This is a genomic window from Amycolatopsis sp. lyj-346 (assembly GCF_046548975.1).
Lineage (GTDB): Bacteria > Actinomycetota > Actinomycetes > Mycobacteriales > Pseudonocardiaceae > Amycolatopsis.
The window spans coordinates 225,389-337,857 of record NZ_JAJPWT010000009.1 but is presented as its reverse complement, the minus strand read 5'-3'; the positions used below and the strand labels follow the sequence as shown (position 1 = coordinate 337,857).

Sequence of the window (112,469 nt, the reverse complement as noted above, 5' to 3'; positions counted from 1 at the left end):
GCGCAACCAGCTCGTGCTGAACTTCGCGCGCCCCGACGTCGCGGACTGGGCGCACAAGTGGCTCGACCGCCTGGTCGGCGAGCACGGCATCGACTACCTCAAGTGGGACATGAACCGCGCGTTCACCGAGGCCGGCTGGCCCGAAGCCGGACCGGACGCGCAGCGGCTGTGGGTCGGCCACGTGCGGGCGGTGTACGCGATTCTGGACCGGCTGCGCGCCGACCACCCGAACCTGCGGATCCAGGGGTGCGCGGGCGGCGGCGGCCGCACCGACCTGGGCATCCTCGCGCGGACCGACGAGATCTGGGCGTCGGACAACACCGACGCCGCCGACCGGATCACCATCCAGCACGGCTACGGCCAGCTCTACCCGGCGGGCACGATGTCGGCCTGGGTGACCGACAGCCCGAACCCGGCGACCAAACGGGAGGCGCCGCTGAGCTTCCGCTTCCACGTGGCGATGGCGGGCGTGCTCGGCCTGGGCGGCGATCTGCCGCGCTGGACGCCGGACGAACTCGCCGAAGCGACGTCCCTCGTGGCGCTGTACAAGGAGATCCGGCCCGTGGTGCAGCACGGCACGCTGTACCGGTTGGCCGATCCGGCGGTCGCGGCGCTGACCGCGGTGCAGTACGTGCTCGGCGACGAAGTGGTCGTGTTCTTCTGGCGGCGCCCCACGGAGTTCGCGCGGCCGTTCACCCCGCCGCGGTTCGCGGGGCTGGAGCCGACCGGGCTTTACCGCGACCAGGACGGCGTCGTGCACCACGGGGCGGTGCTGCTGAGCCACGGCCTCGGCGTCGACTTCCCGGGCAGCGGCTACGCGAGCGCCGTGGTGCGGCTGACGCGGGTGGGCTGAATCGTCGGTGACATCTGGGGCTTCGCCCCAGGTCGGGGGCTCCGCCACCCGAGCCCCCGAAAATCGTCGGTGACATCTAGGGCTCCGCCCCAGGTCGGGGGCTCCGCCACCCGAGCCCCCGAAAATCGTCGGTGACATCTGGGGCTCCGCCCCAGGTCGGGGGCTCCGCCACCCGAGCCCCCGAAAATCGTCGGTGACATCTGGGGCTCCGCCCCAGGTCGGGGGCTCCGCCACCCGAGCCCCCGAAAATCGTCGGTGGTTTGGCTTAGGCTGTCGAGGTGGCCAAGATCGCGGTGACCCGATGGATTCCCGACGACGCGGTGAAGCTCCTCGCCGAGGCGGGCGAGGTGGCGGTCTCCCCCGCCGATCGTCCGCTGACGCCCGCGGAACTGCACGAGTTCGTCGCCGGCGCGTCGGCCGTCGTCGGGATGCTGCACGACCGGCTCGACGGCGCGCTGGCCGACGCCGCCGGCCCCGGGCTGAAGGTGGTCGCGAACGTCGCCGTCGGGTACGACAACGTCGACGTCCCGGCGCTGGCCGAACGCGGCGTCGTCGTCACCAACACCCCGGGTGTGCTCACCGACGCCACCGCCGACCTCGCCTTCGGCCTGCTGCTCGCCGTCACGCGACGCCTCGGCGAGGGCGAACGGCTGCTGCGCTCGCGCACGCCGTGGTCGTTCCACCTCGGCTTCCTGCTCGGCTCCGGGCTGCAGGGCAAGACGCTGGGCATCGTCGGGTTCGGGCAGATCGGGCGGGCGATGGCGAACCGGGCCGCCGCGTTCGGCATGTCCGTCGTCTACTCCGGACGGTCCAAAAAGGACACAGACGCCGAGTACGTGCCGTTCGGGGAGCTGCTGGCGCGCGCGGACGTCGTGTCGCTGCACTGCCCGCTGACGCCGGAGACGCGGCACCTCATCGACGCCGGCGCGTTGCGGGCCATGAAACCCGGCGCGTACCTGGTGAACACCACGCGCGGCCCGGTCGTCGACGAAGCGGCGCTGGCCGATGCGCTGGAAGCCGGGGAGATCGCCGGTGCCGCGCTCGACGTGTTCGAGAAGGAACCCGAGGTCGAGCCGCGGCTGCTCGGCCGGGACGACGTCGTGCTCAGCCCGCACCTGGGGTCGGCGACGGTCGAGACCCGCACCGCGATGGCCGTGCTGGCCGCGCGCAACGTCGCGGCGGTGCTCGCCGGGCGTCCCCCGCTGACGGAGGTGAAGCCGTGACCCGTGTCGTCATCGCGCCCGACAAGTTCAAGGGCAGTCTCACCGCGGTCGAGGCCGCGGAGGCGATCGCGCTCGGCGTGCGCGAGGCCTTGCCGGACGCGGAAATCGTCACCTGCCCGGTCGCCGACGGCGGCGAAGGCACCCTGGACGTCCTGGAAGCGGCGGGCGCGCGGATCGTGCGGCTGACCGTTCGCGGGCCGCTCGAGGAGTCGGTCAAAGCGCGGTATGCCGTGCTGGACGGCACCGCGTACGTCGAGTCCGCGCGTGCGTGCGGCATCGAATTCGTCGAGCCGAGTCCCGCGACGGCGCTGGCCGCGCACACCTGGGGCGTCGGCGAGCTCTTGGCGGACGCGCTGATGCACGGCGCGAAGCGGCTCGTCCTCACGGTCGGCGGCACGGCCAGCACCGACGGCGGCGCCGGGATGCTGGGGGCACTGGGCGCCGGTGTGCTCGACGCGTTCGGCGCGCCGGTCGGCCTGGGCGGCGGGACGCTGACGCGGGCGGCGTCGACGGAGCTGACGCCGGTGCGCGAACGGCTGGCCGGCGTGCACGTGGCGGTCGCGACCGACGTGACGAACCCGCTGCTGGGCCCGGACGGCGCGGCGGCGGTGTTCGGGCCGCAAAAAGGTGCGGGGCCGGCGGAGGTGGCGCTGCTCGACGAGGGCTTGGCGCGGTGGGCGCACGCACTGCAGGTGGGCGGCGCGCCGGATGTCACGCGGGTGCCGGGCGCGGGTGCCGGCGGCGGGGTGGCCGCGGCGGCGATCGCGCTCGGGGCGGACGTCGAATCCGGGTTCGCCCTGATCGCGGGGTTGACCGGGGTGGACGCGGCGCTGGACGGGGCGGACCTGGTCATCACCGGCGAGGGATCGCTGGACGAGCAGAGCCTGAACGGCAAGGCCCCGGCGGGCATCGCCGACCGCGCGCGGCACCGCGGGGTGCCGTTGCTGGCACTGGCGGGCCGGATCCAGCTCGACGCGGCGGGGCTGGCGCGGCTGGGGGTGGTGGGGAGCAGCGCGCTGATCGACCACGCGCCTTCACTGGACCACGCCCGGCTGCACGCCGCGGAGCTGCTGCGCGCTCGCGCCGCGGAGCTGGTCCGCGACTGGTCCCGCTGACGACCGCGCTCCCGCGAGCGAACGGACCTTCCGCACCCGAACGGCGAAAGGCCCGTCCGCCGCGGTCAGCTGGTGTGCTGGGGCAGCACGGCGAACGCCACGCCGCCGGCTTCGTCCTCCTGGACGTCGAGCACCTTGTCGTCCAGCAACGCTGCCGCCTGTGGCTCGAGGAACACCTTCGGGCCCTGCTCCTCGCCCAGCACGCTGTCACCCTCTGCCGGTTCGGGAGCCACCGACAGCGCCAGCTGGGCGCTTTCGCCGTCGGCGTTCTGGACCGCCAGGCGGAGCCCGGCGTCACCTTCCCCCTGGCTCGTCAGAGCGGTGATCGCCTCGGCGGCGGCTTCGGTCACGGTCAGCATCTTGGGCCTTCCCTTCGTCGCGGTCCGATGACTGGTGCCCCACGCTAGGGGCGTCCGAACGGACGTGCAGTCTGAGCGGATCAGCCCTGCCGGGCCGCGCGAATGGCGTCCGCCACCGATTCGCCCGCGTAGTCCGTGGTCTCGCGGCGGCCCTGGTTCGAATGCCGCCGGGGCACGGTGTCCTCCGCCACAACCGGCTCGAAGTCGGGCGGTGCGTCCTCGATCGTCTCGTCGAGCTCCGCCGCCGGCGTCGCCGCGAGCGGGCGCTCCGGGACCGGCTCCGGCTCGGCGTCCGGCACCTCTTCGGCCAGCCGCTGGTCCATCGGTTCGCCTTCGCGGATCTCCCGGGGCGTGGTGCCGTACCGGTCGGCAGCACTCCAGTGCTCGGGCGGCTCGATGCCTTCTTCGAGCGAATCCACGCGCAGCTCGTCCTCGTCCAGCGCCTCGCTGGGGCTCAAGCTCTGCGGTTCGGCCGAGTCGCGGTCACTCACTGGCCCTCCTGGCGCGTCGGAAACATCTCGTCGCCGGTGACCTACCCCGGGCGGCGGGGCGGTGAAACCCCGCAGCGTCACGGGGAACCGGTGTCAGCGGGATCACATTTCTTCAACTGGGTTTAACACATTCACAAGTTTGTGAATGCAGAGTAGCTTGGGATCATGGCCACCACCAGGTGCGCACCGGAACACCGGCTGCTCGCCACCGACCCGGACCGCCACCACGAGCTCGGCACGCACGCGGCGTGGTACGTCGTGGCCGGCGTGGTGACGACGGGCCTGCAGGCCGTTCTGTTCCTCCTGCTGCGCGACCAGCTCGGCTCCCAGCCGGCGAACCTGGTCGCGATCGCGCTCACCACGGCCGGGAACACCGAGTTCCACCGCCGCGTCACCTTCGCCGGGCGACGCAGCAACGCCGGCAAGCGGCACCTGCAGGACGTGCTCACCTTCGCCTTCTACGCCCTGTACGGCTCGGCCGTGCTGGCCGTCCTCGACGCCGTCGTCGACCGGCCGACGTCGTGGGAGGAAACCGGCACGCTGCTGCTGGCCAGCCTGGTCGGCGGGTTCGTGCGGTTCGCCGTGCTGCGCTGGTGGGTCTTCGCGCACCACACCGAACCGGCCCCGGCCACCCACACCGGCTAGCGTCTGCGGACGTGGCCCCGCACGACATCAACCCGGACGACATCAAGCCCCACGCGGGCGGCACCGAACCGGACTACCGCTTCACGCTGGCCAACGAACGCACCTTCCTCGCCTGGCTCCGCACGGCCCTCGGCCTCCTCGCCGGCGGCGTGGCCGTGCACCAGCTGGTGCCGTCGCCGGCCGCGGCGAGCACGGTGCTCGCCGGGCTGTGCGTCGTGCTGGCCGCCGTCCTCGCCGCGACCGCGTACCCGCGGTGGCGGCGGGTGCAGATCGCGATGCGGGCCGGGGAACCCCTGCCGCCGAGCCGGATGATCCTGGCGCTCACCGTCGGGCTGCTGGCGCTCATCGTTGCCGCGGCCGTGCTGCTGGCGGTCTCGTGAGTGACAGTCCCGTGAGTGACACCAGTCTCGTGAGTGACACGGACGGCTGCGGACGGTGACGGCCGGAAATGCCGCTCCGCCTGGCCACCCTTCTCGCCGAACCGGACGGACCGAAGCGGGCGAGCGGCGCCTCCGGACGCGAATACCGCCGGTTCGCGATTATCGTGACGGCAAAAATACCGTCATGCCTGCCGAGATCCGGCCGTGACCTCCGCCGGCGGCGCCCAAGCCGAGCGCACCGGGCTCGCCTGGCGGCGGACCGCACTGGCGTCCGCCGCCTGCACCGTACTGCTCCTGCACTCCGCCGCCCAGCGCCATTGGGGTGGCACGGTGATCCCCGCATTGCTCGCCGCGGCGACATCTGCCCTGCTGGCGGCCATCGGAATGCGCCGCGAACGGGCCTTGCGCGCGGCCGAACCAGGGCCGCCGAGCCCCGTCCTTCCCGCCCTTGCGTCGCTCGCCGTGACCGTGACCGCCGCTTCCGTGGTCGTCTTCCACTGACGAGTGAACTCGGCACATCCTGAAACCGATTAATCGCAATGTGCGGGGACGGGTCGCGGGAACATCACGGTCGATACTGCTAACGGGGTATTGGTCGTTGAAATCTGGACTGACCCACCCGGAGGTGCTTACGATTACCCTGCGTCGCACGGACCGCAGATCGGCCCCGATCCACCGGAGCATCTGCGATGGATCAGTTACGGAGTGTTGAACCCCCGGCAGCGACGGTCGAGGGTCGGCCGGGGAGACGACCATGACAGCACCGCCGAGGACCACCGAACCATCCGCAGCGAGCCTTCGCGATTATCGCACCCCCGAGTCATTGCCCCGCCCGGGCGGACGGCTCACCAAGGAGGACCTCGACCCCCTCGTCAAAGACGCGGGCGAGGGCAACCCGGCCGCGATCCACTCGCTGCTGCAGATGATCGAGCCGGTGGTGGTCCGCTACTGCCGCGCCCGCATGGGTGGCCGTGACCTCTCCTACCTGTCGGCCGACGACGTCGCCCAGGAAGTCTGCCTCGCCGTGCTCAAGGCCCTGCCCGACTACCAGGACCGCGGCGGCTCGTTCCTGTACCTGGTGCACGCGATCGCGGCGAACAAGGTCGCCGACGCCTACCGCGCCGTCGCCCGCGACCGCTCCGAGCCCGTCCCCGAACTCCCCGAGCACCCGCTGACCGCAGGCAACGAGCCCGAATCGCACGCCCTGCACCTCGACCTCGGCGCCCGCCTCGGCCGGCTGCTCGCCACCCTGCCCCGGGTACAGCAGGAGATCCTGACCCTGCGCATCGCGGTCGGCTTCTCGGCCCAGGAAACCGCCGAGGCACTCGGCATCTCCGCCGGCAACGTGCGCGTGACGCAGCACCGCGCGCTGACCCGGCTGCGCGGCATGATCCGCGACGAAGAGTTCTGACAGACCACATCAGCGGCGGGCGGGGAGACCTCGTTTACCCCCTGGAGGAGGTAGCCCCGCCCGCATCCAGCCGGTAGGCCGTGCGGGCGTTGTGCTCGAAGACGGCCAGGCGCTCGGCGTCCGAGAGCGAGCCCGTCAGTGCGATGGCCGCGTCGAGGACCACCTCGTAGGACGCCGCCAGTTCGCAGACCGGCCAGTCCGAGCCGAACAGCAGCCGCGCCGGGCCGAACACGTCGAGCACGTGGTCGACGTACCGGCGCAGGTGCCCGGCCTCCCAGCCGGTCCAGTCGGCTTCGGTCACCAGCCCGGACAGCTTGCACACGACGTTCTCGCGCGCCGCCAGCGCGGCCACGCCGGACGCCCACGGCTCCCACTCCCCCGCCGCGATCGGGGGTTTCGCCGCGTGGTCGAGCACCAGGCGCAGCTGAGGCAGGCGCAACGCCACTTCGGTCGCGGCGGGCAGCTGCGCGGGGCGGACCAGCAGGTCGAACGCCAGGCCGGCCGCCGCGACCGCGCTGAGCCCGGCGACCACCTCGGGACGCAGCAGCCAGTCGTCGTCGGGCTCGCCCTCCACCTGGTGCCGGATGCCGACGAGCGGGCCGGTCAGGGCGGCCAGCCGGTCCACGACGTCCGGCGCCGTGAGGTCCACCCAGCCGACCACGCCCGCGATCACCGGCTCCGCGGCCGCCGTCGCGAGGAACTCCGCCGTCTCCTCTTCCGAGGACACCGTCTGGACCAGGACCGTCGCGTGCACCCCCGCCGCCTTCGTCACCGCACGCAGGTCTTCGACCGTGTACGGGCGGCGGATCGGGTCCATGGCCGCCCCCGCCAGCCACGGGTATGCGCGCCGCGACGGGTCCCACAGGTGGTGGTGCGCGTCGATCATGAGACTCCTTCGGCGATGACGACGTCGGCACGCAGCAGGCCCGCGTCGATCAGTTCGGTCCACAGGGCAGGCGGCACGACCGCCCGCGCCCGCCGCGCGTTCACACCGACCTGGTCCGGATCATGCGCGCCGACGACCACCGACACCACCGCCGGATGCGCCATCGGCAGCGCCAGCGCCGCTTCCGGCAGCTCGACGCCGTGCCGCGCGCAGACCTCCGCGATCCGCGCGGCCCGCTCGACCAGCTCCGCCGGCGCTTCGGCGTAGTCGTAGACCCGGCCCGGTTCGGCGGTCGCCAGGATGCCGCCGTTGAACGCGCCGCCGACCACCACGCGGACGTCCCGTGCCGCGCACAGCGGGAACAGCTCGTCCAGCGCGGGCTGGTCGAGCAGCGTGTAGCGGCCGGCCACCAGCAGGACGTCCAAGTCGGTGCGGCGGACGAACTCGGCCAGCATCGGCGCCTGGTTCATCCCGGCGCCGAACGCCCCGATCACGCCCTGCTCCCGCAGTTCCCGCAACGCCGGGAAGGCGCCGCGCAGGGCGTCCTCGAAGTGGTCGTCGGGGTCGTGGACGTACACGATGTCGACGCGGTCGAGGCCCAGCCGGGTCAGGCTCTCTTCGAGCGACCGCAGCACACCGTCGCGGCTGAAGTCCCACCGGCGCCGGTACGCGGCCGGGACGGCGAAGCCCTGGTCGTCCCGGGCGCCGGCGCCGTCCGGGTTCGGCTCCAGCACGCGGCCGACCTTCGTCGAGACCACGTACTCGTCCCGCCGGTACGAGCGCAGGGCCGCGCCGAGCCGGGTCTCCGACAGGCCGAGGCCGTAGTGCGGCGCGGTGTCGAAATAGCGGACGCCTTCGTCCCACGCGCGCCGGACGGTCGCGGCCGCCGTCTCGTCGCTGATCGCGTGGTAGAGGTTGCCCAGCTGCGCGCAGCCGAGACCGAGCGGGGACAGGGAGAGTTCCAACGCCGTCACTCCTTCACCGGCAGTTCCCAGACCAGCCCGATGCCGGTGTCGCCGCCGGAGTAGTCGTCCTCGACGGCCAGCAGCCCGGCCATCCTGGCCTGCCACGGCACGTTCGCGGGGTGGTCCCGCAGTGCCGCGCGCATGGCTTTGTAGTCGTCGACTTCGAGGACGTGGAACAGGTCGAGACCGTTACGCCAGATCCGCCAGGAGTGGACGCCGGCTTCGCGCAGCGCGGTGTCCAGCTCGGGCGGGATGACCGCGTGGACGGACTCGTACTCGGCTTCCTTGCCGGGCTTGAGCCGGGTGTGCAGAGCCACCCGTTCCGGTCTGCGCTGGTGGGTCATGGCCCCTCCTTCGCCGGGACATGGCACGCTGGGGAGTACCACGAAACATCCGAGGTCTGTTGCAGGGAAGGGCGGACACGATGCCCGTCACCGATGTCGCGATCGACAAGATCAAGGACATGATCATCTCCGGCGAGCTGGCGCCGGGCGACCGGCTGCCGAAGGAGGCCGAGCTGGCCCAGCGGCTCGGGCTTTCGCGCAGCTCCCTGCGCGAGGCCGTCAAGGCGCTGTGCCTGATCCGGGTGCTCGACGTGCGGCAGGGCGACGGCACGTACGTCACCAGCCTCGAGCCCAACCTGCTGCTCGACGCCATGACGTTCGTCGTCGACTTCCACCGCGACGACACCGTCCTCGACTTCCTGGCGGTGCGCCGGATCCTGGAGCCCGCCGCGACCGCACTGGCCGCACTGCACATGAGCGACGCCGACATCGCGGAGCTGGGCACGCTGCTCGGCGAGCTGGAGGACGCGCCGACCGTGGAAGCGCTGGTCGCCAACGACCTGCAGTTCCACCGCAAGATCGCCGACGGCTCCGGCAACCCCGTGCTCTGCTCGCTGCTCGACAGCCTCTCCGGACCGACCGCCCGCGCCCGGATCTGGCGCGGCCTCACCCAGGAGGGCGCGGTCGCGAAGACCCGCGAACAGCACACGGCGATCTACGAGGCCATTGCCGCGCGCGAGCCGGAGCTGGCCCGCTCGTGGGCGACCGTGCACGTCGCGGGCGTGGAGCAGTGGCTGCGCAACGCACTGGGCACCGCGGACGACCCGACCGTGCCCGACTCGGACGCGGAGCCGGCCGCGGAAGCCTCGTAGCACGCCTACCTCCGGAACACGTCGGATCTTCACGGGGTGAGCGTCAGGTTTGGGGCTTTCCGCCCGCGTACCGGGCGATGATCAGCGCGACCAGGATGATGGCGCCGTAGATCGCACCCTGCCACTCCGCCGTGACGTGCGCGTAGTTGAGCAGGCTGGACACCGACGCCAGCAGCAGGACGCCGGTCAACGCACCGACGAGCGTGCCCTTGCCGCCGTCGAGCGAGACGCCGCCGATCACCGCCGCCGCGAACACCTGCAGGATCATCCCGGACCCCTGGTTCGCGCCCAGCGCGCCGACGTAGCCGGTGTAGGCGAGCCCGCCGATCGCGGCGAGGATCCCGGCGACGACGAACACCGCCCACGCGATCCGGTCCACGCGCACGCCCGCGGCCCGTGCGGCTTCGCGGTTGCCGCCGATCGCGTACAGCGCGCGGCCGACGCGGTGGTAGCGCAGCACCCAGCCGGCGACCGCGAACAGCAGCGCCGCCAGCCAGACCGACATCGGCAGCCCGAGGAACGTCGTCGTCGCCAGGTTGGTGAACGAGTCGGGCAGGTTGAACAGCGTCTTGCCCTTGGTCGAGCCGACCTGCACGCCCCGCAGCACGGTGAGCATGGCGAGGGTGACGATGAAGGCGTTCAGCTTCAGCTTCACGATCAGGAAGCCGTTGACGAACCCGACCAGCGCCCCGCACAGCGGGATCACCAGGAGCCCCACCGCGGCGGGCATCTCGATGCCGAAACCCGCGGACGCCGCCGGGAGCACGACCATCGCCCCCAGCGCGGGCGCCAGGCCCATGGTCGATTCCAGCGACAGGTCGAACTTGCCGGTGATCAGCACCAGCGACTCGCCCAGCACGACCAGCGACAGCGCGGCCGACGCGGTCAGGATGCTGACGATGTTGCTCCAGCCGACGAAGGTGTCGTCGACCAGGCCGCCGATGAGGAACACCACGACCAGCGCGGGCAGCAGCGCCAGTTCACGCAGCCAGACGGCTTTCCGGCGGCGAGGTGGCGCGGGCAGCTCCGTCTGCGGAGAGGTCATCACGTCCGTCACGAAAGCTCGACTCCTTCGATGTCGGCCACGAGGTCGCCGTCGGACCACCCGGCCTGGTGTTCGGCGACGACGGACCCGGCGCGCAGCACCAGGACCCGGTCGCTGAGGCGCAGGTCGTCGAGCTCGTCGCTGACGATCAGCACCGCCTTGCCCTCGGCGCGCACCCGGTCGACGACCGCGAGCAGCGCCTCCTTCGACTTCACGTCCACGCCCGCGGTCGGGTTGATCAGCACGACCACGCGCGGATCGCTCAGCAGCGCCCGCGCCAGCACGACCTTCTGCTGGTTGCCGCCCGAGAGGTCCGACACCGGCTGATCGGCGCCCGCGGCCACGATGTCGTAGTCCTTCAGGGCCTGCGACGCCTTCGCGTACCGCGTCGCCGGGGAAGCGATCCCGCCGCGGCCCAGTTTGCCCAAAATGGACATGGTCGCGTTGTCCGCGATCGAGTGGTCCAGGACCAGGCCTTCGTGGTGCCGGTCGCGGGGCACGCAGCCGATGCCGGCCTTCAGCGCCGCCGGGATGTCACCGGGCCGCAGCGGTGAGCCGTCGACGCGGATCGTGCCCGCGGACGGCGTCCGCAGGCCGTAGACGGTCTCGGCGACCTGGTGCTTGCCGCTGGCGTTGCTCCCCGCGAACCCGACGACCTCGCCGCGGCGCAGCCGGAAGGAAACGTCCCGGAAGCCGTCGCCGGAGAGGCCGTCGACCGCGAGGATCTCGGCCGCCTCGGCGTCGAGAGCCTCCCGAGAAGCGGCGTCGCGGACCGACAGGCCGCCCGGCTCGCCGGTCATCGCGTCGACCAGTTCCGCGCGGCCCACTTCGGAGACCGGCGCGGTGAGCACGTGCTTCGCGTCGCGCAGCACGGTCACCGCCTGGCAGACCTCGTACACCTCGTGCAGGTGGTGCGAGATGAACAGGAACGTCACCCCGCCCGCCTGCATCTGGCGCATCCGCTCGAAGAGCCGCTCGATGGCCTGGCTGTCCAGCTGCGCGGTCGGCTCGTCGAGGACGATGAACCGGGCGCCGTAGGACAGCGCGCGGGCGATCTCGACGAACTGCCGGTCCTCCACCGACAGGTCTCCGGCGGGGGTGTCGACGTCGACGTGCACGTCCCACGAGCCGAGCAGCTCGCGGGCCTTGCGCCGCAGCGTCTTCCAGCCGATGGCGAACCCGCCGCCCGCCTGCCGGTTGAGGAACAGGTTCTCGGCCACGGTGAGCTGCGGGACGACCATCGCGTGCTGGTACACGCAGGCGACGCGCGCCTTCCAGTCGTCCTGTTTGGACAGGGGCGGGGCCGGCTCGCCGCCGAACTCGACGTGCCCGGTGTCCGGGGCGGACAGGCCGGTGAGGATGGAGACGAGCGTCGACTTGCCGGCCCCGTTGCGCCCGACGAGCGCGTGCGACTCGCCGGGGTGCACGGTGAGGCTGACGTCGTGCAGCGCCACGGTCGGGCCGTAACGCTTCCCGACGCCCACGGCGCTGACCACTCCGGCGGCGGGTTCACCGGCGGGCAGCGCGGTCACAGGTTGTTCCCCCACAGGGCCTTGTCGTCCACGTTGTCCTTGGTGATGACGGGCGCGGGCAGCTGGTCCTCGAGGATGCCGGGGCGGATTTCCACGATGGTGCTGCCGTGGTCGGTCGGCCCGGCCTTGAACGTCTCGCCCGCCATGGCCTTCTTCAGCCAGTACAGGCCGTACTTCGCGTACGCGTCGGCCGGCTGGGACACCGTGGCGTCCAGTTCGCCCGCGCGGATCGCGGCCAGTTCCTGCGGGATGCCGTCGTTGGACACGAGCACGATGTGCTTCGGGTCCCCGGCCGGGAAGAACAGGTTCTTGCGCTTGAGCGCCTGCAGGGTGGGCGCGAGGTAGACGCCGCCGGCCTGCATGTAGACACCCTTGATGTCCGGGTTCGCGGTCAGCATGCTGTCCAGCCCGGAGGACGCCTTGTCGGCCTTCCACTCGGCCGGGATCTCCAGCACCTGGACGCCGGGGTACTTCTGCTTCATGCAGTCGCGGAAGGCTTCCGAGCGGTCGCGGCCGTTGACCGAGGCCAGGTCGCCCATGATCTGCACGACCTTGCCGGACTTGACCTTCTCGCCGATCGCGTCGCAGGCCTTGGTGCCGTAGGCCTTGTTGTCGGCCCGCACCACCATGGCGACCTTGCCGCTCTCGGGCGCGACGTCGACCGCGACCACCGGCACGCCCTTGTTCTCGGCCTGCTTGAGCCCGGCGACGATGGCCGCGGAGTCCAGCGGCGTCACGACCAGGCCCTTGACGCCCTGGTTGAGGAAGGTGCCGATGTCGGTGATCAGCTTCGCCGGGTCGCTGTCGGCGTTGACCGTCGGGAGGACGTCGACGCCCTCGGACTTCGCCATCTGCGGCACGTAGTTGTTGTAGGCCTGCCAGAACGGCGAGGTCAGCAGCGGCAGCGTCGCCCCGACCTTGCCACCCGGGTTGCCGCCGCCCGCCGGCGCCGCGGCATTGTCCTTAGTGGACCCGCAGGCGGCCAGGACCAGACCGCAGACGGTGGCCGTGGCGGCCACCTGGATCACCCTGTTACGCACCGCATCCTCCTTGATGACAGCGAAAATCAAGTCTGTTACTGCTGAACGGGACCGCGGGGCCGCAGGCCGTACATGCCGCCGTCCACCGCGAGCGCGGTGCCGGTGGTCGAAGCGGTAAGGGGGCTGGCGAGGTAGACGACGGCGTTCGCGACCTCGTCGGCGGTGACCAGCCGGCCCATCGGCTGGCGGGCCGCGAGGGCCGCGCGTTCGGCCGCCGGGTCGTCGGCGGCGTCGAGCAGCCGGCCCACCCACGGGGTGTCCGCCGTGCCCGGGCACACGCAGTTGACGCGGATCCGGTCGGGCAGGTGGTCGGTCGCCATGGCCAGGGTCAGCGAGAGCACGGCGCCCTTGCTGGCCGAGTAGAGCGCGCGGTTGGGCAGGCCCGCCCAGGCCGCGATGGAGCAGGTGTTGACGATCGCCGCGGACGGCGAGTTCCTGAGGTGCGGCAGTGCGGCCCGGGCGAGGCGGACCATGCCGACGACGTTGACGTCGAACACGCGGTGCCATTCGTCGTCACCGTTGACGGTGACGTCGCCCTGCGCGCCGATCCCGGCGTTGTTGACCAGGATGTCGAGGCGGCCGAAGCGGTCCACGACGGCGTCGATCGCTCCGCGGACTTCGTCGTCGGAGGAGACGTCGCAGCGGAAGCCGTCGTCGCCCGGGTTCAGGTCCAGGACCGCCACCTGCGCGCCGCGTTCGGCCAGCAAGGTCGCCACCGCCTTGCCGATGCCCGAGGCGCCTCCGGTGACGGCGGCCACCAGGCCCTCGAATTCACTCACTTGCGGTCTCCGTCCACTCGGGACCGTCCGGGAAGCGGAACCGGCGCAGTGTCGCGTCGTGCATGCGCGCGGAGAACCCGGGTGCGGTCGGGGCGAGGTACCGGCCGCCCTCGACGACGGCCGGGTCGGTGAAGTGCTCGTGCAGGTGGTCGACCCACTCGATCGAGCGGTCCGCGTCGGTGCCGGACACCGCCACGAAGTCGAACATCGACAGGTGCCGGACGAGCTCGCAGAGCCCGACCCCGCCGGCGTGCGGGCACACCGGCACGCCGAACTTGGCGGCCAGCAGCAGGATCGCCAGGTTCTCGTTGAAACCGCCGACCCGGGCGGCGTCCAGCTGCAGCACGGAGATCGCGTTCGCCTGCAGCAGCTGCTTGAACATCACGCGGTTCTGGACGTGCTCACCGGTGGCGATCTTGATCGGCGCGAGGGCCTTCGCGATGGCCGCGTGGCCGAGGATGTCGTCCGGGGAGGTCGGTTCCTCGATCCAGTACGGGTCGTGGGGCGCGAGCGCGGTCATCCAGGTGACCGCGGCGGCGACGTCCCAGCGCTGGTTGGCGTCGACGGCGATCCGGATGCCGTCGCCGACGGTCTCGCGGGCGAGTTTCATGCGGCGGACGTCGTCCTCGAGGTTGCCGCCGACCTTGAGCTTGATCATCTCGAAGCCGTCGGCGACGGCCTGCTCGGCGAGCCGCACGAGTTTCGCGTCGGCGTACCCGAGCCAGCCGGGTGACGTGCTATAGGCGCGGTAGCCGTTCGTTTCCAGCTGCTTCGCGCGCTCGGCCCGGCCGGGTTCCGCGCGACGCAGGATGTCCAGGGCTTCGGCTTCGGTGAGCGCGTCACTCAGGTAGCGGAAGTCGACGAGGGACACCAGTTCTTCGGGCGTCATCCGTGCGGCGAACTGCCAGACCGGCAGGCCGGCGCGGCGCGCGGCGAGGTCCCACGCGGCGTTGACCACCGCCCCGACGGCCATGTGCGCGACCCCTTTTTCCGGGCCCAGCCAGCGGAACTGCGAGTCGCCGACGAGCGTGCGGGACAGGTCGCCGAGCGCAGCCGCGTCCTCCGGGACGTCCCGGCCGACGACGTGCGGGGCGAGCGCGCGGATCGCGGCGGCCTGGACGTCGTTGCCGCGGCCGATGGTGAACGCGAGGCCGTAGCCGTCCGGGCCGCCGTCGGCGTGCAGCACGACGTAGGCGGCGGAGTAGTCCGGGTCGGGGTTCATCGCGTCCGAGCCGTCGAGCTCCTTCGACGTCGGGAACCGGACGTCCATGACCTCCATGCCGATGATCTTCGCCATGGTCAGGCCTGCCTCGCGGCCTGGCGCTGCCGCCCGAGGCCGTCGATCTCGAGCTCGATCACGTCGCCGTCGCGCAGGTACGGCTTCGGGTCGGGCTGGCCGAGCGCGACGCCTTCGGGGGTGCCGGTGTTGATCAGGTCGCCCGGCCGCAGCACCATCACCTGGCTGAGGTGGTGGACGATCTCGGCGACGCCGAAGATCATGTCCTTGGTGGACGAGTCCTGCTTCTTCTCGCCGTTGACCCACAGCCGCAGGCCGAGGTCCTGCGGATCGGGCACCTCGCTCGCCGGGACCAGCGCCGGGCCGAGCGGGTTGAAGTTCTCGCAGGACTTGCCCTTGTCCCACTGGCCGGCGCGGAACTGCAGCTCGCGCTCGGAGACGTCGTTCGAGACGACGTAGCCGGCGACGTACTCGAGGGCTTCGTCGACGCTTTCGAGGTAGCGGGCGGTCTTGCCGATGACGACGCCGAGCTCGACCTCCCAGTCGGTGCTGACCGAGCCGCGCGGGATGAGGACGTCGTCGCCGGGGCCCACCACGACATCCGGCGCCTTCATGAAGACGACGGGCTCGGCCGGCGGCGTCGCGCCGGTCTCCTCCGCGTGGCGGCGGTAGTTCATGCCGATGCAGACGACCTTGCCGGGCTGGGCGATCGGCGCGCCGACGCGCAGGCCGGTCACCGAAGCGGCCGGCAGCTCCCCGGCGGCGAGCGCGGCGGCGGCCCGCGCGATCCCGTCCGCGGCGAGGAAGCCGCCGTCGATGTCGGCGGTGAGACCGCCCAGCTCGTAGGTCGTGCCGTCGTCGGCACGCACGAACGGACGCTCACTGCCGGGCTCCCCGAGGCGCACAAGCTGCACGGATGTTTCCCTTCACCCACATCGACCAGACATCCGATGTATATCGCAGTCGTGACCGCTGATCCAGAGCAATCGCCGAATCGGCTGCAAAATTGATCGGATCAGTAGTGGTTCACTGTCGGGTGACCACGGGGTGTCACCGATCACAGCCGGAATAGCACCGGCGCCCGCCCCGCTGGTCCCCGTAGGGGACGAAAGGACGTGCATGACCACCACGGCGGAACGTACCGCGCCGAGCCGGCGGGCGCAGCTGAAGTTCGTCCTCGTGCTGGGCGGCCTCACGGCCTTCGGGCCCCTGTCGATCGACATGTACCTGCCCGCGCTGCCGCGGATGGCGACCGACCTGCACGCGGCGGACAGCACGGTCCAGCTGACCCTCAGCGCGTTCATCGCCGGGCTCGCGCTCGGCCAGCTGGTGCTCGGGCCGCTGTCGGACGCACTGGGCCGCCGTCGCCCGCTGATCGCCGGGCTGGTGCTGTACGTCGTGGGCTCGGTGCTGTGCGCGGTGAGCCCGGACGCACTCCTGCTGGTCGCGGCGCGGTTCGTGCAGTCCCTCGGCGCCGCGGCGGGCATCGTGATCGCCCGCGCCACCGTCCGGGACCTGTTCTCCGGAACCGCGATGACGAAGTTCTTCTCGACGTTGATGCTGGTCAGCGGCCTGGCCCCGATCTTGGCCCCGCTCATCGGCGGGCAGCTGCTGAACTGGACGTCGTGGCGCGGGGTGTTCGTCGTGCTGACGGCGTTCGGCGCGCTGCTGCTGGCCGTGGTGGTGTTCTTCCTGCCGGAGCCGTCGGCATCGCGGTCTCCCGCGCGGCTCGGCCAGGTGATGCGCACCTACGGGCGGCTGGCGCGGGACCGTTCGTTCGCGGGGTACGCGCTGGCATCGGGGCTGCTGTTCGCGTCGATGTTCGCCTACATCTCGGGCTCGTCGTTCGCGCTCCAGGGCGTGTACGGGTTGAGCCCGCAGGCGTACAGCGTGGTGTTCGGCGTGAACGGCGTCGGGATCGTCCTGGCGGGCCAGCTCAACGGCCGCCTGGTGGGCCGGGTCCGCGAACGCGTCCTGCTTCTCGCCGGCTTGCTGCTCGGCGTCGCTGGCGGAGTTTTCGTGCTGGCATCGGCGGTTTTCCGGGCGCCGCTGGCGGTGCTGCTGGTGTCGTTGTTCCTGCTGGTGTCGAGCATCGGCCTGGTGATGCCGAACGCGAGTTCCCTGGCACTGGCACCCCACGCCCGCTCGGCCGGAGCGGCCTCGGCGTTGCTGGGCGTCCTGCAGTTCGCGGTCGGCGCGGTGGCGACGCCACTGGCCGGGCTCGGCGGGCCGGGGACGGCGGTGCCGATGGCCGCCACCATGGCGGGGTTCGCGGTGCTGGCGCTGGTGGCCTACCTGGTCTTGGCGCGGGACGAAGTCGGGACGCGTTAGAGCGCAGTCCACGACCAAGGCCGGGATACGTCACCGCGGAGGCAAGCGATCCGGTACCGCGCTTGCTCTGCGGCTTCGGGCCGGGTACCGGCCTTGCTCAGGGCGAAGGACACCCAACGGAGCTCCTGGATGTCGGCGAGCGTGCGGTAGCCCGGCACTCTGGTCACGTCGTGACCACCGTATCCGGCGACGAACGACTCGTACTCCCCCGTGGTGATCCGCGCGAAGTCGGTGTGATCCACGGCGATCTGGACCAGATCCCAGTCACGCCGACCGAAAGACACCATCTCCAGGTCGAGCAGGATGGGCGGCCCGGTTCCCGGCACGGCCACGTTGCCCTGCCACGCGTCTCCGTGGATCACGCCGGTCGGCCCGGTGCGGGCGAAGTCCTGGTAGCGCCGCTCCAATTCCCCGAGGTGGCGTTCGAGCCACGCCCGATCGCCCGGATCGAGCGCGGTTGCCCGGCCGATCCGGCGGCCGAGGCCGGCGAACGGGTCGTGCCGGGGCAGGCCGGGAATCCGCGGTGCGGGCAGCGAGTGGAACCGGCCCAGGACTGCGCCGAGTTCGGCGGGAGTCGCCGGCCGGTGCGCCGGAAGCGCCACCCACCAGGTGATCGGCCGATCCCCGATCATGACGGGCTGGGGTACCTCCGCCAACGCCCGGACGGCAGGCAAACCTGCCTCGGCGAGCCACCGCGAAACGAGCACCTCACGCCGTGCCGTGTCTCCGGTACCCGGGCGCCCGATCCGGGCGACGACGTCGGCGGGCAAGCGGTACATCACGTTCGATCCGTCTCGGATCAGCTCGGCTCCCGCGGTGCCGAGGCCGGCGATCCTCGCCGCCCGGGCCAGCACCCCTTCGGCGTTGGTCGCATCCGGGCTCACGTGATCGATCGTCTCAGGCACTGTGCCGGGTCAATGAGGCGATGTCCCGCCGCAGTGCGGCGACGTCTTCGATGCGGGAGTGGTGCACAGAGACCGACGCCAGGTCATCGAGCTCCTTCGAGATCCGCCGAGAGCGCAGCGACGCGGCGTCGAGGACGGCTTGCTGTCCGATGGACGCTGCTTGGCGGGGATCACCCGTCGACATCATGAGCGTTGCGAGCCTGATGCGCGAAAAGGTCCGCGATCGTGGGTAGTCCGCACCCTGCAGGCGAACGGCGGCTTCGAGTCGTAGCGCCGCAGGCTCCGTCTTCTGCCGGGCCCGCGCGACGGGGACGAGCGCCTTTCCTGTGCTTCCTTGGTGTTCGGCCTCGTCGTAGTAGCAGAGCCACGGCGGGTCCGCCGCCGGATCGCGGGCGTCGAAGTGCTCATCCGCACGATCCACCTCCGCGATCGCCTCGTCCGTGCGGCCGGTCAAAGCGAGCAGACAGGCCCGGATCGTCCACAACATCGCCCGGGCCGTGGCGGACACCCGATCCGATCGCACCTGGGCGAACTCGATAAGCGATAGCGCGTCGTCGACTTCCCCCAGGTATGCCGCCTTGCGTGACATTTCCGCGAGCGTGTTCGCCCGCAGTGCCCACGACTTCCCTTGGTCGGCGCACCACAAGGCGAACCGGAAACACCGATCGGCTGCGTCGTGGCCGGCGATGTCGAAGGCGGAGAACGCGACCACCCCGCTGAGGTTGCCCACCGCCTCGAACAGGGCGTCGCGAACGTCGTCGGCAGCCCGCGCATCGATCAGCCGGGCCGCCCACCTGAGCTGCCGCAGAGCAGCCTCGCAGGACAAGCCACCACCGAAGAGGTTCTCCGACATCGCGGCCGCACGGGTGATCGCCCGGACATGCTCGACATCGGTCCAGCCAATCCGCTTCAGGACCGGTGTCTCGACCGACATCGACGCCAGGTAGCCGGCCGGAGTTTCGCCGAGTTCGACGCAACCGGGGCGATCCGGCGCGGCGGCCGGAAGCGCCACCACGGATCGGGGAACAGGGGCGCAACCCCGTCTCGTCGGGCGGAAACCGAGGTCGGCGTCCGTTGCCGCACCGAGGACCGCCCGCAGTCCCTCCCGGTACGCCTCACCCGGCCAGCCGACCCTGCCGCCTTCGTAGCGCTTGATCGTGTCCGCGTCGAGGTGGTGGCGGCTCTTCCTGGTGTCCCAGAGGTAGAGGTTCACCGCGTCGGCAAGCTCCGCGCGCGTCATGCCTTCACCCGGTTTCGCGCGTGACGGCTTCCCTTCGCGCGCAGCGCGAAGCTTTGCGTTCGGCGTGGCCACTCCGATGCCCTCCCTGGCGTATCCCGTGGAGTGTACGCCCGTGACCAGCGGTAACGCCGATCCAGATTGCCCCGGGCCGCCCCTTCAATGCCCTCCAGAATGCCCTCCGGGAAATCCGGGCGGTGATCGACACTCAAGGCGTGACCACGACATTCGACGAAATCGGCAGCGGAGACAACCTGGCGAGCGCCGAGAAAGAACGCGACGGGCAAGACCTCGTTCCGGAGGAGCTCTTCGACCGGCTTGTCGACCGGATCGCCCGGGAACACCAGCTCGGCCGCGAGTACGCCGTGCGGATCATGGGTCAGGCACTCGCCTTCCTGGGCACCTGCGCCCGGTCAGCCGAACCGCTCGCCCCCAGCGACATCGTGGACATCGGCTGGCACACGTTCCTGCTCTACACCCGCGAGTACGCGGGCTTCTGCGATCGGGTCGCCGGACGTTTCATCCACCACGAACCGGCCGATACCGGGCTCGTACCGATCTCCCGGACGCCTCGGGAGACTGCGAGCCGAACGATCACCGCCGTCCGGCTCGCGGGATTCGCGGTGGACCTTCCACTGTGGACCACTCCGGCGGACTGCCACCAGTGCAACCAGGGTTGCACGCACTCCAGCGGCGACACCGGCTGCCACCACCTCGTCGGCGCTGCTACGGTCCGGTCGTGATGGAGCGGTACTCCTGGGCTGCCCTGCCGGATGCGGTACGCGACGCGGTTCAGCGTCACGTCGGCCCGGCCACTGCCGTCCGCGAGGTCGAGCGAGGTCAGAACTGCTCGATCGCCCTCGTGGTCCACGGCGGTCAGGGTGACGTCTTCGTGAAGGGTGTCCGAGGTGTGAGCCCCCAGATGCGGTGGCTTCGCAACGAGGTCGCTGCCGGCGGCTTGGCGCCCGGGGTCGCTCCGGACGTCCGGTTCTGCGCGGACGTCGACGCAGAAGACCGCTGGTTCGTCGCGGGATTCGAGTTCGTTCACGGCCGGCCGGCCGAACTGTCACCCGGGTCCACCGACCTCGAGCTGGTCGCGGCGACTGTGACCGGGCTGGGTGAATTCCCCGGCGGCGTCGCGCCCTCGCTCAGCGAACGCTGGAACGTGTCGGACTGGTGGCTCCGATGGGCGGCCCTGACCCCGGACCCCGCGACCGGTTGGGACCTCGACCTGCTGACCGAGTGGTGCCACGCCGTGCCCGGCCTGGTCTACGGCGACTCGCTGCTCCACACCGACCTTCACGAGCACCAGTTCGTCATCGACGACGCCGGATCGGTCCGGGTGCTCGACTGGGGGCGGCCTGCCTCCGGAGCACGCTGGGTGGACACCGCTTTTCTCGTCGTCCGGTTGATAGCCGCCGGACACGAACCGCGTGCGGCCGAGGCGTGGGCGGAGACCGTGGCCGGCTGGCCGCCCCGATCGGACGGGGCCGTCACCGCGTTCGCGTGCTACGTGGCCGGTCTGTGGAGCTACCGGGCCGTTACGACGCCCTTCCCCGGTGCGACGCGCCTCAGCGAGGCAGCCCAGTCCTACCTCCGATATCGGCTGGTCGAGCAGCCACGACTCGGCTGAGCTCAGGACAGCACGGCACGGCCGCCGGGACTACGCCGGTACCGGCAAGGCGACGTCACTTCCTGAGCAGGCGTTCCAGCTCCTCGCCCGCCGGTTCGTGGCCTGCGTCGGCGATGCGCTGCAGTTCCAGCAGGTCGCGGGCGGCGACCGCGCGGCGGGTGAGCAGCTCGCCCGCTCGTTCGCAGCCTTCGTCCAGCAGCTCGCTCAGCTCCTCGACGTCTCCGCGGGTGTCGGCGAGGTCGGCCAGGCGGTCGAGGGCCGTTTCGTTGCCCTCGTCGGCCAGTGCGCGCAGGGTTTCGTGATCGGTCATGGGAGCCAGCATGCAACCTTGCCCCTGGGGCAAGGTCAAGTGCGAGGATGGCCGCGTGCTCACCATCGGACAGCTCGCCCGGTACGCCCGCGTGACGACCAAGACGATCCGCGTCTACCACGCGAAGGGCCTGCTGCCCGAGCCGGAACGCGACGCGTCCGGCTACCGCCGCTACCGCGCTTCCGACGCCGTCGAGCTGATCAAGATCCGCACGCTCGCCGAGGCCGGCGTCCCGCTGGCCCGGATCCGCGAACTCCGCGGCGGTGACGGGCTCGCGGCGGCGCTCCGGCAGATCGACGACGACCTCGCCGCGCGGATCCAGGCCCTGCAGACCACCCGGCAGCGCCTCCGGCAGCTGGCCGACGGCCGCCTCTCCCCTCTGCCGGACGAGGTGGTGGCCCACCTCGCCCGCCTGCCGGGCCTCGGGTTCAGCGAACGCTGGGTGACGCTGCAGAACGACCTGTGGACCCTGGTGTTCGCCACCCACCCGGAGACGGCTCGCACGAACTTCCGCGACCAGGCGGCGATGGTCGCCGACCCGGCGCTGCTCTCGCTGGTCCTCGAGTACGACCAGGTGCACGACGCCGATCCGCACGACCCGCGCGTCGACGCCCTGGCCGGGAAGATCGTCACCGCGACCCGCGCGCGCTACGGCGACGATCTGCCCGCCTACGACCAGGGTTCCGCGATCCCGGCGCTGGTGCAGGGTGCGGTCAACGCGTCGTCACCCGCTTGGCGACGGCTCGACGCCCTGATCCGCGAACACCTCAGGTGAGCGACGCCAGGTCGGCCGTCTTGAGCTGCTCCGCCGTCACCTTCGCGTGGCCGTCGACCAACGCGCCCAGCGCGTCGCCGTCGTCCCACATGTTCACGTTCATCGCCGCCGCCACTTCGCCCTCGCGCAGCCAGAACGCCGTGAACTCCCGCGAAGCCAGGTCGCCCCGGACCACCAGCTCGTCCGAAGCCGGGTCCGCGAGGCCGCGGTACTCGCAGCCCAGGTCGTACTGGTCGGTGAAGAAGTACGGCGACGCCACGAACGGCTCGTTTCCGCCCAGCAGGTTCTGCGCCACGTGCGTGCCCTGGTCCTTCGCGTTCGCCCAGTGCTCCACGCGGACCCGGCGGCCGAACCGCGGGTGGAAGTGGGCCGCGATGTCGCCCACCGCGTAGACGTCGGGGGCCGCCGTGCGCAGGCCCGCGTCCACGGACACGCCGCCGTCGTCGGAGAGCTCCAAGCCCGCCGCGTGGGCCAGCTCCACCCTCGGGACCGCGCCGACCGCGATCAGGACCACGTCCGCCGTCAGCTCTTCGCCGCTGCCCAGGCGGACGCCTCGGACGCCGTCCGGGCCGCCCGTGATCTCCGCGACCTGCTCGCCCAGGCGGTAGTGCACGCCGTTCGAGACGTGCAGGTCCCGGAACACCCCGCCGACCGTCTCGCCGACGACGTTCGCCAGCGGCACCGGCACCGGGTCGACGACCGTCACCTCCGCGTTGTGCGTCCGGGCCGCCGCGGCCGCTTCGGAGCCGATCCAGCCGGCGCCGACGATCACCACGTGCCCGGCCGCGGCGAACGCCGAACGCAGCTTGAGCGCGTCGTCGAGGGTGCGCAGCGTGTACAGCCCGGGCAGGTCGCCGCCGGGCACGGGCAGCCGGCGCGGCCGCGAGCCGGTCGCCAGCACGAGCCGGTCGTAGCCGTGCTCGCCGCCCGCGTCGTCCAGCACCAGCCGGGCGCCGAGCTCGATCCGGGTCGCCGTGACGCCGGCGCCGAAGCGGATGTCCTTCTCGGCGTAGAACTTCTCTTCGTGCACCCAGTCCGGTTCGTCGGCGTTGCCGAGCAGCACGCCCTTCGACAGCGGGGGCAGCTCGTACGGGCGGTGCGGATCCGCGCCCAGCAAGAGGATTTCGCCGGTGTAACCGCGTTCTCGCACCGCGGCCGCCGCGGATGCCCCACCGAGGCCCGCACCGACGATGACGATCTTCCGCGGTTCCGACATCCATACCTCCCAGAGATGGCTTGTGATCCGGACGCTACTCCCGAACCGGCCGCGCGACGACCCGTAAGTACGCCGAAAAGCCGCAAAGCGCAAGACAAAACCCGCGAGTAGGCAGATCGGGTGAACCCGCGTCATAGCGCCGCCGGGGGCCGCTCCCACCCTCGTTCGGAGCACGACCACGACAAGGGAAGCGAGGGCGGCGACCATGAGTCGGGGCGAGTGGTCGATCGGCTGCCGGGATCTGGCCGGCAGGCGCAGGGACGTGACGGTGTTCGTCAGCAACGACAAGGTGGTGCTGGTCGCGCCGCCGGGCGAAGCGGCGGTGCTCGGGCCGCTCGACGTCGGACGGCTGCGGGCCGCGCTGCGGGACGCCGTCGTGGCGACGACCGACGACGAGGAAACCTGATCCGGGGGTTCCGAGGGGGTGGAGCCCCTTCGGGGGGCCGACCCCCGCGAACACTGACAACTACCGTTCCTACTTTTCAGTAGGTTAGAGTCCGTCCCGACGAGAAGGGACCGGCCATGACGACCTACTTCGTGACGGGCGCGACGGGCTTCATCGGGAAACGCCTGGTCGCCCGGCTGCTGCGGCGGCCGGAGACGTCCGCGGTGTACGCACTGGTGCGGGAGACCTCCCGCGAGCGCCTGGCCGGCCTGGCGCGCGACTGGCCGGGCGCGGACAAGCTGCACCCGGTGCTCGGCGACCTCGCCGAACCCCGGCTCGGCGCCGACCCCGCCGGACTGCCCCACCTCGACCACGTCGTCCACCTCGGCGCGATCTACGACCTGACCGCCGGCGAGGAGGCCAACCGGCGCGCCAACGTCGAGGGCACCCGCCACCTGCTGGCCTTCGCCGCCGCGGCGCAAGCGGGCCTGGTGCACCACGTGTCGTCGATCGCCGTCGCCGGCAACCACGCCGGGCGGTTCACCGAGACCGACTTCGACCTCGGCCAGCGCTTCGGCTCGCCGTACCACGCGACGAAGTTCCAGGCCGAAAAGCTCGTCCGCGAGCAGCCGCTGCCCTTCCGCGTCTACCGGCCTTCGGCCGTCGTCGGCGACTCGCGCACCGGCGAGATGGACAAGGTCGACGGGCCCTACTACTTCCTCCCGGCCATCTCGCGGCTGGCGGCCCTGCCCCGGCGGCTCCCGCTGGCCGCGCCCGACCTGGGCGCGACGAACCTGGTTCCGGTCGACTACGTCGTCGAAGCGATGGAACACCTGATGCACCGGGACGCGCCCTCCGGGACGACCTACCACCTCGCCGCCGCGCGCCCGCAGTCACTCGGCTCCGTCTACAACGCCTTCGCGCGCGCCGCCGGCGGACCGGAGATCCGGGCCGTGCTGCCCGCCGGGCCGTCGGGCGCGCTGCGGCGCGCGGGCGGGCGCCTGGCCCACGCGGCCGCGGCCGGGATCGACCGCGTGCCCGGCGGCCGGGGTGCCCGCGCGGCCGTCCTCGAGGAACTGGGCGTCCCCCTGGCCGTGCTGCCGCACCTGACCATGGACGTCGTCTTCGACACCGCGCGCACCACGACGGCGTTGTCCGGCAGCGGCATCGAACTCCCGGAGCTGCGGGACTACGCCGCGCCGCTCTACCGGTACTGGCAGGCCTGCCTCGACCCCGACCGCGCGCGCCGCACCCACGGCCTGGCCGGGCGGACGGTGCTGATCACCGGCGCGTCGTCCGGGATCGGCCGGGCATCGGCGCTCGCCGTGGCACGCAAGGGCGCGAAGGTGATCCTCGTGGCCCGCCGCGCCGCCGAGCTGGAAGAACTGCTGGCGGAAATCGTCGCGGCCGGGGGCGCCGCCGCGGCGTACCCGTGCGACCTCACCGACGGCGACGCCGTCGACGCGCTGGTCAAGGACGTGCTCGGCGACCACGGCGCGGTGGACGTGCTGGTGAACAACGCCGGCCGGTCGATCCGGCGCTCGGTCGCGCTGTCCACACAGCGGTTCCACGACTTCGAGCGCACGATGGCGATCAACTACTTCGGCCCGGTGCGGCTGGTCCTCGGCTTCCTGCCGTCGATGGCCGCCCGCCGGTTCGGCCACGTCGTCAACGTGACGACCCAGGGCCTGCAGACCGACACGCCGCGCTTCTCGGCCTACCTGGCGTCGAAGGCGGCACTGGAGGAGTTCGGGCTGAGCGCCGGACGCGAGACGCTTTCGGACGGCGTCACGTTCACGTCGGTGCGGATGCCACTGGTCCGGACGCCGATGATCGCGCCGACCGGCTACCGCGGGATCCCGTCCAGCAGCCCGGAACGCGCCGCGGCGCTGGTGGTGCAGGCGTGCGAGGAGCGGCCGGAAATCCTCAGCCTCCCCGAAGGCCGTGCCGCCGAACTGGCGACGCTCGCCGCGCCGCGGCTGGCCCGGTTCGCCGCGCACCTGGCCTACCGGGCGATGCCGGAGTCCGCGCCCGAGGCACGCGGTCTTCCCCGCCCGTCCGCGCCGGCGTCGGTCGCGGCGGCGGTGACCCGCCTCATCTGGCGCCGTCGTGCCTGATTTTCGCGAATTCCGCCGAAACGGTGGCACGCACCCGACGCTGCTTCTAACCTCGCGCGAGTCCCGTACACCCGTACGGGCTTCAACTGGGGAGTTCGAAATGCCGGTATCCAGCACAGGGCAACGCAGCGCGGCGAACGACAAGACGGCCGTGATCGGCACCGCGCGGCGCACCCTCGGGTGACGTCGGTGCGAACGCCACCCCGGTCACCCCGGGGTGGCGTTCGCACCGGTCCGCCGGGTGCGCGCCCCGGCCGCTACCATCGCTTCCCGGGTGTGATCGGGAGCGGAAGGCGGGCGGGGCGTGGACGTGGCGAGTCCTGCGCACGTCGCCACGGCACCCGCGGCGCACCGGCCGACCCGGCCGCTGCTGCGCTGGAGCATCCACGCCGGCTGGGTGCTGCTGCTCGCGCTGGCCACCGAACTCCGCGTCGGCCGCTTCGGCTTCCACCCCTCCGACCAGGGCTTCATCCTCGCCCAGGCGTGGCGCGTGCTGCACGGCGAAGTCCCGCACGCCGACATCATCTCCGCCCGCCCGCTGGGGTCCGCGGTGCTGCACGTCGCCGACTACGTGCTGCCGATGCCGCTGTTCTTCGGCTCCAGCTTCCTGTCCATGATCGAGATCGTGGTGGCCACCATCGCGTTCGCCGCGCTGGTCACACGGCGCCGCGTGCTCGAGTGGGGCCCGGGCATGACGGCGATGGTCGCGGCCGCGTCGCTGATCAACCTCAACGCCTTCCCCCTGATGGCCTGGCACACCGTGGACGGCATCGCGCTCACCGCGTGCGGCGCCTGGGCACTGGACGCGGGCCTGGGCAGCGGCCGCGCGTTCGCCCGCCGCGGCGGGCTGGTGCTGCTCGGCTGCGCGGTGTTCGTCAAGCAGAGCTTCGCGCTGGCCGCGGTGATCGGCGTGCTCTGGCTGCTGCTGCACCCGGCGACGCGGGCGGGCGCGCTGCGCACGGCGAACTGGTGGCGGCGGCTGGTCCTCGACCTCCTGGCGCTCGGCGCCCCCGGGCTGGCGTACGTGGCGTGGGTCGGCCTCGGCGGCGGTTTCACGGAGATGGTCGAGCAGCTCACCGGCGGCGTGCCCGCGTACGGCCAGCGGCTGCTCGGGCTGTGGCTCGACGACCCGGAGGTGCTGACCAGGGCACCCGTGCGGGAGCTGAGCTTCTTCGCCGCGATCGCCGTGGTGCTGCTGGCCGTCCGGCTGCCCGGTGACCGGCTCGGCGCGGCCGGGCGGGTGGCGTCCTGGGTGCTGGTGTTCGCCGGCGCCGCGGCGGTGGTCTGGACCGTCGTCGACGGCCGGTTCACCGGCTCCTCGCGCTGGGCGGACGTCCTGTGGTGGATCGTCGCGGTCAGCGTGCCGGTGTACGCGGCCGTGCGGCGGAAGGTGCCGTGGGCCGGGCTGCTCGTGCTCGCCACCGGGTTCATGACCAGCCTGTCCTGGGGCAACGACACGCCGACGCTGCTCACCGGCACCCTGGCGCTGACGGCGTTGCTGCTGCTGAGCCACCTCGTCCCGCCCCGGCCGCGGCTGGCCCCGCGCTGGGTCACCGCGACGGCCGGGTGTGTGGCGGTGGCGGTCTGCGGCTGGGTCGTCGTCGCGCGCCACGACCAGGCGGCCTACCTCGACCTCGGGCACGACCGGCTGACCGAGGACCTCGGGGCGGTCACCCCGGCGATGTCCGGCATCCGCACGAACCCGTCGACGTTCCGGTACGTGCAGCAGATCCGCGACTGCGTGGACCGCTTCCCGGCCCGCCGGACGGCGGTCCTGCCGGACAACGCGTTCGCCTACCCGGCGTTCGGCCTGCGCAACCCGTTCCCGCTGGAGTGGCCGCTGCCGCTGGAGATCGTGGGCGACGCCCCGGAGCGGATGCTCGCGAAGACGGCGGAGCTCAACCGCGAAGGCGGGTACCTGGTGCTGTTCCAGACGGTCCCGACCGGGCTGCTGGCCACCGGCGGCCCGGTGCCGCCGGAGGTGCCGCCCGACACGCCGGTGTTCACGTACCTGGGGCTGGAGACGGCGATCCAGGCCCGGCTCACCGGCCGCGTGGTGACCTGCGGCAGCTTCGTGGGCAAGTACGCGCCCTGACCCCGGGCCACGGCGCCGTCAGTCGGTCAGCAGGTCGTCCGGGTGGCCGCTCGCCAGGTCCGCCAGGACGTCGAGCGCCGTGGCCAGCGCCGGCACCGGCGGGGCCGACACCGCGATCCGCACCGCGTTCGGGGCGTGCCCGGGCAGGACCGCGAACGCCGCCGCCGGGGACAGCGCTATCCCGCGGCGGGCCGCCGCCGCGACGAACGTCTCCGCCCGCCAGTGCTCCGGCAGCTCCCACCAGCGGTGGTACGACGCCGGGTCGCCGCGCAGGCCCGGCAGCTTCTCCGCCACCACGGCCGCCCGCGCGGCCGCGTCACGCCGTTTCGCCGCCTCGATCCCGGCGAGGGTGCCCGTCACGATCCACTGCGTCGCCGCCTCGACGGCGAAGCGCGACGCGGCCCAGGCGCCCGAACGCACCGACGACGCCAGCCGCGCGGTCCAGGACGGCGGCGACACCAGGAAACCCGCCGTCAGCCCCGGCGCCACCCGCTTGGACAGGCTGTCGACGAACACCGTGCGCTCCGGCGCGTACGCGGCGAAGGGGCGGACGTCGTCCCGCAGGAACGTGTAGATGCCGTCCTCGATCACCGGCAGGTCCAGGCGGGCCGCGACCTCGGCCAGCTCGGCGCGGCGCTGCGGTGGCATCGTCGTGCCGAGCGGGTTGTGCAGGGTCGGCTGGACGTAGAGCGCGCGCACCGGCCCGGCCGCGGCGAGCGCCGACGGCACCAGCCCGGCGGAGTCGGTCTCGATCGGCACCAGCTCCACGCCGAGGCGCGCCGCGAGGGCCTTCACCACCGGGTACGTCAGCGATTCCACCGCGAGCCGCTCGCCGACCGGGACGAACGCGGCGATCGAGGCCGCCAGCGCCTGCCTGCCGTTGCCGGTGAACAGCACCGTCGCCGGGTCCGGGCGCCAGTCGCCGCGGGCGAGCAGCCCGGCCGCCGCCTCGCGGGCCACCGGGGTGCCCGCGGCACCGATCGGGTGCAGGGCCGCGGTCAGGACGTCTTCGCGCAGCAGCGGTTCCAGCGCGCGGGCCAGCCGCGCCGACTCCTCCGGCAGGACGGCGAAGTTGAGCTCGAGGTCGACGCGGGCGTCGCCGGGCTCGGCGAGGGCGGGTTCGGGCGGCGGCTTGGCCGCGCGGACGAACGTGCCGCGGCCGACCTCGCCGACCGCGAGGCCGCGCCGGACGAGCTCGCCGTAGACGCGGGCGGCCGTGGAGCCGGCGATGCCGCGCTCCCGCGCGAAGCGGCGCTGGGGCGGGAGCCGGTCGCCGGGACGCAGCCGGCCGGCTTCGATGTCGGCGGCGAGGGCGTCCGCGACGACGCGGTAGTCGTCCATGGTCACCTTTCCGCCGAAACGCCGTCGGCGAGCATGATCCCATCCGGGCTAAATTGATCGTGGAGGTGCCATGACCGACCAGACCTGGACCGAAGTCGACGACTACCTCGCCGGCGCGCTGCTCGCCCCCGACCCGGTGCTCGACGCCGCGCTGGCCGACGCGGACGCCGCCGGGCTGCCGCCGATCGCCGTCGCGCCCAACCAGGGCAAGCTCCTCAACCTGCTGGCCCGGCTCGCCGGGGCGCGCACGATCCTGGAGATCGGCACGCTCGGCGGGTACAGCACCATCTGGCTCGCCCGCGCGCTGCCGCCCGGCGGCAAGCTCGTGACGTGCGAGTACGAGCCGAAGCACGCCGAGGTCGCCAAGGCGAACCTGGCGCGGGCGGGCTTCGGCGAGGACGTCGCCGACATCCGGGTCGGCGCCGCGCTCGACACGCTGCCCACGCTGACCGGGCCGTTCGACTTCGTGTTCATCGACGCCGACAAGGCCAACCTCGCGAACTACGTGCGTGCCTCGCTGGCGCTCTCCCGGCCGGGGACGACGATCGTCGTCGACAACGTCGTCCGGCGGGGCCGGGTGGCCGACGCGGGCAGCGACGACCCGAACGTCCGCGGCGCCCGCGAGATGTTCGCCCTGCTGGCCGCCGAGGACCGGATCGACGCGACCGCCGTCCAGACCGTCGGCGGCAAGGGGCACGACGGGTTCGTGCTGGCCCTGGTCCGCTGACTCACCGCACGGGCCGCGTCACGGGCGGCGGTCCCCCGTGCGCGGCCGTCATGAACGCGCGCCAGACGTCGGCCGGGACGACGTCGCCGGTCAGCTTCCGGCCGCTCGCGTCCTTGAGCCGCCGCTCGTCGTCGGAGCCGACCCAGACCGCCGTCGCCAGCTGCGGGGTGTAGCCGACGGCCCAGGCGTCCTGGTTGTCCGGGCTGGTGCCGTGCTCGGCCTCGCCGGTGCGCAGCGCCGCCGGGCGGCCGCCGGGCAGCACCGTGCCCAGCGTCTCGGTGACCTCGGCGGCGATGCGGCGGCTCTCGTCGCCGAAGGCCGGAGCCGCGCTGTCCGGGTGTTCCCAGACGACCGCGCCGCTTTCGTCGCGCACCTTCGCCACCAGGTGCGGGGTGGCGCGCCGGCCTTCGGCGGCGAAGGTCGCGTAGGCCCCGGCCACGTCCAGCGGCCGCAGCGGGTACCGGCCGATGGCGATGCCCGGCCCGATCAGGAAACCGTCCTTCTCGCGCAGGGTCGGGACGCCGTCGACGGCGTCCGGGATGCCGGCCAGCCGGGCGGCCTCGCTCAGCGCGTCCGGGCCCAGTTTCTTCGCCAGCGCGACGAAGGGGCCGTCGGCGTGCGTTTCCATCGCCGTGCGCGGGGTGCACTTCGGGCCGCAGACGTCCGGGTACTGGAAGTTCTCGCCGAGGAACGTCAGCTTCGACGGCGACGGGATCGGCCGGTCCACGCCGTAGCCGCGGCGCAGGGCCGCGGTGAGGGTGAACGGGTGGAACGCCGTGCCGAGCGCGTGCGGGGTGCCCGCGTAGTCGCGGACGCCCTGGCCACCGCCGTGGTAGGCGCGGACGGCCCCGGTCGCCGGGTCGATCGCGACGACGGCCCCGCGGAACTCCGGCGGCTCGCCGTTCAGCCTGTCCCGCAGTGCTTTCTTCGCGGCATCCTGCCGGCTGCGGTCCAGCGTCGTCTCGACCGTCATGTTCCCCTGCTGGAGCCGGCCGAGCGGGAAGCCGTCCTGTTCCAGCTCGGCGAGGACCTGCTGCTTGATGTGGAACTCGTCGTAGGTGACGCGGCCCGCGCGGGTCTCCGACGGCGGCTGGATCTCGTTGCCGGGGTAGGCCATCTTCTCGTCGCCGGTCACGTACCCGCGGCTCACGAGCTTGTCGCGCACGTACTGCCAGCGCCGGGTGGCGTGGACGTCACCGGAGGCGGCGGGGTCGTGCACCGACGGGGACTGGATCATCCCGGCGAGGAACGCGGCTTCGCTCCAGGTGATGGAGTCGTCGAGCGGCCTGCCGAAGTAGGCGTTCATCGCCGCGGCGGGACCGAACGTGCCGCGCCCGAAGGAGATGATGTTGACGTAGCTTTCGAAGATCTGTTCCTTGTTCTGCTCCTGGGTGATCTTCGTGGCCAGGACGAGCTCGGCGAACTTGCGCCAGAGCGTCGCGTCTTCGTCGCCGGTGGACTTCTTGATGTACTGCTGGGTGATCCCCGAGCCACCGCCGACGCCGGTGAGGAAGGCGCGGCCGATGCCGGTCGGGTCGAAGCCCTGGTTGTCCCAGAAGGTCGGGTCCTCGGTGGCGATGATCGCGTCCCGCAGCTTCGCGGGCACCTGCGAGTAGGGGACGAACCTCCGGTCGCCGTCGGCCGGGATCACCTTGAGCAGCTCGGACCCGTCCGCGTAGTGCAGGACGACGGTCTTGTCGAGCCCGGCCAGCACTTCACGCGGACTGCGGACGTCGAGCACGAGGTAGGCGACCCAGAAGGCGATCAACGGGCCGCCGATCAGGACGGCGAACGTCCAGCCGGCGATCCGCCGGACGCGGCCCCACCGCCCGGTGTCCGGCTTCGCGGGGGTTTCGGCTTCTTCCTCCGTCGGCAAGGTCACGAATGGATGACGGCCGGACGGGTGAAAAGGTTCTGTGGAGAAGCACCGAGGGTTGTTCGAATCCTGTGAAGGCGAATCCGTCGAAACCCGGGAAGCTCAGGAGAGGAACGCGCGCAGCAGCGAGGCCGTGCCCTCGATGTGCTCGGCCATCGCCCGGCGCGCGGCGGGCGCGTCGCCGGCCAGGATGGCGTCCACGATCGCCTCGTGCTGGGCGTTCGAGTGCTCGAGGTTGGGCGGGAGCAGGGGGATCCGGTCGAGCAGCTGGTTGACGCGGGTGCGGGCGTCGGCCATCGCCGTGGTCAGCGAGCCGGACGCGGTCACCTCGGCGATGGCCAGGTGCAGCCGGGAGTCCTTCCGGCGGTAGTCGTCGAGGTCCGCGCCCGCCGCCTCGGCGAGCGTGCCGGTGAGGTGCTGCCGGTCGGCCGGGCTCAGCGACCGCGCGGCGGCCATCTCGGCGGCGCCGGTCTCGAGGACGTACCGCAGGCTCAGCGCGTCTTCCAGCGAAACGACGTCGACCTTGCCGCTGGGTGACCGCTCGGCCGGCGAGGGCAGGCTTTCGTTCACGAACGTGCCGCCGTAGCGCCCCCGGCGTGACTCGACGTAACCGGCGTCGGAGAGCGCCCGGATGGCCTCGCGCAGGGTGACGCGGCTGACGCCGAGCCGTTCGGCGAGCTCCCGCTCGGACGGCAGCCGCTCCCCCGCGCCGACGACCCCCAGCCGGATCGCCTGCAGCAACCGCTCGACGGTCTCCTCGAAGGCGTTGCCGGTGCGCACCGGCCGGAACAGCGCTTCGCCGGCGTTCACCACCGAGGTCGACTCCATCCCGCGAGTCTAGGCGCTGTCCGGCCGGCCACGGGCGGGCGCGGACCGGGGCGATCATCACCCTGTGTTCGCGACCCGCGTTCGCGGGGCGGAAAACCGGTGGCACCGGACGGCCACTCCCGGCGACGATGGGGTCACCGACACCGAACATCGACGCAGGGGGCGATCCGGTGCACTTCTTGATGGCCGAGGACCTGGTCCACGAACGCGAAGGCGAGCTGCGCCGCGGCGTGCGCAACCGCCCACCGGGCCGCGCAACGCCGAGCCGAACCCCGGGAACCCGGAAACAGCAACTGGGCTGGCGCCTGGTCGAAGTCGGCTTGCGGCTGGCCGTGAAGCCGGAGGACCCCACCCGGGGCACTTTCACGTGAAAGCTCCGGTGGGGTCAGCACTCGATGACGTTCACCGCCAGCCCGCCTCGGGCCGTCTCCTTGTACTTCACGCTCATGTCCGCGCCCGTCTCGCGCATCGTCTTGATCGCCTTGTCCAGCGTCACCACGTGGCTGCCGTCGCCGCGCATCGCCATGCGCGCCGCGTGGATCGCCTTCGAAGCGCCCACCGCGTTGCGCTCGATGCACGGGATCTGGACCAGGCCGCCCACCGGGTCGCACGTCAGGCCGAGGTGGTGCTCGACCCCGATCTCGGCCGCGTTCTCGACCTGGGCCGGACTTCCGCCCAGCACCTCCGTCAGGCCCGCCGCCGCCATTGCCGAGGCCGAGCCGACCTCGCCCTGGCAGCCGACCTCCGCACCGGAGATCGAGCCCGTCTGCTTGAGGATCGAGCCGATCGCGGCCGCCGTGAGCAGGAACGTCACGATGCCGTCGTCGGTCGAGTGCCGGATGAAGCGCTGGTAGTAGTGCAGCACCGCCGGGATGATGCCCGCCGCGCCGTTGGTCGGGGCCGTCACCACCCGGCCGCCCGCCGCGTTCTCCTCGTTGACGGCGAGCGCGTACAGGCTCACCCAGTCCATCGCGTACAGCGGATCGTCCGCGCCGTCCTCGGCCAGGAGCTTTTCGTGCAGTGAGCGGGCCCGCCGCGGGACCTTCAGGCCGCCCGGCAGGACGCCGTCGTGCGTGCAGCCGTTGCGGACGCACTCCGCCATGACCGCCCAGATCCGCAGCAGCCCGTCCCGGATCTCGTCGCGCGAACGCCACGACAGCTCGTTCGCCAGCATGATCTCGCTGATGGGCAAGCCCGTCGACGCGCAGTGCGCCAGGAGGTCCGCGCCGGTGCGGAACGGGTACGGCACCGGCGTCGAGTCCTCGACGAACACCGTGTCCGTCTCGTACGACTCGTCGCGGACGAAGCCGCCGCCCACCGAGTAGTACGTGCGCTCGCGCAGCAGCGCACCGCCGGCGTCGAACGCGCGGAACACCATGCCGTTCGGGTGGGCGGGCAGGGATTTGCGGCGGTGCATGGTGAGGTCGGTGTCCTCGTCGAACGCGATCTCGTGCGTGCCGCCGAGCAGCAGCCGCCCGGACGCGCGGATGTCCGCGACTCGGCCCGGCACGGTCTCGGTGTCGATCTCTTCGGGACGCTCACCCGACAGCCCGAGCAGGACGGCCTTGTCGCTGCCGTGGCCGAAGCCGGTCGCGCCGAGCGAGCCGAACAGCTCGGCCTGGACGCGGGACACCGAGGCGAGCTCGGCGCCGAGTCCGTCCACAAAGGTCCGTGCCGCCCGCATCGGCCCGACGGTGTGGGAGCTCGACGGGCCGATGCCGATGGAAAACAGGTCGAAGACGCTGATCGCCATTGATCCGCCCCTTCCTATCGGGCCAGCAGCGAGCTGGCCTCTTGCGAGGCCGGGCCCTGGTCGGCGAGGTGCGCCAGGTTTTCCGGCAGCTCTTCTCCACGGTAACGCTTGGTCTGGGCGTAGAGCCGTCCCGCGCGGTACGACGAACGCACCAGCGGCCCGGCCATCACCCCGGCGAAGCCCATCGCCTCGGCAGCCTTGGAGTGCTCGACGAACTCTTCCGGCTTCACCCACCGATCGACCGGGTGATGCCGCGCAGAAGGCCGCAGGTACTGCGTGATCGTCAGGATCTCGCACCCGGCGTCGACCAGGTCCTGCATCGCCGGAGCCACCTCGTCCGGCGTCTCGCCCATGCCCAAGATCAGGTTGGACTTCGTCACCAGACCCGCTTCACGCGCGGCCGTGATGACTTCCAGGGACCGAGCGTAGCGGAATCCCGGACGAATGCGTTTGAAAATCCGCGGAACTGTTTCCACGTTGTGCGCAAGAACCTCCGGCCGCGACCCGAAAACCTCCGCAAGCTGCGCCGGGTCGGCGTTGAAGTCCGGGATCAACAACTCCACACCCGTACCCGGGTTCAACGCGTGAATCTGCCGCACAGTCTCCGCATACAACCACGCACCACCGTCGGGCAGATCATCCCGGGCGACACCGGTCACCGTCGAATACCGCAACCCCATCGCCTGCACCGACTCCGCCACCTTCCGCGGCTCGGAAGTGTCCAACGCAGCAGGCTTACCCGTATCGATCTGACAGAAATCACACCGCCGCGTGCACTGATCCCCACCGATCAAGAACGTGGCCTCACGGTCCTCCCAGCACTCATAGATATTGGGACAACCGGCCTCCTCGCACACCGTGTGCAAACCCTCACGCCGCACCAAACCCTTGAGCTCCGTGAACTCCGGACCCATCCGCACCCGCGTCTTGATCCACGACGGCTTCTTCTCGATCGGCGTCTCACTGTTGCGAACCTCGAGACGCAACAGCTTCCGGCCCTCGGGCTGGGCGCTCATCGGGAAAGGTCCGCGTACAGCGGGTGCTTCTTCGCCAGCGTCTCGACGCGGTCGCGGAGCTTGGCCCGCACGGCGTCGTCGAAGTCCGGCTTGAGGGCCTCGGCGATGACGTCGGCGACCTCGGTGAAGTCTTCGGTCCGGAAGCCGCGGGTGGCCAGCGCCGGCGTGCCGATCCGCAGGCCGGAGGTGATCATCGGCGGGCGCGGGTCGAACGGGACGGCGTTGCGGTTGACCGTGATGCCGACCTCGTGCAGCCGGTCCTCGGCCTGCTGCCCGTCCAAGGCGGACTGGACCAGGTCGACCAGCACCAGGTGGACGTCGGTGCCGCCGGTGAGCACCCGCACCCCCGCGGCGGCGCAGTCGTCCTGCGACAGCCGCGAAGCCAGGATGCGCGAGCCTTCGAGGGTGCGCTGCTGACGCTCCTTGAACTCCTCGCTCGCGGCGATCTTCAGCGCGACGGCCTTGGCCGCGATGACGTGTTCCAGGGGCCCGCCCTGCTGGCCGGGGAACACCGCCGAGTTGATCTTCTTCGCCAGCTCCTCGCGGCACAGGATCAGCCCGCCGCGCGGGCCGCCGAGGGTCTTGTGGGTGGTCGTGGTGACGATGTCGGCGTGCGGCACCGGCGACGGGTGCAGCCCGGCCGCGACCAGCCCGGCGAAGTGCGCCATGTCCACCATGAGACGAGCGTCGACGAGGTCGGCGATGCGGCGGAACTCGGCGAAGTCGAGCTGACGCGGGTACGCCGACCAGCCGGCGATGATGAGCTTCGGCTTGTGCTCCACCGCGAGGCGCTCGATCTCGGCGAGGTCGACGATCCCGGTCTCTTTGTCGACGTGGTAGGCGACGACGTTGTAGAGCTTGCCCGAGAAGTTGATCTTCATCCCGTGCGTCAGGTGGCCGCCGTGCGCCAGGTCGAGGCCGAGGATGGTGTCGCCCGGCTTGAGCACGGCGAACATCGCGGCCGCGTTGGCCTGCGCACCCGAGTGCGGCTGGACGTTGGCGTGCTCGGCGCCGAACAGGGCCTTGGCGCGGTCGATGGCGAGCTGCTCGACGACGTCGACGTGCTCGCAGCCGCCGTAGTAGCGGCGGCCCGGGTAGCCCTCGGCGTACTTGTTGGTCAGCACCGAACCCTGCGCTTCGAGCACGCCCACCGGGGCGAAGTTCTCGGAGGCGATCATCTCCAGGGTCGACTGCTGGCGGGTCAGCTCGTCCGCGACGGCCGCGGCGACCTCGGGGTCGACGTCGGCGAGGTGGGCGTCGAAAGTCGTCATCAGTTCTCCTGGGTGAGCGCGGCGTACGCGGCGGCGTCGAGCAGGTCCGGCACGTCCCCGGTCAGACGCACCTTCAGCAGCCATCCTTCGGTGTACGGGTCGGAGTTGATGACCTCGGGGGTGTCCGATGTGGTGCCGTTCACCTCGACGACCTCGCCGGAGACCGGCGCGTACAGCTCGCTGACCGACTTGGTCGACTCGACCTCGCCGAACACCTCGCCCGCGGTGATGGCCGACCCGGCCTCGGGCAGCTGGACGAACACGATGTCACCGAGCGACTCGGCGGCGAAGGCGGTGATGCCGACGGTGGCGACGTCGCCGTCCAGGCTCAGCCACTCGTGTTCCTTGGTGTACTGCAGGTTCTCGGGGATGCTCACAGGGAAAAGTCCTTACGCGCGGGAGTAGAAGGGCAGGGCGACGACCTCGACGGGTTCGATCCTGCCCCGGATGTCGACGGAAAGTTCGGTGCCGGGCTCGGCGTACGCCCGATCGACGTACGCCATGGCGATCGGGTAACCCAGCGTCGGCGACAACGCGCCACTGGTGACTTCGCCGATTTCGGTGTCGCCGGCCAGGAGCCGGTAGCCGTGGCGCGGGGCCCGGCGGCCGGCGCCTTTCAGCCCGACCCGCACGCGCGGGACGTCGGCCTTGGACCGCTCTTCGAGGGCGGCGCGGCCGACGAAGTCACCCGGTTTCTCGAACTTGACGACCCGCCCGAGCCCGGCCTCGAACGGGCTCTGCCCGACGGTGAGTTCGTTGCCGTACAGCGGCATCCCGGCTTCGAGCCGCAGCGTGTCGCGGCAGGCGAGGCCCGCCGGGACCAGGCCGTGCGGCTCGCCGGCGTCCATCAGCAGGCGCCACAACGCGGGTGCCTCGTCCGCGTCGACGAACAGCTCGAAGCCGTCCTCGCCGGTGTAGCCGGTGCGGGCGAGCAGGACGTCGTGGCCCTTCACCGACGCCGGGACGCCGGCGTAGTACTTGAGGGCGGCCAGGTCGGCGCCGGTCACGGCGCCGAGGATCGCCGCGGCGTTCGGGCCCTGGACGGCGATCAGCGCGGTCGTCTCCGACCGGTCGTCCACCACCGCGTCGAAGCCCGCGACCCGCTCGTCCAGTGCGTCGGCGACGACCTTCGCGTTGCCCGCGTTCGCGACGACCAGGTAGTGCTCGTCGGCCAGCCGGTAGACGACGAGGTCGTCCAGCACGCCGCCTTCGGCGTTGCAGATCATCGTGTACCGCGCCCGGCCCGGCTTGACCCCGGTGAGGTTGCCGACCAGCGCGTAGTCCAGGACGTCGGCCGCCTGCTTGCCGGTGACGTGGATTTCGGCCATGTGCGAGAGGTCGAACAGCCCGGCCGCCTCGCGGACGGCCTTGTGCTCGGCCAGCTCGCTGGCGTAGCGGACCGGCATCGACCAGCCGGCAAAGTCGGTGAACAGCGCACCGAGTCCCTTGTGGACTCCGTGGAGGGAGGTCTCTTTCGACGCTGTGTGATTCAAGACGGGATCAGCCTTCGTAAGCGTTGAGGGGCGGGCAGGAACACACGAGGTTGCGGTCACCGCGGGCGCCGTCGATGCGCCGCACCGGCGGCCAGTACTTGTTCTTCCGCGACACCCCGGCCGGGTAGACGGCCAGCTCACGGCTGTACGGCTTGTCCCACTCCCCGACCAGCGTCTCGGCGGTGTGCGGCGCCCCGCGCAGCGGCGACTCCTCCGCACTCCATTTGCCGTTCGCGACCTCGTCGATCTCGGCGCGGATGGCGATCATCGCGTCGCAGAACCGGTCGATCTCGCCCAGGTCCTCGGACTCGGTCGGCTCGACCATCAGCGTGCCCGCGACCGGGAAGGACATCGTCGGCGCGTGGAAGCCGTAGTCGATGAGCCGCTTGGCGACGTCGTCGACCGTCACGCCGGTCTCCTTGGTGAGCTGCCGCAGGTCGAGGATGCACTCGTGCGCGACCAGGCCGTCCTGGCCGGTGTAGAGCACCGGGTAGTGCGGCCCCAGGCGGGAAGCGACGTAGTTCGCGGCCAGCACGGCGACCTCGGTGGCCGCGGTCAGGCCGGGCGCGCCCATCATCCGGACGTAGGCCCAGGAGATCGGCAGGATCGACGCCGAGCCGTAGGGCGCGCCGCTGATCGGGCCGACGCCGGTCTCCGGGCCGGCGGCGTCGAGCAGCGGGTGGTTCGGCAGGTACGGCGCGAGGTGCGCGCGCACCGCGACCGGGCCGACGCCCGGGCCGCCACCGCCGTGCGGGATGCAGAAGGTCTTGTGCAGGTTGAGGTGCGAGACGTCGCCGCCGAACTCGCCCGGCTTGGCCAGGCCGAGCAGGGCGTTGAGGTTCGCGCCGTCGACGTACACCTGGCCGCCGCCGTCGTGGACGATCTTGGCCAGCTCGTCGATGTCGTGCTCGTACACGCCGTGGGTCGACGGGTAGGTCACCATGATCGCGGCGAGCGTGTCCTTGTGGGTGTCCACCTTGGACCGCAGGTCGGCCAGGTCGACGTTGCCCTCGTCGGTGCACTTGACCACCACGACGCGCATCCCGGCGAGCACCGCGGACGCGGCGTTGGTGCCGTGCGCGGACGACGGGATCAGGCAGACGTCCCGGGCTTCGTCGCCGTTCGCGCGGTGGTACGCGCGGATCGCGAGGAGGCCGGCGAGTTCGCCCTGGCTGCCCGCGTTCGGCTGGAGCGACACCTTGTCGTAGCCGGTGACCTCGGCCAGCCACTCGGCCAGCTGCGCCACGAGGACGTGGTAGCCCTCGGCGTCCCCGGCCGGGGCGAACGGGTGGATGCCGGCGAACTCGCGCCAGCTGATCGGCTCCATCTCGGCGGTGGCGTTGAGCTTCATCGTGCAGGAGCCGAGCGGGATCATGCCGCGGTCGAGCGCGTAGTCCTGGTCGGACAGCCGGCGCAGGTAGCGCAGCATCGCCGTCTCGGAGCGGTGCGTGCCGAAGACCTCGTGGCCCATGAAGCCGCTCTCGCGGGCCAGGCCGTTGGGGAGCGCGACGCCGTCCTGGACGTCTTCTCCGACCCCGAAGGCCTTGAGGACCTCCGCGGTGATCGCGGGGGTGCTGACCTCGTCGAAGGCGACGCGGACGTGGTCGGCGCCGACGTGACCGAGGTTGATGCCGGCCGCACGGGCGGCGGCGTGGACTTCGGCGGCCTGGCCGGGGACGCGCGCGACGACCGTGTCGAAGAAGGACTCGTGCACCACCTCGACGCCGGTCTTGCGGAGAGCGTCCGCGAAGCCCGCGGCCAGGCCGTGGACCCGCCGGGCGATCCGCTTGAGGCCGTCCGGACCGTGGTAGACCGCGTACATCGCGGCGAGCACGGCCGGCAGGACCTGCGCGGTGCAGATGTTGGACGTCGCCTTCTCGCGGCGGATGTGCTGCTCACGCGTCTGCAGCGCGAGCCGGTAGGCCGGGTTGCCGTCGGCGTCGACCGAGACGCCGACCAGGCGCCCGGGCAGCGAGCGCTCGAGGCCCGCGCGGACGGACATGTACCCGGCGTGCGGGCCGCCGTAGCCGAGCGGGACGCCGAAGCGCTGGGTCGAGCCCGCGGCGACGTCGGCACCGAACTCGCCGGGCGAGGTGATCAGGGTGAGCGCGAGGAGGTCGGCGGCGACGGTGAACAGCGCACCCGCGGCCTTCGCCGACTCGGAAATCGCGTGGTAGAAGCCGCGGCCGCGCAGCACGCCGGAGGCGCCCGGGTACTGGACGACGACGCCGAAGAAGTCCTCGGGCAGGCCGGTCAGCAGGTCGCGGACCTCGACCTCGATGCCGAGGGCCTCGACGCGGGTGCGCACGACGGCGATGGTCTGCGGCAGGCACTCGGCGTCCAGCACGACCTTGTTCGACTTGGACTTCGACGCGCGGCGCATCAGCGTGACGGCTTCGGCGACGGCGGTCGACTCGTCCAGCAGCGACGCGTTCGCGGTGGCCAGGCCGGTCAGGTCGGCGACCATGGTCTGGAAGTTGAGGAGGGCTTCGAGGCGGCCCTGCGAGATCTCCGGCTGGTACGGCGTGTACGCGGTGTACCAGGCCGGGTTCTCCAGCACGTTGCGGCGGATGACGCCGGGGGTGACGGTGTCGGAGTAGCCGAGGCCGATCATCTGCGTCATCGGCCGGTTGCGCGCGGCGAGCGCGCGCAGCTCCGCGGTGGCTTCCTCTTCGGACGCGGCGGGCGGGAGCCGCAGGTCACGAGTGGCGCGGATGGCGCTCGGCACGGCCGCGCCGACGAGGGCGTCCAGGCTGCCGTAGCCGCACTCGGCCAGCATCTTGGCGGTTTCGGCCTCGGACGGGCCGATGTGGCGGGCGTCGAACTGCGTGGAAGTGATCGGGAGCTCCTTGGGCCGGGCACCGGACAGAACGGTGCGCTGGAACTCCCCCTCTGTCATGGCACCTGAGAGTTTCACCGCCTGTGCAGCGGCTTTCACCTTGGGTGAGGCGCGGGTGCGCCTGCTTTCCAGAGTGGCCTCGCGCGAAGCGGTAGCAGGTACCTGAGAGATTCCGGGGAGTTTGCTCCTTCGGTGCCCCACCGACTTCGTGAGGGCTCTCCCGCCTCGGCTCAACGGCCCGATCTGCAGTTGTGGCGGTTACGGTACCCGGCACTTCCCGCGGGCGTCTACGTCACCCGGCCAACACCACATCAGTCCTCGACCACCCCCCGAGCGCCCCAAGGTGGCCTTCGGTGCGTTGAACGCAACCAAGGCCACCTTGGGGCGCTCGGGTCACGGTGCGCCGGGGCCGCGGCGGACCACCGTCCCGGCCAGCGCGGGTGGGCGGCGGACCCGGCCCGACGGCAGGACCAGGCGTTTCAGCGGCCCGCCCAGTGGCACCGGCGGCAGGCCCGCGCCCAGCAGGACCTGCTCGACGATCTGCTCGGCGTGCCAGGCCACCGAGTCGTTGAGCCGGTCCAGGGACGGGCGGTCGCCGTCGAAGACGTCGGCGTCGTCCATGGTCACCTCGAAGTACGCGCACCCCGGTGGGACCGAGACCGCTTCCTCGATCGCGCGAGCGCCGTCCAGCGGGTCCGTGAACCCGGCTTCGAGCAGCGGCTCGCGGTAGATGCGGGCCGCCCGGGCACGCATGCGCGGCCCGTACCGGACGACCACCGGGAGCCGTCCGGTCAGGTCCGGCACGGCCAGGCCGTGCAGCAGCATGATCGGCGGTACCGAGTGCACCAGCCGCGGCGCGGGTTCGGCCAGCTCGCGGGCGGTGATCCGGACCCGGTCGGCCATCGCGTCCGGGAGGCCGAAGTAGCGGAAGTCGACGTTGCCGAACCCGAGCCCGTCGGCGACCAGCGACGCCAGCAGCTCGCCGTACCCCCAGATCGGCGACAGCACCACCACCGGCGGCGCGGCGACGACCGGCGACGGCGCGGGCGGGCGCGTCGCCTCCTGCTCGGGCACCTGGATCACCAGCCGGGGCGGCTCGTGCCAGTCGTGCACCTCGGCGACCCGCCAGTACAGCCCGAGCGGCTGCCACAGCTCGCCGAGGACGTCGTGCTCGATGATCCGGCGCACCTCGGCGTCGTCGTGGGGCAGGTCCCGCGGCGGCACGATCCCGACGTAGTGGTGGTAGGTGACGCGGACCTCGTCGCCGCGGGTGGCCGAGCGGATCCGCATCTCCCAGTCGATCGGCGACGCCGCGATCGCGTTCGCCACCTGCGTGCCGGGTGAGGAGTAGACGAGCGCGGTGGCCTGCCGGAGGAACTGCCCGGCCCGGTCGATGCCCTCCCGCAACGCCTTCGCCGCCTGCGCGACGTGCACCGGCGAAGCCAGCGAGTCGGGCAGGACCCCGGCGACGCGCAGCAGCTCGGCCTCCCCGAGCCCGGTGACCGCGGCGAGCTCGGCCCAGTGGTCGAACACCGTCACCTTCGGCGCGTGCCGGTGCTCGATCCAGCTGCGCAGCGTCGACGTCGGAACGCCGATGCGCCGGGCGGCCTCGTCCAGGGACAGGCCCCGCGAACGGATGCCGGCCCGGACCGCTTCCGCCCACTCGTCGGCGCGCCAGTGCGTCACCTCACAAAACTAACGAAACCCGCTAGCTTTGCGCAGGGACAAATCGCCCACGGCGCTCCGACGCTGGTCACCATGACCACCACCATCATCGCCCTGACCCTGATCGTCGGCGTGCTGACCTTCGCCGCCGGCGCCTTCCTCGCCTCCGAGATCGCCGTCCGCGTGCTGCGCCGCCGCGAACGGCTGGTCTCCGAAGAGCGCAAGAAGCTCAACGCCGCCTGGAGCTACCTGCGGGAGGTCTACGGCGTCAAGAAACCGACCAAGCGTTAGAGCGGGGTGACGTACGCGCCGGAGATGCCGCCGTCGACCAGGAACTGCGACGCCGTGATGAAGCTGGCGTCGTCGCTGGCGAGGAAGGCGACCGCGGCCGCGATCTCCGACGGCTCGGCGAACCGGCCGACCGGCACGTGGACCAGCCGCCGCGCCGCGCGTTCCGGGTCCTTCGCGAACAGCTCCTTGAGCAGCGGGGTGTTCACCGGGCCCGGGCACAGCGCGTTGACGCGGATGTTCTCCCGCGCGAACTGCACGCCGAGCTCGCGGCTCATCGCGAGCACGCCGCCCTTGGACGCGGTGTAGGAGATCTGCGACGTCGCCGCGCCCATCACCGCCACGAACGACGCGGTGTTGATGATGGAACCGCGTCCCTGGCGTTGCATGTGCGGCAGGACGGCCTTGCAGCAGTGGTACACCGACGTCAGGTTGACCCGCTGCACGCGCTCCCACGCCTCGATGCCGGTGGTGAGGATGGAGTCGTCCTCCGGCGGCGAGATGCCGGCGTTGTTGAAGGCGACGTCCACCGAGCCGAACTGCTCGACCGTGCTGTGGAAGAGGTTCTCGACCTGCTCGGCGTCGGTGACGTCGGTCTGGATGAACGCGCCGCCGATCTCGTCGGCGGCCGCCTTGCCTTCGGCCGGCGTGAGGTCCGCGATGACGACCTTCGCGCCTTCGCTCGCCAGACGGCGGGCCGAGGCGAGCCCGATGCCGCTCGCGCCGCCGGTGATGACCGCGACGCGGCCTTCGAAACGCTGGACCATTACTCCTCCGTGCTCAGAAAGACGTTCTTGGTTTCGGTGAACGCCGCGGCGGCGTCCGGGCCGAGCTCGCGTCCGAGGCCGGACTGCTTGAAGCCGCCGAAGGGCGTCCAGTAGCGCACCGACGAGTGCGAATTGACCGAGAGGTTGCCGGCTTCGACACCGCGCGCCACCCGGAACGCGCGGCCGGCGTCACGGGTCCAGATCGACCCGGACAGGCCGTACTCGGTCGCGTTGGCCATCCGGATCGCGTCGGCCTCCTCCGCGAACGGCACGACGGCGACGACCGGGCCGAAGACCTCTTCCGCCGCGGCCGGGTGGTGCAGGTCCGGCGGGGTGAGGACGGTCGGCGGGAACCAGAAGCCGCGGCCATCGGGTGCCGTCCCGCGGAACGCGACGGGCGCGTCGCCGGGCACGTAGGAGGCGACCTTCTCGCGGTGCGCGGCCGAGATCAGCGGGCCCATCTCGGTCTTCTCGTCGCCGGGGTCGCCGACGACGACGCCGTGCACCGCGGGTTCCAGCAGCTCCATGAAGCGGTCGTACGCGCTCGCCTGCACCAGGATCAGCGACCGCGCGCAGCAGTCCTGGCCGGCGTTGTCGAAGACGCCGTAGGGCGCGGTCGCCGCGGCCTTCTCCAGGTCGGAGTCGGCGAAGACGATGTTGGCGTTCTTGCCGCCGAGCTCCAGCGTCACGCGCTTCACCTGCGCCGCGCAGCCCGCCATGATCTGCTTGCCGACCTCGGTGGAGCCGGTGAAGACGACCTTGCGCACCCCCGGGTGGTCGACGAACCGCTGTCCGACCACGGACCCCTTGCCGGGCAGCACCTGGAAGACGTCCTCGGGGATGCCCGCTTCGCGCGCCAGCTCGGCCAGCCGCAGCGCGGTCAGCGGCGTCAGCTCGGCGGGCTTGAGGACCACGGTGTTGCCGGCGGCGAGCGCGGGCGCGAACCCCCAGCCGGCGATCGGCATCGGGAAGTTCCACGGCACGATCACGCCGACCACGCCCAGGGGTTCCTGGAAGGTGACGTTGATCCCGCCCGGCACCGGGATCTGCTTGCCGAGCAGGCGTTCCGGCGCGGCGGAGTAGTAGTTGAGGACGTCGCGGACGTTGCCGGCTTCCCAGCGGGCGTTGCCGATGGTGTGCCCGGAGTTCTCGACCTCCAGCCGCGCGAGGTGCTCGATGTCGGCCTCGACGGCGTCGGCGAAGCGGCGCAGCAGCCGCGCGCGGTCGCCGGGGGTGACGTCACGCCAGGCCGGGAACGCCGCGTGCGCGCGGGCGATCGCCGCGTCGGCCTCTTCGGCGCTGGTCAGCGCGACCGTCCGCACCACCTCCTCGGTGGCCGGGTTCAGGACGTCGAAACTGGTGGTCATGCCCTCTCCTTGCTCGCGTCGACGAGAGCGGCGAACAGCCGGACGTCGTCGCTGTCCTGCTCGGGGTGCCACTGGACGCCCAGCGTGAACTCGCCGGGCACCTCCGCGGCCTCGATCGTGCCGTCGGTGGCCCACCCGACGGCCTCCAGGCCGGCGCCGAGCCGGTCGATCGCCTGGTGGTGGTAGCACAGGGTCTTGGTTTCGGGCCCGAGGATCGCCGCCGCCCGGCTGCCTTCGGCGAGCGTGACGGTGCCCCGGCCGAACGTCGCGGGCGCCGGCTGGTGCCCGGTCGTCTCCTTCGCCTCCGGCAGGTGCTGGACCAGGGTGCCGCCGAGGGCGACGCTCATCACCTGCAGGCCGCGGCACACGCCGAGCACCGGTTTGCCCGCCCGGCGCGCGGCCTCGAACAGGCCGAACTCGAACGCGTCCCGCTCGGGCCGGACGTAGGTGGCCGGGTGCGGCTCGTGGCCGTAGCGCGCGGGCTCGACGTCGGCGCCGCCGGTGAGCACCAGGCCGTCCACAGTGGACACGAGCTTCTCGTGCGCGTCGGTCACCGGCGGGAGCAGCACCGGGATCCCGCCCGCCGCGACGACGCAGTCGACGTAGACCCGGTGCAACAGTGCCGCTTGGGTGTCCCAGACCAGGAACTTCGCCGGTTCGAGGTAGCTGGTGAGGCCGATGACGGGCCGCGCGTCAGAGCCGTTCGAAGCCACGGATCAGCTCCCAGTCGGTGACGGCGGCGTTGTAGGCGTCGATCTCGATCTTCGCCGCGTTCAGGTAGTGGTCGACGACGTCCTCGCCGAAGGCCGACCGCGCCAGGTCGCTGCCCGCGAGGGCCGCGGCGGCCTCGGGCAGGGTGGTCGGCACGGTGTCCCGGCCGGAGTTGTAGGCGTTGCCGGTGAACGGCTCTTCGAGCTCCAGTTCGTTCTCGATGCCGTGCAGCCCGGCGGCGATGAGCGCGGCCACGGCGAGGTACGGGTTGACGTCGCCGCCCGGCACCCGGTTCTCGACGCGCAGCGACTCGCCGTGCCCGACGACGCGCAGCGCGCAGGTGCGGTTGTCGGTGCCCCAGGCGATCGCGGTCGGCGCGAAGCTGCCGGGGACGAACCGCTTGTAGGAGTTGACGTTCGGCGCGAGGAAGTACGTCAGTTCGTGCAGCGCGGCGAGCTGGCCGGCGAGGAAGTGCTCCATCAGCTTCGAGAAGCCGTGCTCGCCGTCTCCCGCGAGCACGGCGCGGCCCTCGGTGGAGCGCAGGCTGATGTGGATGTGGCAGGAGTTGCCCTCGCGCTCGTTGTACTTCGCCATGAAGGTGAGGCTCTTGCCCTCCTGCGCGGCGATCTCCTTGGCACCGTTCTTGTAGACGCTGTGGTTGTCGCACGTGCTCAGGGCGTCGGTGTAGCGGAAGGCGATCTCCTGCTGGCCCGGGTTGCACTCGCCCTTGGCGGACTCGGGGTAGAGCCCGGCGCCGGCCATGTCGTTGCGGATGCGGCGCAGCAGCGGCTCCAGCCGCGCGGTGCCGAGCATCGAGTAGTCGACGTTGTACTGGTTGGCGGGCTTGAGGCCGTGGTAGCGCTTGTCCCAGGCGGCCTCGAAGGTGTCGTCGAAGACGATGAACTCGAGCTCGGTGCCGACGTAGGCGGCGAGTCCCCGCTCGGTGAGCCGGTCGAGCTGGCGGCGCAGGATCTGGCGTGGCGACACCGGCACCGGCCCGCCCTGCACGCGCTCGACGTCGGCCAGCACCAGCGCGGTGCCCTCCTGCCACGGGACCTCGCGTAGGGTTTCGAAGTCGGGGCGCAGCACGAAGTCGCCGTACCCGCTGTCCCAGGAGGAGAGGGCGTACCCGTCGACGGTGTTCATGTCGACGTCCACGGCGAGGAGGTAGTTGCAGGCCTCGGTGGCGTGGCCGACGACCTCGTCCAGGAAGTACTCGGCCGAGCAGCGCTTGCCCTGCAGCCTGCCCTGCATGTCGGTGAGCGCGACGAGCACGGTGTCGATCGTGCCCGCATCCACGCGCGCCCGGAGTTCGTCGAGCGTGAGCATGCCTCGCCTGCGTGCCATCCGTCGCCCCAAAGGTTTGATACGAATCCTTTGCGGGTTCTTCCTACCCGGTGACACGAGCCGGGTCAACCCGAGAAAAGGTATCTTTTTGTACCTTTACACGATCGGTCGGATTGTCCGCCTTGCCCGGCTGAGAAGAGTCTGTGAATTCGCCCGCGCGGGAGGAAACCGGGACCGCCGCACGTTGGACAGGACAAGAGAGGTGAGATCGATGACCACAGCATTCACGCAGCAGACCACGATCGGACAGCAGCAGGCCCGGCCCCAGCTGCCGACCCTGCCCACCGGCTGGCCGATCGGTTCGTACGAGTCCTACGAGCAGGCACAGCGGGCGGTCGACCACCTCGCGGGCGCGGACTTCCCCGTCACCGACGTCACGATCGTGGGCGTGGAACCGATGCTCGTCGAGCGGGTCGCGGGCAAGATGTCCTGGGGCAAGGTCCTCGGCAGCGCGGCGACGTCCGGTGCGCTGTTCGGCCTGTTCCTCGGCCTGATGCTCAGCCTGCTGAACCCGGGTGCGGGCATGGTCCCGATCGTGATCGGCCTCGTCGCCGGTCTCGGGTTCAACCTGCTCTTCGGCGCGCTGGGCTACGCGGTGAACCGCAACAAGCGCGGGTTCATCTCGCAGAGCCAGCTGGTGGCCCGCCGCTACGACGTCCTGTCCCAGCCCCGCAACGCCGAGAAGGGCCGCGCCCTGCTGGCGGACCTCGCGGCACGCAGCGCGTTCGGCCACTGACCCATCGGAAGACCGAAGGCCGCCTCCCCCGGGAGGCGGCCTTCGCCGTGCCTGGGGACAACTCCGCCGGCCACCCCGGAAACCGTCGGTGCCCGCCGGCAGCGTGGAAAACGGGGGCTGCTCAGGTCCCCGACGACACCGACGGCACGTCCGGGTACCCCGCCGTCTCGGGAGCTTCCGCCGGACGGCCCGCGCGCAGCAGCTGCCCCCACCGCGCCCGGTCATACCGCGCCGGCGGCGTCTCCGCCAGGAACTCGCGCAGGATCTCCAGGAACCGCTCCGGATCCGCCCGGTGCGGGAAGTGGCCCGCGCCCTCGAAGAGGACCAGCCTGCTGCCCGGCATCGCCCGGTGCGCACGCAGCGCGTGGCCGCTCGGCACCACCCGGTCCTCCGTGCCCCACACGAGCAGCGTCGGGATGCCCTGGGTCAGATAGCACCGGTCCAGCATGTTGACCACCTGCCCGCGCCAGTCGACGACCGAGCGCAGCGTCCGCAGGAACGCCGAGCGCGTGCCCGGCTCGACCAGCCGCACGTACCGGGCCAGCACGTAGTCGAGGTCCGCATCGTCGATGACCCGCAGCAGCCCGGCGAACCCGCGCAGCACCGCCACCGCGGGCGGCGTCCCCAGCAGCGGCAGCACCAGCCCCGCCCCCGGCGCCGCGGCCAGGCGCAGCAGCGGGTGGACACCCGCCCCGACCCCACCCGAGCCGACCAGCACGAGCCGTTCGCACCGTTCCGGGAACTGGTAGGCGAACTGCATCGCGACGCCGCCGCCGAGCGAGTGCCCGACCACCGTCACCCGGTCGACGTCGAGGGTGGTCAGCAGGTCGCGCATGCCGCACGCGTAGGCCGCCACCGAGTAGTCCGCGCGCGGCTTGGCCGAAGAGCCGTGGCCGAGCAGGTCCGGCGCGATCACCGTGAAGTCGGCCGACAGCGACGCCAGCAGGTCCAGCCAGGTCGACGAGTCGTCGCCGATGCCGTGCAGGAAGAGCAGGGCCGGCCCGCGCCCGGCCATCCGGTAGGCGCGCTCGTACCCGTGGACGACCCGGGTGCGCGGGGCGAAACGGTCCGTGGATGGCGTCACCCGCCCAGCTCAGCACGCTCGCGTTCGCCCGGCGTTTCAGGCGCGTTCGGAACGGGTGAACGCGCCCGAGCGGCCCCGACCGCCGCTCGGGCGCGTTCGTCCCCTACCGCGTCGGCGTCGGCGAGGCCGGCGCGGGCGACGAGGTGGTCGTGGGCGGCACCGTCACCTTCGGGATGGCCGCGCTGAACGGCACGCCCCCCAGCTCGCGGCAGGAGCCGCGGTAGCCGTTGTAACCGTTGTAGTTGCCCTGGTCGTCGGTGACGCCCTGCTCGATCTTCGGCCGGGGGAACCGGTTGTCCTCGCCGATCTTCTGCCGGCTGCCGCTGGCGCGCTCGCAGCCGTAGCGGGTCAGCGTGAGCGGCCTGCCCTCTTCGTCGTAGAGGTAGACCTCCGTCAGCGGCTTGCCTTCGGCGTCGAAGGCGTAGACGTTCTCGACGTCGCGGCCGCCGTAGGTCAGCTGGTCGTTGCCGTAGCCGTCGGATGACGACGTGTAGTACGACGGCGGGCTCGAAGACCCGCCGCGGGAGAAGAGGTCGATCGCGGCGCCGAACCCGCCGAGCGCGCCGCCGATGACGAACGCCGAGACCGGCACGGCCACCCACAGCAGCCGCCGGTCGCCGCGCACCCGCGGGCCCGCCCACAGGGCCGCCACGGCCGCGAGGACCAGGAACGGCAGCAGCAGCACCGCACTCCGGTGCCGCAGCATGAACAGCAGCCCGAACGCGACCAGCACGACCGCGCACAGCACCCACCACGCCGGTTTGAGCGAACCGAGGTAGCGCAGGAGCTTGCCGGCGTCCTCCTGCTCGCGCCCCTTGGCCATGGTGGCCCGCAGCCAGCCGGCTTCCGGCAGCGCCAGCACCGGCTCGACCCCGCCGCGCAGCAGCAGGACCAGGCTGACGAGGAACACCGGCGCGAAGACCAGCAGGCCGATCAGCACGTCGGGGTTGACGGTCACGGCGGCACCGAACGCGAGCAGCGCGAACGCCAGCGCACAGAACACCAGGCCCCACAACGCGATCCGCGGTTTCACCAGGCTGGGCGCGGCGGTGGTGGTGAGCACCTGCGTGGCGCCCTCCCCCGGCGCCGGGTACCCGCCGGACGCACGCAGCTCGGCGGCGTAGCTCTCCGGCGAGCCGAGCCGTTCGATGAGGGCCTCGACGCGGGCACCCTCCCCGAGCTCGGCCTCCAGTTCCGCCAGGTGCGGGCGGACGTCCTCGAGGATCTCTTCGATCTCGCTCGCGGGCAGGTCGGCGAGCGCGGTCCGGACCCGCGCCAGATACACCCGCACGGCGGTCGGCTTGTCGCTCATGCTGCCTCTCCCAAAAGCACGTTCATCGTCGATGCGAAGCTCTGCCACGTCTTGCCGGACTCCGCCAGCCGGGCCCGGCCCGGTTCGTTCAGGCTGTAGTACTTGCGGTGGGGACCCTCTTCGCTGGGCACCACGTACGAGGTCAGCAGGCCGGCCTTGTAGAGCCTGCGCAACGTCCCGTACACCGAAGCGTCCCCCACCTCGTCCAGGCCGGCGGCCCGGAGTCTTCGCAATACGTCGTACCCGTAGCCGTCTTCTTCGCGGAGCACCGCGAGGACGGCGAGATCGAGCACGCCCTTGAGCAGCTGACTGATCTCCACTGCACCCTCCAGTCGTACGCATGGGAAGGTACCACGCATTGCGCAGTAGTGTGCACGGCGGAGGTTCGGGTGCGCGTGTCGTCGCGTTCAGGCCCGGGTGTCGACCGGCCGTTCGAAGAAGGATTCGAGGACCACGATCGTCTGCGTGCCGGTGACGCCGTCGATCGCGAAGAGCCGCCGCAGCGACGCCTGGAGGTCCTCGGTCGTGGCCGTGCGCACCTTGACCAGCAGCGACGCCGGGCCCGCGATGACGTGGGCCTCGACGACTTCGGGCAGCGCTTCGAGGGCTTCGCGCACCGGACGGTCGCCCATCCAGGCGTTCGCTTCGACGAGCACGAAGGCCGCGACCCCCCGGCCGACCGCGGCCGGGTCGACGTCCACGGTGGTCCGCCGGATGACGTCCTGCTCCCGGAGCTTGCGCACGCGTTCGTGGGCCGCGCCCGCGGAGAGCCCGACGGCCTTGCCGAGGGCGGCGTACGCCTGCGTCGCGTCGCGCTGAAGCTCAGTCAACAAGATGCGATCTACTTCATCCACGACTTGACCATATCAGGTTCGGTCATGCATTCTTTTGACAGAATTTGATGGGGAGATGAGCGATGGACCGGATCAAGACGGAGTTCCAGGTGCTGGACGAGCGGTTCACGCGCGTCAACGGCGACGAGTGGACGCAGCGCCTGCACACGGGCTGCCGCTGGACGGAAGGGCCGGCGTACTTCCCGGCCGGCCGCTACCTGGTGTTCAGCGACATCCCGAACGACCGCACGCTGCGCTGGGACGAGACGACGGGCCAGGTCGGCGTCTTCCGTCACCCGTCCGGGTACGCGAACGGCCACACGGTGGACCGGCAGGGCCGGCTGGTCAGCTGCGAGCAGGGCCGCCGCCGTGTGACGCGCACCGAACACGACGGCTCGATCACGGTGCTGGCGGCGGAGTACCGGGGGAAGCGGCTGAACAGCCCGAACGACGTGATCGAGCACTCGGACGGGTCCATCTGGTTCACCGACCCGAGTTACGGAATCGACAGCGATTACGAGGGGTACCGGGCCAAGAGCGAGATCGGCGCGTGCCACGTGTACCGGGCCGCCCCGGACGGCTCGGTGACGATCGTCGCGGACGACTTCTCCCGGCCGAACGGCCTGGCGTTCTCGGCCGACGAGTCGCGGCTGTACATCGCGGACACGCGCCAGAAGCCGAGCCACCTCCGGGTGTTCGCGGTCGGCGCGGACGGAAAGCTGACGGGCGGCGAAATCTTCGCCACGAGCGACAGCGGCGGCTTCGACGGAGTGAGGGTCGACAGCGAAGGCCAGGTATGGGCGGCAGCCCACGACGGTCTGCACTGTTTCGCCGCAGACGGGACGAGGATCGGGAAGCTGCGGATCCCGGAGGTCTGTTCGAACTTCACGTTCGGCGGAGCGAGGGGAAACGAGCTGTTCATCACGGCTTCGAGTTCCCTGTACACCCTGAGGGTGACGGTGAACGGGGCTCGCTACCCGCGCTGATCACGAGCTCCCCATGCGCCCCAATGTGGCCTTCGGTGCGCTCAACGCACCCAATGTGGCCTTCGGTGCGTCCAACGCACCCAATGTGGCCTTCGGTGCGTCCAACGCACCCAATGTGGCCTTCGGTGCGTCCAACGCACCCAATGTGGCCTTCGGTGCGTTGAACGCACCCAATGTGGCCTTCGGTGCGTTGAACGCACCCAATGTGGCCTTGGGGCGTTTGGGGCCAGGGCCAGGTCAGGTGGATGCTGATGTGCGGACTCGCTGCGCCACCGCGTCGCGGCGGCGCCATGCGCGGCTCACCTGGACCAGCCAGGCCGCCTCGGCCGCCACGTCCGCTTCCGTGTCCGGTTCCGTGTCCGGTTCCGCGGGGTGGTCCGGTTCGCGTGCGAAGCGGCGTCCCGTGCGGCCTGCCTCGATCGCCGCTGCCAGGGTGACCGCCTCCACCGTGGCCGCCACCTCCGCCTCGCGGACGCCCGCCCGGCGCGCCGCCGCCTCGGCGCGGGCCGGGAGGTCCGGGTCGAAGTGGGCTCGCAGGGCCAGGTGGCCGTCGCGGATTTCGATGACCCTGCGGTACAGCGCGAACTCCGCGCCGCCTGCCAGTTCGCGGCCCGGGTCGAGGGCGATACCGGGGACCGCCGTGCGCAACGCCGTCCACAGCGGCTCGATGCGGCGGTACGCCCGGTACGCGCGAACCCGGCCGATCACCGACGCCACCGCCGGCGACCACGCGCTGAGCGTCGCCCCGGCCGCCACGAAACCGACCGTCACCGCCGCGAGCACCGAGGACGGCAGGTCCTCACGGGCGCCGATCCGGGCCGTCCGCGCGAGCTGCACGACGTCGTCGACGTCCCAGAACGTCCACGCGGTCGCCGCGCCCACCCCGACGACCAGCAGCCACAGCCCCGTGCGCAACGGTCCCGGCTCCGCGTGCCACGCACTGCGGGCGAACACCGCGAACAGCAGGCCGAGGCTGATCAGGCTGTAGACCAGGAACAACACCTTGTCGGCCAGGGCGAACGGCAGGCCGGCGTCCGCGAAGACCGTGTCGTCGCCCACGCGCCGCGGTTCGGAAAGGGCGAAGGACACCGCGAGGAGCACCATCGTCGCTCCGGTGAACAGCGCGTGCGGCGCGAGCCGCGCGCCTTCGCCGCGCCACACCGACTGCGTGAACGCCACCGCGAACCCGATCGCGCCCAGCTTCAGTTCGTCGCCGGCCAGGCTCAGCACCCATTCGGCCACCGGCCCCGGGCCGGCGAGGGCCGACATCGCCGGCGTCAGCACGACGATGCCGGCGGCGATGCAGACGCCGAAGCCGGCGAGGAACCACATGGTGCGCACCGGCTGGCTGCCGCGCGCCTCGATCAGCTTGTACCCGAACCCGGCGAAGGCCGCCAGGCACAGGTAGTAGGCGAGGGTTTCGATCACGGCGTACGGCGGCCGAACACGGAATCGAAGCGCCGCACGCCGTCCGGGACACCGGGCGCGGGTTCGCGCGGCGGCTCCGCGGGCCGGACGACGCGCTGCGCGAGCAGGCTCGCGACGAGCTCGGCTTCGCGCTCTTCGACCTCCGAGTAGGTGGTGCGCCCGAGCACGCGCCGGACGAGCTCGGGCGACAGGTTCGGCATGAGCTGCCGTCCGGCGGCGGCATCGATGGCGGCGTCGACGGCGATGCCGTCGGCCCCGGCCCCGGCGCCGACGTGGCCGCACAGCAGGTGCCCGACCTCGTGCAGCAGGATGTGCCGCCGGTGCAGCGCGGTCGTGTTGGTCGGGTAGAGGATGTAGTCGGCGCGTTCGGTGCTCATCAGCAACCCGCACGGAGCACCTTCGGGCGCGCTGACCGGCATCAGTTCGATGGGGCGCCCGCGCGCGGCGGCCAGGCCCGCGACGAAGTCCTCGGCATCGAACGGTTCGGGCAGGCTGACGCCATCGGCCACCTGACGGGCCCGCCGCCAGAGCGAGCGAGCCGGTCGCCGCCACCGCCACGATGGTCGCGCCACCTCAGCCCTCCTCCACCACGCCGCAGCCGAACGGTTCCAGCCGGATCAACGCGGCAGAGCGCCGGTGGTTGCGCGGCCGGGGAAAAATCCGACGCACGGACGCAGAAAACGGTTCCCCGCAACCGGCTCGGCGGCCGGAACGGCGACTCGCGACGATACCCGGCACGCCCGCCAACCGACGCGCAGGCACCGGCCGCGGCCCCGGGTGGGAGGTCCGGCGAACCGGAACTCGGAACCCACCCACGACTCGGCGCGACACTCCACCGCCCGCCCCCGGCACACGAGTTCCCGCATACCGCAGCCCGCCCGCGGCGTCGGCGCAAATCCCGCAACCCGCGCGTCCCGCGAGCGGCAACCCCACCCACGACTCGACGCGACCCCCTCAAGCCCGCGCCCCCACACACGAGCGCGGACACAGCGCCCCGCGAACAGCTCCCCAGCCGGCTCGGCGATCCGCGACCACACCCCGGCCCGCGGGCCGGGCCACCGCCACCCTCAGCTCTCCTTCTTCGGGCCGCCGCGGCCGGCCTCTCTGCGGGCGATGGCGTCGATCATGTCGCTGATCGTGTCCAGGCCGTCCGAGGACAGTGTCACCGCGCGCAACGCCAGATCCCGCACCCCCGCGTCGCGCAGGGCGCCCAGCAGGGCCAGCTCCTCCGCGATCTTGCGGCTCTGCTCGTCGTCGAAGAAGTACGCCGGGGGCACTCCGAAGAACTGGGCCAGTGCCTCGAGGTGCCGCTTGGTCGGGTTGTCGCGGCGGCCCGTGCGCAGCTGCCACAAGTACGTCGTCGAAAAGCTCTCGCCCGTCGCTTCGCGGCAGGCCTTGGCGACCTCTTCGTTGCTGTACGGCTCCCGATCGGGCCTGCGGACCACGTGGAACAGCCGGTCGATCTTGTCGGCCAGCGTCGACTTTCCGGGCTCGTTGACCACGTTGCACTCCCTCAGCTACCAGGCATATTCATCCTAGCTGAAAGGCGAACCTCCTTTATCAACCCGAGTTCGCCTCGGCCGCGGCTGGCACCGCGGGCACGAGAACGACGAACGGTTCATGAACGGCTCCCGCCGGATCGCCGTGCCGCACCGGCGGCACGGCATCCCCTCCTGGCCGTACGCGTCCAGCGACCGGTCGAAGTACCCCGACTGCCCGTTGACGTTCACGTACAGCGCGTCGAACGACGTCCCGCCCGCGCCGAGGGCCGCGTTCATCACGTCCGACGCCGCGGACAGCAGCTCTCGTCCCTTCGCCATCGTCAGCTTTGCGGTCGGCCGGGACCCGTGCAGGCGGGCACGCCACAAAGCTTCGTCCGCGTAGATGTTGCCGATGCCCGACACCAGCGTCTGGTCGAGCAGCGCCCGCTTGACCTCCGTGCGCCGCGACCGCAGCGCGCGCACCGCCGCGTCGAGGTCGAACTCCGGGTCCATCGGGTCGCGGGCGATGTGGGCGATCGTGTCCGGGAGCAGGACGTCGTTGAGGTCGTCCAGCGCCAGGCCGCCGAACGTCCGCTGGTCGACGAAACGCAGCTCCGGCCCGTCGTCGTAGAAGCGCAGCCGCACCCGCAGGTGCTTCTCGTCCGGCACGCCCGCCGGCTGGACCAGCATCTGCCCGCTCATGCCGAGGTGGGCCAGCAGCGCCTCCTTGTCGGACAGCTCCAGCCACAGGTACTTGCCCCGGCGCCGCGCCGCCTCGACGCGGGTGCCGGCGATCCGCTGCGTGAAGTCCTCCGCACCCAGGGCGTGCCGGCGGATCGCGCGCGGGTGCAGGACCTCCGCCTCGCGGATGGTCCGCCCCGCGACGTGCGCCTGCAGGCCCAGGCGGACGACTTCGACCTCGGGGAGTTCGGGCATACGGCCATTGTGCCCGCGGGGTACGACAGTTCTCGAAACGGCGCCGCTACGGCGCGGCCGGGCCCACGTCCGCCTTCGTCAGCGGAACCCGCGTCACGCCCGAAGCGAAGTACTCGTCGGCGCCGACGTCGAAGGTGCCCGTCCGTGCCTGCAGGTCGAAGTCCTTCGCCGCGTACGGGTACGACCCCGTGCCCGTGTCGATCGCCGGGCTGCCCGGCCCCAGCCGGTAGAGCCCGGCGGCGTCCTTGACGAGCTTCGGGTCGACGTTGCGCGACGGGATCCCCGCCGCAGCACCGAAGGTGATGTTGCCCTCGTACTTCACGACCGAGCCGGCCGGCAGCGTCACCAGCGTCCCCGAGGTGCCCTTGACGATGTTGTCCGCGACCACGCAGTCCTTCGGCTTGAAGTCCCCGCCGTCGCCATCGATCACCGACGTGCTGCCCAGCACCGTGTTGTACGCGACCGTCACCCGGTCGGGCCGGTCGTGGAGCTTGCTCGCCGGCCCGCTGTCGGCTTCGGCACCGGAGCCGAACACGATCGCGCGGTCGCCGGAATTCGCCACGTAGTTGCCGATGATCTTGTGGTCGTTGCCGTGGAACCGGATGCCGGAGCCGAAGAGCACGTTGCCCTCGACGGTGCTGCGGTTGCCGTGGCGCAGCACGATGTAGCCCCTGCTGTCCCGGATCGTGTTGTACCGCACCACGTTGCCGGACGACTTGACGGAGATCGCCTCGCTGTCGCCGTCGGCCTTCTCGAACAGGTTGTGCTCGATCAGGGCGTTCGCGGTGTACGACTGGCGGTCGCTCAGCCCGAGCCGGATCGACTCGCCACCGTTCGAGCCGGCGAACTGGTGGTTGAAGAAGTAGTTGTGGTGCACGTGGACGCGCTTCGCCATCGCGCCCGACGGGCCGAGGATCTGCAGGAACACGCCCTGCCCGGTGCGGTTCTGGAAGACGTTGCGGTCGACGACGGTGTCGTCGCCGCCGACCGTCACCCAGTTGCCGTCGGTCGTGAGCTGGAAGTCGTTGCGGGTCAGGCGGTTGTTCGACGCGCCGGCCGGGACGCTCAGCGAAGCGCCGTTGCGGAACTTGAACCCGCGCAGCACCACGTTCGAGACGCCGCTCGCGAAGGCGAACGTCTTCGAGCCGGTGATGGTGGCCTGGCCGGAGTGCTCCGCGGCGATCGTCACGGGTGCCGAACCGGTGCCGGACCGCTTGATCGAAAGCGTCGAGCTCGCCGGGTAAGTGCCGTCGGCGAGGGTGATCGTGTCACCGGGGTTCGCCTTGTCCATCGCGGACTGCAGCGCCGCCAGCGAAGTCACCCTGACCTGCGCGGCCGACGCCGCCGGGCCGGGCACGACGACGAGCGCCGCGGCGATCAAGGGTACGAAGAACGAACGCATCCGCCCCACCTCTCCATCGAGTACGCGCGGCGAATGATCACCACGCTACGGAGGGAGGGCGGCGGAAGTCAACGGGGGTTCCCGCTGATCAGGACTCCGGTTCGGCCTTCTGCGCCTCGAGTTCGGCGGACAGCGAACGCCAGGCCGTCTCGGCGGCCTTCTGCTCGGCTTCCTTCTTCGTCGACCCGGTGCCGTGGCCGAGGGGACGGCCGGCGACCAGCACCGTGGCCGTGAACTCCTTGCGGTGGTCCGGCCCGGTGTCCTCGACCTTGTACTCGGGCACGCCGAGACCGGCCGACGCGGTCAGCTCCTGCAGGCTCGTCTTCCAGTCGAGCCCGGCCCCGCGCAGCGGCGCTTCGGCGAGCAGGCCGTCGAAGAGGTGGTGCACGAGCTTGCGCGCGATTTCGATGCCGTGTTCGAGGTACGCGGCACCGATCACCGCCTCCAGCCCGTCGGCGAGGATGCTCGCCTTGTCCCGGCCGCCGGTGAGCTCTTCGCCCTTGCCGAGCAACAGGTGCGCCCCGAGCCCGCCTTCGCCGAGCCCGCGCGCCACCCGCGCCAGTGCGTGCATGTTGACGACGCTGGCGCGGAGCTTCGCGAGCTGACCTTCGGGCAGGTCGGGATGCGTGTTGTACAGGTGATCGGTGACGACGAGGCCGAGCACGGCATCACCGAGGAACTCCAGCCGCTCGTTCGGCGGCAGTCCCCCGTTTTCGTACGCGTACGAACGGTGGGTCAGCGAAAGCCGGAGCAGCTCGGGGTCGAGGGTGACCCCGAGCGCTTCGAGCAACGGCGCCGGATCGGCTGCGGGTCCCCCGGGCGTCTTGCCCCCCATGTCGGCTACCCGATCAGGCGGGCTCGACGACCTGGCGACCGTTGTGCTGGCCGCACGACGGGCACGCGATGTGCTGGAGCTTCGGCTGCTTGCAGGCGCGGTTGGAGCAGGGCACCAGCTGCACCGGAGCCGCCTTCCACTGGCTGCGGCGGGAGCGCGTGTTGGATCGCGACATCTTCCGCTTCGGGACGGCCACGAGTAGATCTCCTTATGACGGTCTGCTCGCGGTGCGAGCGAACTTTCTCACCGGATCGAGCTGGACGCTCGTCAGGCTTGCTCTTTTCAGCTGGGTCCTTGCGCAGGCTTTTCGCCCGCGTTCTCGTCGAAGCGCTCGACCAGTGCGGCCCACCGAGGGTCTATCTTCTCATGCCCGTGTCCGGGCTCGAGATCGGCCCACTTGACGCCGCACTCCGTGCAGAGCCCGGCGCAGTCTTCGGTGCACAGCGGAGCCAGCGGCAGAGCCAGCACGACGGCGTCGCGCACGATGGGTTCGAGGTCGATCCGGTCGTCGATCAGCCGGGGGATCTCGTCCTCGTCGGTGGTCTCCTCCGTGACCGACCCCGGGTAGGCGAACAGCTCCTGGACCTCGACCTCGACCTCTTCGGTCAGCGGGTCGAGGCAGCGGGCACAGGTACCCGTCGCCAGGGCTTTCGCCGTGCCGCTGACGAGGACGCCTTCGACGACGGATTCGAGGAGCAGGTCGAGTTCCAGCTCGGAGCCCGCCTCGATGGTGATGACATCGGGGACGCCGAGCGGCGTCTCCACCGGCACGCTGCGCTGGACGGCGCGGCTGAGGCCGGCGTGACGACCGAGCTCACGGGTGTCGATCACCCACGGGCTGCGGTCGTCGAGCTGGGGGGTCTTGTTCTCGGACATCCTGTCCAGGGTACGCACGGGCCGCCACCCCTTTTGACCTGGCACCCGGGTGGGCGGCTCGAGCGGCGTCAGCCGGTGGTCAGTCACGGGGAGCGGCTGAGAAGCTCGTCACACCTGGTAGTCGTACAACGTCGGCCGCCCGCCCGAGCTGGGCAGGTTCGCCGGGGACCTCAAGTGGTTGCGCCCCGAGTCGACCGTTCGCAGGGTCGTGGCCAGCAGCTCCGAGAACTCCGCCAGCTTGCCGTCGACGTACGCGTCGCAGTCCGCTCGCTGGCGGTCGGCCTCCGAGTGGGCCTCGTCGACGATCCGCGCCGATTCCGCGTGGGCCGCCTGGACGACCTCCGTCTGGGCGACCAGGCGGGCCTGCTCCGCGCGGCCGTCCTCGATGGCGCGGTCGTACGCGTCGCGGCCGGCCTGGATCATGCGCTCGGACTCCGCCCGGGAGCGGTCCGTGAGGTTCTGGTACTCCGCCTGGCCCGCCGCCACCGTGCGGTCGGCCTGGTCGTGCGCGTCGGCGAGCATCTGCTCCGCACGGGCACGCGCGTCGGCGAGGATGCGCTCCGCCTCGTCCGTGGCCTCGGCGATCGCGCGCTCGGCCTCGGCGTTCGCGCCCGCCACCGTCTCGCCGGCCTCCTTGCGGGCCGCGTGGATCAGGTCGTCGCGCTTGTCGAGCACGTCCTGGGCGTCGTCGATCTCCGCCGGCAGTGCGTCGCGGACGTCGTCGAGGAGTTCGAGCACGTCCCCCCGGGGCACCACGCAGCTGGCCGTCATCGGGACGCCGCGCGCCTCCTCGACGATCGTGACGAGCTCGTCGAGCGCCTCGAAAACCCGGTACACGGCAACTCCAATCCCCTGTCGCTGTGCCCCAGTCTGCCCGCATCGGGCGCCGAAGCGGTGAACGCCACCGGCACCGGGCGTGTCCCCCTCGGCCACGCCCGGCACCGGGCGTGGCTACCGCAGCACGAAGGCCGGATCGGAGATCACCTGCGTGAACTGCTCCTCGGTCAGCGGCAGCTCCGGCAAGACGACGACGGTCACGGTCGAGCCGTCCGGGCGGTACAGGAACCCCTCGTGCAGCCACGGCACGAAGACCCCCGGGCTTTCCTCGCGACTCAGCCAGGACATCACCAGTTCCTGGCCGCCGGGCAGCGGGGAGCGGGTGCAGAGTGTCGCCCGGACGGGCTCGGAGCAGGCCCGGCCGGCCGGGACGACCTGCTGGGAACTCCGTGCGCCGCGGACCGTCAGCTGCAGGGACCCCGGCCGTCCGGCCGCGTCGACGACCAGGGCCGACGTGCTCATCCGGTCCGGGGTGACCGCGTCGGAGTACGACCGGCCCACGGTCAGGCTCCGCCGCCCGGGCAGCACCCGGGCGAGTGCGTCGGTGAACGCCTGGTTGATCCGCGCCTGTTCGGCGGGCGACGGCGGCAGGTGCGGGGCCGCGGGCTGCGCCGGGGCGGGTCCGGGGCCGAAGAGGAGCGCGGCCACCACGGAAGCCGCCGCGACGGCCGTGACGGCGATCCCCGCCCAGCGCCGCCGGGTGTGGCGCGCGGCCCGGTCGGCGACCTCGTCGGTGTCGAAGCCGAGCGGCGGTTCCGGGACGTCCACCTCGCGCAGGCGGGTTTCGAGGTCGTGCATCACGCGCTCCTCTCCGCGCTGTGCTCGAGCACGCCCCGCAGGGTCTCGAGCCCGCGGGCGGCCTGGCTCCGGACGGTTCCCTCCGAGCAGCGCAGCACCTGCGCGACCTCCGCCGCCGGCAGGCCGGCGCAGTAGCGGAGGACGACGGCGGCGCGCTGCTTCGGCGGAACCTCGGCGAGTGCGCGCAGCAGCGGGCCGGAAATCCCGGTCTCCGGCGCGGGAGAAGGCTGGTCCGGCACGACGCCGTCACGGCGTTCGCGACGCCGCCACGGCCGCCGCTGCTCGTCGAGCCAGCAGCGCAGCAGGACCTGCCGGGCGTAGTTGTCGACGGGCCCCCGCCGGGTGATCCTCGGCCAGACGCGGTACAGCTTGACCAGTGCGTTCTGGACGAGGTCCTCGGCCAGGTGCCAGTCGCCGCACAGCAGGTACGCCGTCCGTCTCAGCGCGAGGGCCCGCGCCCGGGCGAACTCCCGGAAGTCCGCGTCGTCCGCAGCCCGCATCGCGCCTCCTCGTCCTCGTCCCGGTGTACCTCACGGACGAGGGGGCGCGGCGCGTTGCACGGATCAGGAATTCAGGTCGATCCGCTTGAAGGTGGCGTAGCGGTCGGGCGTGTAGGCCAGTTCGCCCGCCTTGCCGGAGATCACGCGGTCGTTCGTGCCGACGGCGAAGAGCCGGTAGTAGCCCGACGCGCAGGACGGCAGCACACCCTCGCGGTTCTCGTAGGTCGTGCCGGTGGCCGCACCGCTGCGGACGTTGTTCACGACGGTCTTCGCCGCCGACGACAGCTGCGAGTAGCCGATCTTCGCCAGGCCCGAGAGGTCGCCGCAGGCGTGCGTGCCGCTGCCGCCGCCGACGTCGATGACCTTGAAGGTGGCGTAGTGGTCACCGGTGTAGAAGTACTCGCCGGCGCTGCCGGTCACGATCCGGCGCGTGCCACGGGTGGTCGAGCCCGGCGTCGGCACCGTGTACTCGTGGTAGTAGCCCGACGCGCAGGCCGGGAGGATGCCTTCGCGGTTGTCGAAGACGACACCGTCGTTGTCCGGGTACGGGAACGGCCCGTCCGTCTGGATCAGGTTGTACGTCGTCGTCGCCTCGGGCGGCAGCGCCGAGAGCGTCGTGTGCGAGAAACCGGCGAGGTTCCCGCAGGCGTTCTGCGCGACGACGGCGGGGGCCACCGCGGAGGCCGCGGAGGCCGTGGTGACCCCGGCGAACAGCGTCGCCAGGAGCGCGAGCAGGACGGCAGCCAGGCGCGATCGGTAGTTGGTCATTTTCGGACCGTAACCCGATCGGATGTTCCTCAGGAGACGCCGACGTGAACTCCCGCACCACCGGGCCGAAATCCCGACGAACGGAGGGGGCCGAACGACGGGAACCGGACACCGCGGGCTCCCCTGTGGAGGGTCAGTTCCCCAGCTTCGGGAACTTCTCCGAAAGCCGCTCGTAGACGATCGGCGGGACGAGGTGCTCGATGTCGCCCCCGAGCGCGGCGACCTCCTTGACCAGCGAGCTGGACACGAAGCCGTACGCCGGGTTGTTCGCCATCAGCAGCGTCTCGACGCCGGTGAGCTCGCGGTTCATCTGCGCCATCTGCAGCTCGTAGTCGAAGTCGCTGACCGAGCGCAGGCCCTTGGCGACCGCCGCGATGTCGTGGTCGCGGCAGTAGTCGACCAGCAGGCCCTCCCACGAGTCGACCCGCACGTTGCCGAGCTTCGCGGTGATTTCGCGAAGCATGTCGAGCCGTTCGGAGACCTCGAAGAGCCCCTTCTTCGACCGGTTCACCCCCACCGCGACGACGACCTCGTCGAACAGGCGGCTGGCCCGTTCGATGATGTCGAGGTGGCCGTTGGTGGCCGGGTCGTAGGAACCGGGACAGACCGCACGCCGCATGGCGCGGACGCTACCGTGCCGCACCCGGTCTCCGCCGCGTTATTCACGACACAGCCGTGTACTCCGCCCAGAAGACGGCCGTGTCGCCGTACTTCTTCGCGCGCGTCGGCTCGAAGCCCGGCGGCCAGTCCGGCTCGCCGTCGCGGGCGGCGCGCTCGATCACCACCAGTGCCGACGCCGCCAGCCAGCCGCCCGCGGCCAGCGCGGCCAGCACGGACCCGAGCGCGGCCGCGTCCACGGCGTACGGCGGGTCGGCGAGCACGAGGTCGAACGCGGCGGGCGCGGGGGCCGCGACGACCGCCTCGACCTGCCCGGCCCGGACGGTGCCGCCCAGGCCCAGCGCCGCGACGTTGCCGCGCAGGACGTCCACGGCCCGCCGGTCGGACTCGACGAACAGGGCGTCCGCCGCGCCGCGGGAGAGCGCTTCGAGGCCGAGCGCGCCGGACCCGGCGTAGAGGTCGAGGACGCGGCTGCCGTCCAGTTCGCCCGCCGTGCCGAGGGCGTTGAACAGGGCTTCCCGCACGCGTTCCGACGTCGGCCGGGTGCCCTTCGGCGGCACCTTCAGCCGCCGTCCGCCCGCCGTCCCGGCCACGATCCTGGTCACCCCCCGATTGTGGGGGGACGCCGCGCCGCGCGGATGACCGGGACACGGGTGTCCCCGCCCGGGCCACCGCGTAGAGTCGTTCTTCGCCCTCGGAGGCGATCCCAACGCTGTCAAGGAGCCATGCGTGTCCGAACCTCGGGTCAGACGGGCCGAGATCGCCATCGAACAAGCCCACGTCGATCGCGTGTACACCCGTCTGGACGAACTGAAGATCCAGGCCGAGGCGATGCGCACGAAGGGCTATGAGATCGGCCAGGGCGCGCAGCGCGAGGCGATCTTCGAGCAGGCGTCGATGCTGTTCGAGCGCGACATGATGGTCCACCACGCCAACCAGACGCTGCAGTCGCTCGACGCCGAGTACGAAGGGCTCGTCTTCGGCAGGCTCGACCACCTCGACACCGAGCGCGTGTACGTCGGCAGGCTCGGCATCCGCGACGCCGAGTTCGACAACCTCGTCACGGACTGGCGCGCGCCGGCCGCGGCCGCGTTCTACCAGGCCACGGCCGAGGAGCCGATGGACGTCGTGCGGCGGCGCGTGATCCGCTGCTCGGGCCAGAACGTCCTCGACGTCGACGACGACGTCCTGATGGCCGACGCCGTGCCCGAGGACATGCAGATCGTCGGCGAAGGCGCGTTGATGGCCGCCCTCGGCCGCTCGCGCGGCGAGAAGATGCGCGACATCGTCGCGACCATCCAGAAGGAACAGGACGAGGTCATCCGGGCGCCGTGGCGCGGCGTCACCGAGATCACCGGCGGGCCGGGCACCGGCAAGACCGCGGTCGCCCTGCACCGCGCCGCCTACCTGCTGTACCGCTACCGGCGTCAGCTCGGCGGGGCCGGCGTGCTGGTGATCGGGCCCTCGGGCGTGTTCACCAGCTACATCTCGCGGGTCCTCCCCTCGATGGGTGAGACGAACGTCGAACTGCGCGCGCTCGGCGAAGTCCTCGACGGCCTGGAGGCGACGCGGCAGGACGCGGCGCCGCTCGCCGCTGTCAAGGGGTCGCTGCGGATGCGGAAGGTGCTGCTGCGGGCGCTGCGCGACACGCCGCCGGAGGCGCCGGAGGAGATGCGGATCGTCTACCGCGGCGAAGTCCTGAAGCTGAACGCCCGCGAGCTGGAGAAGGTCCGCCGCAAGGCCCACACGCAGGGCGCGCCGCCGAACCGGCAGCGGATCCGGGCGGCCGAGATGCTGCTGGACGCGCTGGCGGCGAAGGCCGAGGAGCACGCGAAGGACGACGGCAGGCCGTTCGACCGCGCCGAGCTGGTCACCGACCTGGGCGAGCGGATCGACTTCCACCGCTTCCTGGTCGTCTGGTGGCCGGTGCTGTACCCGGCGCAGATCCTCAAGTGGCTGGGCGAGGAGAAGCGGCTGGCCGCGGCGGCGAAGGGCATTCTGAACCGGCACGAGATCTCGATGCTGGCCGCGGACTTCGCGGACCGGTCGCGCGGCTGGTCGATCGCGGACGTGGCGCTGCTGGACGAGCTGCGCGTCCTGCTCGGGCCGCCGCCGAAGCGCAAGCGGCGCCAGGTGATCGAGGCCGAGCCGGAACGCTCGGGCCGGGCGCCGACGCGGCCGGAGCACTACGACGAGTACTCGCACGTGGTCGTCGACGAGTCGCAGGACCTTTCGCCGATGCAGTGGCGGATGGTGGGCAGGCGCGGCAAGTACGCGAGCTGGACGGTGGTCGGCGACCCGGTGCAGAGCTCGTGGCCCGACCCGGCGGAGGCGGCTTCGGCGCGGGACCAGGCGTTCGGTGTCAAGACGGCCCGGCGGCGGTTCACGCTGCGCACGAACTACCGGAACTCGGCGGAGATCTTCGACCTCGCGGCGAAGGTCGTGGCCGGGCACGCGGAGGCCGGCGAGCTGCCGGTGGCGGTCCGCCGCACTGGGGTGGAGCCGGAGGTCCGCCCGGTGGAGGCGGCCGGCCTGGCCTCGGCGACGCAGGCGGCGGTGAAGGAGCTGCTGGGCGCGGTGGAGGGCACGGTCGGCGTCATCACGGCGATGGACCGGGTGCCCGAGGTCGCGGGCTGGCTGTCGGGCCACGCGGAAGAGCGGCTCAAGGTCGTGGGCAGCCTGGATTCGAAGGGCCTGGAGTACGACGCGGTGGTGCTGGTGGAGCCGATCGACCTGATCACGGAGTCGACGACCGGCCGCCGCGTGCTGTACGTGGCGCTGACCCGGGCGACGCAGCAGCTGATCGTGCTCGCCTCGAACCCGGACTGGATCCCCGCCGCCTGACGCCCGGTCGGCCCGAGCGCCCCAATGTGGCCTTCGGTGCGTCCAACGCACCCAATGTGGCCTTCGGTGCGTTGAACGCAACCAAGGCCACCTTGGGGCGCTGTCAGTCCGGCTCGTGGTGGGCGAGGACCTGGCGGAGCAGGCGTGCCAGGGTCTGCCGGTCCTGCCCGGACAGTGGCGCGAGCAGGTCGTCCTGCACGCGGTCGAGCACCTCGTCCATGCGCCGCAGCTGTGCCGTGCCGGCCGCGGTGAGCGTGATCCGGTTGCGGCGTCCGTGGCCGGGGTCCGGGGTGCGGTCGACGAAGCCCAGTTCGGCCAGCTCGCCGACGGCCGTGACGACGTCGCTGCGGTCCACGCGGCACCGGCGGCCGAGCTCGGCTTGGCTCGACGGCCCGAACTCGTGGAGCGCGGCGAGCATCCGGTAGTGGTACCCGCGCGCCCCGGCCTCGGCGAACCCGCCGGACACCAGCCGGCGGGCGTGCACGGCCAGCTGCGTGATCAGCCAGCTCGGCTTCGCCGTGAGGCGTTCGGGAATCTCCTCCATGCGCAGCCACTCTAATGGTGTTGGTGAGACCAACACTATGGCGGTAGTGTTGGTCCCACCAACTTCAAGGAGACCGATGTCCGCCGACGACCGCCTCGAGATCGCCGACCTCTTCGCCCGCCTCGCGAACCTGCTGGACGAGTGCCGCCACGACGACGCCGGCGACGTCTACCACCCGGACGTCGTCGCTCGTTCGCCGCGCGGCGAGATGCACGGCCTCGAAGAGGTGATCGCCTTCCTGAAGCGCAGCCAAGTCGAGGGCCTCCGCACCCAGCACGTGCACGGGGACGTCCTGGTGGACCTCGACGGCGACCACGCGAAGGCCACCGCCAACCAGCTGGTCCACTTCTTCCGCGACGGCGAACCGCCGCACCAGAGCAGTGGCCTGCGCGTCAGCTGCACCGCCGCGCGCACTCCCGCGGGCTGGCGGTTCGACGCCATGACCGTCGCGCTCGCCTGGACCCGGGAGCAGTAACAGCAGTAACAGCGGTAAACGCTGAAGGGCCCCTTCGCGGAGCGGGAGGCGGGTTCCCGTGTCCTCGAAGGAGCCCTTCAGACCCCCGGTGAAATGAACGTCGTGGGACGAGCTCGTCCGAGGGCATGTCTAGTCGATCCGGGTTGTTCGGTGTCCGCGCTCCGGCACCGAACAACAACGCCGAACAACCCGGTCAGGGGCAGGGCGGGGTGTACTCGAGGTCCGGGAAGCTCTCGTTCCACTCGGCTTCGGTGATCCGGGGTGACACGGCCGCGCAGATCCGCTCGGCCGCCCGGTCCGGATCGCCCTCCCAGAACCGCACCGTGCCGTCCGCTCCCCCGCCCGCCAGCGTGTGGCCGTCCGGGGCGTACTGCGCGATGTAGATGCGGTCGCGCTGCTCGGGCAGGACCGCGTACGGCGTCGCCGCGGCGACGTCCCACAGCCGGATCGTCCGGTCGTAGCTGCCGGACGCCAGCGTCCGGCCGTCGCCGCTGAAGGACACCGACATGACGACGTCCGTGTGGCCGTCCAGGACCACCGGCGGCGGCACGTTCGCCGGGTCCGCGACGTTCCAGAGGCGCACCATGCGGTCGGCGCTCGCCGTGGCGACGTGCCTGCCGTCAGGGCTGTAGGCGACCGAGAAGATCGTGTCGGTGTGCCCCGCCAGCTTCGCCAGCGGCCGCGGCGCCCGGGGCGCCGAGATGTCCCAGAGCCGCGCGGTGTGGTCCCAGCCGGCGGTGGCGAGCGTCCGGCCGTCGGGGCTGAAGGCGATCGTGTGGACGTCGTCGTCGTGGCCTTCGAGCTTCGCGATCTCGACCGGCCGGGCGCGGTCGGCCAGGTCCCAGAGCCGGGCCGTGTGGCCGTCGCCCGCGGTGGCCAGCAGCCTGCCGTCCGGGCTGAACGCGACCGCGTCGACGTCGTCGTGCAGCCGGTTGAACACCACCGGCGGCCCGGGACGGGCCGGGTCGGTGATGTCCCGCAGCGTCATCGTGTGGTCCCAGCTGCCGGTGGCCAGGGTGCGGCCGTCCGGGCTGACGGCGACGCCGCAGACCGCGTCGCCGAACCCGCCGATCGTGGCCAGCGCCCGCGGCGCGCGCGGGTCGGTGCGGTCGTACAGCCGCACGGTTTCGTCGTACCCGCCGGAGGCCAGCAGCTTGCCGCCGGGACCGAAGGTGACGTGGCACGTCTGGGCCGTGTGCGCGGAGATGGCGGGGCCGGGCAGGTCCCAGAGCCGGGCGGACTGGTCGTCGCTGGCCGTGGCGAGGGTGCGGCCGTCGCGGGTGAACACCGCGGAGACGACCGCGCCGGTGTGCCCGGGCAGTGACTGCAGCTCCCGCGGCTGCCGCGGGTCGGCGACGTCCCACAGCCGGGCCGTGCGGTCGAAGCCGGTGGTGGCGAGCGTGCGCCCGTCGGCGGTGAACGCCACCGAGCGCACCGTCGCCTTGTGCGTGGTGAGCGACGCCAGCGGTGCCGGGTGGGCCGGATCGGCGACGTCCCACAGCCGCGCGGTCTGGTCCTGGCTCGCCGTGGCGAGGACGGGCCCGCCGGGGCGGAACGCGACCGAGTGCACGACGTCGGTGTGCCCGGCCACGACGCCGAGCTCGCGCCGCGAAGCGACGTCCCAGACGCGCGCGGTCTTGTCGGCCGACGCGGAGGCGAGCAGCCGTCCGTCGCCGCTGAAGGCGAGGTTGTTGACGTAGGAGGTGTGCCCGGTCAGCTCCCCCGACGGCCGCGGGTGGGCGGCGTCGGTCGTGTCGTAGAGCCGGATCGTGCCCTTGACGTCGGCGGTCGCCAGCAGCGGCCCGGCAGGGCTGAACGCGACGGCGTAGGCCTTGCCTTCGTGCTGCTCGATCGTCGTGCCGGGTCCCGGCCGTGCCGGGTCGGAGACGTCCCAGACGCGGACGGTGCCGTCGAAGCCGGCGGTGGCGACGGTCCGGCCGTCGGGGGCGAAGGCGACGTTGTTCACGTTGCCTTCGTGGCCGGCGAGCACGCCCAGCGGCACCGGGTGGCGCGGGTCGCGGACGTTCCAGAGCCGGGCGGTGCCGTCCCAGCTGGCCGTGGCGACGACCTGCCCGTCCGGGCGGAGGGCGACGGTGTTGACCCGGCCGGTGTGCCCGGTGAGCCGCGTCGCGTAGGGCGAGCCGAACATGCCGAGCAGGCCGCTGCGCTCCTCGGCCCCGGGATCGAGGCGGTACGCGGCGAGCGCGAGCTGCGCGGCCAGCGCGGGGTTGGTGGCGCGCATGGCGAGCGCCTGGCCGGCGACCTTCTGGGCGAGCGCGTCGTTGCGCTGGCGGGTGGCCGTGGTCTCGGCGCGCACGGCGTAGAGCGTGGCGGCCACGGCCACCAGCAGCAGCACCGCGAGCAGGGCGACCAGCTGGCGCAGCCGGCGGGTGCGGCGGCGGTCGCGTTCCTGCTCGGCGTGCTCGACGGCGAGGCTCGCGTCGAGGAACCGCCGTTCGCGCCGCGACAGCGCCGCGTCCTGGCGCGCGGCCCACTCCCGGGCGACGGCCAGCCGGGTGCCGCGGTAGAGCCAGCCGGGGTCCTCGTCGACGGACTCCCAGGCGCCGGTCGCCTCGGTGAGCTGCCGGTGGACACGCAGGCCCTCGCGGTCTTCGGTGAGCCACTCGCGCAGCCGCGGCCAGCCGCGGATAAGGGCCTCGTGGGCGATCTCGATGCCGGTTTCGTCGAGGGTGACCAGCCGGGCCGCGGCCAGCTCGGCGAGAACCACGGCGGTGTCGGCGTCGTCGGCGTCGAGCTCGGCGCGGCCGATGCGCCGCTTGGTGTCTTCGGTGCCTTCGCCGAGCGCGGTCATGCGGAGGAAGATCTGCCGCGCCAGCCGCTGCTGACGCGGGGAGAGCTTCGCGAAGGTGCCTTCGGACGTCTGCGCGATGGCCCGCTCGATGCCGCCGGTCGACTCGTACCCGGCGAGGGTCAGCGTGGTGCCGCGGCGCCGCCGCCAGGTCTCCAGCAGCGCGTGCGACAGCAGCGGCAGCACGCCGGGCTGGCCGGTGGCGTCCGCGACCAGCCGCGAGACCAGTGCGTTCTCGACGCGGTAGCCGGTGTCGACGGCGGGCCGCGAGATCGCCTGCCGGAGCTCCTCGGTCGTCATCGGGCCGACCAGGACCTGGGCGTCCTGCATGGCCTCGGCGAGCTCCGCGTGCCGGGCGCAGTGGGTGTAGAAGTCGGTGCGGATGCCGAGGACCACCCGGGTGCGGCTGCCCGGTTCGGTGGTCGCGGTGACGAGCGCGTCGAGGAAGCGGGCCCGCTCCTGGTCGTCCTGGCAGAGGGTGAAGACCTCCTCGAACTGGTCCACGACCAGCACGAGGTCCTCGCCCCCGCGCTCCACCAGCTGACGGGCGGCGAGCCCGAGGTTGCGCGGGTGCGCGGCGAAGTCGTCGAGCAGGGCGCCGGGCGCGACGCCGAGCGCGGCGGCGAACTTGACCGCGCACTCCTGCAGCGGCCGGTGCCCCGGGGTGAGCAGCACGGCCGGCCCCTTCACCGAAGGCAGCAGACCGGCACGCAGCAGGGACGACTTCCCCGAGCCGGACGCGCCGAGGACGGCGAGGAAACGTTGTCTCCCGAGCCGTTCGACGAGTTTCTCGACAAGCCGTTCCCGGCCGAAGAATCGACCCGCGTCGGCCGGGGTGAAAGCAGCCAGCCCGACGTATGGCGGAATTTCCCCTGGTTCCGGCTCCGGCGGTGAATCGGCACCGTCCGCGCGCGACTCTTCGGCGACGGCGTGCCAGCGTTCCTCCCATTCCGCCGTCACCCCGCCACAGGCCCTGACGTAGGCCAGCGTGACCGCCAAGCTGGGGAGTTTCCGCCCGCCGGCGGCCTCCGAGAGCGTGCCGGCCGAGTAGTGCGCCCGCCGCCCGAGCTCGCGGTAGGTCGGATTTCCGGCGCTCTCGCGCAAACGCCGGAGATCCGCGGCGAATTCGATCAGCAGATCGTCGCCGGGATCCAAAGGTCGCTCGGGACGCGGCACCCGTCCTCCCGTTTCTCATTTTCCGGTTCGCCCACCGTAGCCAATCCCGCGCGGCCGGGTGCGGGAATCCCGCGGCCGGCCTCACGGCACGGCGCACCGGCCGCACCCGACCCGGGCGTGAAGATCGTCACGCCCGGGAGCCCGGACGGCCCGGCGGGAAGCAATGACGGCACCGGGGCGTTGACCCCGGTTGTGAGCTCACTGCCTGACGTGCCGCTGTCCGTGCTCGACCTGTCCCCCGTCTCGGAGGGGAACACCGTCGGCGAGACACTGCGCAACACCCTGGACCTCGCCCGCGCCGCGGAACGGCTGGGCTACCACCGCTACTGGCTGGCCGAGCACCACAACATGCCCGGCATCGCCAGCTCGGCCACCGTCGTGCTGATCGGGCACGTCGCCGACGCCACCGAGCGGATCCGCGTCGGGTCGGGCGGGATCATGCTGCCCAACCACGCGCCGCTGGTGGTCGCCGAGCAGTTCGGCACCCTGGAGGCGTTCCACCCGGGCCGGATCGACCTCGGCATCGGCCGGGCACCCGGCACCGACCAGCGGACGGCGCTGGCGTTGCGCGGCCCCGGCGGGCTGTCCGCGGAGAACTTCCCGGAGCACCTGCAGGAGCTGATCGGCTACTTCACCCATTCGGAGGCTCGCGGCGTCAACGCGGTGGTGGCCGAGGGCAACCAGCCGCCGGTGTGGCTGCTCGGCTCGAGCGGCTTCAGCGCCCAGCTCGCCGGGCGGCTCGGGCTGCCGTTCTCCTTCGCGCACCACTTCGCCGCCGAGAACACCGTCCCGGCCGTGCAGCTGTACCGGGAGAACTTCCGGCCCGGGGTGCTCGAGGAGCCGTACGTGATGCTCGGCGTGTCCGTGGTCGCCGCCGAAACCGACGAGCGCGCCCGCTTCCTGGCGGGCCCCAGCGGGCTGACGTTCCTCAGTCTCCGCCGCGGCCGCCCGATCGCGCTGCCGACGCCGGAAGAGGCCGCGGAGTACCCGTACACCGAGATGGACCGCGCGTTCCTGGCCGAGCGCTTCGGCTCCAGCATCGTCGGCTCGCCGGAAACCGTCCAAAAGGGACTTGAGCAGCTCCTGGCCGACACCGGCGCGGACGAGCTGATGGTCACCACGATGGTCCACGGCCACGCCGACCGCGTCCGCTCCTACGAGCTCCTCGCCGCCCTCAAGTCCTGACCCGCCGGCCCGTACCGGAACGGTCGGCTCGCGTACCGGAACCGTCGGTTCGCGTACCTGGACGGTCGGCTCGCCGTCCGACTCCCCAGGTACGCGAACCGACCCTCTGGGTACGCGTGTCGACCGTTCCGGTGCACGGGAATTGACACCGGCGCGCAGGACGTGCACCGCCGCGGTGCCCCGGAGGCGAGTTTCTTTTCCTCTGCTGACAACAAGATCGGGTCCGTTTGTCAGTAGCGGACAAGAAATGCGCGGTTACCAGCCCGTGACCCCGTGATCCCGCTCAAGTTCTTGTCTCCCAGCAAGGCCGTCGTTAGCGTACCGACCAGTAGGAAACGGCACGGTGCCCCCGAGACCGTGAATGGCCGGCAATTATTAGCCCGTTCGGTCCATTTCCCCTTGGTCATCTCGGGTGTATTCGGCGTGCCGCCGAAACCGCTGGAGGCACACGAATGGCGGAACGAACGACGACGACGTCGTTCCCGGGGGCGGCCGCACTGCGGCAGACCGGACGGCTCTACGGGCTCGGCCTCGACGTCGTCCGGCTGACCTTCCGCCGCCCGTTCCAGGTCCGGGAGCTGATCCAGCAGTTCTGGTTCATCGCGAGCGTGTCGATCCTGCCGACGGCGCTGGTCTCGATCCCGTTCGGCGCGGTGATCGCGCTGCACATCGGCTCGCTGACCACGCAGATCGGCGCCCAGTCGTTCACCGGCGCGGCGAGCGTGCTCGCGATCATCCAGCAGGCCAGCCCGATCGTGACGGCGCTGCTCATCGCCGGGGCCGGCGGCAGCGCGATGTGCGCCGACCTCGGCTCCCGCACCATCCGCGAAGAGATCGACGCGATGGAGGTGCTCGGCGTCTCGCCGGTCCAGCGGCTCATCGTGCCGCGGGTGCTCGCCGCGATGGGCGTCGCGGTCTTCCTCAACGGCATGGTCAGCGTCGTCGGCGTGCTCGGCGGCTACTTCTTCAACGTGGTCATGCAGCACGGCACCCCGGGCGCCTACCTGGCCAGCTTCTCCGCCCTGGCCCAGCTGCCCGACCTGTGGATCAGCGAGATCAAGGCCCTCATCTTCGGCTTCGTCGCCGGGGTCGTCGCCTCCTACCGCGGGCTCAACCCCAAGGGCGGCCCGAAGGGCGTCGGCGACGCGGTCAACCAGTCCGTGGTCATCACGTTCCTGCTGCTGTTCGTGCTGAACCTGATCCTCACCACCGTCTACCTGCAACTCGTGCCGCCCAAGGGGAGCTGAAGTGACGACCACGGACCTCCCGAGAACCGCGCGGGTACGCGAGGCCGTCGACCGCCGGTTCGGCTTCCTCGACACCCTCGGCGACCAGATCCTCTTCTTCCTCCGCGCGATCGCCTGGACCCCGCGTGCCCTGCACCGCTACCTGCGCGAAGTCGTCCGCCTGCTGGCCGAGGTCAGCTTCGGCAGCGGCGCGCTGGCCGTCATCGGCGGCACGATCGGCGTGATGATCGGGATGACCGTGGCCACCGGCACGGTCGTCGGCCTCCAGGGCTACTCGGCGCTGAACCAGGTCGGGACGTCGGCGTTCGCCGGGTTCGTCTCCGCCTACTTCAACACCCGCGAGATCGCGCCGCTGGTGAGTGGCCTCGCCCTCTCCGCCACGGTCGGCTGCGGTTTCACCGCGCAGCTCGGCGCGATGCGGATCTCCGAGGAGATCGACGCGCTCGAAGTCATGGGCATCCCCAGCGTCCCGTACCTGGTGACGACCCGGGTGATCGCCGGCTTCCTCGCCGTCATCCCGCTGTACGCGATCGGGCTGCTGTCGAGCTACCTCGCCTCCCGGCAGGTCACCGTGTGGTTCTTCGGCCAGTCCGCGGGTACCTACGACCACTACTTCCTGCTGTTCCTCCCACCCGGCGACGTCCTGTGGTCGTTCGGGAAGGTCCTGGTGTTCAGCGTCGTGGTGGTCCTGGCGCACTGCTACTACGGCTTCCGCGCGAGCGGCGGGCCGGCCGGCGTCGGCGTCGCGGTGGGCCGTGCGGTGCGCACCGCGATCGTCGCGATCAGCGTCCTCGACTTCTTCCTGTCCCTGGCGATCTGGGGCGCGACGACGACCGTGCAGGTGGCCGGATGAGACGCGATACCCGCCGCAAGGCCGGGGTCCGCACCGCCGGGGTGCTGTTCCTGGTGGTGATGGGCGTGCTGGTGACGCTCTCGATCAAGGTGTACGAGAAGGACTTCGTCACCACGGTCCCGGTGACGCTCAAGGCGAGCCGCATCGGCAACCAGCTCTCGCCGGGCGGCCAGGTCAAGGCCCGCGGCGTGCTCGTCGGCGAGATCCGCGACGTGCGGGCGACGCCGCAAGGCGCCGAGATAGCGCTTGCCCTGGAACCCGGCAAGGTGGACATGCTGCCGCGCAACGTCTCCGCGCTCCTGGTCCCGAAGACGCTGTTCGGCGAGCGGTACGTCCAGCTGTCCATCCCGGACGGCGAGCGGGCTCCGCACCTGGTCGCCGGGGACGTCATCGAGCAGGACCACTCGGCGAACGCGGTCGAGCTGGAACGGGTCTTCGACAACCTGCTGCCGGTGCTGCAGGCGGTCCAGCCGCAGAAGCTGGCGACGACGCTGACCGCGGTTTCGACGGCACTGGAGGGACGCGGCGAGCAGCTCGGCCGGACGATCGGCACCGCCGCGGACTACCTGGAGGAGTTCAACCCCCACCTCCCGCAGCTGACCTCGGACGTCCGGGACCTCGCGACGGTTTCCCGGCTCTACGGCGACATCGCGCCCGACCTCCTGGACGCGCTCACCGCCTCCGCGGTCACGCTGAACACGGTCGAGGAGAAGCAGGCCGACCTGGCCGGGGTGTACCAGCAGGTGACGTCGTCGTCCCAGGAAGTCACCACGTTCCTGGCGAACAACCGGGACAACCTCATCGCACTGGCCGCCGACAGCCGCGCACCGCTGGAGATCGCGGCGAAGTACTCCCCCAGCTTCGCCTGCACGATCGGCTCGCTCAACGCACTGAGGAAATCCATGGACAAGGTGCTCGGCGCGGGCACGAACGAACCGGGCGTGCACGCCGAGGTCGCGGTGACCGCCGACACCGGCAAGTACCTCCCGGGCCGGGACGACCCGCGCTTCACCGGCGGCGGCGAGCCGCGCTGCTACCCCTCCGGCGTCGCCCCCACCGCGGGCACCGCCGCGGCGGCACCCGGCACCACCGGCCACCCGCTGCTCGCCGGCGGCCAAGGCGACCTCGGCGTCGCGAACTCGCCGCAGGAGCAGCAGCTGCTGGCCACGCTGGTCGCGCCGTCGATCGGGGTGCCCGCCGGCGCGGTCCCGGACTGGAGCAGCGTGCTCGTCGGGCCGCTCTACCGCGGCACGGAGGTGACGCTCAAGTGAGGAACATCGCCGCCCCGCTCATCAAGAGCCTGATCTTCATCGCCGTCACCGCGCTGGCGACGACGGTGCTGGCCATCTCCATCACGAACTCCGGCGTCGGCGCCACCGAGGGCTACACGGCCAAGTTCCTCGACGCCACCTCGCTCAACGTCGGCGACGACGTGCGCATCTCCGGGGTCCGCGTCGGCCAGGTCTCCTCCCTCGAGATCGGCGACCGCAACCGGGCGGTGGTCGGGTTCTCCCTCGACCGGGGCCGGCGGCTGCCCGCCGACGTCCGCGCGATCATCAAGTACCGCAACATGGTCGGCCAGCGTTACGTCGCGCTGGAGCGCGGGAACACGGCCACCCGGGAGCAGCTGCCCGAAGGCGCCGAGATCCCGCTGGACCGCACGACACCCGCGCTGGACCTCACCGACCTGTTCAACGGCTTCAAACCGCTGTTCCAGGCGCTGTCGCCGAACGACGTCAACGAGCTCTCCGGCGAGATCGTCCAGGTGCTGCAGGGCGAAGGCGGCACCGTCGAGAGCCTGCTGCAGCACACCGGTTCGCTGACCACCACCCTCGCCGGGCGCGACCAGGTGATCGGCGAGGTGATCGGCAACCTCAACGAAGTGCTCAAGACGGTCAACGGCAAGGGCGACGCGCTCGCGAACCTCGTGTCCACCCTGCGGGAGCTGGTCTCCGGGCTGGCCGGCGACCGCGTCGCGATCGGCGACGCGATCAGCGGGATCGGCGCGCTCACCGAGTCCACCGCCGGCCTCTTCGAGCAGGCCCGCCCGCCGCTGAAGGACAGCATCGCCGGCCTGAAGGACGTCGCCGGGACTCTGGCCCAGAACCAGTCCGATGTGGACAGTTTCCTGACCAACCTGCCGGTGAAGTTCGACGCGATCGGCCGGACCGCCACCTACGGGTCGTGGATGAACTTCTTCCTCTGCCGCGCCACGCTCGAAACCACGCCCCAGCGCGGCGTGTTCGTCCCCACGCCGAGGTGCGAATCGTGAAGTCCTTCAAGGAGCGCAACCCGCTCGTACTCGGCGTGATCGGCAGTGTCGCACTGGCCGCGCTGCTGACCGTCACGTTCAACTACGACAACCTCCCGGTCGTCGGCGGCGGCACCACCTACGAGGCCGAGTTCTCCGAAGCCGCCGGCCTGCAGCCGGACGACGAGGTCCGGATCGCCGGCATCAAGGTCGGCGAGGTCCGCGACGTGCGGCTGGCCGACGACCACGTCCTCGTCTCCTTCCGGGTCAAGAACGCCTGGATCGGCGACCGCACGTCCGCCGAAATCAAGATCAAGACGTTGCTGGGCCGCAAGTTCCTCGCGCTCAACCCCACCGGCGAGGACGTCCAGCAGCCGGACCAGCCCATCCCGCGGACCCGGACGGTCACGCCCTACGACGTCACCGACGCCTTCAACGGCCTGGCCGACACCGTGGGCGCGATCGACACCAAGCAGCTCGCGGACAGCTTCACCACGCTGTCGGACACCTTCCGCAACTCCCCCGAGCACGTCCGCAGCGCGCTCGACGGGCTGTCCCGGCTGTCCAAGACCGTCTCCAGCCGCGACAGCCAGATCGCCGAACTGCTGTCCAACGCGCGGAAGCTGACCACGACGCTGGCGGATTCCAACGACGACTTCGAGAAGCTGATCGGCGACGGCAACCTGCTGCTCACCGAGCTGAACAGCCGCCGCGACGCGATCCGCGACCTGCTGGACGGCACGGCGCGGCTGGCCGGGCAGCTCAGCGGGCTGGTGCGGGACAACGCCGACGCGCTCAAGCCGGCCCTGCAGTCGCTGAACCAGGTCACCGACCTGCTCAAGCGGCAGAACGACAACCTCACCCGTGGCCTGCAGCTGGCCGGGCCGTACTTCCGGGTGCTCACCAACGCGACCGGCAACGGCCGCTGGATCGACGCCTACCTCTGCGGGCTGCTGCCCGAGAACCACGACCCCTGTACCCCGCCGAAGAACCCGGGAGGAGCGAAGTGAGCGCGTTGACCACCACCCGCGCCGGCGTACTGGCCAGCCGTTTCGTCGCCGCCGCGCTGCTGCTCGCCCTCGTCGTGACCGCGGCGCTGTGGTGGGTGTTCGCCGGTTCCGGCCAGCACCACGTCACCGCGTTCTTCACGCGCGCGGTCGGCGTCTACCCCGGCTCGGACGTCCGCGTGCTCGGCGTCCGGATCGGCCAGGTCGACGCGGTCACCCCGCGCGGCGAGCAGGTGCAGGTCGACCTGAGCCTCGACGGCTCGGTCGGCATCGCCGAGGACACCACGCTCCTGGTGATCGCCCCCAGCGTCGTCGCCGACCGCTACCTGCAGTTCGCCAAGCCGGCCCGCGGCGGGCCGCGGCTGCCGGACGGCGCGTCCATCCCGATCCAGCGGACGGCCACCCCGGTGGAGCTCGACCAGCTCTACGCCAGCCTCGACACGATTTCGAAGGCACTCGGCCCGAACGGCGCCAACGCCCAGGGCGCGCTGTCGGACCTGCTGACGACCGGCGCGCAGAACCTGCAGGGCAACGGCCGCGCCCTCAACGACAGCGTCCGCAACTTCGCCCAGCTGGCCCGCACGCTGGCCGGCAACTCGAGCGACCTGTTCGGGACGGTCGGCGAGCTGCAGCGGTTCACCACCATGCTGGCCGCCAACGACAGCCAGGTGAGCAACGTCAACCAGCAGCTGGCGCAGATCTCCGGCACCCTGGCCGCCAACAGCGGCGACCTGGCCAGGGCACTCGAGGGCCTCGGCCACGCGCTCGCCGACGTCCAGGCGTTCATCCGCGACAACCGCGGCGCGCTCAAGGCCAATGTGGACAACCTGGTGACGACCACGCGCACGCTGGTCGAGCAGCGCCAGTCACTGGCCGAAACGCTCGACGTCGTGCCGCTGGCGGTGACGAACGTGCTCAACGCGGTCGACCCGGCCACCGGGCGGCTGCTCGGCCGCGGCAACTTGGACTACTACCTCCAGCCGCTGCCGCTGCCGGTCACCGGCGAGGTCTACACGAGCGGAGGCGGGCGGTGAAACGGATCCTCACGGTCGTGACGATCGGCTGCCTGGCCCTCGCCGGCTGCTCGCCGGGCGAGTTCAAGGGGGTCTACGACCTGCCGCTGCCGGGCGGCGCCGACGTCGGCGACCACCCGTACTCGGTGACCGTGCAGTTCGCCGACGTGCTCGACCTGGTACCCCAGGCCGCGGTGAAGGTCGGGGACGTCCCGGTCGGCCGGGTGCGGGAAGTCCGGCTGGGCGGGGACGGCTGGACGGCCGAAACGGTCCTGGAGGTCAACGGCGACGTCGTGCTGCCCGCGAACGCGGTCGCGCGGCTGCGCCAGTCCAGCCTGCTCGGCGAGAAGTTCGTCGAGCTCGCCCCACCGGACGGTGACGCGAAAACCGGTGACGCGAAACCCGCCGGGACCGCGCGGCTGGCGAACGGGGCCACGATCACCCTGGACCGCACCAACCGCAACCCCGAGTTCGAAGAGATCTTCGGCGCGCTTTCCCTGCTGCTCAACGGCGGCGGGATCGGGCAGCTGCAGACGATCAACCGGGAATTGTCGAAGGTGATGGACGGCAACGAAGACCAGATCCGGTCGTTCCTCTCCGGGGTCAACACCCTGGTGACCGACCTGGACGCCCACCGCTCGGACATCACCGAAGCGCTCGACGGGCTGAACCGGCTCTCGGCCACGCTCGCGAACCGCCACGAGCAGGTCTCCGGCGCGCTGACCGACCTGACGCCGGGGCTGCGGACGCTCACCGAGCAGCGCACGCAGCTGGTGTCGATGCTGCAGTCGCTGGACCGGCTTTCCACGGTGGCCACCGACGTCGTCGACCGCACCCGCGACGACATGGTCGCCGACCTGCGGGCGCTCGCCCCGATCCTGGGGCAGCTGGCCGCGGCCGGGAAGGACCTGCCGCAGTCGCTGCAGATGCTGCCGACGTTCCCGTTCCCGGACTCGGTGCTCGACGCGGTGAAGGGCGACTACATCAACGCCTACGCCTCGATGATCCCGGCACCCGGCGTGCCGCTGCCCCCGCCCGGCGAAGGTGTCCCGCCGGGCCTGCCGACGCTCCCGCTGCCGAGCAGCGGGAGCCGGGTCTCCGGAGGCAGCTGATGCTGAGCCGCAGAATACGTGTCCAGGTGGTCCTGTTCGTCGTGATCGCGCTGGCCACGACGGCGTTCGTCGGGGCGAACTACGCCGGGCTGGGCCGGTTGTTCGGTTCCGGCAGCTACACGGTGAAGCTCGAACTCGCCGAGGGCGGCGGGCTGTTCACCAACGGCGAGGTGACCTACCGCGGCGTCGCCGTCGGCCGGGTCGGCGAGCTGCGGCTCACCGTCACCGGGATGGAGGCGGACCTGCTGATCGACGACGCGGCCCCGCCGATCCCGGCGGACTCGCGGGCCGTGGTGGCGAACCGCTCGGCGGTCGGCGAGCAGTACGTCGACCTGCAGCCGCGCACCGCCGACGCGCCCTACCTCGACGGCAGCTCGGTGATCCGGCGCGAGTCGACGACGCTGCCGCTGCCGGTGAACAGCCTGCTGACCAACCTGGACTCGTTCACCGCGTCGGTGCCGACCCAGGACCTGCGCACGGTGGTGAACGAGCTCGACGACGCCCTGCGCGGCACCGGCCCGGACCTGCAGACGCTGATGGACTCGGCGACGACGTTCACCCAGGAGGCGAGCACCCACCTGCCGCAGACGTCGAAGCTGATCGACGACGGCGCGACGGTGCTGCGCACCCAGATCTCCTCGTCGGCGGAGTGGCGTGCGTTCAGCAGCAACGCCCGCGTCTTCGCTCAGCAGCTGGCCAGTTCGGACGGCGACCTGCGGCGGCTGATCGCGGCCGCCCCGCCGGCGGCGTCCGAGCTCGCGGGCCTGCTGAAGGAGAACGACCCCGGCCTGCCGATCCTGCTGGCCAACCTGCTGACCACGGCCCGGGTGTTCGGCACCCGCACCGCTGCGGAAGAGCAGTTCCTGGTCAACACGCCGAAGGCGGTCGCGGCAGTGGGCTCGGCGCTGAACAGCTCCGGCGACACGCTGCGGATGGGGCTGGTGCTGAACTTCGACGACCCGCCGCCGTGCACCCAGGGCTACGAGAAGACGCCGCACGAGCCGAGCAACAACCTCTCGCCGATGCCGTTCCGCACCGACGCGGCCTGCACGCTGCCGTACGGGAACGAAAGCTCGGTCCGCGGTTCGCAGAACGCGCCGCACCCGCCGGTCCCGGCGCCGGCGCTGCCGGGCGGGCTGGCCGGCCCGCTCGGGCTCGGCACGCAGGCGACGGCGACGAGCCTCGAGGAGATGCTGTGGCTGCGCTGAAGCTCGCGTCGGTGGCGCTGACCGCGGCGGCGGCCGTGTTCGCGGGCTGGTCGGGGTATTCCTGGTACGCAGCGGCCCACTCGCCTTCGGTGACGTACGGGGTGGCCCGCGACGAGGCACTGGCGGCCGGCCGCACGCTGGTGGCCCAGCTGAACACCCTGGACCACCACGACGTCGACGGCGGGCTGGGCCGCTGGCTGTCCGCCTCGACGGGGCCGCTGCACGACCAGCTGGCCCGCACGGACGAGACGACGAAGAAGACCCTGGCGGCCAACGCGACGGTGGCGACCGGCCGCGTGGTGGACGCGGCGCTGAGCGAGCTGGACGAACACGCGGGCACGGCGAAGCTGCTGGCCTCGGTGGAGATCACGATGGCCAAGCAGGGAACGGCCCCGGCGGTCAAGCGCAACCGCTTCGCGGCGGCGCTGAGCCGGACCCCGGACGGGTGGAAGCTCAGCGCGCTCGACCAGCTGCCGGTGGGTGCCCGATGAGCCGCGCGAAGACGGTGACGGCGGGCGCCTCGGAAGAGTTCGCCGGCGATGGTGCTGCCACCGGCGCCGGGGACAAGCCCGGGCGAAACGACGGAGGCACGACCGCCCCCGAGCCCGGCGTCGCGGAGCCCGGCGCGGATCGGGCCGCGGGAGATCCGGGCGCCGAGGACAACGCGACCACCGAGCCCGACCGCGCGGCCGCCACTACCGCCACTACCGCCACTGAGCCCGAAGCCACTGAGCCCGAAGCCGCCGAGTCCGAAGCGGCTGAAACCGAAGCGGCCAAGCCGGAAGCCGAAGTCGAAGCCGCTGAAGCCGAAACCAAACCCGCCAAACCGCGGCCCGCCTGGCGCCGCCTCCCGGCCCTCCTCCTCGCCGCCGCCCTCGTCCTCACCGGGGCCGGTGTCTGGTTCACCCTCGAAGCCCGTTCCGCCGCGGCCAACCCCGCCGCCGCGAACCTGGCGCTCACCGACGTGGCCGCCACCGCCGATGTCACCTCCGCCGTCACCCTCGCCGTCAACCGGATCTTCTCCTACTCCTACGACCGGACCGACGTCACCGAAAAGGCCGCCGCCGCCGTGTTGCGCGGGGCGGCCAAGGATTCCTACGACAAGCTCTTCGCCGAAGTCCGGCGCAAGGCGCCGGAGCAGAAACTCGTGCTCACTTCGCGCGTTTCGGCCATCGCCGTGCAGGAACTCAAGAATGGTCACGCGCGGTTACTCGTCTTTCTCGATCAATCAGCCGTCCGGGCCGACAACAATGCGACCGACAGCGCCGCGGCGCAGCTTTCCGTGACCGCGGAGCACACTACCGGCGGCTGGGTCGTCACCGAGCTCGAGCCTCGCTGAAACAACCGTACGAAACCGTTTCCGGGAGCACCCGGAAACGGACGGGAAACGCAAAAGGAGGACAACCATGTCCGTGGCAACGCAGCTGAAGAGACTGGCCGTGCTCACGTCGGCGACGGCCGTCGTGCTCGGCGGGGTGGCCGTGACGCCGGCTTCGGCCGACATCATCGAAATCCCCGTGTCCTACAGCGTCGCCGGCACCACCACGGTGAAGAAGACCGGCAGCACCATGCACCTCGGTCCCGGCACCCTCCAGGGCAACCTCATCATCGACGACCAGACCGGCTCGGTCGGGCTCAGCGCGGACCTGGCGCTGCCGCCGTCGCAGGCCGACATTTCGCTGGTCTCCGGGCTGTTCCGGATCAAGGCCAAGGTCAAGGTGCTCCCGCTCGGACCGGCCACCGGCACCATCGCCGACGGCACGCTGACCACGCACGCCAAGGCGAACATGGAGATCTCCGACATCCGGGTCGGGCTGCTCGTGCCGGTGATCCCGCTGCCGACCGTGCCCGGTGCCTGCCGGACGAAGACCCCCGTCGAGCTGAACCTGGTCGCACCGAACATCGACATCACGGCGCCGGCCATCACCGTCAGCGCCACGTACACGATCCCGGAGTTCGGCAACTGCTTCATCGCCGACCTCGCGCTCGGCGCCCTGGTTTCCGGGCCGGGCAACACCATTTCGCTCGATCTGACCGCACCCCAGAGCTGACCCACCGGGTGGCGGGCGACCCGCCCGCCACCCGTTCGCTCAGCAGGGCGCGTTGACGTCTTCCTTCAGCACGAAGCTGTCGTTGTCCCCGGCGGAGACGGCGAACACCGGCCCGCACGTCACCGGTTCCGACTCGAAGACGAAGTTCGAGCCCCAGTTGACGATGTCGCCGTTGGTCTTGAAAGCCAGGTTGTGGTTGGCTCCGGCGTCGATCCCGGCGACGTCGGACAGCGCCGCCTCCGGGACGTCGATCTGGTGGTAGTTGTTCCTGCCCCACGCGTAGACGCGGCCGTCCTTGAGGGCGAGGCTGTGGCTGAACCCGGCGGAGACCGCCGTGACACCCGAAGAAAGCCCGGCCGGCACCGTCGTCTGCCCGTAGGCGTTGTTGCCCCACGCCAGCACGCCGCCGTTCTTGATGACCAGGTTGTGGTCGCCCCCGGCGGAAATCGCGGTGACACCGGATTGCGCGAACGCCGGCACGTCGGTCCGCGTGCCCCAGCTCACCACCTGCCCGCCCTGCTTCAGGGCCAGGCTGTGCATGTTGGACGTCGCGATCGCGATGACGCCGCTGCTCACCGAGGCCGGCAGGGTGGTCTGGCCGTACCAGTTGTTGCCCCAGGCGATGACCTTGCCGTTCTTGAGGGCCAGCTCGTGCCCCCAGCCGGAGGAGATCTGGCCGACCCCGGACTGCGCCTCGGCGGGGACCACGTTGGCGCCCCAGTTGTTCGCGCCCCACGCGAAGACCGCGCCGCTCTGCAGGGCCAGCACGGTCGTGCTGCCCGCGGACACGGCGGAGACCCCCGCCAGCACGTTCGGCGGCGGAACCGTGATGCTGTAGTCCTGCTTCCCCCAGCCGATCACCCCGCCGACGGTGGCCGCGGACGCCGGTGGTGCGCACAGTGACAGGGCCATCGCCGCCGAGACCGTCAATGCGGCTGCCCTGAGCGATACCCGTTCACAACGTGAAGTAAGCGGCACGGTAGCCTCCTTTCTCCCGTTTCGTTATCCCAGATTGCTTCGGCAAGATCGTGAATGGTAGACCGTTCCCGGCACCGTTCGGCCACGCGGCGGTTCTTTGTCAAGATCCGATGAAACCGCCGGCGGTCCTGCGCGGGAGCGAACAAGAAACCCCGGCCGCCCCGGTGCGGCCGACTGACGATGCCACAAAGTCTTGTTCCGTAATGAACTCGCGAGTAGCCTTATTCCCGGCAGATGGACCTCCACCTCGCACGTCGGTTAATTCACGTCCCGCCGCTCGGGGCAATGGGGGCGAGCGAACGTGATCGGAGCAACGACGGCGAGCAATCGATCAGCCAAAGCCGAGACTGTACTGAATCAAAGGAGATGAGTATGTCCCGACTCAGCAGGCTGTCAGCCGGAATCGCGACCACCGCTACCGCCATCGGCGCCATCGCGGTGCTGACCGCGGGCACCGCGGCCGCCGCCACGGTCACCTACACCGCCGGCGGCACCACCCCCCTGACCTACACCTGCACCTTCCCCGGCATCACGCCGCAGCCCGTTCTCGTGACCGCGCACCTGGACGCGGAGGACACCGTCGCGGCGGGCGGCACCCTCACCCCGGCCAACGTGGGCGGCTCCGCGACGATCAGCGCCGGTGTCCACGCGCTGCTCACCGCGGTCGGCTACGACGGCATCCGCGGCACCGCCACGGTGCCGGTGACGGCGGCGTCGGGCACCCTGTCGCAGCCGGCGGCCACCGGGCTGAACATCCCGGAGACCATCTACCCGGCCGGCGGCCCGATCACGGTGAACATCTCGCAGGTCGCGACGTCGAGCGTGCCGACCTACACCGCGCCGGCGGCGGCGGGCACCGACACGCTGTCGATGGGCACGACGGTCACGGCGGCCCTCGAGTTCCACAAGAAGTCCACCAACACCTGGACCCCGTGGTCGATGAGCTGCAACCTGAAGGTCACCAACCCGGCGCAGAACAAGGCGTTCAGCCCGAGCATCACCGTCTCCTGACCGGGTTCCCGGTGCGGTCCTCTCGCGAGAGGGGCCCGCGCCGGGTTTTCCGTTTTCCGCACCACCGAACACACAGGGAAACCGATGCCACGTCGAGTCCGGCCCCGCTCCGCCACGGTGACCGCGCTGGCGGCCGCCGGCCTGCTGTCCGTGGCCAACGGCGCCTTGACGGGGGTCGGTTCGGCCGCTCCCGGTCCCGCGGTCCCGCCGGACACCCAGGCGAGCGCGTCGGTCTCGGTGCACTGCCCGTTCGCCGACCCGCTCGGCCCGCGCGCGCTCACCGTCGAGACGACGGCGACGCTGCCCGCGCAGGCGAAGACCGGCACGTCGGCGACGATCGGCGGCTATTCCGTCAAGGTGAGCCTCCCCCGCGACGTCGCGCTCTCGTTCCTGCCCGCCGGCGCCACCACCGGTTCGCTGCGCGGAGCGGTGCAACTCGACCTCGCCGTCCGCCAGGACGACCGCTCGGACCGCGTCCCGGTCTCCCTCGTCGTGGCCCCGGCCCCGCTGCCGGAGACCGGCGACGTCGTCCTGACCGCGACCGGCGCCGTGCCGGAGATCGCGATCAACACCGTCGGCGCCGTCACGTTCGAAGTCACCGCGCCGACCCTCGCGCTCGAAGCCGTCCCGGCGCCCGACGCGGCTCCGGCCACCACTGCGCCGCCCAAGGTCGCGTGCACCCTCGACGAGGGCCGGCAGGCCACGCTGGGCAAGATCCTCGTGCTGCCGAAGACGCTGCCGGGCCCCGAGCAGAAGCAGCCGGCCGCCGCACCCGGCGGCGTGACAGCCGCGGACGAAGAGCCGCCCCCCAACGTGTACACCCAGCCGCTCGGCCTGGTCAGCGTGCTCACGAAGTCGACGGTCAAGAGGCTGGGCGCGACGGTCGTCTCCGACCCGTCCCTCCTGGTCAACGGGTTCATCAACGTGAACATCGACACCGGTGACTCGTGGGTCACCGGCTCGACCGCGTTCAGCCCGGTCACCGCGACCTTCCTCGGCTTCGGGTTCGTGCCGGTGAGCGCGACGGTCGAGTTCCTGCCGGTCGAGTACCAGACCCAGCGGATGATCGACTTCACCGGCAACCTGTACACCGACCCGGTCACCCAGCTGCCTTCCCTGCACGCGGATCTGCGGGTGATGGCGCGGATGAGCAGCGCGAAGATCAACGGCGTCCCGCTCGACCTCGGGGCCGGCTGCGTGACGAAGGAACCGGTGCACCTCGTCCTGGACGGCCCGTACGAAGCGTTCGGCGTCGGTCACGTCAGCACCGAGCCGAACGGCGGTTTCACGCTGCCGGGCTTCACGGGCTGCGGCACCGGCGGGCAGGACCTGAACCCGCTGCTCGACGGCATGAGCTCGGGCCCGGGCAACCAGGCCTACGTCGACACCCACAACCTGGTCGGCTGCGACACACCCGACCCCGCCGACTGCCCGGAGGGCTCCAACCCGCCGGCACCGGGCTCGCCGGGCGCGGCCGCGAAGAAGGCGGCCACGCAACCGCGGTAGGACCGAATCGAGGGGCCGATGAGCTGCAACCGCAAGGGGAGCAGCCCGGCTCAGAGCACCGCGTTCACGCCGGATCTGCCGGTGACCTGACCCACGGGCCGGCTACTGCGATGTCCACTGTGGACGCGACCCGCCCGACCGCGGCGACGGCAGCAGCTCGCTCACCGGGTACCGCAGCGGCAACGGCGCCGCTCCCGCGCGCAACGCCAGCTCCATCTCGAAGCGCGCTGCCGGGTCGCGCAGGCTGTCGCCGAACGTGGCCTGCAGCTGGCGCATGCGGTAGCGGACCGTCTGGGGGTGGACGCCGAGGCGCTCGGCGATCTCCACCACGTTGCCCTGGCTGTCCAGCCACGCCCGCAGCGTCTCCAGGAGCCGCTCCTGCTGCTTGCCCGTCATGTCGGCCAGTGGCGCGAACAGGCGGTGCCGCAGCGTGCCGACCAGTCCGGTGTCGGAGTTGACCAGCAGGGTCGCCAGGTGTTCCTCCGCGCGCAGCACCGGACATGCCGCCAGGACGCCGCGCTCGGCCAGCTGCAGCGCGTTCCTGGCCCAGCGCAGGGAATCCGCGACCGAAGCGAGCGGGACGCACGGGCCGATCGCCAGGCGGCAGTCCGGCAGCGCCACCTGCAGCGCCGCCAGCCGGGCGCTGCTCAGCTCCCCGGGGACGACCAGTTTCGGGTCGGGGGTGTCGAGTTCGGCGAGGACGTCCGCGTCCAGCCCGGCGTGCCGGCGGGCCGGGGCGACGCCGCCGGCCGGGCAGATCGCCACCGGTGTCGCGTCGGAGGGCACCGGCCAGCCGATCAGCTGGGCCAGCTCGGCAATCGCCTTCGGCGACGCGGGCGGCGTCTCGAGGAGCAGGTGCAGCAGCTTGCGGCGCCAGGTGTCCAGCGCGCCCGCCGTGCGCGCCTTCGCCTCCAGGTAGCCGTCGAGGGCCACCGACGCGAGTTCGTCCATGAACGCCAGCATCGCGTCGGCCAGCTGGGACATCACCGCCGACGAAAGGCCGCTGCGCCGCCCCACGCGCATGATCCGCCGCCACGACACCCGCGCGCCGACGCGGTAGGCCGACTGCAGCGTGTCGAGGCTGCGGCCTTCGCGCATTTCGTTCTGCCCCAGCCGGTGGTGCACCTCGTGGGACTGTTCCTTCGACACCGTGGGATCGGCGATCTGCGCGACGAACAGCGTGATCGCGTATTCGACGCCGGCCCGGATCGACTTGCCGTAGGGCCCGTCGAGCGGCCGCGCGTAGGCCGGGATGGTCGCGCGGATCTCTTCGACGATTTCGGCGGCGAGGCTGGCCAGCTCGGGCCGCAGGATGTCGGCCAGTTTGCGCGGTAGTGCGGCAGGTGGCGGCGCAGCGTGATCGAATCCGCGCTCCACCGACATCGCAGCTCCTTCGCTCCGCTCCGGGCTCCGGTCGCGGGTACCCCGCGGCCGGGCACCCCGCGCCTGTTGCGGGGTGACAACCGACACATCGAAAAACTAACGCCAAACGTGTCACACCCGTGAAGGAAAACCCATTTCTTGTCAATCCGATGACAATTTTTCGCGGCCCGGCTGCGATCGGCTGACAACTGCCCCGCCGACTGCACGTTCCCGTGCGTACGAACGGGCGAATCCCCAACGAGCCGCCCGCGCTGCGGTTACGCCGCCATCTTGTTCCGTGTGCCTCGCCGCCCGGCGCTCACCCGCTGGGGCGTGGCCGAGCCGGACGACGGCGAGGTGCAGCCGGCCGGCCGCCACCTCAAGCGGCGCCGGCTCTGGTACCCGTGGCTGTTCCTCGCGATCCCGCCGCTGCTCGACGACGGAGGCGCCGGCACGATCCTCGCCACGCTGCTGCTGGGCGGCCTGATCGCCGAACTGCTGGCGCAACGGCCGTCCCGGGGCCCGCGCCGGGAGGCCGAGCCGGCGCCGCGGACGCTGCTGGGGATCGTCCCGGCGTGGATCCTGGTGCTGGGCGGGCCGGCGGCCGGGGGATCAGGGCTGCACCTGGCGCTGACGGCGCAGGGGAAGCTGCTGGCGGTGGCCGTGGGCACGGTGCTGGTCAGCGCGGCGATCACGCTGCTGGCAGTGCGCCGCCCGGCGGTGGGCGCGGCTCGTGCCGACCGGGCGCTGCGCTGCCGCAGCGCCCGGGTGGCGATCGGCCTCGGCATCGGCGCGTGCACGGCGATCGGCTGGCCGGCGGGCAAGCTCGTCTCGTTCCTGGCGGTGGTGGTGGTGGCCGGCCTGGCGGCGTTCCTGGCGGTGACGGCCCCGGCGAAGCGGCGGCGGCCGGCGGCGGCGTGAAGATCGTCGTCGACACCGGGAACGGCGTGCCGCCGTGGCGGCAGGTGCACGACCAGGTGATCCGCGCGGTGACGTCGGGAGCTCTGCCGGAGGGGGCCAGGCTGCCGCCCATCCGGCAGCTGGCGCGCGATCTCGGGCCGGCGTCGGGCACGGGTGGCCCGGGCGTACCGCGAGCTGGAGGCGGCAGGCCGGGTGGCGACGGCACGGGCCCGCGGCACGGTGGTGACGGGCCCGTCGGATCGCCCGGCCCCCGCGGAGCTGCTCCTCGCCGCGGCGGCCGCCTACCTGGCCCAGGCCCGCGACCTCGGCCCCGACCTCGAGACGGCCCTGAACGCCGTCCGCGCGGCCACCGGTCGTGAGTGGTGAAGCGGGTCAGATCCCTACTTCCCACTCACGAGGAGCCGGCCCACCGCGGCCAGGACGGGTTCCAGGACCTCGACCTCGCGCGGGGTGCCCACGCACTCCGTGATGCCCGCGCCGACCACCTCGGACCCGGCCAGCGCGTCCAGCTCCGACACCAGCCGCGAGATCGTCCAGCCGTCCGGCTCCGGGTAGTTGAGCCCCGGAAACTCGCCCGGGTCCAGCACGTCCAGGTCCACGTGCACGTAGAGCTTCTCCACCCCCGCCAAGGCGGCGGGCGACTCCACCACCAGGCCACGGGCAACCGCCGCCCGTTCCTCCGGGTCGAACACCCGTGTCCCGGCCAGCGCCACGTTCCCGGGGGTCAACGCCGGGTCCGCGGCGAACTCCGGGTCGCCCTCGCCGAACAGCGAGCGCAGCACCATCCCGTGGAACGCCCCCGACGGCGACGATTCCGCCGTGTTCAGGTCCGCGTGGGCGTCGAACCACACGACACCCAGCCCGGGACCGTGGCGGAAGCGGGCCACGCCGATCGGCACCAGCTCGACGCCGCAGTCGCCGCCGATCGTCAGCACCGGGCCGCCCGGGGCCTCCAGCGCCGCCAGCTGGGCCGCGCGGTTCGCGCCGGTCAGCACCGCGCGGGAGGCGATCCCACGGTCCACTTCGGACACTTCGCGGGTCTGCCGGACGTGGTGGACGGGCCGGCCGAGCACGTGCCCGGCCAGCTCGGACAGGGCCACACAGCCGTCCGGCAGCTCCGCCGCGCGCGGCCCGGCCGCGCCCTGCCGTTGCGGTACCGCGTTGATCAGCATCCGCCGAGCGTATCGCGGGACGGCGACGTGATGAACGACTCGTTCACGACGTCGGGCGTCGTGCACGAGTCGTTCACGGCATCCGGCCTACTCCAGGACCAGCAGCAGGTCGCCGCCTTCGACCTGCTGCACCGACGTGATCGCCAGCCTGGCCACCTTGCCGCCCGCCGACGCCGTGATCGAGGCCTCCATCTTCATCGCCTCGATCGTCGCGACCGTCGCCCCGGCCTCGACCGTGGCGCCCTCGGCGACCTGCAGCGTCACCACGCCCGCGAACGGCGCCGCGACCTGCTTCGGGTTGCCCTTCTCGGCCTTCTCCGTCGCCGGGATGTCCGAGGCGATCGAGCGGTCGCGGATCTGGATCGGCCGCAGCTGGCCGTTCAGCGTCGACATCACCGTGCGCACGCCGCGCTCGTCGGCCTCGCCGATGGCCTCCAGCTCGATGAGCAGCCGCACACCCGGTTCGAGGTCGACCGGGTACTCCTCCCCCGGCCGCAGCCCGTAGAAGAAGTCCTTGCTCGGCAGCACCGACGTGTCGCCGTAGGCCTCGCGGTGCGCCTCGAACTCCTTCGTCGGCCCGGGGAACAGCAGCCGGTTCAGCGTCCGGCGCGGTTCCGCCACCAGCGCGGCCCGGTCCTCTTCGGACAGTTCGACGACCGGCTTCGGCTCGGCGCGGCCCTCCAGTGCCTTGGTGCGGAACGGCTCCGGCCAGCCACCCGGCGGGTCGCCGAGCTCGCCGCGCAGGAAGCCGATCACCGAGTCGGGGATGTCGAACTTGTTCGGCTCCGCCTCGAAGTCGGCCGGGGAGACACCCGCGCCGACCAGGTGCAGCGCGAGGTCGCCGACGACCTTCGACGACGGCGTCACCTTCACCAGGTGGCCGAGGATCTTGTCGGCGGCGGCGTACATCGCCTCGATGTCTTCGAACCGGTCGCCCAGGCCCAGCGCGATGGCCTGCGTCCGCAGGTTCGACAGCTGCCCGCCGGGGATTTCGTGGTCGTAGACGCGCCCGGTCGGCGACGCGAGCCCGGCTTCGAACGGGGCGTAGATCTTGCGCACGCTCTCCCAGTACGGCTCCAGGTCGCCGATCGCCCGCAGGTCGAGCCCGGTGGTGCGGGCCGAGTGGTCGGTGGCCGCCACGATCGACGACAGCGACGGCTGCGACGTCGTGCCCGCCATCGACGACACCGCGCCGTCGACGGCGTCCGCGCCCGCGTTGATCGCCGCGACGTAGGTGGCCAGCTGGCCGCCCGCGGTGTCGTGGGTGTGGATGTGCACCGGCAGGTCGAACTCCTTGCGCAGCGCGGTGACCAGCTTCGTCGCCGCGGGTGCGCGCAGCAGCCCGGCCATGTCCTTGATCGCCAGGACGTGCGCCCCGGCGCCGACGATCTGCTCGGCCAGCTTGAGGTAGTAGTCGAGCGTGTAGAGCTTCTCGCCCGGGTCCGACAGGTCCGAGGTGTAGCAGAGCGCGACCTCCGCGACGGCGGACCCGGTCTCGCGCACGGCTTCGATGGCCGGGCGCATCTGCTCGACGTCGTTGAGCGCGTCGAAGATCCGGAAGATGTCGATGCCGGTCTTCGTGGCTTCCCGGACAAAGGCGTTGGTCACCTCGGTGGGGTACGGGGTGTACCCGACGGTGTTGCGCCCGCGCAGCAGCATCTGCAGGCAGATGTTCGGCACGGCCTCGCGCAGCGCGGCCAGCCGTTCCCACGGGTCCTCGGCGAGGAACCGCAGCGCGACGTCGTAGGTCGCGCCGCCCCAGCACTCCAGCGACAGCAGCTCGGGGAGCGTGTTCGCCACGACCGGCGCCACCGCGAGCAGGTCCTTGGTGCGGACGCGGGTGGCCAGCAGCGACTGGTGCGCGTCGCGGAACGTCGTGTCGGTGACGCCGATGTGCGGCGACTTCCGCAGCCACTCCGCGAACCCGGCCGGGCCCAGCGCGGCGAGCTTCTGCTTCGAGCCCGGCGCCGGCTGGGCGTCCTTCGGCAGCTTCGGGAGCTTGATCGTGGCGTCCGGCGTCTTCGGGCGCTCGCCGTGCGGCTTGTTGACCGTCTGGTCGGCGAGGTAGGTCAGCAGCCGCGTGCCGCGGTCGGCGGACTGCCGCGCGGTGAGCAGCTGCGGGCGCTCCTCGATGAACGACGTCGTGACGCGGCCGGCGCGGAAGTCCGGGTCGTCGAGGACGGCCTGCAGGAACGGGATGTTCGTGGCGACGCCGCGGATCCGGAATTCGGCGACGGCGCGGCGCGCGCGGCCGACGGCGGTCTTGAAGTCCCGGCCGCGGCAGGTGAGCTTCACCAGCAGCGAGTCGAAGTGGGCGCTGATCTCGGTGCCGGAGAAGGCGGTGCCGCCGTCGAGCCGGATGCCCGAGCCGCCCGGCGAGCGGTAGGCGGAGATCATCCCGGTGTCCGGCCGGAAGCCGTTGGCCGGGTCTTCGGTGGTGATGCGGCACTGCAGGGCGGCGCCGCGCAGGTAGATCCTGTCCTGGGACAGGCCGAGGTCGGCGAGGGTCTCGCCGGCGGCGATCCGCAGCTGGGACTGCACGAGGTCGACGTCGGTGACCTCTTCGGTGACCGTGTGCTCGACCTGGATGCGCGGGTTCATCTCGATGAAGACGTGGTTGCCCTGCTTGTCGAGCAGGAACTCGACGGTGCCGGCGTTGCGGTAGCCGATCTGCCGGGCGAACTTGACCGCGTCCGCGCAGATGCGGTCGCGCAGCTCCGGGTCGAGGTTCGGCGCCGGGGCCAGCTCGACGACCTTCTGGTGGCGCCGCTGCACCGAGCAGTCGCGCTCGAAGAGGTGGATGACGTTGCCTTCGCCGTCGGCGAGGATCTGCACCTCGATGTGCCGCGGCTCGACGACGGCCTTCTCCAGGAAGACGGTCGGGTCGCCGAAGGCGGACTCGGCCTCGCGCGCGGCGGCCTCGATGGATTCGCGCAGCAGCGCGGGGTCCTCGACGCGGCGCATCCCGCGCCCGCCACCCCCGGCGACGGCCTTGACGAAGACGGGGAAACCGAGCTCTTCGGCCGCCGCGACGAGCGCGTCGACGTCGTGTGAGGGTTCGGACGACCCGAGCACGGGCACACCGGCCTCCCGCGCGGCCTTGACCGCACGCGCCTTGTTACCGGTGAGTTCGAGGATCTCGGCGCTCGGCCCGACGAAGGTGATGCCCGCTTCCTCGCACGCGCGCGCGAGATCGGGGTTCTCCGAGAGGAAGCCGTAACCGGGGTAGACGGCGTCGGCCTTCGCCTTCTTCGCGGCGGCGACGATCTCGTCGACCGAGAGGTAGGCACGCACGGGGTGACCGGGTTCGCCGATCTCGTACGCCTCGTCGGCCTTCAGCCGGTGCAGCGAGTTGCGGTCTTCGTGCGGAAACACGGCAACCGTGCCGGCACCCAGTTCGTAGCCGGCGCGGAACGCCCGGATCGCGATCTCCCCGCGGTTGGCCACCAGAACCTTGCGGAACATGCCCGGTCCTTCCCTCTTGGATCGGTAAGTCAACGCACGTTACCCGGTTTTTCCCGCTCTGCGGGAGTTCAGTCCCGGGTGATGGACATCATGCGCCGCCGGAGGTTGCCGGGCGAGGTGCCTGGGCAGCTTTTCAGGATCCCGGCGGCGCGTAAAGCAGCCGGTTGGCCGTGCCGTCCGGCACGCCCTTGAGCGCGTCCGGCGTCGCCGCTCCGACCACGGCGCCGGTCACCTGGGCCGGGGTGTCGCCGGGGTGCTGGGCGCGGTACAGCGCCGCCACGCCTGCCGCGAACGCCGCCGCCACGGAGGTGCCCGATTCCGGGCCCGCGCCGGTGCCGCCGGCGATCGGGGACGGGATGTCGGTGCCCGGGGCGTACAGGTCGACGTCCTCACCCGAGTTCGACGACTTGTCGGGGCGGTCCTGGGCATCGGCGGCCGCGACGGTCAGCGCCTCCGGCACCCGGCCCGGCGAGAAGCCGCTCGCGTCGGCCGTCTCGCTGCCCGCGGGCACGGCGATCGGCATCACCACGGCCAGCCGCTTGACCGCGGCGTCGAGCTGGTCGTTCGGCACCCCGCCGACGCCGAGGACGGCAACCGCGGGCTGCTGGGCGTGCTGCGCCACCCAGTCGATCCCCGCGATGATCTGGTCGGTGGCACCACCGCCGTCTTTGTCGAGCACCCGCACGGGCACGATCTGCGCGCCCTTCGCGACGCCGTAGTCCTTGCCCGCGGCGATCCCGGCGAGGCGGGTGCCGTGGCCGTTGGTGTCCGAGGTGTCGGAGCCGCCGTCGAGGAAGTCGCGCCCGGGCGCGACGCGGCCCTGGAAGTCGGGGTGCTTCGCGTCGACGCCGCTGTCGATCACGTAGATCGTGACGCCCGAGGCGTCGCCCGCGTAGTGGTAGGCGTGGTCGAGGCCGGTCCGCTGGTCGATCCGGTCCAGCCCCCAGCTGGGTGGATCGGGCTGCACCCCACCGCTCGAGACCTGCCCGGCGAGCACGGCCACCGCCGCGAGAAGCATCCTCATGATCGTCGTGGTACCCCGGCGGCGCCCGGACGACAACTCAGGGCTGTCGCCCGTTCGGCTGATTCCGCCGGAGCCGGACGGCCATGACGACGGCGTGGACCACCAGCCCGGCGAGTGCTGTCCCCGCGATCCCCTCCCCCGCGAGGTTCAGGTAGTGATACGACTCGAGGGTGCTGATCGTGAGTGCCAGCACTCCGGTCAGCCCGACGGCCCCCGCGCCCAGCACGGCACAGCCGACGGCGGGCGGGCGCAGGATCGCCGCGACGACGGGCAGCGCGGCGGCGAGCACCGCGCCGAGGACGAAGTAGGCCGCGGACCGCTCGGCCACGCTCCGGTCTTCCTCGGCCAGCACGGTGAGCTGGATGATCCACCCGGCCGCGGCGGCCGCGCCGAGCCCGATCGCCAGCCACGCTCCCCAGCCGCGCACCATGCCGGCGCCCAGCCCGCCCGCGGGGTTCCGGCGCAACGCCACCACCGCGCACCCGGCCGCGAGGACCACCGCGCCGTGCGCGAGCAGCTCGAAGGTGAACCCGGCGCCCAGCACGGGATCGGAGTGATCCGACGAGATCACGACGCCTTCACCGGCGAAGCGCAGCAGACCGAACAGCGCCGCGAACCCGACACCGAACAACAAGGACGGACCGGTCCGCTGCCTCGTTCGCGGTACGAGGGTCAGGAACCCGGCGGCCAGCGCGCCCGACGCCACGATCACGACGTAGCCGGGCATGCCCGGCCGATATTCGGCGAGGGAGTCGCTGTAGTGGTAATCCAGGCCGAGCCCGATCACCGCGAAGACGGCGGCGGCGATCGCGAGGATCCCAGCCGTCCCGGCCACGGGATCCGCGACGGCAGGCGGGAGCCGGCCAGCCGGCCGCGGCTCTTCCCCGGTCGGTTCGGGCCGGGACACCGCACCACCGGCCTCCGGCCCGGCAGCGACGGCGGATCCGGAGTCCGGGTCAGGTCCGCCTTCCGCCTCGGCGACCGCCGGCTCCGGTACCGGCTTCACCGCAGGTTCGGCAGGTGACGGCTCGGGTTCCGCGGCCGTCTCCGGCTCCGGGACCGGGAAGGCCTCGATCTCCACCGCGACCACCGCCTCCCCGGTCGGCCCGGTCACCACGACGTTGCCGCGCCGCGTCCCCGACGCCCCGGCCGTGACCGCCAGTTCCGCTCCCGAATCCGTCTCGGTCACCCGGGTCCACGAGTGCGAAGCCTCGAACCGCGCTTCCCGGGCCACCGGCGGACCCGCGAGCCGGAGCTCCGCCGAGGCCACCGCGCCCGGCGGTGCGGACAGGCGGACGGCAGAGACGTCGACCCGCACCGCCGCGAGGCGGAGTGCGTCCGAGGCCGCCGCGGCAACGTGCTCGATGTCCGTCGCCGCCATCGTCTTCAGCGCTTCGTACGCCCCCAACGCCACCGGCAGGTTCGAGCTCGACAACCGGCGCCGCAGTTCGGCCACCGCGCCCAGCCTGGTGAACGGGTTCTCCGCCGAGATCGCCGCCGAAAGGTCGGCCGGGACCGGCGACGGCTTGATCCGGCGGCGCCGGCTCTTCGCCAGGTACAGCTCGCCCTGCATCTCGATGTCGCGGCTCGGCGTCTGCTTCGGGTTCCGCTCGCGGACCCGGTCGAACAAGTACTCGTACAGCTCCCCCAGCGCGATCCAGCCGTCCTCGTCGCGGTCGGCTTCGCCCGTGCGCAGGCCCTCCACCAGCGCCGAGGTGAACACCGACGGCTGGGCGGGCTCGTCCGAGGCCAGCCTGGCTCCTTCGAACGCGTACTCGATCGAGTTCGACGCCGTGATGACCGCCCGGCCGCGGCCGCCGCGGAAGCTGTCGAGGACGTTCGCGTCGCCCGAAGCCCGGACCGCGACGCCCTGCCCGAACGCCCCGCCGTAGCAGCAGTCCAGCAGCAGCACGATGCTGCGCGAACGGCTCTGCCGGAGGCACTGCTGCACGAACTGCGCCGGCACCGCCGTCGACCGGAGCCGGTCGGGGCGGGTGTTGCGGGCGGCGAAGTACAGCCCGCCCGCATCGTCCTTCAGGCCGTGGCAGGAGAAGTGCAGCAGCAGGACGTCGTCGGGCTTGCCCTCGAGACAGAGGTCCTCGATCTCCGCCTGGACGACGTGAGCGGTCTCGTTGCGGACCACCTGCACCTCGAAGTCGCTGATCGCCCGGTCGGCGAGCACCCCGGCCAGGGCGTCGGCGTCCGCCGCGGGCGAGCCCAGCCGCTGCAGCCCCGCGTTGTCGTACTCGCCGTTGGCGACGATCAACGCCCGCCTCCGCCCGGCCATACCGGAAGGAAACGCCCATAGCCGCCGCTACGGCAATCAGCCGAACGGGCACACCTACCCGGCGACGCCCCCGAAAATCGTTTCCTGCTTCTCCAGGCAGACGACGGCGTCCCACGCGGCCGCGACGTCCACCGCCGGTGTCATGTGCGCGTGCCGGACGGCCGTGGCCGCCGGGCGCGCGACCACGCAGGGCGCCTGATCCGCGAGGAGCGCCTCGACGCTGCCTTCCGCCGGCGCTTCGAGGGCCTGTTCGAACATCCGGAACCCGAGCGGCGCGGCTTCGTCGGGCACCAGCCCGGTCGTCGTCCCCGCGACGGCGGTGAGCGCCAGCGCGAAGTAGCGATCCCCCAGTTCCGCGGCCAGGTGCGTCCCGGCCGACGGCGCCGTCATGCCCGGCATCGGCGAGAACGGCACGCGCTGGAGGTGTCCGTTGTGGATCATCAGCACGATCTTCTCGCCCGGGAACCGCCGCCGCAGCAGCCGCACGGTGGCCGCCATGTACGTGTCCCGCGACGAACTCTGCGGCTCGGGTGCGCGGCCCGCCATCAGCGCGTCGAGCTCCCGCAGGTACAGGTCGACGCGCAGGGCGCCCTCCGCGTGGTGCGCGGCGACGTCGCCGTGACCGAGGGACGCCACATGTCCTTTGAGGACGGTCAACGCCGTCGTCGCGGCGTCCCGCGCTCCGGGGCCCATCGCCGCGTAACGACCGGGCGCGACCGCACTGCTCACCGACGCGTACGGCTCGCACGCCGCCAGTGCATCGTCCACAAGGGACACATTGGCCGGATCCACGCGGAGGAACTCCGCCCGCAGCGCCTGCAGCGCGGGCACCGGCGAACCCGCCGAACTCGGCACGTCGAGCCCGAAGAACCGGACGCCGCGGCCGCGCAGCCAGGTCAGCATCTCGTGCACCTCGGCCGAGTCGCCGAGACCGAACGTGAAGCCGTCCCGCGCGACGTCGGCGACCTCGCCCGGGCCACCCTGCAGCCACGCGTCGACCAGGTGCCCCTCCGGGAAGCCGCCTTCGAACCCGAGCACGGTGAACCCGCGCTCGGTGACGAGGTGGCGCAGGAGACGGTCGCGCAGCGCGCCGAACTCGCGGATGTGATGGTTGTTCTCGCCGATGGCGACGACCTCGGCGTCGCCGATCAGGTCGGCGATGGAAGCGACGGCGACGGACTCGGGTTCTGGCATACTGGGCACACTAACGCAACAGGAGTAGCAGTTGGCAACCGAGATTTCCGGGACGAAGCGACCGGGCGGCCGCACCGAGCGGACCCGCCTCGCCGCGCTCAACGCCACCCTGGAGCTGCTCGGCGAACGCGGGTACGCGGAGCTGACCGTCGAGGCGGTCGCCGAACGCTCCGGCGTGCACAAGACGACGTTGTACCGCCGGTGGGAGTCCGCCGAAGGCCTGGTCGCGGCCGCCCTGCTGCTGGGCGCCGAGCAGGAGTGGACGGTGCCGGACACCGGTTCCCTCGAAGGCGACCTCCGCGCCGTCAACCTGGAGCTGGTGCGCTACTTCACCACCCCGGGCGAGCGCGAACTGCCGATGGCGTCGATTTCGGCGGCGTTCCTCTCCCCGCGTGCGGCCGACGCCCTGCGCGAGTTCTACGTCGACCGCCACGCCCGTTCGGCGGTCGCCGTGACCCGGGCGATCGAGCGCGGGGAGGTCCCGCCCGGCACCGACCCGGTGGAGGTGGTGCGCGTGGCCTGCGGGCCGGTCTTCTACCGCCTGCTCATCTCCCGGGAAGGCGTCACGCCGTCGGACGCGGGCGTCGCCGCGGCCGCCGCGGCCGTGGCCGCGAAAGCCGGGGTGTTCACGACAGCCGGCGGCCAAACCGCACCACGTCCAGGGTGACGTCGTCGAGCGTCTCGGTTCCGGTGGCGCCGTCGGGCTGCCAGCCCTGCCGCAGGGCCCGGCCGATCGCCGGGGCGCCGGCGGCCGGGCGGATCAGCTCTTCTCCAGGTACTCCGCGCGCTCGACGTCGACGACGTCGGCGACCATCTGCGCCAGGCCGCGGTACTTCGTCAGCTCCGGGTCCTCGGTGACGAGTTCCTGAGCCAGGGCACGGGACGCGGCGATGACGTCTTCGTCGCGCAGCAGTGACAGCAGCTTGAGCGTGGACCGCTTCCCGGACTGCGCGGCGCCGAGGATGTCGCCTTCGCGGCGCAGTTCGAGGTCGAGGCGCGACAGCTCGAAGCCGTCGGTGGTCGACTCGACCGCCGCCAGCCGTTCGCGGGTCGCCGTGCCGTCGAGGGCCTCGGTGACCAGCAGGCACAGCCCCGGCACGCTGCCCCGGCCGACGCGGCCGCGCAGCTGGTGCAGCTGGCTGACGCCGAACCGGTCGGCGTCCATGATCACCATCGCGGTGGCGTTCGGCACGTTCACGCCGACCTCGATCACGGTCGTCGCCACGAGGACGTCCAGCTTCCCCGCCGAGAACGCGCGCATCACGGCGTCCTTGTCGTCGGGCGGCATCCGGCCGTGCAGCACGCCGATCTTCAGCCCCTGCAGCGGCCCGTGCTCCAGCTCGGGGGCGACTTCCAGGACCGCGAGCGGCGGTCGCTTGTCGCTCTTGTCCGACGGCGGCTCGTCGCCGATCCGCGGGCACACGACGTACGCCTGGTGCCCCTTGCCGACCTCCTCGCGCACGCGCTGCCAGATCCGCTCGAACCAGGCGGGCTTCTCGGCGACCGGCACGACCGTGGTGGCGATCGGCGACCGCCCGACCGGCATCTCGCGCAGCGCCGAGACCTCCAGGTCGCCGTACACGGTCATCGCGACCGTGCGCGGGATCGGCGTCGCGGTCATCACGAGCACGTGCGGGCTGGTGTCGCCGGCCCCGCGGGTGCGCAGGGCGTCCCGCTGCTCGACGCCGAACCGGTGCTGTTCGTCGACGACGGCGAGGCCGAGGTCGGCGAACTCGACGTGGTCCTGGATCAGCGCGTGCGTGCCGACGACGATGCCCGCTTCGCCGCTGACGATCTCCAGCAGCGACTTCTTGCGCTCCTTCGCGCCCATCGACCCGGTGAGCAGCGTGACGCGGGTGGCGTTCTCCGCCGCACCCAGCTCGCCCGCCTGGCCGAGGTCGCCGAGCATCTCCCGCAGCGACCGGGCGTGCTGCGCGGCCAGGACCTCGGTCGGGGCCAGCATCGCGGCCTGCCGCCCGTTGTCGACGACCTGCAGCATCGCCCGCAGCGCGACGACCGTCTTGCCCGAGCCGACCTCGCCCTGGAGCAGCCGGTTCATCGGGTGCTCGGAGGCCAGGTCCGTGGCGATCTCGTCGCCGATCCCGCGCTGGCCCGCGGTGAGGTCGAAGGGCAGCCGCTTGTCGAAGGCGTCCAGGAGCCCGCCGCCGACGTGCGGGTTGGCCTTCGCCGGGCGCGAGACGGCCGAGTGGCGCCGCTGCGCGAAGATCAGCTGGACGGCCATGGCCTCGTCCCACTTGAGCCGCTTCTTCGACGCCTCCAGGTGCGCCCAGTTCTCCGGGCGGTGGATGCCGCGCAGCGCGTTGTCGAGGTCCGACAACCGGTGCAGCCGCCGCAGCTCGGCGGGCATCGGGTCGTCGTCGACCTCGAGGACGTCGAGGACCTGGCGGACGCACTTGGCGATCGACCACGTCGGCATGCCCTGCGCCGCCGGGTACACCGGGATGATCGCGGCGAGGAAGTTGTCCATCGCCTCGGCTTCGTTCTCGGCGTCGAACAGCTCGTACTCGGGGTTGGTCAGCTGCAGGGTGTCGCGGAAGGCGGACACCTTGCCGGCGAACAGCCCGGTCTTGCCGGGGACGAGGTCCTTCTCGCGCCAGGCCTGGTTGAAGAACGCGCAGGTCAGACGACGTTTCCCGTCGGTGATCACCATGTCGAGGATGGTCCCGTTGCGTGCCTTCATCCGCCGCTTGCTCACCTTTTCGATGCGCGCCAGCACGGTGGCGTGCTCGCCCAGCTCGAGGCCGGCGATGTCGGTGAGCTCGCCACGCTCGGCGTAGCGGCGCGGGTAGTGGCGCAGCAGGTCGCTGACCGTCTCGATGTCCAGCGACGTGGCGAGTGCCTTCGCCGTCTTGGCACCCAGCAGCAACGGCAGCTTGTCGCGCAGTCCGGCCATCCGCTATTCGACTCCCATCAGCAGCACGGCGTCCGCCTGGCCGCTGGCGTAGCTGGTCAGCTCCACCTCCGGGTGCTCCACCCGCAGCTGCTCCGCGAGCTCCTCGGCGACCCCCGGCGGGGCCGCCGCCCCGCTCAGCACCGTCACCAGCTCCCCGCCGAGCGCCAGCATCCGGTTCAGCACCTTCATCGCGGCCGCGACCAGGTTCGTCTCGGACGCGGGTGCGGGCTCGATCAGCACCACCTCGTCGTCGACCAGGCCGACCACGTCGCCGGACTGGGCCCGGCCCACCCAGGTTAGCGACTCCTCCTGCGCGATCCGCAGTTCGCCACGCCTGGTCGCGGCGGCCGCTTCGGCCATCGCGACGACGTCGTCGTTGGTGCGGCGGCCGGCGTCGTGCACGGCGAGCGCGGCCAGCACCTGCACCGGTGACGCGCACGGGATGACCACGACGTCCCGGTCGGCGGCCATCGCGTGCCCGGCCGCGGTGTCGGCCGCGGCGGTGAGCGCGACGCTGCCCGGCAGCACGGTCACCTGCTGCCCGGCGGCCTCGTTGAGCAGGCCGATCATGTCCTCGACGCTCGGCGTCCCGCCCTCGGGCACGGCCAGCACCGGGATGCTTTCGGCGCGCAGCAGCTCGGCCAGCGCCCCGCCGTGGACGACCGCGACGACCGTGCGGTCGATCCCGCCACCGGGTTCGATCGGCGTCGGTGTGAGCAGCGGTTCGACCCGGATCCGGCGCGGACGGCCGAGCGCGAGCCCGGCCTCGATGGCGGCGCCGATGTCGGCGCAGTGGACGTGCACGGCGTGGCTGCCCGAGCCGTCGCCGGCCACGGTGACGCTGTCCCCGAGGCCGCTCAGCTCCTTGCGCAGGGTCGGCAGGCTCGCCTCGTCGACGCCGTCCAGGAGGTACATGACTTCCCAGGCGTAGGCATCGGCTTGGGCGGCCGCGTGGACTTCGAGGGGGTGTTCCTGCTCGATGGGGGCGCCGGTGAGCACGCCGACCAGCGCGTCGAGCACGGCGACCAGACCGCGCGCCCCGGCGTCGACGACCCCGGCCCTGGCCAGCGCGGGCAGCTGCTCGGGCGTCTTCTCGAGGGCGTGCGCGGCCTCTTTCGCGGCTTTCCGCGCGATGTCGTCCAGCGGGCTCGTGTCACCGCGGACGGCGAGGGCGACGGCGTGCAGGACGGTCAGGATGGTCCCGGCGACCGGGCGGCTGACGGCACCGGTGGCGACCTCGTCGGCGTGGCCGAGGGCCTTCGCCAGCCACGCGCCGTCCAGGTCGCCCTCGGCGCGGTCGGCCAGCCCGCGCACGACCTGGGAGAGGATCACGCCGGAGTTGCCCTTGGCCGACGCGACGGCCCCGCGCGCGAGGATCTTCAGCGCCTGAGCGGCGTTCTCCGGCGCGGCGATCTCGAGTTCGGCCGCCGCGCCGGTCATGGTGAAGAGCATGTTGGAGCCGGTGTCGGAATCGGCGACGGGGTAGACGTTGATCTCGTCGATGGCCGGCCGCAGGCTCGCCAGACTGCGCACACAGCCCGCCGCCCAGGCCGACACCGCCGCCGCGTCCAGCACCCGCACCCGTAACCTCCTGCCCGGTCCTCCGGCAGCGTATCGACCCGGTGCGGAACCCCGGGAACGCACTGGTTACTATGGTCGAGTTGCCCAGTGCGTCTGGGCTCATCTCTATGACCCAGATCCAAAGGAGTTCGACGTGGCTGCCGTGTGCGACGTCTGTGGCAAGGGACCCGGCTTCGGCAAGTCGGTCTCGCACTCCCACCGCCGTACCAACCGCCGGTGGAACCCGAACATCCAGACCGTCCACGCCAAGGTGGGTGTGTCCCAGCGCAAGCGCTTGAACGTGTGCACCTCGTGCATCAAGGCGGGCAAGGTCGTTCGCGGCTGAGGCGAGAAGTTTGGAATGGCGGGTGCTCTTCGGAGCACCCGCCATTTTCATGTGGTCGCCTCAAGCGCCCCAATGTGGCCTTGGGTGCGTTCAACGCACCGAAGGCCACATTGGGGCGCTGGGGGCCTACTTGAGGAAGTCGGTCAGCAGGGGCTTGAGCGTCTCCGGGAACTGGAGCACTCCGTGGTCCTGGCCTTCCAGGGTCTCGTGACGGGCGCCGGGGATCGCCTCGGCCGCCGCGCGGGCGCCTGACCGGAGTGCGTCGTCGCTTGCGCCGCCGCCGATCACCAGGACCGGGATCGAGATGCGGGCCAGGTTCTCCGTGCGCGGGCGGGCGTCCGGGCCGCAGATCGTCAGGTCGTACGGGAGCGTGTGCGCCAGCGCCGTGAACCAGCCCCACACCGGGGCCTGCTTCATCCCCTCGACCACCTCCGCCGGCGTGCCCGCGACCTTCAGGAACGTCGCCACCGCGCCGTCCCGGTCACCCGCCGCCAGCCGGGCGCGCACCTCGTCCAGCACGTCGGCCCGCGGGTGCTCGTCCGTCGCGTACGGCGGCTCGTACGCCACCACCTTGTCGATGCCGATGCCCGCCGCGGCCGCCTCCAGGGCCAGGATCGCGCCCGAGGAGTGGCCGAACACCGACGCCGTCCCGCCCACCTGGGCGATCAGCGCCGCGAGGTCTTCGATCTCCCGCTCGACGGCGTACTCCGCGGCGTCTCCGCTGTCCCCGCGCCCGCGGCGGTCGTAGCCGATCGTCGTGAAATCGACGGCCAGGACCTCGGCCAGCCCCACGACGGTCGTCCGGTCGTTGAACGCGCCGCCGACCAGGAGCACCGGCGGGCCGTCCCCGCGCCGCTCGAAGAAGATCGACGTGCCGTCGGCCGATGTGACGTTCATGGTTTCCTCCAGAGCTGCCGTTTCCCCCTGGTCGGAGCCGTCACGCCGATCCGGACACCGATCGTCAGGGAAGTTTCCAGTCGACCGGCGCCGCGCCCTGCTGCTCCAGCAGCTGGTTGGCCCGGCTGAACGGCCGCGAACCGAAGAAGCCGTTGTGCGCCGAGAGCGGGCTCGGGTGCGCGGACTCGATGCACGGGACCTCGCCCAGCATCGGGCGCAGGTTGCGGGCGTTGCGGCCCCACAGGATCGCCACCATCGGCTCCGACCGGGCCGCGAGGGCCTTGATCGCCTGCTCGGTGACCTCTTCCCAGCCCTTGCCCTGGTGCGAGTTCGACTTGCCGGGCTGCACGGTCAGCGCCCTGTTGAGCAGCAGCACGCCCTGCTCGGCCCACGGCGTCAGGTCGCCGTTGGACGGCAGCGGGTGGCCGAGGTCCTCGCTGTACTCCTTGTAGATGTTGACCAGGCTCTTCGGGATCGGCCGGACGTCCGGCGCCACCGAGAAGCTCAGGCCCACCGCGTGCCCCGGCGTCGGGTACGGGTCCTGGCCGACGATGAGCACGCGGACGTCGTGGAACGGCTGCTTGAACGCCCGCAGCACGTGTTCACCGGCCGGAAGGTACGTCCGGCCGGCGGCGATCTCCGCGCGGAGGAACTCCCCCATCGCGGCGACCTGCGGCGCCACCGGTTCGAGGGCTTTCGCCCAGCCTGCCTCGACGATGTCCTGCAGCGGTCGTGCGGTCACGGCGCGCAAGCCTACCGGGCGTGGCCGGCGTCACCCGAGCGGGTCGAGCCGCCTCAGTTCGGTGCGGAACCGCCGGGCCCGCTGCACGTAGGACTCGACGACGAGAGCGATGTTCTCCGCGCCGAACGACTTGTTCTCCCGCGTCTTCCCCGGCACGCCCAGCGCGATCTCGCCGGTCTTCACGTGGGAGCCGTACGACAGCACCGCGCCCGCGCCGACCATGCCGCCGTCCTCGATCACCGAGCCGTTCAGCACCACCGAACCGGACGCGATCAGGCAGCCCGTGCCGATCGTCGCGCCCTCGATGTGCACCGCGTGGCCGACCGCCGACGACGGCCCGAGGATCGTCGGGTGGCGTTCGGTGCAGTGCAGGACGCAGCCGTCCTGGACGTTCGACCGCTCGCCGATCTCGATGTGGCCGTGGTCGCCGCGCAGGACCGTCTGCGGCCACACCGACGCGTGGGCACCGATCCGGACGTCGCCGATCACCGTCGCGTCCGGGTGGACGTAGGCGTCGGGGTGGATCGTCGGCTCGAGCGAACCTAGTGCGTAGATCGGCATGCCGCCTCCGAGGTGACTGCGGTTTCACTTCCGGTGCGATTGGATCACGGCATCGCCGCGACACCGCAGACCCGTCCGAGAAGCACCGCGCTCGTGCTCCTCCTCGTCGCGCTGACCTGGCTGCTCAGCCTCCCGGTGGCGTCGCCCGCACTGGCGAACGGCCTGGCCGGCACCCCGCCGATGGGCTGGAACAGCTGGAACCAGGTGCGCTGCCACGACCTCACCGAGGACGTCGTGCGCCACGCCGCCGACGCGCTCGCCGACACCGGCCTGCGTGACGCGGGTTACCGGTACGTCGTCGTCGACGACTGCTGGCAGGCACCCACCCGCGCGGCGGACGGCTCCCTGCGGCCGGACCCGCAGCGGTTCCCGCACGGCATCGCCGACCTCGCCGACTACGTCCACTCCCGCGGCCTGCTGTTCGGCATCTACGCCGTCCCCGGTAGCCGGACCTGCGCCATGGCGAACGACGCCTACCCGGCGTCCGGCATCGGCTCGCTCGGCCACGAGCGCCAGGACGCCGAGACGTTCGGCCGCTGGGGCGTCGACTACCTCAAGTACGACTGGTGCAACGCCGACACCGTCGACGGCCTCGGCCGGAAGGCCGCGTTCGAGAAGATGCGCGACGAGCTGGCCGCGCTGCCCCGCCCGATCGTCTACGCGATCTCCGAGTACGGCGTCTCCAGCCCGTGGACCTGGGCGCGGCCGGTGGCGAACCTGTGGCGCACGACCAACGACCTGGTCGCGACCTGGGACTCGGTGCTCGCGACGATCGACCAGCAGGCCGGCGTCGCCGTCCACAGCGGCTCGCCCGGCGGGTGGAACGACCCGGACATGCTCCAGGTCGGCAACGGCACGCTGACCGCCGACGAGTCGCGCGCGCACTTCAGCGTCTGGGCCGTGCTGAACGCGCCGCTGTTCGCCGGCACCGACCCGGCGAAGCTGGGCGGCAGCGACCTCGCGACGCTGGGCAACGCCGAGGTGATCGCCGTCGACCAGGACTTCGCGGGCAGCCAGGGACGGCAGCTCGACGCGGGGCCCGGCTACCAGGTGTGGGGAAAACCGCTGAGCGGCGGCGGTTTCGCGGTGGTGCTGCTCAACACCGGCAGCACCACCACGACCGTCTCCGCTTCGATCCCCGGCGCGTGGCAGGTCCGCGACCTCTGGGCCCACCGGGACGCCGGTACCGCGGTGTCGGCGTCCCTGCGGCCCCACGCGGCCGCCCTGCTGAAGCTCACCCCGAGGTGAGGTCCTTGCCGAAGCAGCGGCTTTCCGGCTCGTTCTTGTAGAGGCCGAACTGCGGGATTTCGGCGTAGCCCGACGACGTGTAGAGCGCGATCGCTTCCGGCTGCTTCGTCCCGGTCTCCAGGACCGCGCGCTTGCGGCCGCACAACGCCGCCGTGCGCTCCAGTTCGGACAGGATCATCCGCGCGAACCCACGGCCGCGCGCGGAATCGGCGACGTACATCCGCTTGAATTCGGCGTCGCCCGGCTGGAAGTCCGGTTCGGGGCCGTCGTGGGCGCGCCACGCGCCGCAGGCGACCGCCTCCTCGCCCTGGTAGCCGACGAGGAACACGCCCTGCGGCGGATCGAAGTCGGCGGGGCTCAACGGCGTGGCGTCCTCGCTGCCGTAGCGCTCGACGTACACCTGCTGCACCGCGGCCATCAGCTTCGCCGCGTCAGGGTGGTCGTAGGGAACTGGAACGATTCTCACGCTTCCGAAGCCTAGATCAGCGCCAGTGCGTCCAGCCGCCTTCTCGCGAAAACGGCTTGCCGTCGACGGTGATCCCGGAGCCGGCCATGGTGACGACGCCGATGGTGCGCCAGCCGTCCGGCAGCTCGGTGAACGGCGGGAAGGTGGCCACCAGAGCGTGGTCCTCCCCGCCGGTGAGGACCCAGTCCAGCGGGTCCGCGCCGAGGGCGGCGCCGACCTCGGTGAGCCGGGCGGGGACGTCGAGGTCGGCGGTGCGTACGTCGATGCCGACGTCGGAGGCCTCACCGATGTGCCCCAGGTCGGCGAGCAGGCCGTCGGAGACGTCGATCATCGCCGTGGCCCCGGCGAGGGCGGCGCGCGGGCCGGCTTCGTAGGGCGGTTCCGGGCAGCGCTGGGCGTTGACGACACCGACCGGCGACCGGAAGCCGCGGCCGAGCACGGCCAGGCCGGCCGCGGCCCAGCCGAGCCGTCCGTTCACCGCGAGGACGTCACCGGGCCGGGCGCCCGAGCGCGTCACCGGCTCGCGGTCGCCGAGGTCGCCCAGGGCCGTGACACTGATCACGAGCTGGTCCGCGCGGACCATGTCGCCGCCGGAGACGCCGACGCCGGCGCGTTCGGCCTCGGCCCACATGCCGTCGGCCAGCCCGGTGACGACCTCGCGCGGGGTGTCGGGCGGGCAGGCGAGTCCGACCAGGACGGTGGTCGGGGTGGCGCCCATGGCGGCCACGTCGGCCAGGTTGACCGCGACGGCCTTGCGCCCGACGTGCTCGGGCGAGGACCAGTCCAGCCGGAAGTGGACGCCCTGGACGAGGACGTCGGTGCTGGCGACCACGCGGCCGTCCGGCGCGGCGATGACGGCGGCGTCGTCGCCCGGACCGAGCAGCGTGCCCGGCGGCTGGCGCCGTCCTTCCGTGACGGCTCGGATGAGCGCGAACTCGCCGGTCTCGGCGACCGTTCCGTCGTTCGGTGACACCGGTCACCTCTGCTTTCTCTACCGGGACAAAGATCGATCACCGATAGTCGGATGCCCTATGTTTTTCCGTGAGCTGGCGATACGTTGCTGATGACGTTCCTACCTTGAGCGACAAGATCCCGACGAAAGGGCGCGCCGTGGTCCACGCATACATCCTCATCCAGACCGAGGTCGGCAAGGCGGCCGCGGTGGCTGCCGAGATCTCCAGCATCCCGGGTGTGACCAGCTCGGAGGATGTCACCGGACCGTACGACGTCATCGTCCGCGCGGCCGCCGACAACGTCGACCAGCTGGGCCAGCTCGTGGTCGCGAAGGTGCAGAACGTGGAAGGCATCACGCGCACCCTGACCTGCCCGGTCGTGCACCTCTGAGCAGTGGTGTAGTTGCGGGGTGCCTGATCCCGACACCGGAGCACCACCCCGAGTGGTGCTCGTCACCGCGGCCGCGCTCGCCGTGGCCCTGGCGGTCGCCGTCGCCGTGTTCGCCCTGACCCGGCCGTCCCCGGACGCTTCGGCAGCCGGCCCCTTGCCGCTCGTCCCGGTACCCGCCCCCCAGTCGGGGGCCCCGGGCTGCACGACGCTGCTGGGCGCAGTCCCGACGGAGCTGACGTCGAACGGCAAGCAGGTGAAGCTGCGCGAACTGGCCGCCCCGGCGCCGCCGGCCACGGTGGCCTGGGGCGCGGACGACCCGCTGGTGCTGCGCTGCGGCCTGGACCGGCCGCCGGAGCTGACGCCGACGGCGCAGCTGCGGCTGGTGAACGGCGTGCAGTGGCTGCAGGTGGCGGGCGAGGGCGCGTCGACGTGGTACGTCGTGGATCGCGAGGTCTACGCGGCGCTGACGGTGCCGGACAGTGCCGGAACGGGCCCGCTGCAGGAGATCTCGGACACGGTGGCCGCGAAGCTGCCCGCGCGGCCGCTGCGGTTCTCCTAGCGGAGCCCGGTTCCGCGGGCGATCGCCGTCTCGACGAGGGTGGTCAGCAGCGTCGCGTAGTCCATGCCGGTGACCTCCCACATCTTCGGGTAGGCGGACTTCGTCGTGAAGCCCGGCATGGTGTTGACCTCGTTGATGATCAGCTCGTGGTTTTCGGTGACGAAGAAGTCGACGCGGGCCAGCCCCTGGCAGTCCAGCGCCCGGAAGGCTTCCACGGCCATCGTGCGGAGCTTCTCGGTGAGGGCGTCGTCGAGCTTGGCGGGGATGTCGAGTTCGGCGTCGTCGCCGAGGTACTTGGTTTCGAAGTCGTACCAGGCGTTTTCGTCCTCGGACAGTACCCGGATCTCGGCGGGCAGCGAGGCTTCGACGTGCCCGTCCGGGAATTCGAGGACACCGCACTCGACCTCCCGCCCGACGACGGCGGCCTCGACGAGCACCTTGGGATCGGTCGCCCGCGCGAGTTCGATGGCGGCTTCCAGCCCGGCCCAGTCGGCGACGCGCGAGATCCCGACGGAGCTGCCGGCCCGGGAGGGCTTGACGAACACGGGCAGCCCGAGCCGGGATTTCTCCTCGACGTCCAAAGTGGACTGCCCGCGCTTCAGCGCGGAGTAGGTCCCGACCGGAAGCCCTTCGGCGGCGAGGAGTTTCTTGGCGGTTTCCTTGTCCATGGCGGCGGCGCTGGCGAGCACCCCGGGCCCGACGTAGGGGATGCCGGCGAGTTCGAGGAGGCCCTGGATGGTGCCGTCTTCGCCGAAAGCACCGTGCAGAACGGGGAAGACGACATCGACCCGCGACAGCACTTCGCTTTCCCGCCCGGGTTCCACGGCAACGAGCCCCCGGCTGGAGGGATCCCCGGCGAGGACGAGCCCCTGGCCGTCCTCGACGGACGGCAGTTCCCGGCCGCGAATGGCGAGCTGGCCGGGCTCCCCGGAGCCGAGCACCCACCGGCCTTCCCGGGTGATCCCGACCGGAACGGCCTCGAACCGCTCGGGATCGAGGTGACCGAGGACACTGCCGGCGGACAGGCACGAGATGGTGTGCTCGCTACTGCGCCCACCGAACACGACGGCCACCCGGATCTTCTCGCTCATGGTGAGCCACCGTACCCGGTGACCTCGCGGAACAGCCGAGCCCGGTGCGGCGGAGAGCACCGGTGACGGGTTGGGCACGTCCGGCAGGCCGGGACTCTCTCCGCCGGCTGGTGTCGCGCGTCCGAGGTTCGTCGGCAGTCTCCTGGCGGCTGGTCCGACGCCAGGAAAGAGTCGTCAGGTCGTCGGACGCAGTGAACGACTCTTTCCGTACATCGCCGCGGCCGGAAGCCCGCACCGACCGGCCCGGTTTCGAGGAGCCGGCAGGTCCCACCCGGCCCGCCCGGCCCCGGACAGGACCCGCCCTCCCAGGGGGAACCACCACCAAATTGAGCGTATCGGCGAGGACCGACCTCAAAGCCCGAAAACCCGCGACCAGGCCGCGTTGTCCACAGCACCCCCGAACTGTGGACAACAGGAGCCTCACCGCAGCAAAGCCACCAGTGTCGGCAAAGCCGCCACCAACGCTTCCCGCGAACAGCCCGCGTACCCGATCGCCACCCCGTGCGCCGATGGCACTCCGGCGAAGTGCCGGGCCAGGCCGTCCAGCCGGATCCCCCGCCGCTCGGCGGAAGCGATCACCGATGCCTCCACGGAAGCCGAGGCGAACGGCACCACCAGGTGCGCTCCGGCGTCGTCGCCGCGGACCGGGATTCCCGCCGAGGACAACGCTCCCGCCAGCAAGGTCCGCCTCTCCGCCATCTCCCGGCGGAGTTTCCGCAGATGCCGCCCCAGATCTCCGTTGCGCGCGAACTCGTACAGCACCCGCTGTCCCGCCGGGGACGGCCGGGTGCCGGTCAGGTCGCGGTACGCCAGCACCGCCGAGGTGATGGCCTCCGGCGCCACCATCCAGCCCGCGCCCAGCGTGGGCGTGAGGATCTTCGACGTCGTCCCCAAGTGCACCACCACGTCCGGGGCCAGCGAAGCCAGCATCGGCAGCGGCGCCACGTCGAACCGCAGCTCGCCGTCGTAGTCGTCCTCGATGACCAGCATCGACGTCGCGCGGGCCCGTTCCACCAAGGACACGCGCCGCGCCGCGCTCAGCCTGCTGCCCATCGGGTACTGGTGCGCCGGTGAGCAGTACACCGCCCGGGCGTCCGGAGGAATCGTCTCCGGCCGCAGGCCTTCGAGATCCACCGGCACCCCGACGACGCGCATCCCCGCCCGCCGGAACGCCTGCACCGCGCGCTGATAACCGGGCTCTTCGACGGCGACGACGTCCCCGCGCTCCAGCACCGCCGCGGCCAGCTCGACGACCGCCGCGGTCGTGCCGCCGGTCGCCAGTACCGAGCCCGCCGCCAGCCCGCGGTGGCGCAGCAGGTGCTCCGACACCGCCGAGCGGTACTCCGGCAGCCCCGCCCGGTGGGCGCGGACCAGGGGATCCGGGTCGGCCGCGGCCCGCCAGGCGCGGCGCCAGGCCGCGCGGTCCAGGCCGTCCGCCCACGGCGTGCCGGGGCCGAGGTCGAGCAGCGACGGCGTGACGGCCTCGGGCGCCGGCACGGCGGGCGCCGGCACCTCCGATGCCGAGGAGGAAGGCGGGGTCGTCACGTACGTGCCGGAGCCGTGCCGCCCGGCGATCCAGCCTTCGGCGTGCAGCTGCTCGTACGCCGCCGACGTCACCGTGCGGCTGACGCCGAGCCGTCCGGCCAGTGCCCGCGTCGAGGGCAGCCGGTCGCCGCCGCGCAGGTGGCCGCTCGCCGCGGCTTCGCGCAGCGCGTCGGCCAGCTGGACGGCCAGCGGCGTCACGGCCGCGCGGTCGAGGCTGACCGGGAGCGCGGTGTCGGCGTGGGACACGGGACCTCCTCGAGTGGACTTCCCAAGTGTACGAGAAGTGGCCGTTTTCCGAGGCCACTGTGCCGGGAGACGCTGGTCGCATGTTGTCCACCACGCCCCGCACCACGCTCGGCCGCAAGAAGCACCGCGCCGTCACCGACCGCTCCGCGCTGTACGCCGTCTTGGACGAAGGCCTGATCTGCCACCTCGGGATCGTCCGCGACGGCGTGCCCCTGGTCCTCCCGACCGGCTACGGCCGCGACGGCGACACGCTCTACCTGCACGGTTCCACCGGCGCGGCCAGCCTCCGCACCGCCGCGGACGGCCTCGACGTCTGCGTGACGGTGACGCTGCTGGACGGCATCGTCTACTCGCGCTCGGTGAACAACCACTCGATGAACTACCGCAGCGCCGTCGTCCTCGGCCAGGCGAAGCCGGTCCTCGACGCCGAAGCGAAGATGCACGGCCTCAAGGTGCTCACCGACCACCTCGCGCCCGGCTCGTGGGAGCACGCGCGGGAGGTCAACGCCAAGGAGTTCGCCGCGGTGGCCGTGCTCGCACTGGACCTCGCCGAGGCCTCGGTCAAGATGCGCGCCGAAGGCCCGGACGACGAGCCCGAGGACGTCGCGGCCGACACCGCCTGGGCCGGCGTGCTGCCCGTGCGGACCGGCTACGGCGAGCCCGAGCCGTCCGGAGACCTCTCCCCCGGCTGGACGACGCCGCCGCACGTCACCGCGCGAGCGGCAGCCGCACGCTGAACACCGTCCGGCCCGGCGCGGACTCGACGCCGACCGTGCCGCCGTGCGCCGTGACCAGGGACTGGACCACCGACAGCCCGAGCCCGGTGCCGCCGTTGCCGCGGGTGCGGGAGTCGTCGACGCGGAAGAACCGGTCGAAGATCCGCTCCTGGTCCGGCGGCGCGATCCCGGGCCCGGCGTCGGTGATCCGGACGACGGCTTCGCCCTCCGAAGCCGTCACCTCGACGTGCACCGACGTCCCGGGCGGGGTGTGCATCGCCGCGTTGGCCAGCAGGTTGTCGAGCACCTGCCGCAACCGCACCGGATCGGCGTCCACGAACGCCGTGGAAAACGCCGACGTCAGCGGGTGGTCCGGCCGCCCGGCGGCGAACGCGTCCGCCGCGTCCCCGGCCAGCTCGGCCAGGTCGACGCGCTCGGGCCGCAACGGCGTCTCGGCGGCCCGCGCGTCCAGCCGGGCCAGCAGCAGGAGGTCGTCGACGAGCACGGTCATCCGCGCGGTCTCCTCGCGGATCTTCGCCAGGTGCGCCTCGCGCTCCGCCGGCTCGTTCGCCGCGGCGTAGCGGAAGAGGTCGGCGTACCCGCGGATCGACGTCAGCGGCGTCCGCAGCTCGTGGGAGGCGTCCGCGACGAACCGGCGCAGCCGCTCGTTGGCCTCGGTCTTCGCGGCCAGCGACGTGT

At 71.8% G+C, this 112,469-nt stretch carries 109 protein-coding genes, 1 pseudogene and 1 riboswitch (2 of these 111 running past the window's edge); of the genes and pseudogenes, 44 read left to right on the top strand and 66 right to left on the bottom strand.

Translation table 11 applies throughout. The features are described from left to right. The 3 genes from ACLJQE_RS26575 to ACLJQE_RS26565 form a co-directional block, all read left to right on the top strand. Positions 1–853, top strand: the end of a protein-coding gene (locus ACLJQE_RS26575) for an alpha-galactosidase (RefSeq protein WP_410642073.1). 1,244 nt of this gene lie to the left of the window's left edge; only the last 853 of its 2,097 coding nucleotides appear in the window; the start codon falls outside the window, past its left edge; the stop codon is at positions 851–853. Positions 854–1,131: 278 nt separating this feature from the next. Then, positions 1,132–2,076, top strand: coding sequence for a 2-hydroxyacid dehydrogenase (locus tag ACLJQE_RS26570; protein WP_410642072.1), 945 nt, complete (start codon positions 1,132–1,134; stop codon positions 2,074–2,076). Then, on the top strand, positions 2,073–3,191 hold the full coding sequence (locus ACLJQE_RS26565; RefSeq protein WP_410642071.1) for a glycerate kinase: 1,119 nt from the start codon (positions 2,073–2,075) through the stop codon (positions 3,189–3,191). The genes ACLJQE_RS26570 and ACLJQE_RS26565 overlap by 4 nt, the downstream gene beginning before the upstream one ends. 65 nt (positions 3,192–3,256) lie before the next feature. Here ACLJQE_RS26565 and ACLJQE_RS26560 read toward each other — a convergent pair whose 3' ends face one another. Both ACLJQE_RS26560 and ACLJQE_RS26555 read right to left on the bottom strand, forming a co-directional pair. Beyond that, positions 3,257–3,550 carry an iron-sulfur cluster biosynthesis family protein gene (locus ACLJQE_RS26560; protein WP_410642070.1) on the bottom strand — a complete coding sequence of 98 codons (294 nt, stop codon included), beginning with the start codon at positions 3,548–3,550 and terminating at the stop codon, positions 3,257–3,259. An 80-nt stretch (positions 3,551–3,630) separates the two neighbouring features. Continuing rightward, complete coding sequence (locus ACLJQE_RS26555; protein ID WP_410642069.1) at positions 3,631–4,041, bottom strand: hypothetical protein; 411 nt, start codon at positions 4,039–4,041, stop codon at positions 3,631–3,633. Positions 4,042–4,206: 165 nt separating this feature from the next. On the opposite strand from ACLJQE_RS26555, the gene ACLJQE_RS26550 reads away from it, so the two are divergent. The 4 genes from ACLJQE_RS26550 to shbA all read left to right on the top strand — a co-directional run bounded on the left by ACLJQE_RS26550 (position 4,207) and on the right by shbA (position 6,477). Further along, entirely contained in the window at positions 4,207–4,686 is a 480-nt protein-coding gene (locus ACLJQE_RS26550) for a GtrA family protein (protein WP_410642068.1), read from the top strand. 26 nt (positions 4,687–4,712) lie between these two features. Further along, positions 4,713–5,066: a YidH family protein gene (locus ACLJQE_RS26545; RefSeq protein ID WP_410642132.1), complete on the top strand. Its 354-nt coding sequence runs from the start codon at positions 4,713–4,715 to the stop codon at positions 5,064–5,066. 204 nt (positions 5,067–5,270) lie between these two features. Further along, the gene (locus tag ACLJQE_RS26540) at positions 5,271–5,567 is read left to right on the top strand and encodes a DUF202 domain-containing protein (protein ID WP_410642067.1); all 297 of its coding nucleotides are present in this window, start codon (positions 5,271–5,273) and stop codon (positions 5,565–5,567) included. 322 nt (positions 5,568–5,889) lie between these two features. Further along, on the top strand, positions 5,890–6,477 hold the full coding sequence (shbA, locus tag ACLJQE_RS26535) for an RNA polymerase sigma factor ShbA (RefSeq protein ID WP_410642066.1): 588 nt from the start codon (positions 5,890–5,892) through the stop codon (positions 6,475–6,477). A 34-nt stretch (positions 6,478–6,511) separates the two neighbouring features. Here the strand turns inward: shbA and ACLJQE_RS26530 are convergent, their stop codons facing one another. The 3 genes from ACLJQE_RS26530 to ACLJQE_RS26520 are packed head-to-tail and all read right to left on the bottom strand — an operon-like array spanning position 6,512 to position 8,672. Beyond that, entirely contained in the window at positions 6,512–7,363 is an 852-nt protein-coding gene (locus tag ACLJQE_RS26530) for an amidohydrolase family protein (protein ID WP_410642065.1), read from the bottom strand. After that, a complete protein-coding gene (locus tag ACLJQE_RS26525) occupies positions 7,360–8,328 on the bottom strand; it encodes an aldo/keto reductase (RefSeq protein ID WP_410642064.1) in 969 nt (322 codons plus the stop codon). The genes ACLJQE_RS26530 and ACLJQE_RS26525 overlap by 4 nt, the downstream gene beginning before the upstream one ends. A gap of 5 nt (positions 8,329–8,333) precedes the next feature. Then, entirely contained in the window at positions 8,334–8,672 is a 339-nt protein-coding gene (locus ACLJQE_RS26520; RefSeq protein WP_410642063.1) for an L-rhamnose mutarotase, read from the bottom strand. An 80-nt stretch (positions 8,673–8,752) separates the two neighbouring features. Between ACLJQE_RS26520 and ACLJQE_RS26515 the strand changes: the two genes are divergently transcribed. Then, complete coding sequence (locus tag ACLJQE_RS26515; RefSeq protein ID WP_410642062.1) at positions 8,753–9,484, top strand: FadR/GntR family transcriptional regulator; 732 nt, start codon at positions 8,753–8,755, stop codon at positions 9,482–9,484. A gap of 43 nt (positions 9,485–9,527) precedes the next feature. Here the strand turns inward: ACLJQE_RS26515 and ACLJQE_RS26510 are convergent, their stop codons facing one another. The 6 genes from ACLJQE_RS26510 to ACLJQE_RS26485 are packed head-to-tail and all read right to left on the bottom strand — an operon-like array spanning position 9,528 to position 16,031. Continuing rightward, the gene (locus ACLJQE_RS26510; protein ID WP_410642061.1) at positions 9,528–10,541 is read right to left on the bottom strand and encodes an ABC transporter permease; all 1,014 of its coding nucleotides are present in this window, start codon (positions 10,539–10,541) and stop codon (positions 9,528–9,530) included. Beyond that, a complete protein-coding gene (locus ACLJQE_RS26505) occupies positions 10,538–12,061 on the bottom strand; it encodes a sugar ABC transporter ATP-binding protein (protein ID WP_410642060.1) in 1,524 nt (507 codons plus the stop codon). The genes ACLJQE_RS26510 and ACLJQE_RS26505 overlap by 4 nt, the downstream gene beginning before the upstream one ends. Continuing rightward, the gene (locus ACLJQE_RS26500; protein ID WP_410642059.1) at positions 12,058–13,101 is read right to left on the bottom strand and encodes a sugar ABC transporter substrate-binding protein; all 1,044 of its coding nucleotides are present in this window, start codon (positions 13,099–13,101) and stop codon (positions 12,058–12,060) included. The genes ACLJQE_RS26505 and ACLJQE_RS26500 overlap by 4 nt, the downstream gene beginning before the upstream one ends. A 35-nt stretch (positions 13,102–13,136) precedes the next feature. Beyond that, on the bottom strand, positions 13,137–13,880 hold the full coding sequence (locus ACLJQE_RS26495; protein ID WP_410642058.1) for an SDR family NAD(P)-dependent oxidoreductase: 744 nt from the start codon (positions 13,878–13,880) through the stop codon (positions 13,137–13,139). Continuing rightward, a complete protein-coding gene (locus tag ACLJQE_RS26490) occupies positions 13,873–15,177 on the bottom strand; it encodes an enolase C-terminal domain-like protein (protein ID WP_410642057.1) in 1,305 nt (434 codons plus the stop codon). Before ACLJQE_RS26490 ends, ACLJQE_RS26495 begins: the two co-directional genes overlap by 8 nt. Positions 15,178–15,179: 2 nt before the next feature. After that, positions 15,180–16,031, bottom strand: coding sequence for a fumarylacetoacetate hydrolase family protein (locus ACLJQE_RS26485; protein WP_410642056.1), 852 nt, complete (start codon positions 16,029–16,031; stop codon positions 15,180–15,182). Between the two features lie 205 nt (positions 16,032–16,236). On the opposite strand from ACLJQE_RS26485, the gene ACLJQE_RS26480 reads away from it, so the two are divergent. Beyond that, positions 16,237–17,448, top strand: coding sequence for a multidrug effflux MFS transporter (locus ACLJQE_RS26480; RefSeq protein ID WP_410642055.1), 1,212 nt, complete (start codon positions 16,237–16,239; stop codon positions 17,446–17,448). On the opposite strand, the gene ACLJQE_RS26475 is transcribed toward ACLJQE_RS26480, so the two are convergent. Both ACLJQE_RS26475 and ACLJQE_RS26470 read right to left on the bottom strand, forming a co-directional pair. Continuing rightward, positions 17,445–18,332, bottom strand: coding sequence for a phosphotransferase enzyme family protein (locus ACLJQE_RS26475; RefSeq protein WP_410642054.1), 888 nt, complete (start codon positions 18,330–18,332; stop codon positions 17,445–17,447). The genes ACLJQE_RS26480 and ACLJQE_RS26475 overlap by 4 nt on opposite strands. 13 nt (positions 18,333–18,345) lie before the next feature. Further along, the gene (locus ACLJQE_RS26470; protein ID WP_410642053.1) at positions 18,346–19,665 is read right to left on the bottom strand and encodes an XRE family transcriptional regulator; all 1,320 of its coding nucleotides are present in this window, start codon (positions 19,663–19,665) and stop codon (positions 18,346–18,348) included. Positions 19,666–19,805: 140 nt separating this feature from the next. Here ACLJQE_RS26470 and ACLJQE_RS26465 point away from each other — a divergent pair, with 140 nt between their 5' ends. Continuing rightward, a complete protein-coding gene (locus tag ACLJQE_RS26465) occupies positions 19,806–20,333 on the top strand; it encodes a glycine-rich domain-containing protein (RefSeq protein WP_410642052.1) in 528 nt (175 codons plus the stop codon). Then, a complete protein-coding gene (locus tag ACLJQE_RS26460) occupies positions 20,333–21,223 on the top strand; it encodes a phosphotransferase family protein (protein ID WP_410642131.1) in 891 nt (296 codons plus the stop codon). The genes ACLJQE_RS26465 and ACLJQE_RS26460 overlap by 1 nt, the downstream gene beginning before the upstream one ends. 55 nt (positions 21,224–21,278) lie before the next feature. Here ACLJQE_RS26460 and ACLJQE_RS26455 read toward each other — a convergent pair whose 3' ends face one another. After that, positions 21,279–21,533, bottom strand: coding sequence for a hypothetical protein (locus ACLJQE_RS26455; RefSeq protein ID WP_410642051.1), 255 nt, complete (start codon positions 21,531–21,533; stop codon positions 21,279–21,281). Between the two features lie 55 nt (positions 21,534–21,588). On the opposite strand from ACLJQE_RS26455, the gene ACLJQE_RS26450 reads away from it, so the two are divergent. Further along, a complete protein-coding gene (locus ACLJQE_RS26450; protein ID WP_410642050.1) occupies positions 21,589–22,308 on the top strand; it encodes a MerR family transcriptional regulator in 720 nt (239 codons plus the stop codon). On the opposite strand, the gene ACLJQE_RS26445 is transcribed toward ACLJQE_RS26450, so the two are convergent. Beyond that, positions 22,301–23,524: an NAD(P)/FAD-dependent oxidoreductase gene (locus ACLJQE_RS26445; RefSeq protein WP_410642049.1), complete on the bottom strand. Its 1,224-nt coding sequence runs from the start codon at positions 23,522–23,524 to the stop codon at positions 22,301–22,303. The two genes, ACLJQE_RS26450 and ACLJQE_RS26445, sit on opposite strands and share 8 nt — an antisense overlap. A gap of 205 nt (positions 23,525–23,729) precedes the next feature. On the opposite strand from ACLJQE_RS26445, the gene ACLJQE_RS26440 reads away from it, so the two are divergent. The 3 genes from ACLJQE_RS26440 (at position 23,730) to ACLJQE_RS26430 (ending at position 28,121) form a co-directional block, all read left to right on the top strand. Next, entirely contained in the window at positions 23,730–23,930 is a 201-nt protein-coding gene (locus ACLJQE_RS26440) for a hypothetical protein (RefSeq protein WP_410642048.1), read from the top strand. A gap of 116 nt (positions 23,931–24,046) precedes the next feature. Beyond that, positions 24,047–26,026: an SDR family oxidoreductase gene (locus ACLJQE_RS26435; RefSeq protein WP_410642047.1), complete on the top strand. Its 1,980-nt coding sequence runs from the start codon at positions 24,047–24,049 to the stop codon at positions 26,024–26,026. Between the two features lie 304 nt (positions 26,027–26,330). Continuing rightward, a complete protein-coding gene (locus tag ACLJQE_RS26430) occupies positions 26,331–28,121 on the top strand; it encodes a hypothetical protein (protein WP_410642046.1) in 1,791 nt (596 codons plus the stop codon). 18 nt (positions 28,122–28,139) lie between these two features. On the opposite strand, the gene ACLJQE_RS26425 is transcribed toward ACLJQE_RS26430, so the two are convergent. Then, positions 28,140–29,462, bottom strand: a complete 1,323-nt coding sequence (locus tag ACLJQE_RS26425) for a PLP-dependent aminotransferase family protein (RefSeq protein ID WP_410642045.1) — start codon at positions 29,460–29,462, stop codon at positions 28,140–28,142. 70 nt (positions 29,463–29,532) lie between these two features. Here ACLJQE_RS26425 and ACLJQE_RS26420 point away from each other — a divergent pair, with 70 nt between their 5' ends. After that, a complete protein-coding gene (locus ACLJQE_RS26420) occupies positions 29,533–30,189 on the top strand; it encodes an O-methyltransferase (RefSeq protein WP_410642044.1) in 657 nt (218 codons plus the stop codon). Between the two features lies 1 nt (position 30,190). Here the strand turns inward: ACLJQE_RS26420 and ACLJQE_RS26415 are convergent, their stop codons facing one another. Together ACLJQE_RS26415 and ACLJQE_RS26410 are read right to left on the bottom strand one after the other, a co-directional pair. After that, the gene (locus ACLJQE_RS26415) at positions 30,191–32,071 is read right to left on the bottom strand and encodes a transglycosylase domain-containing protein (protein ID WP_410642043.1); all 1,881 of its coding nucleotides are present in this window, start codon (positions 32,069–32,071) and stop codon (positions 30,191–30,193) included. Positions 32,072–32,167: 96 nt separating this feature from the next. Then, positions 32,168–32,893 (bottom strand): FadR/GntR family transcriptional regulator, encoded by a 726-nt coding sequence (locus ACLJQE_RS26410; RefSeq protein ID WP_410642042.1) that lies wholly within the window; start codon positions 32,891–32,893, stop codon positions 32,168–32,170. Between the two features lie 170 nt (positions 32,894–33,063). On the opposite strand from ACLJQE_RS26410, the gene ACLJQE_RS26405 reads away from it, so the two are divergent. Then, positions 33,064–33,264: a hypothetical protein gene (locus ACLJQE_RS26405; RefSeq protein ID WP_410642041.1), complete on the top strand. Its 201-nt coding sequence runs from the start codon at positions 33,064–33,066 to the stop codon at positions 33,262–33,264. A gap of 14 nt (positions 33,265–33,278) precedes the next feature. On the opposite strand, the gene ACLJQE_RS26400 is transcribed toward ACLJQE_RS26405, so the two are convergent. The 7 genes from ACLJQE_RS26400 to ACLJQE_RS26370 all read right to left on the bottom strand — a co-directional run bounded on the left by ACLJQE_RS26400 (position 33,279) and on the right by ACLJQE_RS26370 (position 42,951). Further along, a complete protein-coding gene (locus tag ACLJQE_RS26400; protein ID WP_410642040.1) occupies positions 33,279–34,646 on the bottom strand; it encodes an L-serine ammonia-lyase in 1,368 nt (455 codons plus the stop codon). Between the two features lie 14 nt (positions 34,647–34,660). Continuing rightward, the gene (lipA, locus tag ACLJQE_RS26395) at positions 34,661–35,662 is read right to left on the bottom strand and encodes a lipoyl synthase (RefSeq protein WP_410642039.1); all 1,002 of its coding nucleotides are present in this window, start codon (positions 35,660–35,662) and stop codon (positions 34,661–34,663) included. Further along, positions 35,659–36,933, bottom strand: a complete 1,275-nt coding sequence (gene glyA, locus ACLJQE_RS26390) for a serine hydroxymethyltransferase (RefSeq protein ID WP_410642038.1) — start codon at positions 36,931–36,933, stop codon at positions 35,659–35,661. Before glyA ends, lipA begins: the two co-directional genes overlap by 4 nt. Beyond that, positions 36,933–37,310, bottom strand: a complete 378-nt coding sequence (gene gcvH, locus ACLJQE_RS26385) for a glycine cleavage system protein GcvH (RefSeq protein WP_410642037.1) — start codon at positions 37,308–37,310, stop codon at positions 36,933–36,935. The genes glyA and gcvH overlap by 1 nt, the downstream gene beginning before the upstream one ends. 12 nt (positions 37,311–37,322) lie before the next feature. Further along, the gene (gcvT, locus tag ACLJQE_RS26380; protein ID WP_410642036.1) at positions 37,323–38,426 is read right to left on the bottom strand and encodes a glycine cleavage system aminomethyltransferase GcvT; all 1,104 of its coding nucleotides are present in this window, start codon (positions 38,424–38,426) and stop codon (positions 37,323–37,325) included. A 7-nt stretch (positions 38,427–38,433) separates the two neighbouring features. Next, the gene (gene gcvP / locus ACLJQE_RS26375; protein WP_410642130.1) at positions 38,434–41,265 is read right to left on the bottom strand and encodes an aminomethyl-transferring glycine dehydrogenase; all 2,832 of its coding nucleotides are present in this window, start codon (positions 41,263–41,265) and stop codon (positions 38,434–38,436) included. Positions 41,266–41,308: 43 nt separating this feature from the next. Then, positions 41,309–41,407: riboswitch (glycine riboswitch) on the bottom strand. A 251-nt stretch (positions 41,408–41,658) separates the two neighbouring features. Continuing rightward, complete coding sequence (locus tag ACLJQE_RS26370; protein ID WP_410642035.1) at positions 41,659–42,951, bottom strand: helix-turn-helix domain-containing protein; 1,293 nt, start codon at positions 42,949–42,951, stop codon at positions 41,659–41,661. 72 nt (positions 42,952–43,023) lie between these two features. On the opposite strand from ACLJQE_RS26370, the gene ACLJQE_RS26365 reads away from it, so the two are divergent. Beyond that, the gene (locus ACLJQE_RS26365; RefSeq protein WP_410642034.1) at positions 43,024–43,221 is read left to right on the top strand and encodes a hypothetical protein; all 198 of its coding nucleotides are present in this window, start codon (positions 43,024–43,026) and stop codon (positions 43,219–43,221) included. Here ACLJQE_RS26365 and ACLJQE_RS26360 read toward each other — a convergent pair. From ACLJQE_RS26360 to ACLJQE_RS26345, 4 genes are read right to left on the bottom strand one after another with little or no spacing between them, the layout of a single operon-like run. Further along, complete coding sequence (locus ACLJQE_RS26360; RefSeq protein WP_410642033.1) at positions 43,218–43,985, bottom strand: 3-oxoacyl-ACP reductase; 768 nt, start codon at positions 43,983–43,985, stop codon at positions 43,218–43,220. The genes ACLJQE_RS26365 and ACLJQE_RS26360 overlap by 4 nt on opposite strands. After that, the gene (locus tag ACLJQE_RS26355) at positions 43,985–45,352 is read right to left on the bottom strand and encodes an aldehyde dehydrogenase family protein (RefSeq protein WP_410642031.1); all 1,368 of its coding nucleotides are present in this window, start codon (positions 45,350–45,352) and stop codon (positions 43,985–43,987) included. The genes ACLJQE_RS26360 and ACLJQE_RS26355 overlap by 1 nt, the downstream gene beginning before the upstream one ends. After that, on the bottom strand, positions 45,349–46,065 hold the full coding sequence (locus ACLJQE_RS26350) for a gamma-glutamyl-gamma-aminobutyrate hydrolase family protein (protein WP_410642030.1): 717 nt from the start codon (positions 46,063–46,065) through the stop codon (positions 45,349–45,351). Before ACLJQE_RS26350 ends, ACLJQE_RS26355 begins: the two co-directional genes overlap by 4 nt. Further along, positions 46,046–47,410 (bottom strand): glutamine synthetase family protein, encoded by a 1,365-nt coding sequence (locus ACLJQE_RS26345; protein WP_410642029.1) that lies wholly within the window; start codon positions 47,408–47,410, stop codon positions 46,046–46,048. The genes ACLJQE_RS26350 and ACLJQE_RS26345 overlap by 20 nt, the downstream gene beginning before the upstream one ends. A gap of 211 nt (positions 47,411–47,621) precedes the next feature. Between ACLJQE_RS26345 and ACLJQE_RS26340 the strand changes: the two genes are divergently transcribed. After that, entirely contained in the window at positions 47,622–48,146 is a 525-nt protein-coding gene (locus tag ACLJQE_RS26340) for a general stress protein (protein WP_410642027.1), read from the top strand. A gap of 121 nt (positions 48,147–48,267) precedes the next feature. Here the strand turns inward: ACLJQE_RS26340 and ACLJQE_RS26335 are convergent, their stop codons facing one another. The 4 genes from ACLJQE_RS26335 to ACLJQE_RS26320 form a co-directional block, all read right to left on the bottom strand. Then, positions 48,268–49,230 (bottom strand): alpha/beta fold hydrolase, encoded by a 963-nt coding sequence (locus ACLJQE_RS26335; protein WP_410642026.1) that lies wholly within the window; start codon positions 49,228–49,230, stop codon positions 48,268–48,270. Positions 49,231–49,333: 103 nt separating this feature from the next. Then, positions 49,334–50,542, bottom strand: a complete 1,209-nt coding sequence (locus tag ACLJQE_RS26330) for a DUF1700 domain-containing protein (RefSeq protein ID WP_410642025.1) — start codon at positions 50,540–50,542, stop codon at positions 49,334–49,336. Further along, complete coding sequence (locus ACLJQE_RS26325) at positions 50,539–50,862, bottom strand: PadR family transcriptional regulator (RefSeq protein WP_086843254.1); 324 nt, start codon at positions 50,860–50,862, stop codon at positions 50,539–50,541. The genes ACLJQE_RS26330 and ACLJQE_RS26325 overlap by 4 nt, the downstream gene beginning before the upstream one ends. An 87-nt stretch (positions 50,863–50,949) precedes the next feature. Next, a complete protein-coding gene (locus ACLJQE_RS26320) occupies positions 50,950–51,396 on the bottom strand; it encodes an Lrp/AsnC family transcriptional regulator (RefSeq protein WP_410642024.1) in 447 nt (148 codons plus the stop codon). A 62-nt stretch (positions 51,397–51,458) separates the two neighbouring features. On the opposite strand from ACLJQE_RS26320, the gene ACLJQE_RS26315 reads away from it, so the two are divergent. Further along, positions 51,459–52,361 (top strand): SMP-30/gluconolactonase/LRE family protein, encoded by a 903-nt coding sequence (locus ACLJQE_RS26315; protein WP_410642023.1) that lies wholly within the window; start codon positions 51,459–51,461, stop codon positions 52,359–52,361. A 237-nt stretch (positions 52,362–52,598) separates the two neighbouring features. On the opposite strand, the gene ACLJQE_RS26310 is transcribed toward ACLJQE_RS26315, so the two are convergent. The 14 genes from ACLJQE_RS26310 to rsmD all read right to left on the bottom strand — a co-directional run bounded on the left by ACLJQE_RS26310 (position 52,599) and on the right by rsmD (position 63,445). After that, positions 52,599–53,789, bottom strand: a complete 1,191-nt coding sequence (locus ACLJQE_RS26310) for an MAB_1171c family putative transporter (protein ID WP_410642022.1) — start codon at positions 53,787–53,789, stop codon at positions 52,599–52,601. Continuing rightward, positions 53,786–54,361, bottom strand: a complete 576-nt coding sequence (locus ACLJQE_RS26305) for a hypothetical protein (protein ID WP_410642021.1) — start codon at positions 54,359–54,361, stop codon at positions 53,786–53,788. Before ACLJQE_RS26305 ends, ACLJQE_RS26310 begins: the two co-directional genes overlap by 4 nt. Positions 54,362–54,856: 495 nt before the next feature. Further along, entirely contained in the window at positions 54,857–55,291 is a 435-nt protein-coding gene (locus ACLJQE_RS26300; protein ID WP_410642020.1) for a helix-turn-helix domain-containing protein, read from the bottom strand. A gap of 33 nt (positions 55,292–55,324) precedes the next feature. Then, positions 55,325–56,206, bottom strand: a complete 882-nt coding sequence (mutM, locus tag ACLJQE_RS26295; RefSeq protein ID WP_410642019.1) for a bifunctional DNA-formamidopyrimidine glycosylase/DNA-(apurinic or apyrimidinic site) lyase — start codon at positions 56,204–56,206, stop codon at positions 55,325–55,327. Positions 56,207–56,252: 46 nt separating this feature from the next. Then, on the bottom strand, positions 56,253–57,608 hold the full coding sequence (locus tag ACLJQE_RS26290) for a polysaccharide lyase 6 family protein (RefSeq protein WP_410642018.1): 1,356 nt from the start codon (positions 57,606–57,608) through the stop codon (positions 56,253–56,255). An 88-nt stretch (positions 57,609–57,696) separates the two neighbouring features. Next, positions 57,697–58,443: a ribonuclease III gene (rnc, locus tag ACLJQE_RS26285; RefSeq protein WP_410642017.1), complete on the bottom strand. Its 747-nt coding sequence runs from the start codon at positions 58,441–58,443 to the stop codon at positions 57,697–57,699. A gap of 13 nt (positions 58,444–58,456) precedes the next feature. Further along, on the bottom strand, positions 58,457–58,639 hold the full coding sequence (gene rpmF / locus ACLJQE_RS26280) for a 50S ribosomal protein L32 (RefSeq protein WP_013223689.1): 183 nt from the start codon (positions 58,637–58,639) through the stop codon (positions 58,457–58,459). An 86-nt stretch (positions 58,640–58,725) separates the two neighbouring features. Next, complete coding sequence (locus ACLJQE_RS26275; protein WP_410642016.1) at positions 58,726–59,319, bottom strand: YceD family protein; 594 nt, start codon at positions 59,317–59,319, stop codon at positions 58,726–58,728. A 108-nt stretch (positions 59,320–59,427) separates the two neighbouring features. Continuing rightward, positions 59,428–60,156 (bottom strand): DivIVA domain-containing protein, encoded by a 729-nt coding sequence (locus ACLJQE_RS26270; RefSeq protein ID WP_410642015.1) that lies wholly within the window; start codon positions 60,154–60,156, stop codon positions 59,428–59,430. A 114-nt stretch (positions 60,157–60,270) separates the two neighbouring features. After that, entirely contained in the window at positions 60,271–60,954 is a 684-nt protein-coding gene (locus ACLJQE_RS26265; protein WP_410642014.1) for a hypothetical protein, read from the bottom strand. Continuing rightward, positions 60,954–61,454 carry a SigE family RNA polymerase sigma factor gene (locus ACLJQE_RS26260; RefSeq protein WP_410642013.1) on the bottom strand — a complete coding sequence of 167 codons (501 nt, stop codon included), beginning with the start codon at positions 61,452–61,454 and terminating at the stop codon, positions 60,954–60,956. Before ACLJQE_RS26260 ends, ACLJQE_RS26265 begins: the two co-directional genes overlap by 1 nt. Before the next feature lie 63 nt (positions 61,455–61,517). Continuing rightward, positions 61,518–62,222 carry a ribonuclease domain-containing protein gene (locus tag ACLJQE_RS26255; RefSeq protein ID WP_410642012.1) on the bottom strand — a complete coding sequence of 235 codons (705 nt, stop codon included), beginning with the start codon at positions 62,220–62,222 and terminating at the stop codon, positions 61,518–61,520. A 133-nt stretch (positions 62,223–62,355) separates the two neighbouring features. Continuing rightward, on the bottom strand, positions 62,356–62,841 hold the full coding sequence (gene coaD, locus ACLJQE_RS26250) for a pantetheine-phosphate adenylyltransferase (protein ID WP_410642011.1): 486 nt from the start codon (positions 62,839–62,841) through the stop codon (positions 62,356–62,358). A gap of 43 nt (positions 62,842–62,884) precedes the next feature. Next, entirely contained in the window at positions 62,885–63,445 is a 561-nt protein-coding gene (gene rsmD / locus ACLJQE_RS26245) for a 16S rRNA (guanine(966)-N(2))-methyltransferase RsmD (RefSeq protein WP_410642010.1), read from the bottom strand. A gap of 124 nt (positions 63,446–63,569) precedes the next feature. Here rsmD and ACLJQE_RS26240 point away from each other — a divergent pair, with 124 nt between their 5' ends. Beyond that, positions 63,570–65,684, top strand: a complete 2,115-nt coding sequence (locus ACLJQE_RS26240) for a HelD family protein (protein WP_410642009.1) — start codon at positions 63,570–63,572, stop codon at positions 65,682–65,684. Between the two features lie 103 nt (positions 65,685–65,787). On the opposite strand, the gene ACLJQE_RS26235 is transcribed toward ACLJQE_RS26240, so the two are convergent. Then, entirely contained in the window at positions 65,788–66,228 is a 441-nt protein-coding gene (locus ACLJQE_RS26235; protein WP_410642008.1) for a MarR family winged helix-turn-helix transcriptional regulator, read from the bottom strand. Positions 66,229–66,304: 76 nt separating this feature from the next. Here ACLJQE_RS26235 and ACLJQE_RS26230 point away from each other — a divergent pair, with 76 nt between their 5' ends. After that, positions 66,305–66,703: a nuclear transport factor 2 family protein gene (locus ACLJQE_RS26230; protein ID WP_410642007.1), complete on the top strand. Its 399-nt coding sequence runs from the start codon at positions 66,305–66,307 to the stop codon at positions 66,701–66,703. 193 nt (positions 66,704–66,896) lie between these two features. On the opposite strand, the gene ACLJQE_RS26225 is transcribed toward ACLJQE_RS26230, so the two are convergent. Continuing rightward, positions 66,897–70,667 carry a hypothetical protein gene (locus ACLJQE_RS26225; protein WP_410642128.1) on the bottom strand — a complete coding sequence of 1,257 codons (3,771 nt, stop codon included), beginning with the start codon at positions 70,665–70,667 and terminating at the stop codon, positions 66,897–66,899. A 213-nt stretch (positions 70,668–70,880) separates the two neighbouring features. Here ACLJQE_RS26225 and ACLJQE_RS26220 point away from each other — a divergent pair, with 213 nt between their 5' ends. The 12 genes from ACLJQE_RS26220 (at position 70,881) to ACLJQE_RS26165 (ending at position 82,615) form a co-directional block, all read left to right on the top strand. Continuing rightward, positions 70,881–71,873, top strand: coding sequence for an LLM class flavin-dependent oxidoreductase (locus ACLJQE_RS26220; RefSeq protein ID WP_410642006.1), 993 nt, complete (start codon positions 70,881–70,883; stop codon positions 71,871–71,873). Positions 71,874–72,325: 452 nt separating this feature from the next. Then, the gene (locus ACLJQE_RS26215) at positions 72,326–73,120 is read left to right on the top strand and encodes an MlaE family ABC transporter permease (protein WP_410642005.1); all 795 of its coding nucleotides are present in this window, start codon (positions 72,326–72,328) and stop codon (positions 73,118–73,120) included. Position 73,121: 1 nt separating this feature from the next. After that, positions 73,122–73,973, top strand: coding sequence for an ABC transporter permease (locus tag ACLJQE_RS26210; protein WP_310974598.1), 852 nt, complete (start codon positions 73,122–73,124; stop codon positions 73,971–73,973). Further along, a complete protein-coding gene (locus tag ACLJQE_RS26205; protein ID WP_410642004.1) occupies positions 73,970–75,244 on the top strand; it encodes an MCE family protein in 1,275 nt (424 codons plus the stop codon). The genes ACLJQE_RS26210 and ACLJQE_RS26205 overlap by 4 nt, the downstream gene beginning before the upstream one ends. After that, positions 75,241–76,245 carry an MCE family protein gene (locus tag ACLJQE_RS26200; RefSeq protein WP_410642003.1) on the top strand — a complete coding sequence of 335 codons (1,005 nt, stop codon included), beginning with the start codon at positions 75,241–75,243 and terminating at the stop codon, positions 76,243–76,245. The genes ACLJQE_RS26205 and ACLJQE_RS26200 overlap by 4 nt, the downstream gene beginning before the upstream one ends. After that, positions 76,242–77,234, top strand: coding sequence for an MCE family protein (locus tag ACLJQE_RS26195; RefSeq protein WP_410642002.1), 993 nt, complete (start codon positions 76,242–76,244; stop codon positions 77,232–77,234). Before ACLJQE_RS26200 ends, ACLJQE_RS26195 begins: the two co-directional genes overlap by 4 nt. Then, positions 77,231–78,265 (top strand): MCE family protein, encoded by a 1,035-nt coding sequence (locus ACLJQE_RS26190; RefSeq protein WP_410642001.1) that lies wholly within the window; start codon positions 77,231–77,233, stop codon positions 78,263–78,265. Before ACLJQE_RS26195 ends, ACLJQE_RS26190 begins: the two co-directional genes overlap by 4 nt. Continuing rightward, positions 78,262–79,356, top strand: coding sequence for an MCE family protein (locus tag ACLJQE_RS26185; protein ID WP_410642000.1), 1,095 nt, complete (start codon positions 78,262–78,264; stop codon positions 79,354–79,356). The genes ACLJQE_RS26190 and ACLJQE_RS26185 overlap by 4 nt, the downstream gene beginning before the upstream one ends. Next, the gene (locus tag ACLJQE_RS26180) at positions 79,356–80,564 is read left to right on the top strand and encodes an MlaD family protein (RefSeq protein WP_410641999.1); all 1,209 of its coding nucleotides are present in this window, start codon (positions 79,356–79,358) and stop codon (positions 80,562–80,564) included. Before ACLJQE_RS26185 ends, ACLJQE_RS26180 begins: the two co-directional genes overlap by 1 nt. Then, complete coding sequence (locus ACLJQE_RS26175; RefSeq protein ID WP_410641998.1) at positions 80,552–81,055, top strand: hypothetical protein; 504 nt, start codon at positions 80,552–80,554, stop codon at positions 81,053–81,055. The genes ACLJQE_RS26180 and ACLJQE_RS26175 overlap by 13 nt, the downstream gene beginning before the upstream one ends. A gap of 14 nt (positions 81,056–81,069) precedes the next feature. Next, positions 81,070–81,903: a hypothetical protein gene (locus ACLJQE_RS26170; RefSeq protein WP_410641997.1), complete on the top strand. Its 834-nt coding sequence runs from the start codon at positions 81,070–81,072 to the stop codon at positions 81,901–81,903. Between the two features lie 67 nt (positions 81,904–81,970). Then, positions 81,971–82,615 (top strand): hypothetical protein, encoded by a 645-nt coding sequence (locus ACLJQE_RS26165; protein WP_410641996.1) that lies wholly within the window; start codon positions 81,971–81,973, stop codon positions 82,613–82,615. Between the two features lie 39 nt (positions 82,616–82,654). Here the strand turns inward: ACLJQE_RS26165 and ACLJQE_RS26160 are convergent, their stop codons facing one another. Next, positions 82,655–83,545, bottom strand: a complete 891-nt coding sequence (locus ACLJQE_RS26160; RefSeq protein ID WP_410641995.1) for an RCC1 domain-containing protein — start codon at positions 83,543–83,545, stop codon at positions 82,655–82,657. A 420-nt stretch (positions 83,546–83,965) separates the two neighbouring features. Between ACLJQE_RS26160 and ACLJQE_RS26155 the strand changes: the two genes are divergently transcribed. Beyond that, entirely contained in the window at positions 83,966–84,604 is a 639-nt protein-coding gene (locus tag ACLJQE_RS26155; protein WP_410641994.1) for a DUF6801 domain-containing protein, read from the top strand. Between the two features lie 84 nt (positions 84,605–84,688). Then, a complete protein-coding gene (locus ACLJQE_RS26150) occupies positions 84,689–86,110 on the top strand; it encodes a DUF6801 domain-containing protein (protein ID WP_410641993.1) in 1,422 nt (473 codons plus the stop codon). 102 nt (positions 86,111–86,212) lie between these two features. On the opposite strand, the gene ACLJQE_RS26145 is transcribed toward ACLJQE_RS26150, so the two are convergent. Beyond that, a complete protein-coding gene (locus ACLJQE_RS26145) occupies positions 86,213–87,493 on the bottom strand; it encodes a PucR family transcriptional regulator (RefSeq protein ID WP_410641992.1) in 1,281 nt (426 codons plus the stop codon). A 279-nt stretch (positions 87,494–87,772) separates the two neighbouring features. On the opposite strand from ACLJQE_RS26145, the gene ACLJQE_RS26140 reads away from it, so the two are divergent. Together ACLJQE_RS26140 and ACLJQE_RS26135 are read left to right on the top strand one after the other, a co-directional pair. Next, complete coding sequence (locus ACLJQE_RS26140) at positions 87,773–88,393, top strand: hypothetical protein (protein ID WP_410641990.1); 621 nt, start codon at positions 87,773–87,775, stop codon at positions 88,391–88,393. Beyond that, positions 88,390–88,759, top strand: a pseudogene (locus tag ACLJQE_RS26135) (GntR family transcriptional regulator). The gene ACLJQE_RS26140 and the pseudogene ACLJQE_RS26135 overlap by 4 nt, the downstream one beginning before the upstream one ends. Before the next feature lie 14 nt (positions 88,760–88,773). Here ACLJQE_RS26135 and ACLJQE_RS26130 read toward each other — a convergent pair. The 5 genes from ACLJQE_RS26130 to ACLJQE_RS26110 all read right to left on the bottom strand — a co-directional run bounded on the left by ACLJQE_RS26130 (position 88,774) and on the right by ACLJQE_RS26110 (position 97,535). Beyond that, positions 88,774–89,565 carry an arginase family protein gene (locus ACLJQE_RS26130; protein ID WP_410641988.1) on the bottom strand — a complete coding sequence of 264 codons (792 nt, stop codon included), beginning with the start codon at positions 89,563–89,565 and terminating at the stop codon, positions 88,774–88,776. An 87-nt stretch (positions 89,566–89,652) separates the two neighbouring features. Beyond that, positions 89,653–93,030, bottom strand: a complete 3,378-nt coding sequence (locus ACLJQE_RS26125; protein ID WP_410641987.1) for a pyruvate carboxylase — start codon at positions 93,028–93,030, stop codon at positions 89,653–89,655. 133 nt (positions 93,031–93,163) lie between these two features. Further along, complete coding sequence (locus tag ACLJQE_RS26120; RefSeq protein WP_410642127.1) at positions 93,164–94,048, bottom strand: S8 family peptidase; 885 nt, start codon at positions 94,046–94,048, stop codon at positions 93,164–93,166. A gap of 43 nt (positions 94,049–94,091) precedes the next feature. Next, complete coding sequence (locus ACLJQE_RS26115; protein ID WP_410641985.1) at positions 94,092–96,341, bottom strand: caspase, EACC1-associated type; 2,250 nt, start codon at positions 96,339–96,341, stop codon at positions 94,092–94,094. 54 nt (positions 96,342–96,395) lie between these two features. Next, positions 96,396–97,535 (bottom strand): erythromycin esterase family protein, encoded by a 1,140-nt coding sequence (locus ACLJQE_RS26110; protein ID WP_410641984.1) that lies wholly within the window; start codon positions 97,533–97,535, stop codon positions 96,396–96,398. Between the two features lie 31 nt (positions 97,536–97,566). Here ACLJQE_RS26110 and ACLJQE_RS26105 point away from each other — a divergent pair, with 31 nt between their 5' ends. After that, entirely contained in the window at positions 97,567–98,202 is a 636-nt protein-coding gene (locus ACLJQE_RS26105) for a TetR/AcrR family transcriptional regulator (protein WP_410641983.1), read from the top strand. 93 nt (positions 98,203–98,295) lie between these two features. On the opposite strand, the gene recG is transcribed toward ACLJQE_RS26105, so the two are convergent. Together recG and ACLJQE_RS26095 are read right to left on the bottom strand one after the other, a co-directional pair. Next, entirely contained in the window at positions 98,296–100,449 is a 2,154-nt protein-coding gene (gene recG / locus ACLJQE_RS26100; RefSeq protein WP_410641982.1) for an ATP-dependent DNA helicase RecG, read from the bottom strand. Positions 100,450–100,452: 3 nt separating this feature from the next. After that, the gene (locus ACLJQE_RS26095) at positions 100,453–102,030 is read right to left on the bottom strand and encodes a DAK2 domain-containing protein (protein ID WP_410641981.1); all 1,578 of its coding nucleotides are present in this window, start codon (positions 102,028–102,030) and stop codon (positions 100,453–100,455) included. A gap of 133 nt (positions 102,031–102,163) precedes the next feature. Here ACLJQE_RS26095 and rpmB point away from each other — a divergent pair, with 133 nt between their 5' ends. Continuing rightward, on the top strand, positions 102,164–102,355 hold the full coding sequence (gene rpmB / locus ACLJQE_RS26090; protein ID WP_003091970.1) for a 50S ribosomal protein L28: 192 nt from the start codon (positions 102,164–102,166) through the stop codon (positions 102,353–102,355). A 126-nt stretch (positions 102,356–102,481) separates the two neighbouring features. On the opposite strand, the gene ACLJQE_RS26085 is transcribed toward rpmB, so the two are convergent. From ACLJQE_RS26085 to ACLJQE_RS26075, 3 genes are all read right to left on the bottom strand, one after another. After that, on the bottom strand, positions 102,482–103,252 hold the full coding sequence (locus ACLJQE_RS26085; RefSeq protein ID WP_410641980.1) for an alpha/beta fold hydrolase: 771 nt from the start codon (positions 103,250–103,252) through the stop codon (positions 102,482–102,484). A 64-nt stretch (positions 103,253–103,316) separates the two neighbouring features. Continuing rightward, on the bottom strand, positions 103,317–103,994 hold the full coding sequence (locus ACLJQE_RS26080) for a uracil-DNA glycosylase (RefSeq protein ID WP_410641979.1): 678 nt from the start codon (positions 103,992–103,994) through the stop codon (positions 103,317–103,319). Positions 103,995–104,024: 30 nt separating this feature from the next. Next, positions 104,025–104,555 carry a gamma carbonic anhydrase family protein gene (locus ACLJQE_RS26075; RefSeq protein ID WP_410641978.1) on the bottom strand — a complete coding sequence of 177 codons (531 nt, stop codon included), beginning with the start codon at positions 104,553–104,555 and terminating at the stop codon, positions 104,025–104,027. Between the two features lie 93 nt (positions 104,556–104,648). Here ACLJQE_RS26075 and ACLJQE_RS26070 point away from each other — a divergent pair, with 93 nt between their 5' ends. Then, positions 104,649–105,803, top strand: coding sequence for a glycoside hydrolase family 27 protein (locus ACLJQE_RS26070; RefSeq protein ID WP_410641976.1), 1,155 nt, complete (start codon positions 104,649–104,651; stop codon positions 105,801–105,803). On the opposite strand, the gene ACLJQE_RS26065 is transcribed toward ACLJQE_RS26070, so the two are convergent. Together ACLJQE_RS26065 and ACLJQE_RS26060 are read right to left on the bottom strand one after the other, a co-directional pair. After that, a complete protein-coding gene (locus tag ACLJQE_RS26065) occupies positions 105,790–106,269 on the bottom strand; it encodes a GNAT family N-acetyltransferase (RefSeq protein ID WP_410641975.1) in 480 nt (159 codons plus the stop codon). The genes ACLJQE_RS26070 and ACLJQE_RS26065 overlap by 14 nt on opposite strands. 16 nt (positions 106,270–106,285) lie before the next feature. Next, on the bottom strand, positions 106,286–107,242 hold the full coding sequence (locus ACLJQE_RS26060) for a thiamine-phosphate kinase (protein WP_410641974.1): 957 nt from the start codon (positions 107,240–107,242) through the stop codon (positions 106,286–106,288). 137 nt (positions 107,243–107,379) lie between these two features. Here ACLJQE_RS26060 and ACLJQE_RS26055 point away from each other — a divergent pair, with 137 nt between their 5' ends. After that, on the top strand, positions 107,380–107,613 hold the full coding sequence (locus ACLJQE_RS26055; RefSeq protein ID WP_003091994.1) for an Lrp/AsnC family transcriptional regulator: 234 nt from the start codon (positions 107,380–107,382) through the stop codon (positions 107,611–107,613). Between the two features lie 19 nt (positions 107,614–107,632). After that, entirely contained in the window at positions 107,633–108,172 is a 540-nt protein-coding gene (locus tag ACLJQE_RS26050; protein ID WP_410641973.1) for a DUF3515 domain-containing protein, read from the top strand. Here the strand turns inward: ACLJQE_RS26050 and ACLJQE_RS26045 are convergent. Beyond that, positions 108,169–109,263: a D-alanine--D-alanine ligase family protein gene (locus tag ACLJQE_RS26045; protein WP_410641972.1), complete on the bottom strand. Its 1,095-nt coding sequence runs from the start codon at positions 109,261–109,263 to the stop codon at positions 108,169–108,171. The genes ACLJQE_RS26050 and ACLJQE_RS26045 overlap by 4 nt on opposite strands. Before the next feature lie 420 nt (positions 109,264–109,683). Then, positions 109,684–111,054, bottom strand: a complete 1,371-nt coding sequence (locus tag ACLJQE_RS26040) for a PLP-dependent aminotransferase family protein (RefSeq protein ID WP_410641971.1) — start codon at positions 111,052–111,054, stop codon at positions 109,684–109,686. Between the two features lie 80 nt (positions 111,055–111,134). Between ACLJQE_RS26040 and ACLJQE_RS26035 the strand changes: the two genes are divergently transcribed. Then, on the top strand, positions 111,135–111,791 hold the full coding sequence (locus ACLJQE_RS26035; RefSeq protein WP_410641970.1) for a pyridoxamine 5'-phosphate oxidase family protein: 657 nt from the start codon (positions 111,135–111,137) through the stop codon (positions 111,789–111,791). Here the strand turns inward: ACLJQE_RS26035 and ACLJQE_RS26030 are convergent. Beyond that, positions 111,763–112,469, bottom strand: partial view of an ATP-binding protein gene (locus ACLJQE_RS26030; RefSeq protein ID WP_410641969.1) — the 3' portion only. Its footprint extends 715 nt past the window's final position; the window shows 707 of its 1,422 coding nt (coding positions 716–1,422); its start codon lies off the right edge, out of view; the stop codon is at positions 111,763–111,765. The two genes, ACLJQE_RS26035 and ACLJQE_RS26030, sit on opposite strands and share 29 nt — an antisense overlap.

What these genes read in the sequence shown, in the direction of transcription:
- ACLJQE_RS26455 (WP_410642051.1), bottom strand. Translation starts at nt 21,533, where the DNA reads ATGACCGATCACGAAACCCTGCGCGCACTGGCCGACGAGGGCAACGAA.
- ACLJQE_RS26530 (WP_410642065.1), bottom strand. Translation starts at nt 7,363, where the DNA reads ATGATCGACGCGCACCACCACCTGTGGGACCCGTCGCGGCGCGCATAC.
- ACLJQE_RS26075 (WP_410641978.1), bottom strand. Translation starts at nt 104,555, where the DNA reads ATGCCGATCTACGCACTAGGTTCGCTCGAGCCGACGATCCACCCCGAC.
- rnc (WP_410642017.1), bottom strand. Translation starts at nt 58,443, where the DNA reads ATGGGGGGCAAGACGCCCGGGGGACCCGCAGCCGATCCGGCGCCGTTG.
- ACLJQE_RS26520 (WP_410642063.1), bottom strand. Translation starts at nt 8,672, where the DNA reads ATGACCCACCAGCGCAGACCGGAACGGGTGGCTCTGCACACCCGGCTC.
- ACLJQE_RS26255 (WP_410642012.1), bottom strand. Translation starts at nt 62,222, where the DNA reads ATGACCAACTACCGATCGCGCCTGGCTGCCGTCCTGCTCGCGCTCCTG.
- mutM (WP_410642019.1), bottom strand. Translation starts at nt 56,206, where the DNA reads ATGCCCGAACTCCCCGAGGTCGAAGTCGTCCGCCTGGGCCTGCAGGCG.
- lipA (WP_410642039.1), bottom strand. Translation starts at nt 35,662, where the DNA reads ATGAGCGCCCAGCCCGAGGGCCGGAAGCTGTTGCGTCTCGAGGTTCGC.
- ACLJQE_RS26085 (WP_410641980.1), bottom strand. Translation starts at nt 103,252, where the DNA reads ATGAACGTCACATCGGCCGACGGCACGTCGATCTTCTTCGAGCGGCGC.
- ACLJQE_RS26230 (WP_410642007.1), top strand. Translation starts at nt 66,305, where the DNA reads ATGTCCGCCGACGACCGCCTCGAGATCGCCGACCTCTTCGCCCGCCTC.
- coaD (WP_410642011.1), bottom strand. Translation starts at nt 62,841, where the DNA reads ATGCGGCGTGCGGTCTGTCCCGGTTCCTACGACCCGGCCACCAACGGC.
- ACLJQE_RS26120 (WP_410642127.1), bottom strand. Translation starts at nt 94,048, where the DNA reads ATGCTTCTCGCGGCGGTGGCCGTGCTCGCCGGGCAGGTCTCGAGCGGT.
- ACLJQE_RS26400 (WP_410642040.1), bottom strand. Translation starts at nt 34,646, where the DNA reads ATGGCGATCAGCGTCTTCGACCTGTTTTCCATCGGCATCGGCCCGTCG.
- ACLJQE_RS26410 (WP_410642042.1), bottom strand. Translation starts at nt 32,893, where the DNA reads ATGGAGTCGACCTCGGTGGTGAACGCCGGCGAAGCGCTGTTCCGGCCG.
- ACLJQE_RS26490 (WP_410642057.1), bottom strand. Translation starts at nt 15,177, where the DNA reads ATGGCGAAGATCATCGGCATGGAGGTCATGGACGTCCGGTTCCCGACG.
- ACLJQE_RS26365 (WP_410642034.1), top strand. Translation starts at nt 43,024, where the DNA reads ATGACCACCACCATCATCGCCCTGACCCTGATCGTCGGCGTGCTGACC.
- ACLJQE_RS26440 (WP_410642048.1), top strand. Translation starts at nt 23,730, where the DNA reads ATGAGTCGGGGCGAGTGGTCGATCGGCTGCCGGGATCTGGCCGGCAGG.
- ACLJQE_RS26550 (WP_410642068.1), top strand. Translation starts at nt 4,207, where the DNA reads ATGGCCACCACCAGGTGCGCACCGGAACACCGGCTGCTCGCCACCGAC.
- ACLJQE_RS26180 (WP_410641999.1), top strand. Translation starts at nt 79,356, where the DNA reads ATGCTGAGCCGCAGAATACGTGTCCAGGTGGTCCTGTTCGTCGTGATC.
- ACLJQE_RS26460 (WP_410642131.1), top strand. Translation starts at nt 20,333, where the DNA reads ATGGAGCGGTACTCCTGGGCTGCCCTGCCGGATGCGGTACGCGACGCG.
- ACLJQE_RS26215 (WP_410642005.1), top strand. Translation starts at nt 72,326, where the DNA reads ATGGCGGAACGAACGACGACGACGTCGTTCCCGGGGGCGGCCGCACTG.
- ACLJQE_RS26145 (WP_410641992.1), bottom strand. Translation starts at nt 87,493, where the DNA reads ATGTCGGTGGAGCGCGGATTCGATCACGCTGCGCCGCCACCTGCCGCA.
- ACLJQE_RS26340 (WP_410642027.1), top strand. Translation starts at nt 47,622, where the DNA reads ATGACCACAGCATTCACGCAGCAGACCACGATCGGACAGCAGCAGGCC.
- ACLJQE_RS26125 (WP_410641987.1), bottom strand. Translation starts at nt 93,030, where the DNA reads ATGTTCCGCAAGGTTCTGGTGGCCAACCGCGGGGAGATCGCGATCCGG.
- ACLJQE_RS26315 (WP_410642023.1), top strand. Translation starts at nt 51,459, where the DNA reads ATGGACCGGATCAAGACGGAGTTCCAGGTGCTGGACGAGCGGTTCACG.
- ACLJQE_RS26035 (WP_410641970.1), top strand. Translation starts at nt 111,135, where the DNA reads ATGTTGTCCACCACGCCCCGCACCACGCTCGGCCGCAAGAAGCACCGC.
- ACLJQE_RS26445 (WP_410642049.1), bottom strand. Translation starts at nt 23,524, where the DNA reads ATGTCGGAACCGCGGAAGATCGTCATCGTCGGTGCGGGCCTCGGTGGG.
- ACLJQE_RS26205 (WP_410642004.1), top strand. Translation starts at nt 73,970, where the DNA reads ATGAGACGCGATACCCGCCGCAAGGCCGGGGTCCGCACCGCCGGGGTG.
- ACLJQE_RS26260 (WP_410642013.1), bottom strand. Translation starts at nt 61,454, where the DNA reads ATGCGGGCTGCGGACGACGCGGACTTCCGGGAGTTCGCCCGGGCGCGG.
- ACLJQE_RS26275 (WP_410642016.1), bottom strand. Translation starts at nt 59,319, where the DNA reads ATGTCCGAGAACAAGACCCCCCAGCTCGACGACCGCAGCCCGTGGGTG.
- ACLJQE_RS26165 (WP_410641996.1), top strand. Translation starts at nt 81,971, where the DNA reads ATGTCCGTGGCAACGCAGCTGAAGAGACTGGCCGTGCTCACGTCGGCG.
- recG (WP_410641982.1), bottom strand. Translation starts at nt 100,449, where the DNA reads ATGGCCGGACTGCGCGACAAGCTGCCGTTGCTGCTGGGTGCCAAGACG.
- ACLJQE_RS26290 (WP_410642018.1), bottom strand. Translation starts at nt 57,608, where the DNA reads ATGCGTTCGTTCTTCGTACCCTTGATCGCCGCGGCGCTCGTCGTCGTG.
- ACLJQE_RS26155 (WP_410641994.1), top strand. Translation starts at nt 83,966, where the DNA reads ATGTCCCGACTCAGCAGGCTGTCAGCCGGAATCGCGACCACCGCTACC.
- ACLJQE_RS26235 (WP_410642008.1), bottom strand. Translation starts at nt 66,228, where the DNA reads ATGGAGGAGATTCCCGAACGCCTCACGGCGAAGCCGAGCTGGCTGATC.
- glyA (WP_410642038.1), bottom strand. Translation starts at nt 36,933, where the DNA reads ATGACGACTTTCGACGCCCACCTCGCCGACGTCGACCCCGAGGTCGCC.
- ACLJQE_RS26425 (WP_410642045.1), bottom strand. Translation starts at nt 29,462, where the DNA reads ATGGACGACTACCGCGTCGTCGCGGACGCCCTCGCCGCCGACATCGAA.
- ACLJQE_RS26115 (WP_410641985.1), bottom strand. Translation starts at nt 96,341, where the DNA reads ATGGCCGGGCGGAGGCGGGCGTTGATCGTCGCCAACGGCGAGTACGAC.
- ACLJQE_RS26330 (WP_410642025.1), bottom strand. Translation starts at nt 50,542, where the DNA reads ATGAGCGACAAGCCGACCGCCGTGCGGGTGTATCTGGCGCGGGTCCGG.
- ACLJQE_RS26265 (WP_410642014.1), bottom strand. Translation starts at nt 60,954, where the DNA reads ATGCACGACCTCGAAACCCGCCTGCGCGAGGTGGACGTCCCGGAACCG.
- ACLJQE_RS26355 (WP_410642031.1), bottom strand. Translation starts at nt 45,352, where the DNA reads ATGACCACCAGTTTCGACGTCCTGAACCCGGCCACCGAGGAGGTGGTG.
- ACLJQE_RS26360 (WP_410642033.1), bottom strand. Translation starts at nt 43,985, where the DNA reads ATGGTCCAGCGTTTCGAAGGCCGCGTCGCGGTCATCACCGGCGGCGCG.
- ACLJQE_RS26515 (WP_410642062.1), top strand. Translation starts at nt 8,753, where the DNA reads ATGCCCGTCACCGATGTCGCGATCGACAAGATCAAGGACATGATCATC.
- ACLJQE_RS26110 (WP_410641984.1), bottom strand. Translation starts at nt 97,535, where the DNA reads ATGCCAGAACCCGAGTCCGTCGCCGTCGCTTCCATCGCCGACCTGATC.
- ACLJQE_RS26435 (WP_410642047.1), top strand. Translation starts at nt 24,047, where the DNA reads ATGACGACCTACTTCGTGACGGGCGCGACGGGCTTCATCGGGAAACGC.
- ACLJQE_RS26420 (WP_410642044.1), top strand. Translation starts at nt 29,533, where the DNA reads ATGACCGACCAGACCTGGACCGAAGTCGACGACTACCTCGCCGGCGCG.
- ACLJQE_RS26150 (WP_410641993.1), top strand. Translation starts at nt 84,689, where the DNA reads ATGCCACGTCGAGTCCGGCCCCGCTCCGCCACGGTGACCGCGCTGGCG.
- ACLJQE_RS26130 (WP_410641988.1), bottom strand. Translation starts at nt 89,565, where the DNA reads ATGCTGATCAACGCGGTACCGCAACGGCAGGGCGCGGCCGGGCCGCGC.
- ACLJQE_RS26345 (WP_410642029.1), bottom strand. Translation starts at nt 47,410, where the DNA reads ATGGCACGCAGGCGAGGCATGCTCACGCTCGACGAACTCCGGGCGCGC.
- ACLJQE_RS26560 (WP_410642070.1), bottom strand. Translation starts at nt 3,550, where the DNA reads ATGCTGACCGTGACCGAAGCCGCCGCCGAGGCGATCACCGCTCTGACG.
- ACLJQE_RS26480 (WP_410642055.1), top strand. Translation starts at nt 16,237, where the DNA reads ATGACCACCACGGCGGAACGTACCGCGCCGAGCCGGCGGGCGCAGCTG.
- ACLJQE_RS26045 (WP_410641972.1), bottom strand. Translation starts at nt 109,263, where the DNA reads ATGAGCGAGAAGATCCGGGTGGCCGTCGTGTTCGGTGGGCGCAGTAGC.